Annotated in this window: 136 protein-coding genes, 1 tRNA gene and 1 pseudogene (2 of these 138 running past the window's edge); 58 read left to right on the forward strand and 80 right to left on the reverse strand. The window is 59.0% G+C overall.

All coding sequences use genetic code 11. The features are described 5' to 3' along the window. Both ccoN and CRO59_RS24435 read left to right on the forward strand, forming a co-directional pair. On the forward strand, positions 1-391 hold the 3' portion of the coding sequence (gene ccoN / locus CRO59_RS24430; protein WP_047294666.1) for a cytochrome-c oxidase, cbb3-type subunit I. Its footprint begins 1,037 nt before the window's first position; the window shows 391 of its 1,428 coding nt (coding positions 1,038-1,428); the start codon falls outside the window, past its left edge; it ends in the stop codon at positions 389-391. Positions 392-409: 18 nt separating this feature from the next. After that, complete coding sequence (locus CRO59_RS24435) at positions 410-628, forward strand: CcoQ/FixQ family Cbb3-type cytochrome c oxidase assembly chaperone (RefSeq protein WP_096797626.1); 219 nt, start codon at positions 410-412, stop codon at positions 626-628. 132 nt (positions 629-760) lie between these two features. Here the strand turns inward: CRO59_RS24435 and CRO59_RS24440 are convergent, their stop codons facing one another. Continuing rightward, complete coding sequence (locus CRO59_RS24440) at positions 761-1,252, reverse strand: hypothetical protein (RefSeq protein WP_096797627.1); 492 nt, start codon at positions 1,250-1,252, stop codon at positions 761-763. 205 nt (positions 1,253-1,457) lie between these two features. Between CRO59_RS24440 and CRO59_RS24445 the strand changes: the two genes are divergently transcribed. Next, positions 1,458-2,150, forward strand: a complete 693-nt coding sequence (locus tag CRO59_RS24445; protein WP_097090076.1) for an aspartate/glutamate racemase family protein — start codon at positions 1,458-1,460, stop codon at positions 2,148-2,150. Positions 2,151-2,170: 20 nt separating this feature from the next. Here CRO59_RS24445 and CRO59_RS24450 read toward each other — a convergent pair whose 3' ends face one another. The 14 genes from CRO59_RS24450 to CRO59_RS24515 all read right to left on the reverse strand — a co-directional run bounded on the left by CRO59_RS24450 (position 2,171) and on the right by CRO59_RS24515 (position 16,378). Next, positions 2,171-2,680 carry a GNAT family N-acetyltransferase gene (locus CRO59_RS24450; protein WP_097090075.1) on the reverse strand — a complete coding sequence of 170 codons (510 nt, stop codon included), beginning with the start codon at positions 2,678-2,680 and terminating at the stop codon, positions 2,171-2,173. Between the two features lie 191 nt (positions 2,681-2,871). Next, the gene (locus CRO59_RS24455) at positions 2,872-3,852 is read right to left on the reverse strand and encodes a LysR family transcriptional regulator (protein ID WP_097090074.1); all 981 of its coding nucleotides are present in this window, start codon (positions 3,850-3,852) and stop codon (positions 2,872-2,874) included. 146 nt (positions 3,853-3,998) lie between these two features. Continuing rightward, the gene (locus CRO59_RS24460) at positions 3,999-4,946 is read right to left on the reverse strand and encodes a peptidylprolyl isomerase (protein ID WP_027613757.1); all 948 of its coding nucleotides are present in this window, start codon (positions 4,944-4,946) and stop codon (positions 3,999-4,001) included. Then, on the reverse strand, positions 4,943-5,413 hold the full coding sequence (locus CRO59_RS24465) for a YbjN domain-containing protein (protein ID WP_027613758.1): 471 nt from the start codon (positions 5,411-5,413) through the stop codon (positions 4,943-4,945). The genes CRO59_RS24460 and CRO59_RS24465 overlap by 4 nt, the downstream gene beginning before the upstream one ends. Positions 5,414-5,443: 30 nt before the next feature. Beyond that, the gene (locus CRO59_RS24470) at positions 5,444-6,073 is read right to left on the reverse strand and encodes a DNA repair protein (RefSeq protein WP_097090073.1); all 630 of its coding nucleotides are present in this window, start codon (positions 6,071-6,073) and stop codon (positions 5,444-5,446) included. Positions 6,074-6,091: 18 nt separating this feature from the next. Further along, positions 6,092-7,789 (reverse strand): putative porin, encoded by a 1,698-nt coding sequence (locus CRO59_RS24475; RefSeq protein ID WP_097090072.1) that lies wholly within the window; start codon positions 7,787-7,789, stop codon positions 6,092-6,094. Positions 7,790-7,828: 39 nt separating this feature from the next. Then, positions 7,829-8,533, reverse strand: a complete 705-nt coding sequence (locus CRO59_RS24480) for an energy transducer TonB (protein ID WP_097090071.1) — start codon at positions 8,531-8,533, stop codon at positions 7,829-7,831. A gap of 3 nt (positions 8,534-8,536) precedes the next feature. Beyond that, a complete protein-coding gene (locus CRO59_RS24485; protein ID WP_097090070.1) occupies positions 8,537-8,962 on the reverse strand; it encodes a biopolymer transporter ExbD in 426 nt (141 codons plus the stop codon). Between the two features lie 11 nt (positions 8,963-8,973). Further along, complete coding sequence (locus CRO59_RS24490) at positions 8,974-10,773, reverse strand: DUF2341 domain-containing protein (protein ID WP_097090069.1); 1,800 nt, start codon at positions 10,771-10,773, stop codon at positions 8,974-8,976. A 12-nt stretch (positions 10,774-10,785) separates the two neighbouring features. Then, entirely contained in the window at positions 10,786-12,384 is a 1,599-nt protein-coding gene (locus tag CRO59_RS24495) for a ShlB/FhaC/HecB family hemolysin secretion/activation protein (RefSeq protein ID WP_097090068.1), read from the reverse strand. A gap of 57 nt (positions 12,385-12,441) precedes the next feature. Next, positions 12,442-13,053: a transposase gene (locus CRO59_RS24500; protein WP_027613764.1), complete on the reverse strand. Its 612-nt coding sequence runs from the start codon at positions 13,051-13,053 to the stop codon at positions 12,442-12,444. Positions 13,054-13,336: 283 nt separating this feature from the next. Continuing rightward, entirely contained in the window at positions 13,337-14,545 is a 1,209-nt protein-coding gene (locus CRO59_RS24505) for a DSD1 family PLP-dependent enzyme (RefSeq protein WP_177409051.1), read from the reverse strand. Positions 14,546-14,619: 74 nt separating this feature from the next. Beyond that, positions 14,620-15,948 (reverse strand): D-arabinono-1,4-lactone oxidase, encoded by a 1,329-nt coding sequence (locus tag CRO59_RS24510; protein ID WP_177409053.1) that lies wholly within the window; start codon positions 15,946-15,948, stop codon positions 14,620-14,622. Positions 15,949-16,024: 76 nt separating this feature from the next. Then, entirely contained in the window at positions 16,025-16,378 is a 354-nt protein-coding gene (locus CRO59_RS24515; protein WP_097090065.1) for a c-type cytochrome, read from the reverse strand. Positions 16,379-16,751: 373 nt separating this feature from the next. Here CRO59_RS24515 and CRO59_RS24520 point away from each other — a divergent pair, with 373 nt between their 5' ends. From CRO59_RS24520 to CRO59_RS24530, 3 genes are all read left to right on the forward strand, one after another. Beyond that, complete coding sequence (locus CRO59_RS24520; protein ID WP_097090064.1) at positions 16,752-18,377, forward strand: NADP-dependent glyceraldehyde-3-phosphate dehydrogenase; 1,626 nt, start codon at positions 16,752-16,754, stop codon at positions 18,375-18,377. A 46-nt stretch (positions 18,378-18,423) separates the two neighbouring features. Next, the gene (locus CRO59_RS24525) at positions 18,424-19,464 is read left to right on the forward strand and encodes an FUSC family protein (RefSeq protein ID WP_177409054.1); all 1,041 of its coding nucleotides are present in this window, start codon (positions 18,424-18,426) and stop codon (positions 19,462-19,464) included. A gap of 80 nt (positions 19,465-19,544) precedes the next feature. Then, complete coding sequence (locus tag CRO59_RS24530; protein WP_097090062.1) at positions 19,545-21,434, forward strand: acyltransferase family protein; 1,890 nt, start codon at positions 19,545-19,547, stop codon at positions 21,432-21,434. On the opposite strand, the gene CRO59_RS24535 is transcribed toward CRO59_RS24530, so the two are convergent. Beyond that, a complete protein-coding gene (locus CRO59_RS24535; RefSeq protein ID WP_097090061.1) occupies positions 21,421-22,317 on the reverse strand; it encodes a DMT family transporter in 897 nt (298 codons plus the stop codon). The two genes, CRO59_RS24530 and CRO59_RS24535, sit on opposite strands and share 14 nt — an antisense overlap. 150 nt (positions 22,318-22,467) lie before the next feature. Here CRO59_RS24535 and CRO59_RS24540 point away from each other — a divergent pair, with 150 nt between their 5' ends. Together CRO59_RS24540 and CRO59_RS24545 are read left to right on the forward strand one after the other, a co-directional pair. Then, positions 22,468-22,905 carry an Lrp/AsnC family transcriptional regulator gene (locus tag CRO59_RS24540; RefSeq protein ID WP_027613772.1) on the forward strand — a complete coding sequence of 146 codons (438 nt, stop codon included), beginning with the start codon at positions 22,468-22,470 and terminating at the stop codon, positions 22,903-22,905. Between the two features lie 58 nt (positions 22,906-22,963). Continuing rightward, positions 22,964-23,290 (forward strand): YceK/YidQ family lipoprotein, encoded by a 327-nt coding sequence (locus CRO59_RS24545; RefSeq protein WP_097090060.1) that lies wholly within the window; start codon positions 22,964-22,966, stop codon positions 23,288-23,290. A gap of 43 nt (positions 23,291-23,333) precedes the next feature. Here CRO59_RS24545 and CRO59_RS24550 read toward each other — a convergent pair whose 3' ends face one another. Together CRO59_RS24550 and CRO59_RS24555 are read right to left on the reverse strand one after the other, a co-directional pair. Continuing rightward, entirely contained in the window at positions 23,334-24,692 is a 1,359-nt protein-coding gene (locus CRO59_RS24550) for a hypothetical protein (RefSeq protein ID WP_097090059.1), read from the reverse strand. A 419-nt stretch (positions 24,693-25,111) separates the two neighbouring features. Next, a complete protein-coding gene (locus CRO59_RS24555; protein ID WP_027613775.1) occupies positions 25,112-25,783 on the reverse strand; it encodes a Bax inhibitor-1/YccA family protein in 672 nt (223 codons plus the stop codon). 123 nt (positions 25,784-25,906) lie between these two features. Here CRO59_RS24555 and CRO59_RS24560 point away from each other — a divergent pair. From CRO59_RS24560 to CRO59_RS24575, 4 genes are all read left to right on the forward strand, one after another. Continuing rightward, a tRNA-Ser gene (locus CRO59_RS24560) sits at positions 25,907-25,994 on the forward strand. Between the two features lie 211 nt (positions 25,995-26,205). Further along, positions 26,206-26,412, forward strand: a complete 207-nt coding sequence (locus tag CRO59_RS24565; protein ID WP_097090058.1) for a hypothetical protein — start codon at positions 26,206-26,208, stop codon at positions 26,410-26,412. 149 nt (positions 26,413-26,561) lie between these two features. Next, positions 26,562-26,825 (forward strand): hypothetical protein, encoded by a 264-nt coding sequence (locus CRO59_RS24570; protein ID WP_097090057.1) that lies wholly within the window; start codon positions 26,562-26,564, stop codon positions 26,823-26,825. A 133-nt stretch (positions 26,826-26,958) separates the two neighbouring features. Next, positions 26,959-27,351, forward strand: coding sequence for a hypothetical protein (locus tag CRO59_RS24575; RefSeq protein WP_177409049.1), 393 nt, complete (start codon positions 26,959-26,961; stop codon positions 27,349-27,351). Here the strand turns inward: CRO59_RS24575 and CRO59_RS24580 are convergent. The 13 genes from CRO59_RS24580 to CRO59_RS24640 form a co-directional block, all read right to left on the reverse strand. Then, complete coding sequence (locus CRO59_RS24580) at positions 27,327-27,833, reverse strand: lysis system i-spanin subunit Rz (protein ID WP_097090056.1); 507 nt, start codon at positions 27,831-27,833, stop codon at positions 27,327-27,329. The two genes, CRO59_RS24575 and CRO59_RS24580, sit on opposite strands and share 25 nt — an antisense overlap. Then, positions 27,833-28,255: a cell wall hydrolase gene (locus CRO59_RS24585; RefSeq protein WP_097090055.1), complete on the reverse strand. Its 423-nt coding sequence runs from the start codon at positions 28,253-28,255 to the stop codon at positions 27,833-27,835. The genes CRO59_RS24580 and CRO59_RS24585 overlap by 1 nt, the downstream gene beginning before the upstream one ends. 58 nt (positions 28,256-28,313) lie before the next feature. Then, positions 28,314-29,339, reverse strand: a complete 1,026-nt coding sequence (locus tag CRO59_RS24590) for a hypothetical protein (RefSeq protein ID WP_097090054.1) — start codon at positions 29,337-29,339, stop codon at positions 28,314-28,316. A 32-nt stretch (positions 29,340-29,371) separates the two neighbouring features. Then, positions 29,372-30,034 carry a hypothetical protein gene (locus CRO59_RS24595; RefSeq protein WP_097090053.1) on the reverse strand — a complete coding sequence of 221 codons (663 nt, stop codon included), beginning with the start codon at positions 30,032-30,034 and terminating at the stop codon, positions 29,372-29,374. After that, the gene (locus CRO59_RS24600) at positions 30,031-30,384 is read right to left on the reverse strand and encodes a hypothetical protein (RefSeq protein WP_097090052.1); all 354 of its coding nucleotides are present in this window, start codon (positions 30,382-30,384) and stop codon (positions 30,031-30,033) included. Before CRO59_RS24600 ends, CRO59_RS24595 begins: the two co-directional genes overlap by 4 nt. Beyond that, positions 30,381-33,323: a DUF1983 domain-containing protein gene (locus CRO59_RS24605; protein WP_097090051.1), complete on the reverse strand. Its 2,943-nt coding sequence runs from the start codon at positions 33,321-33,323 to the stop codon at positions 30,381-30,383. Before CRO59_RS24605 ends, CRO59_RS24600 begins: the two co-directional genes overlap by 4 nt. Beyond that, positions 33,320-33,718 (reverse strand): hypothetical protein, encoded by a 399-nt coding sequence (locus CRO59_RS24610; RefSeq protein WP_095668793.1) that lies wholly within the window; start codon positions 33,716-33,718, stop codon positions 33,320-33,322. The genes CRO59_RS24605 and CRO59_RS24610 overlap by 4 nt, the downstream gene beginning before the upstream one ends. A 2-nt stretch (positions 33,719-33,720) precedes the next feature. Beyond that, positions 33,721-34,323, reverse strand: coding sequence for a hypothetical protein (locus CRO59_RS24615; RefSeq protein WP_097090050.1), 603 nt, complete (start codon positions 34,321-34,323; stop codon positions 33,721-33,723). Beyond that, the gene (locus CRO59_RS24620) at positions 34,323-34,907 is read right to left on the reverse strand and encodes a hypothetical protein (protein ID WP_097090049.1); all 585 of its coding nucleotides are present in this window, start codon (positions 34,905-34,907) and stop codon (positions 34,323-34,325) included. Before CRO59_RS24620 ends, CRO59_RS24615 begins: the two co-directional genes overlap by 1 nt. Positions 34,908-34,925: 18 nt before the next feature. Continuing rightward, a complete protein-coding gene (locus CRO59_RS24625; RefSeq protein WP_256578486.1) occupies positions 34,926-37,841 on the reverse strand; it encodes a phage tail tape measure protein in 2,916 nt (971 codons plus the stop codon). Positions 37,842-37,895: 54 nt separating this feature from the next. Further along, entirely contained in the window at positions 37,896-38,237 is a 342-nt protein-coding gene (locus CRO59_RS24630) for a superinfection immunity protein (protein WP_097090047.1), read from the reverse strand. Between the two features lie 90 nt (positions 38,238-38,327). Continuing rightward, positions 38,328-39,248 carry a BRO family protein gene (locus CRO59_RS24635; protein ID WP_256578485.1) on the reverse strand — a complete coding sequence of 307 codons (921 nt, stop codon included), beginning with the start codon at positions 39,246-39,248 and terminating at the stop codon, positions 38,328-38,330. 2 nt (positions 39,249-39,250) lie between these two features. Next, complete coding sequence (locus tag CRO59_RS24640) at positions 39,251-39,406, reverse strand: Arc family DNA-binding protein (protein ID WP_102047625.1); 156 nt, start codon at positions 39,404-39,406, stop codon at positions 39,251-39,253. 120 nt (positions 39,407-39,526) lie between these two features. Here CRO59_RS24640 and CRO59_RS24645 point away from each other — a divergent pair, with 120 nt between their 5' ends. Next, positions 39,527-39,934, forward strand: coding sequence for an Arc family DNA-binding protein (locus CRO59_RS24645; RefSeq protein ID WP_097090045.1), 408 nt, complete (start codon positions 39,527-39,529; stop codon positions 39,932-39,934). Between the two features lie 49 nt (positions 39,935-39,983). Then, entirely contained in the window at positions 39,984-40,517 is a 534-nt protein-coding gene (locus CRO59_RS24650; RefSeq protein ID WP_097090044.1) for a hypothetical protein, read from the forward strand. Between the two features lie 48 nt (positions 40,518-40,565). Here the strand turns inward: CRO59_RS24650 and CRO59_RS24655 are convergent, their stop codons facing one another. The 3 genes from CRO59_RS24655 to CRO59_RS24665 all read right to left on the reverse strand — a co-directional run bounded on the left by CRO59_RS24655 (position 40,566) and on the right by CRO59_RS24665 (position 42,533). After that, the gene (locus CRO59_RS24655) at positions 40,566-40,805 is read right to left on the reverse strand and encodes a hypothetical protein (protein ID WP_097090043.1); all 240 of its coding nucleotides are present in this window, start codon (positions 40,803-40,805) and stop codon (positions 40,566-40,568) included. A gap of 2 nt (positions 40,806-40,807) precedes the next feature. Further along, positions 40,808-41,293, reverse strand: a complete 486-nt coding sequence (locus CRO59_RS24660) for a hypothetical protein (RefSeq protein ID WP_097090042.1) — start codon at positions 41,291-41,293, stop codon at positions 40,808-40,810. 79 nt (positions 41,294-41,372) lie between these two features. Further along, a complete protein-coding gene (locus tag CRO59_RS24665) occupies positions 41,373-42,533 on the reverse strand; it encodes a phage tail tube protein (protein WP_097090041.1) in 1,161 nt (386 codons plus the stop codon). Between the two features lie 117 nt (positions 42,534-42,650). Here CRO59_RS24665 and CRO59_RS28625 point away from each other — a divergent pair, with 117 nt between their 5' ends. Continuing rightward, positions 42,651-43,217 (forward strand): hypothetical protein, encoded by a 567-nt coding sequence (locus CRO59_RS28625; RefSeq protein WP_143503134.1) that lies wholly within the window; start codon positions 42,651-42,653, stop codon positions 43,215-43,217. Here the strand turns inward: CRO59_RS28625 and CRO59_RS24670 are convergent. The 28 genes from CRO59_RS24670 to CRO59_RS24800 all read right to left on the reverse strand — a co-directional run bounded on the left by CRO59_RS24670 (position 43,214) and on the right by CRO59_RS24800 (position 60,290). After that, positions 43,214-43,609, reverse strand: a complete 396-nt coding sequence (locus CRO59_RS24670) for a phage tail terminator-like protein (protein WP_097090040.1) — start codon at positions 43,607-43,609, stop codon at positions 43,214-43,216. The genes CRO59_RS28625 and CRO59_RS24670 overlap by 4 nt on opposite strands. Beyond that, complete coding sequence (locus CRO59_RS24675) at positions 43,606-44,181, reverse strand: hypothetical protein (RefSeq protein WP_097090039.1); 576 nt, start codon at positions 44,179-44,181, stop codon at positions 43,606-43,608. Before CRO59_RS24675 ends, CRO59_RS24670 begins: the two co-directional genes overlap by 4 nt. A gap of 3 nt (positions 44,182-44,184) precedes the next feature. Further along, on the reverse strand, positions 44,185-44,313 hold the full coding sequence (locus CRO59_RS29050; RefSeq protein ID WP_256578484.1) for a hypothetical protein: 129 nt from the start codon (positions 44,311-44,313) through the stop codon (positions 44,185-44,187). After that, positions 44,313-44,672, reverse strand: a complete 360-nt coding sequence (locus CRO59_RS24680) for a hypothetical protein (RefSeq protein ID WP_064361197.1) — start codon at positions 44,670-44,672, stop codon at positions 44,313-44,315. The genes CRO59_RS29050 and CRO59_RS24680 overlap by 1 nt, the downstream gene beginning before the upstream one ends. A 3-nt stretch (positions 44,673-44,675) precedes the next feature. Further along, positions 44,676-45,065 (reverse strand): DnaT-like ssDNA-binding protein, encoded by a 390-nt coding sequence (locus CRO59_RS24685; RefSeq protein WP_097090038.1) that lies wholly within the window; start codon positions 45,063-45,065, stop codon positions 44,676-44,678. A 40-nt stretch (positions 45,066-45,105) separates the two neighbouring features. Further along, positions 45,106-45,687 (reverse strand): hypothetical protein, encoded by a 582-nt coding sequence (locus CRO59_RS24690; RefSeq protein WP_097090037.1) that lies wholly within the window; start codon positions 45,685-45,687, stop codon positions 45,106-45,108. Positions 45,688-45,737: 50 nt separating this feature from the next. Then, entirely contained in the window at positions 45,738-46,706 is a 969-nt protein-coding gene (locus CRO59_RS24695; protein WP_097090036.1) for a major capsid protein, read from the reverse strand. Between the two features lie 12 nt (positions 46,707-46,718). After that, on the reverse strand, positions 46,719-47,429 hold the full coding sequence (locus CRO59_RS24700; RefSeq protein WP_097090035.1) for a hypothetical protein: 711 nt from the start codon (positions 47,427-47,429) through the stop codon (positions 46,719-46,721). A gap of 110 nt (positions 47,430-47,539) precedes the next feature. After that, the gene (locus CRO59_RS24705) at positions 47,540-48,190 is read right to left on the reverse strand and encodes a hypothetical protein (RefSeq protein ID WP_143503132.1); all 651 of its coding nucleotides are present in this window, start codon (positions 48,188-48,190) and stop codon (positions 47,540-47,542) included. Further along, positions 48,171-49,214 (reverse strand): phage head morphogenesis protein, encoded by a 1,044-nt coding sequence (locus tag CRO59_RS24710; protein ID WP_097090033.1) that lies wholly within the window; start codon positions 49,212-49,214, stop codon positions 48,171-48,173. Before CRO59_RS24710 ends, CRO59_RS24705 begins: the two co-directional genes overlap by 20 nt. After that, positions 49,207-50,622 (reverse strand): DUF4055 domain-containing protein, encoded by a 1,416-nt coding sequence (locus CRO59_RS24715; protein WP_097090032.1) that lies wholly within the window; start codon positions 50,620-50,622, stop codon positions 49,207-49,209. The genes CRO59_RS24710 and CRO59_RS24715 overlap by 8 nt, the downstream gene beginning before the upstream one ends. Positions 50,623-50,630: 8 nt before the next feature. Further along, the gene (locus tag CRO59_RS24720) at positions 50,631-52,118 is read right to left on the reverse strand and encodes a terminase (protein ID WP_097090031.1); all 1,488 of its coding nucleotides are present in this window, start codon (positions 52,116-52,118) and stop codon (positions 50,631-50,633) included. A 1-nt stretch (position 52,119) separates the two neighbouring features. Next, positions 52,120-52,641, reverse strand: a complete 522-nt coding sequence (locus tag CRO59_RS24725; protein WP_097090030.1) for a hypothetical protein — start codon at positions 52,639-52,641, stop codon at positions 52,120-52,122. 65 nt (positions 52,642-52,706) lie between these two features. Then, positions 52,707-52,889, reverse strand: a complete 183-nt coding sequence (locus CRO59_RS24730; RefSeq protein ID WP_097090029.1) for a YodC family protein — start codon at positions 52,887-52,889, stop codon at positions 52,707-52,709. Positions 52,890-52,953: 64 nt separating this feature from the next. Further along, on the reverse strand, positions 52,954-53,142 hold the full coding sequence (locus CRO59_RS24735) for a hypothetical protein (RefSeq protein WP_256578488.1): 189 nt from the start codon (positions 53,140-53,142) through the stop codon (positions 52,954-52,956). A 168-nt stretch (positions 53,143-53,310) separates the two neighbouring features. Then, a complete protein-coding gene (locus tag CRO59_RS24740) occupies positions 53,311-53,658 on the reverse strand; it encodes a hypothetical protein (RefSeq protein ID WP_097090028.1) in 348 nt (115 codons plus the stop codon). After that, the gene (locus CRO59_RS24745; protein WP_097090027.1) at positions 53,655-53,993 is read right to left on the reverse strand and encodes an MFS transporter; all 339 of its coding nucleotides are present in this window, start codon (positions 53,991-53,993) and stop codon (positions 53,655-53,657) included. Before CRO59_RS24745 ends, CRO59_RS24740 begins: the two co-directional genes overlap by 4 nt. 109 nt (positions 53,994-54,102) lie before the next feature. Then, complete coding sequence (locus tag CRO59_RS24750; protein ID WP_097090026.1) at positions 54,103-54,609, reverse strand: hypothetical protein; 507 nt, start codon at positions 54,607-54,609, stop codon at positions 54,103-54,105. A gap of 374 nt (positions 54,610-54,983) precedes the next feature. Then, positions 54,984-55,679, reverse strand: coding sequence for a hypothetical protein (locus CRO59_RS24755; protein ID WP_097090025.1), 696 nt, complete (start codon positions 55,677-55,679; stop codon positions 54,984-54,986). Continuing rightward, positions 55,676-56,287: a recombination protein NinG gene (locus CRO59_RS24760; protein WP_097090024.1), complete on the reverse strand. Its 612-nt coding sequence runs from the start codon at positions 56,285-56,287 to the stop codon at positions 55,676-55,678. The genes CRO59_RS24755 and CRO59_RS24760 overlap by 4 nt, the downstream gene beginning before the upstream one ends. Further along, positions 56,287-56,685 (reverse strand): recombination protein NinB, encoded by a 399-nt coding sequence (locus CRO59_RS24765; RefSeq protein WP_097090023.1) that lies wholly within the window; start codon positions 56,683-56,685, stop codon positions 56,287-56,289. The genes CRO59_RS24760 and CRO59_RS24765 overlap by 1 nt, the downstream gene beginning before the upstream one ends. Then, positions 56,682-57,065 carry a hypothetical protein gene (locus tag CRO59_RS24770; protein WP_097090022.1) on the reverse strand — a complete coding sequence of 128 codons (384 nt, stop codon included), beginning with the start codon at positions 57,063-57,065 and terminating at the stop codon, positions 56,682-56,684. Before CRO59_RS24770 ends, CRO59_RS24765 begins: the two co-directional genes overlap by 4 nt. 1 nt (position 57,066) lies before the next feature. Next, on the reverse strand, positions 57,067-57,873 hold the full coding sequence (locus CRO59_RS24775; RefSeq protein WP_097090021.1) for an ATP-binding protein: 807 nt from the start codon (positions 57,871-57,873) through the stop codon (positions 57,067-57,069). Further along, positions 57,863-58,645, reverse strand: coding sequence for a DNA replication domain protein (locus tag CRO59_RS29055; protein WP_097090020.1), 783 nt, complete (start codon positions 58,643-58,645; stop codon positions 57,863-57,865). Before CRO59_RS29055 ends, CRO59_RS24775 begins: the two co-directional genes overlap by 11 nt. Continuing rightward, on the reverse strand, positions 58,645-59,475 hold the full coding sequence (locus CRO59_RS24785) for a Rha family transcriptional regulator (RefSeq protein WP_097090019.1): 831 nt from the start codon (positions 59,473-59,475) through the stop codon (positions 58,645-58,647). Before CRO59_RS24785 ends, CRO59_RS29055 begins: the two co-directional genes overlap by 1 nt. 107 nt (positions 59,476-59,582) lie before the next feature. Continuing rightward, positions 59,583-59,783, reverse strand: a complete 201-nt coding sequence (locus CRO59_RS24790; protein WP_064588253.1) for a hypothetical protein — start codon at positions 59,781-59,783, stop codon at positions 59,583-59,585. A gap of 20 nt (positions 59,784-59,803) precedes the next feature. Beyond that, positions 59,804-60,019: a hypothetical protein gene (locus tag CRO59_RS24795; RefSeq protein ID WP_064588254.1), complete on the reverse strand. Its 216-nt coding sequence runs from the start codon at positions 60,017-60,019 to the stop codon at positions 59,804-59,806. A gap of 31 nt (positions 60,020-60,050) precedes the next feature. Next, entirely contained in the window at positions 60,051-60,290 is a 240-nt protein-coding gene (locus tag CRO59_RS24800; protein WP_097090018.1) for a hypothetical protein, read from the reverse strand. Positions 60,291-60,373: 83 nt separating this feature from the next. Here CRO59_RS24800 and CRO59_RS24805 point away from each other — a divergent pair, with 83 nt between their 5' ends. The 15 genes from CRO59_RS24805 to CRO59_RS24855 all read left to right on the forward strand — a co-directional run bounded on the left by CRO59_RS24805 (position 60,374) and on the right by CRO59_RS24855 (position 67,060). Then, positions 60,374-61,114: a S24 family peptidase gene (locus CRO59_RS24805; protein WP_097090017.1), complete on the forward strand. Its 741-nt coding sequence runs from the start codon at positions 60,374-60,376 to the stop codon at positions 61,112-61,114. A 25-nt stretch (positions 61,115-61,139) separates the two neighbouring features. Next, on the forward strand, positions 61,140-61,877 hold the full coding sequence (locus CRO59_RS24810; protein WP_097090016.1) for an abortive infection system antitoxin AbiGi family protein: 738 nt from the start codon (positions 61,140-61,142) through the stop codon (positions 61,875-61,877). 448 nt (positions 61,878-62,325) lie between these two features. Next, a complete protein-coding gene (locus CRO59_RS24815) occupies positions 62,326-62,580 on the forward strand; it encodes a hypothetical protein (protein WP_097090015.1) in 255 nt (84 codons plus the stop codon). After that, positions 62,577-62,816, forward strand: coding sequence for a hypothetical protein (locus tag CRO59_RS28630; RefSeq protein ID WP_143503130.1), 240 nt, complete (start codon positions 62,577-62,579; stop codon positions 62,814-62,816). Before CRO59_RS24815 ends, CRO59_RS28630 begins: the two co-directional genes overlap by 4 nt. A 208-nt stretch (positions 62,817-63,024) precedes the next feature. After that, on the forward strand, positions 63,025-63,198 hold the full coding sequence (locus CRO59_RS28680) for a hypothetical protein (RefSeq protein ID WP_159988140.1): 174 nt from the start codon (positions 63,025-63,027) through the stop codon (positions 63,196-63,198). Between the two features lie 164 nt (positions 63,199-63,362). Then, complete coding sequence (locus CRO59_RS24820) at positions 63,363-63,599, forward strand: hypothetical protein (RefSeq protein WP_097090014.1); 237 nt, start codon at positions 63,363-63,365, stop codon at positions 63,597-63,599. Further along, on the forward strand, positions 63,596-63,829 hold the full coding sequence (locus CRO59_RS24825; protein ID WP_097090013.1) for a hypothetical protein: 234 nt from the start codon (positions 63,596-63,598) through the stop codon (positions 63,827-63,829). The genes CRO59_RS24820 and CRO59_RS24825 overlap by 4 nt, the downstream gene beginning before the upstream one ends. After that, on the forward strand, positions 63,826-64,020 hold the full coding sequence (locus CRO59_RS24830) for a hypothetical protein (RefSeq protein ID WP_097090012.1): 195 nt from the start codon (positions 63,826-63,828) through the stop codon (positions 64,018-64,020). Before CRO59_RS24825 ends, CRO59_RS24830 begins: the two co-directional genes overlap by 4 nt. Further along, on the forward strand, positions 64,017-64,142 hold the full coding sequence (locus CRO59_RS29060; protein ID WP_256578483.1) for a hypothetical protein: 126 nt from the start codon (positions 64,017-64,019) through the stop codon (positions 64,140-64,142). The genes CRO59_RS24830 and CRO59_RS29060 overlap by 4 nt, the downstream gene beginning before the upstream one ends. A 119-nt stretch (positions 64,143-64,261) precedes the next feature. Beyond that, positions 64,262-64,408 (forward strand): hypothetical protein, encoded by a 147-nt coding sequence (locus tag CRO59_RS28685; RefSeq protein ID WP_159988138.1) that lies wholly within the window; start codon positions 64,262-64,264, stop codon positions 64,406-64,408. 11 nt (positions 64,409-64,419) lie between these two features. Beyond that, complete coding sequence (locus CRO59_RS24835) at positions 64,420-65,286, forward strand: ATP-binding protein (RefSeq protein WP_097090011.1); 867 nt, start codon at positions 64,420-64,422, stop codon at positions 65,284-65,286. Next, positions 65,283-65,954 (forward strand): 3'-5' exonuclease, encoded by a 672-nt coding sequence (locus CRO59_RS24840; RefSeq protein WP_097090010.1) that lies wholly within the window; start codon positions 65,283-65,285, stop codon positions 65,952-65,954. Before CRO59_RS24835 ends, CRO59_RS24840 begins: the two co-directional genes overlap by 4 nt. A gap of 9 nt (positions 65,955-65,963) precedes the next feature. Next, complete coding sequence (locus tag CRO59_RS24845) at positions 65,964-66,206, forward strand: hypothetical protein (protein ID WP_097090009.1); 243 nt, start codon at positions 65,964-65,966, stop codon at positions 66,204-66,206. Continuing rightward, positions 66,203-66,667: a hypothetical protein gene (locus CRO59_RS24850; protein WP_097090008.1), complete on the forward strand. Its 465-nt coding sequence runs from the start codon at positions 66,203-66,205 to the stop codon at positions 66,665-66,667. Before CRO59_RS24845 ends, CRO59_RS24850 begins: the two co-directional genes overlap by 4 nt. 81 nt (positions 66,668-66,748) lie before the next feature. Continuing rightward, entirely contained in the window at positions 66,749-67,060 is a 312-nt protein-coding gene (locus CRO59_RS24855; protein ID WP_097090007.1) for a hypothetical protein, read from the forward strand. Between the two features lie 5 nt (positions 67,061-67,065). Here the strand turns inward: CRO59_RS24855 and CRO59_RS24860 are convergent, their stop codons facing one another. Further along, entirely contained in the window at positions 67,066-67,950 is an 885-nt protein-coding gene (locus CRO59_RS24860; RefSeq protein WP_159988136.1) for a DUF2971 domain-containing protein, read from the reverse strand. A gap of 83 nt (positions 67,951-68,033) precedes the next feature. Here CRO59_RS24860 and CRO59_RS29065 point away from each other — a divergent pair, with 83 nt between their 5' ends. Next, a complete protein-coding gene (locus CRO59_RS29065) occupies positions 68,034-69,893 on the forward strand; it encodes a DNA cytosine methyltransferase (protein WP_256578482.1) in 1,860 nt (619 codons plus the stop codon). Positions 69,894-70,098: 205 nt separating this feature from the next. Next, complete coding sequence (locus CRO59_RS24870) at positions 70,099-70,407, forward strand: DUF4406 domain-containing protein (RefSeq protein WP_097090005.1); 309 nt, start codon at positions 70,099-70,101, stop codon at positions 70,405-70,407. A gap of 43 nt (positions 70,408-70,450) precedes the next feature. On the opposite strand, the gene CRO59_RS28635 is transcribed toward CRO59_RS24870, so the two are convergent. Together CRO59_RS28635 and CRO59_RS24875 are read right to left on the reverse strand one after the other, a co-directional pair. Continuing rightward, the gene (locus CRO59_RS28635; protein WP_143503128.1) at positions 70,451-71,302 is read right to left on the reverse strand and encodes an HNH endonuclease signature motif containing protein; all 852 of its coding nucleotides are present in this window, start codon (positions 71,300-71,302) and stop codon (positions 70,451-70,453) included. A 57-nt stretch (positions 71,303-71,359) separates the two neighbouring features. Beyond that, positions 71,360-71,635 (reverse strand): hypothetical protein, encoded by a 276-nt coding sequence (locus tag CRO59_RS24875; RefSeq protein ID WP_097090004.1) that lies wholly within the window; start codon positions 71,633-71,635, stop codon positions 71,360-71,362. Between the two features lie 105 nt (positions 71,636-71,740). Between CRO59_RS24875 and CRO59_RS24880 the strand changes: the two genes are divergently transcribed. From CRO59_RS24880 to CRO59_RS24920, 9 genes are all read left to right on the forward strand, one after another. Next, positions 71,741-72,607, forward strand: a complete 867-nt coding sequence (locus CRO59_RS24880) for a hypothetical protein (RefSeq protein ID WP_097090003.1) — start codon at positions 71,741-71,743, stop codon at positions 72,605-72,607. A gap of 49 nt (positions 72,608-72,656) precedes the next feature. After that, positions 72,657-72,899: a hypothetical protein gene (locus tag CRO59_RS24885; RefSeq protein ID WP_097090002.1), complete on the forward strand. Its 243-nt coding sequence runs from the start codon at positions 72,657-72,659 to the stop codon at positions 72,897-72,899. A gap of 64 nt (positions 72,900-72,963) precedes the next feature. Then, positions 72,964-73,917 carry a phosphoadenosine phosphosulfate reductase family protein gene (locus tag CRO59_RS24890; protein ID WP_097090001.1) on the forward strand — a complete coding sequence of 318 codons (954 nt, stop codon included), beginning with the start codon at positions 72,964-72,966 and terminating at the stop codon, positions 73,915-73,917. Positions 73,918-73,971: 54 nt separating this feature from the next. Continuing rightward, on the forward strand, positions 73,972-74,214 hold the full coding sequence (locus CRO59_RS24895) for a DUF4224 domain-containing protein (protein ID WP_097090000.1): 243 nt from the start codon (positions 73,972-73,974) through the stop codon (positions 74,212-74,214). A 1-nt stretch (position 74,215) separates the two neighbouring features. Further along, positions 74,216-75,265 (forward strand): tyrosine-type recombinase/integrase, encoded by a 1,050-nt coding sequence (locus CRO59_RS24900; RefSeq protein WP_097089999.1) that lies wholly within the window; start codon positions 74,216-74,218, stop codon positions 75,263-75,265. A gap of 360 nt (positions 75,266-75,625) precedes the next feature. Then, entirely contained in the window at positions 75,626-75,847 is a 222-nt protein-coding gene (locus tag CRO59_RS24905; protein ID WP_097089998.1) for a hypothetical protein, read from the forward strand. A gap of 164 nt (positions 75,848-76,011) precedes the next feature. After that, positions 76,012-76,812, forward strand: coding sequence for an enhanced serine sensitivity protein SseB (gene sseB / locus CRO59_RS24910; RefSeq protein ID WP_097089997.1), 801 nt, complete (start codon positions 76,012-76,014; stop codon positions 76,810-76,812). A gap of 11 nt (positions 76,813-76,823) precedes the next feature. Continuing rightward, a complete protein-coding gene (locus CRO59_RS24915) occupies positions 76,824-77,369 on the forward strand; it encodes an NADAR family protein (RefSeq protein ID WP_027613778.1) in 546 nt (181 codons plus the stop codon). Then, on the forward strand, positions 77,366-77,620 hold the full coding sequence (locus CRO59_RS24920; RefSeq protein WP_097089996.1) for a hypothetical protein: 255 nt from the start codon (positions 77,366-77,368) through the stop codon (positions 77,618-77,620). The genes CRO59_RS24915 and CRO59_RS24920 overlap by 4 nt, the downstream gene beginning before the upstream one ends. 618 nt (positions 77,621-78,238) lie before the next feature. Here the strand turns inward: CRO59_RS24920 and CRO59_RS24925 are convergent. The 3 genes from CRO59_RS24925 to CRO59_RS29330 form a co-directional block, all read right to left on the reverse strand. Then, the gene (locus tag CRO59_RS24925; RefSeq protein ID WP_097089995.1) at positions 78,239-78,607 is read right to left on the reverse strand and encodes a hypothetical protein; all 369 of its coding nucleotides are present in this window, start codon (positions 78,605-78,607) and stop codon (positions 78,239-78,241) included. A 6-nt stretch (positions 78,608-78,613) separates the two neighbouring features. Further along, entirely contained in the window at positions 78,614-79,558 is a 945-nt protein-coding gene (locus tag CRO59_RS28640; RefSeq protein WP_143503126.1) for a hypothetical protein, read from the reverse strand. A gap of 235 nt (positions 79,559-79,793) precedes the next feature. Next, the gene (locus CRO59_RS29330; RefSeq protein ID WP_097089993.1) at positions 79,794-80,009 is read right to left on the reverse strand and encodes a hypothetical protein; all 216 of its coding nucleotides are present in this window, start codon (positions 80,007-80,009) and stop codon (positions 79,794-79,796) included. 372 nt (positions 80,010-80,381) lie between these two features. Between CRO59_RS29330 and CRO59_RS24940 the strand changes: the two genes are divergently transcribed. Together CRO59_RS24940 and CRO59_RS29335 are read left to right on the forward strand one after the other, a co-directional pair. Next, positions 80,382-82,157, forward strand: coding sequence for a metallophosphoesterase (locus tag CRO59_RS24940; RefSeq protein ID WP_097089992.1), 1,776 nt, complete (start codon positions 80,382-80,384; stop codon positions 82,155-82,157). A 133-nt stretch (positions 82,158-82,290) separates the two neighbouring features. Next, positions 82,291-82,453 (forward strand): annotated as a pseudogene (locus tag CRO59_RS29335) (LysR family transcriptional regulator); the annotation flags it as partial. A 1-nt stretch (position 82,454) separates the two neighbouring features. On the opposite strand, the gene CRO59_RS24945 reads toward CRO59_RS29335, so the two are convergent. Both CRO59_RS24945 and CRO59_RS24950 read right to left on the reverse strand, forming a co-directional pair. Continuing rightward, positions 82,455-82,694, reverse strand: coding sequence for a hypothetical protein (locus CRO59_RS24945; RefSeq protein ID WP_027613842.1), 240 nt, complete (start codon positions 82,692-82,694; stop codon positions 82,455-82,457). An 83-nt stretch (positions 82,695-82,777) separates the two neighbouring features. Beyond that, complete coding sequence (locus CRO59_RS24950) at positions 82,778-83,008, reverse strand: hypothetical protein (RefSeq protein ID WP_027613841.1); 231 nt, start codon at positions 83,006-83,008, stop codon at positions 82,778-82,780. Between the two features lie 217 nt (positions 83,009-83,225). Between CRO59_RS24950 and CRO59_RS24955 the strand changes: the two genes are divergently transcribed. Continuing rightward, a complete protein-coding gene (locus CRO59_RS24955) occupies positions 83,226-83,765 on the forward strand; it encodes a GAF domain-containing protein (protein WP_027613840.1) in 540 nt (179 codons plus the stop codon). 67 nt (positions 83,766-83,832) lie between these two features. On the opposite strand, the gene CRO59_RS24960 is transcribed toward CRO59_RS24955, so the two are convergent. From CRO59_RS24960 to CRO59_RS24975, 4 genes are all read right to left on the reverse strand, one after another. Beyond that, entirely contained in the window at positions 83,833-85,959 is a 2,127-nt protein-coding gene (locus tag CRO59_RS24960) for a TonB-dependent siderophore receptor (protein ID WP_097089991.1), read from the reverse strand. Positions 85,960-86,122: 163 nt separating this feature from the next. Then, positions 86,123-86,344 carry a hypothetical protein gene (locus CRO59_RS24965; RefSeq protein WP_097089990.1) on the reverse strand — a complete coding sequence of 74 codons (222 nt, stop codon included), beginning with the start codon at positions 86,342-86,344 and terminating at the stop codon, positions 86,123-86,125. Between the two features lie 178 nt (positions 86,345-86,522). Next, on the reverse strand, positions 86,523-87,257 hold the full coding sequence (locus tag CRO59_RS24970; RefSeq protein ID WP_097089989.1) for an SDR family oxidoreductase: 735 nt from the start codon (positions 87,255-87,257) through the stop codon (positions 86,523-86,525). 182 nt (positions 87,258-87,439) lie between these two features. Further along, positions 87,440-88,384: an AraC family transcriptional regulator gene (locus CRO59_RS24975; protein WP_027613836.1), complete on the reverse strand. Its 945-nt coding sequence runs from the start codon at positions 88,382-88,384 to the stop codon at positions 87,440-87,442. 165 nt (positions 88,385-88,549) lie between these two features. Between CRO59_RS24975 and CRO59_RS24980 the strand changes: the two genes are divergently transcribed. The 3 genes from CRO59_RS24980 (at position 88,550) to CRO59_RS24990 (ending at position 90,738) form a co-directional block, all read left to right on the forward strand. Then, positions 88,550-89,314 (forward strand): SDR family NAD(P)-dependent oxidoreductase, encoded by a 765-nt coding sequence (locus CRO59_RS24980; protein WP_027613835.1) that lies wholly within the window; start codon positions 88,550-88,552, stop codon positions 89,312-89,314. A gap of 168 nt (positions 89,315-89,482) precedes the next feature. Beyond that, entirely contained in the window at positions 89,483-89,740 is a 258-nt protein-coding gene (locus tag CRO59_RS24985) for an Atu4866 domain-containing protein (protein ID WP_096796853.1), read from the forward strand. A gap of 80 nt (positions 89,741-89,820) precedes the next feature. After that, complete coding sequence (locus CRO59_RS24990; protein WP_097089988.1) at positions 89,821-90,738, forward strand: AraC family transcriptional regulator; 918 nt, start codon at positions 89,821-89,823, stop codon at positions 90,736-90,738. Positions 90,739-90,779: 41 nt separating this feature from the next. Here the strand turns inward: CRO59_RS24990 and CRO59_RS24995 are convergent, their stop codons facing one another. Beyond that, positions 90,780-92,276 (reverse strand): sensor domain-containing diguanylate cyclase, encoded by a 1,497-nt coding sequence (locus CRO59_RS24995; protein WP_097089987.1) that lies wholly within the window; start codon positions 92,274-92,276, stop codon positions 90,780-90,782. A gap of 437 nt (positions 92,277-92,713) precedes the next feature. Between CRO59_RS24995 and CRO59_RS25000 the strand changes: the two genes are divergently transcribed. Together CRO59_RS25000 and CRO59_RS25005 are read left to right on the forward strand one after the other, a co-directional pair. Next, on the forward strand, positions 92,714-93,409 hold the full coding sequence (locus tag CRO59_RS25000; RefSeq protein ID WP_096796857.1) for an SDR family NAD(P)-dependent oxidoreductase: 696 nt from the start codon (positions 92,714-92,716) through the stop codon (positions 93,407-93,409). A gap of 90 nt (positions 93,410-93,499) precedes the next feature. After that, positions 93,500-94,519 (forward strand): AraC family transcriptional regulator, encoded by a 1,020-nt coding sequence (locus CRO59_RS25005; protein WP_027613830.1) that lies wholly within the window; start codon positions 93,500-93,502, stop codon positions 94,517-94,519. A 6-nt stretch (positions 94,520-94,525) separates the two neighbouring features. On the opposite strand, the gene CRO59_RS25010 is transcribed toward CRO59_RS25005, so the two are convergent. After that, positions 94,526-94,939, reverse strand: a complete 414-nt coding sequence (locus CRO59_RS25010) for a cupin domain-containing protein (RefSeq protein WP_097089986.1) — start codon at positions 94,937-94,939, stop codon at positions 94,526-94,528. Between the two features lie 301 nt (positions 94,940-95,240). On the opposite strand from CRO59_RS25010, the gene CRO59_RS25015 reads away from it, so the two are divergent. Then, positions 95,241-96,275, forward strand: a complete 1,035-nt coding sequence (locus tag CRO59_RS25015) for an alpha/beta fold hydrolase (RefSeq protein WP_097089985.1) — start codon at positions 95,241-95,243, stop codon at positions 96,273-96,275. Between the two features lie 25 nt (positions 96,276-96,300). Here the strand turns inward: CRO59_RS25015 and CRO59_RS25020 are convergent, their stop codons facing one another. The 3 genes from CRO59_RS25020 to CRO59_RS25030 all read right to left on the reverse strand — a co-directional run bounded on the left by CRO59_RS25020 (position 96,301) and on the right by CRO59_RS25030 (position 99,596). Beyond that, a complete protein-coding gene (locus tag CRO59_RS25020) occupies positions 96,301-97,323 on the reverse strand; it encodes a GlxA family transcriptional regulator (RefSeq protein WP_097089984.1) in 1,023 nt (340 codons plus the stop codon). A gap of 93 nt (positions 97,324-97,416) precedes the next feature. Further along, complete coding sequence (locus CRO59_RS25025) at positions 97,417-98,577, reverse strand: radical SAM protein (protein WP_097089983.1); 1,161 nt, start codon at positions 98,575-98,577, stop codon at positions 97,417-97,419. 74 nt (positions 98,578-98,651) lie between these two features. Then, positions 98,652-99,596 (reverse strand): LysR family transcriptional regulator, encoded by a 945-nt coding sequence (locus CRO59_RS25030; RefSeq protein WP_097089982.1) that lies wholly within the window; start codon positions 99,594-99,596, stop codon positions 98,652-98,654. Between the two features lie 122 nt (positions 99,597-99,718). Here CRO59_RS25030 and CRO59_RS25035 point away from each other — a divergent pair, with 122 nt between their 5' ends. The 5 genes from CRO59_RS25035 (at position 99,719) to phnE (ending at position 103,517) form a co-directional block, all read left to right on the forward strand. Further along, a complete protein-coding gene (locus CRO59_RS25035; protein ID WP_096796863.1) occupies positions 99,719-100,117 on the forward strand; it encodes a RidA family protein in 399 nt (132 codons plus the stop codon). A 157-nt stretch (positions 100,118-100,274) separates the two neighbouring features. After that, positions 100,275-101,138, forward strand: coding sequence for a putative selenate ABC transporter substrate-binding protein (locus CRO59_RS25040; RefSeq protein WP_097089981.1), 864 nt, complete (start codon positions 100,275-100,277; stop codon positions 101,136-101,138). Continuing rightward, complete coding sequence (locus CRO59_RS25045) at positions 101,135-101,932, forward strand: phosphonate ABC transporter ATP-binding protein (RefSeq protein ID WP_097089980.1); 798 nt, start codon at positions 101,135-101,137, stop codon at positions 101,930-101,932. Before CRO59_RS25040 ends, CRO59_RS25045 begins: the two co-directional genes overlap by 4 nt. Next, positions 101,926-102,753 carry an ABC transporter permease gene (locus tag CRO59_RS25050; protein ID WP_097089979.1) on the forward strand — a complete coding sequence of 276 codons (828 nt, stop codon included), beginning with the start codon at positions 101,926-101,928 and terminating at the stop codon, positions 102,751-102,753. The genes CRO59_RS25045 and CRO59_RS25050 overlap by 7 nt, the downstream gene beginning before the upstream one ends. Next, complete coding sequence (phnE, locus tag CRO59_RS25055) at positions 102,750-103,517, forward strand: phosphonate ABC transporter, permease protein PhnE (RefSeq protein ID WP_007969262.1); 768 nt, start codon at positions 102,750-102,752, stop codon at positions 103,515-103,517. The genes CRO59_RS25050 and phnE overlap by 4 nt, the downstream gene beginning before the upstream one ends. A gap of 10 nt (positions 103,518-103,527) precedes the next feature. On the opposite strand, the gene CRO59_RS25060 is transcribed toward phnE, so the two are convergent. Further along, positions 103,528-104,301, reverse strand: coding sequence for an AraC family transcriptional regulator (locus tag CRO59_RS25060; RefSeq protein ID WP_097089978.1), 774 nt, complete (start codon positions 104,299-104,301; stop codon positions 103,528-103,530). Between the two features lie 200 nt (positions 104,302-104,501). On the opposite strand from CRO59_RS25060, the gene CRO59_RS25065 reads away from it, so the two are divergent. The 3 genes in view from CRO59_RS25065 to CRO59_RS25075 are tightly spaced (at most 48 nt apart) and all read left to right on the forward strand, a layout consistent with a single transcriptional unit that may run on beyond the window. After that, positions 104,502-106,130 carry an APC family permease gene (locus CRO59_RS25065; protein ID WP_097089977.1) on the forward strand — a complete coding sequence of 543 codons (1,629 nt, stop codon included), beginning with the start codon at positions 104,502-104,504 and terminating at the stop codon, positions 106,128-106,130. Positions 106,131-106,152: 22 nt separating this feature from the next. Continuing rightward, positions 106,153-107,079: a 4-hydroxyproline epimerase gene (locus CRO59_RS25070; protein WP_097089976.1), complete on the forward strand. Its 927-nt coding sequence runs from the start codon at positions 106,153-106,155 to the stop codon at positions 107,077-107,079. 48 nt (positions 107,080-107,127) lie between these two features. Further along, on the forward strand, positions 107,128-107,913 hold the 5' portion of the coding sequence (locus CRO59_RS25075; protein WP_027613817.1) for a dihydrodipicolinate synthase family protein. Its footprint extends 162 nt past the window's final position; the window shows 786 of its 948 coding nt (coding positions 1-786); it begins with the start codon at positions 107,128-107,130; its stop codon lies off the right edge, out of view.

Raw genomic sequence — 107,913 nt, forward strand, 5'->3', positions numbered from 1 at the left:
CGTTCACGCCGGGGCCTTGGGCTGGGTGGCGATGATCACCTTCGGCGCGACGTATCACATGGTGCCGAAAGTCTTTGGCCGCGAGCAGATGTACAGCACGCCGCTGATCAACCTGCACTTCTGGCTGGCGACCATCGGCACCGTGTTGTACATCGCGTCGATGTGGGTCAACGGCATCACTCAGGGCCTGATGTGGCGGGCGATCAACGAGGACGGCACGCTGACCTATTCGTTTGTCGAGGCGCTGCAGGCCAGTCATCCGGGGTTCATCGTGCGCTTTGCCGGCGGGGTGTTCTTCCTCAGCGGCATGCTGCTGATGGCCTACAACGTCTGGCGCACGGTGCGGGTCGCCGACGTGGCGCTGGCACGCAGCCAGGCGCAGATCGCCTGAGGCAGGGAGCCGCAGAGGATGGATATTTTCTTGAATGTGCTGGGGGTGGTGTTTCTGTGGCTGGCGGTGGAGTACTGCCTGCGCCATCAGACTTCAGAGAGCCTCGACGATGCGAGCATGGTGCCGTTTGCTGATGATCCGGAGGTGGCACGGCGGGTTGAGTTGGCCACCGGTAAAACCGTGAAAGCCGTGGCGCCGGAAGAGGCGAAACCGGGCTGGATCAACCTCGATATGTAGGATCACCCTCAATCCCCTGTGGGAGCGGGCTTGCTCGAGAAAGCGGTCTATCAATCGCCATCAATGTCGAATGGGCTGCCGCCTTCGCGAGCAAGCCCGCTCCCACAATGGGAAATGGGTGAAGCCCTGATATCAGCTGCGATCGCGCGGGATCAGGCTCTGCAACTGCTGTGCGAGAAAATCCGCATCAAACACAAAGGTGTCGGGATCCTTCAGGCCATTGGTCTTGCGCCATTGCCACTCGCCGTTCGGCAGCCCGACCAGCGAAATGCTGCCATAGCGCGCCGCCGTCAGGCCCATCACCGCCAGGGAGATCTGCCCGGCGCTGCCCATCACGTCTGGCACGAATTCCACCGGTTTGCCGGCAATCACGATGCTCAGTTTCTCGGTCTTGAAGGTCGAGGTTTCCACCGGCGTGCTCGGCCCGAATGCGACGTAAGCCTCGCGGCTCACCTCCAGCAGGTTCGGTGCCTGCACCGGTTCCAGCCATTGCTGGATCTGGCCGAACAGCTCGGTGATGCGGCTGGCCCACGCCTGTGACTGCGTTTCGAACAGTTGCTTCTTGTGCGCTTCACTCTCGGCATAGTGACGAAGCATTTCGCCCAGTTGTTGTACGTCGTTCATCGGTACGTTCCTCGGGGAGAGCCTGCGATAGTCGATAGTGACAGATCAAGGCGCCGGCGTACGTTAAACCTCGATCGCCGGCACCGGGACACTTGGCAACAGGATCAACGGTACAGTTGCTTTGTACTGGCATCCGTCATTGAACCGATGGACACTCGGCCAGAGCCCGACTTTTCCAATACGGGCCATTGTTCGAGGAATTTCAATGCGCACCATCGGCCTGATCGGCGGCATGAGCTGGGAATCCAGCGCGGAATATTATCGTCTCATCAATCAACAGGTTCGTGACCGGCTCGGCTCGCTGCGCTCGGCGCCAATCCTGATGTACAGCGTCGACTTCGGCCCGGTCGAACAGGCCCAGCACGCCGGGCGCTGGGACGACGCAGCGGCGATTCTGGTGGATGCCGCGCGCAGGCTTGAGGCCGGCGGCGCCGAATGCGTGGTGCTGTGTACCAACACCATGCACAAGGTCGCGGCGCAGATTCAGGCAGCGATCAGCATTCCGTTCCTGCACATCGCCGAACCGGCGGCGCAGGCAGCATTGGCGATTGATGCACGCACAGTCGGCCTGCTCGGCACGGCGTTCACCATGGAGCAGGACTTTCTCAAGCAGCGCCTGATTGCGCAGGGTCTGACGGTACTGGTGCCGGACGACGCCGAGCGCAAGGACGTGCACCGGATCATCTACGACGAATTGTGCGTCGGGGTGATCAGTGACGAATCACGCAAAATCTATCAACGGGTGATCGAAGCGCTGACCGCGCGCGGCGCCCAGGCGATCATCCTCGGCTGCACGGAAATCGGCCTGCTGGTCAAACCCGAACACAGCGCCCTGCCCCTGCTCGACACCACCGAGCTGCATGCGCAGTCGGCGGTGGCGTTCGCGCTGGGCAACTGACTCCCACAGGATTTTTTGGCTTATCGACGACGCAGACGGGCCATGCTCAGGGTGTCGACCCATTGCCCGTCGCGCACGGCGTAGTCACGAAACAGGCCTTCGTTCTCGAAGCCGAACTTGCGGTAGAGACCGATGGCCGCCTGGTTGTCGGCGTACACCGAGAGTTCGACCCGGTGCAGGTTCATCCAGTTGTCGGCGACGTCCAGCGCCGCCGCCAGCAGTTTCGACCCGACACCTTTGCCCTGCCAGGCCACGGCGACCGCCATGCCGACACTGCCGGCGTGGGCGCGGCGGATCCGCGAATAGTTTTCCAGCCCCAGATTGCCAATGACCACACCCTCATGCAGCGCCACCAGTTGCACCACCCGTTCGTTATCTGGCGCAAGGCGTTTGCGCCAAACCTCAGTGGGCTGAAACGGCATCTGCAGCACCTGCCGGGTCACGGCCGGATCGTTGTACAGCGCGGTGATGCCCTCAAGGTGCGACTCATTGAAGCGTTCGATTTTGATGGTGGGAGCGTGGTCGGGCATGGCGGATCCTTCCTGGATCGATGGGTGGCCGCTTACTCTAAACCGTTGAGCCTCTGGCTGGCGAATAGCAAAATGTGGGAGCGGGCTTGCTCGCGAAAGCGGTGTGTCAGGCAACACAGATGTTGAATTTCAGACCGCTTTCGCGAGCAAGCCCGCTCCCACAGGGGATTTGGGGTGCCGGGAAGATCGGCTCAGGTCTGGAACCATTCCTGGCGTTCGTTGAAGGTGTGCTGGATCAGCTCGACCAGGGCTTGCACTTCGGCGACGTCCCGGGATTCAGCATTCACCGCCAGCCACGCCTGTAGCTGCATCGGCTCATCAAACAACCCCGGCAACGCCACCAGCCCCCGGTCGAAACGACTCATGTACGCCGGCAATAAACCAATGCAAGCGCTGCAACGGATCATTTCCAGCATCAGTTCATAAGACTGCATCTGCACCACGCCCGCCAGACGTTGTTCGACCAGTTCATTCCACGGCCGGAAGCTGTCGATCTGCCGGTCGTGCTGCCATTGCACCAGCATGAAATCGCTGAGGTCGTCGGCACTCGCCGGGCGCGCGGTGACCCGGGAATAGCGTTTGGCGATGTGCGGCAGGTAATCCAGACGCGCCAGGGCCTGCGGCTGACTGGTGGTGAAAGTCGGGCCGGGGCTGGGGGTTTCGCCGTGGGCCAGCCACAGCACCACGTCGGCACTGACCGCGCGCAACGCCAGTTCGCTGTCCAGCGCGATGATCTCCAGGCGCACGCTGGCATTGCGCCGCAGCAACGCGATCAGGTCGCGACCGAGGATGTCATGCAGGATCGATTCGGCCACCGCCAAACGCACCAGTGGCTGCTCGACCACCGGCAGTTTGCGTTCGTGGGCCAGCGCCACCAGTTGCGCCTGCAACTGCTGACCTTCACGGGTCAGGCTCAGGGCGCTGCCCTGAAAGCTGAACAGCGAGTGCTGCAGCTCCTGCTCGAGCTGCGCCAGTTGTTTGCGCAGCAGAGTCGAACGCACGTTGAGACTGCGCGCCGCCTGCATGAAGCAACCGCAGCGGGCACTGACCAGAAAATATTGCGCGACCTCGGCATCGATGGTCGCGGCTTGCGCCAGCCATGGTTCGCGCTCGCCCTGTGCCCAGCGATAGTCGGGGCTACCCTGTCGTCCTGCGGGTTCGGTGAATGACATCGATGACTCCCTGTCGATCTTTGTTGGTCTTGAGTGCACCACAATCCACTGTGGGAGCGAGCCTGCTCGCGAAGGCGCCAGCACATTCAACAATTACGCTGCCTGACACACCGCATTCGCGAGCAGGCTCGCTCCCACAAGGTGGGTTATTGGTTGGTTTCGAGGACTTTGTTCAGCTCAGCCCCATCGATACTCAGCGTCGCGGTATTGAGCATCCCGTCCAGATACGCCTGAGCAATCTGCTCCTGCCGTTGCGCACGCAAGGCCTGGGTCAGTTGATCGCGCAGCTCGTCGAGGGTTGCAGTACGTGCCGGTTGCTGTTCGGTGAGTTTGATCACATGGAAACCCGCCGCGCTCTGCACCGGCTCGGACACCGCACCGACCTTCAATTTCGCCACCGCACCCCGTACCTCCGGCACCAGTTGCTGCAACGGTTGCAGCCCGGTGTCGCCGCCACGTTCGGCAGTCTGCCGGTCCTGCGAATACTGAGTCGCCAGCGCGGCAAAATCCGCCGGCGTGCCCTGGGCTTTCTTGCTTAGCTCGGTCGCCTGCTTGCGCACGGCTTCCAGGCTCTGGGCATCCGGCACCGCGAGGAAAATCTGGCTCACCCGATACAACGCCGGCGTCTGCCAGTTGCCCTTGCCAGCGTCATACGCCTGCTGCAACTCGGCCGTACTCGGGTAGTCCGCCGGCACCGTGCTGACCGAGCGCAGGTAATCGCGAAAGACGATCTGCTCAGTGGCCGCGCGGGTTTGCCGCACCACGTCCGGACGCTGCGCCCAGCCCTGAGCATCGGCCTGTTCCAGCACGACTTTCTCCGCCAACCGCGTACGCAGCCAGCGCTCCAGCGCTTCACGGTTGCCGCGCAATTGCTCGCGAGTCGCCGGCGGGACGGTAGCCAGCAGCGCCTGCAATTCCTGCGGCGTCACCTGCTGATTGCCCAACCGCGCTACCGCAGGCCCCGCAGCAACCGCCGCCAACGGCGACGATTGCTGGGCGGCGACCGGGTCAGCACCCGGTCGCAGCACCAGCGCCACGGCTACCACCAACAGCGCCACTGCCCCGGCGCCGATCACCATGGCAGGCTTTTTCACAGCGCGACTTCCTCTTGCTCAGCGGTAGCGACTTTGGCCGTCGAGGCTTGCGCAGCCTGGCTGAAATCACGCAGATAGACGATGAATTCCTGCAACAGGCGATCCCACAATTCCAGGTTGCCGCGCAGGTGATCGCTGCTCACACCGGCCGCCAGCACCACGTCCATTTCCATCACCAGAAACTCGCCCTGCAACGACAACCGCGCAAAACGCCGGGTGGCGTTCCACTGTTCGGCCACACCCTGTGGCAACTCACCTTGCACCCGCAGCGCGCAGCTGAAAGTGAAATCGACGTAGCTGCCCTGCTCCACCGCCGGGTTGCCGAAGCGCACGGCATAACCGATGCCCTGACTGGCGCTGAGCAACTGCACGATGCCGTTCTGTTCGGTCTGGTTGACGCGATAACCGGCGGCTTGCAGGACGTCGGTCAGGGATTGTGGGGATACGTGGCTGATCAATTGAGTCATTGTTTCTTCCTTGTTTAACAGGCTTTTTAATCAGTGCGAGAGCGCAGCTTGCGGCGCGTCGAATTGAGTCTTGTAAAGCTCGTCACCAAACCCCTGGGCCAGCTCATCGAACTTGACCCGGGCGCTGCCCGCAAAGGGCTGGCGGATCTTCATCACCTCGGCCACATCGATGTTTTCGTAAGCGCTGAGGATCTGCTTGGCGACGCCATACATCTGCTGATTCTTGACTGAACATTGCTGCACTTGTGTGTCACGTTCAGCCAATTGCGTTTGAAGCTTAGACCGTTCTGCCTCTTTGGCACGGGCCATGACCAGCAACTCGTCGTAGGCCTTCTTGAACTTGCCGACCTGTTCGCTGCTGGCGGCGACTTGCGCTTGCGCCTGGCTGTGCAGGCTCTGCTGCTGGCCAGCCAACTGCTCGGCGACGCCTTTGGCCTTGGCCAGTTCAGCGGTCAATTGCTTGATCTGCGCCTGCGCGGCCTTGGCCTCGTTCTGCGCCACCAGTTGCGCGGCGCTGGCCTGGGCCTGCTGACTTTGCAGGGCCTGCAACTGTTGAGTGGTGCTGCGCAACTGGGTACGCAGACGCTCCTCCATGCCTTCGGCGTGCGCGCCTTGTGCAATGAAAAAACTCAGCCCCAACAGAAAAACTCGTGCGTGCATGACCGTACTCCCGGCGCCTTAGAAGCGCGTGTTGATCTCAAGCTGCAAGACGTCGATGTCGAACGGCGCGCCGTACACCGCCTCGGTGCTCAGCCAGCGGCCGGTGGCGTAGACGTTCTTCGCCAGACCGTAATTGCCGCCGAGGAAATAGCCCTTGGCGTTGGTGCCGCCGAGGTGGAACGAGGAATCGTTGAAGCCGTCGGGCAAGGCGTCCGGCTGGATGTATTTGTAGCCGGCGAACATATTCCAGTCGCCCTGCTTCTTCAGGTCCAGCGCGTTGCCGAGGGTGAACTGCACCATCCACGCATTGGCGCCGCTTTCGATCTCGCCGTTGCTGTTGAGGTTGTTGACGATCTGCCCCTCGGAGCGCTTGCGCATGTCGCCTTCGTCGTAACCGAGGTTGTGGATGTAGTTGCCCTGGCTGCGCAGCTTGAAGTCCTCTGGCAGATCGGCGTCCCACACCAGGTTCAGGTCGAGCAGGTTGAACTCCGACGCCAGGCCGACGAACTGTGGCTGCGGTGTGGTGGTCGGGTTGGCCGGGTTCGGCGTGATGTCGCGCAGCAGGAATACGCTGTTGCCCTTCTGCATGAACGCCGCACGGCTGCCATCGGTGTCGCAGCCCGGGGCGCCGGCCCACGGTTCGCAAGGGCTGGAGCGTTGGCCTTGAATGTCGTCGAAGCGGTAGTAGGCCAGCGCACCTTTGAGGCGGTTGTTGCTGTTGATCGCCCACTTGGCGCCGAGCTGCGCGCCGTAGAGCCACTTGTTGTCGCTTTCTTCCTTGTCGAAACCGTTGCTGGTGGTGGTGTCGTTGGTGTAATCCACCGGGAACGCGCCGACGGTGCCGAACACACCCCAGTCGCGGTTGAGCTTGTGGTCGAAAATCGCCGCCACGCCATCGAAATTCAGGTCGTTGGAATAGAGCATGTCGGTGGACATGAACGGGTTGGCGAAACGCCCGCCGGTCAGGGTCAGCTCATCGGTCGGCTTCCAGTTCAGGTAGCCCTGATCGAGCCAGATATCTTTCTTGGCGAAGCCGCCGCCGAGGTTCTGCGTGGTCGACACCGGGTTATTGTCCGAGCCGGTGCCGATGCGGATGCCGGCGGTCCATTCTGGCGAAATCACGGCTTTCATGCCCAACCGCGCACGAATGCGAAATTGATTGGTGCGGTCTTCACGGGTGTTGAGCAACGGCGGCAGACTGGTGCTGCTGTTGGGGTTCACGTCGTACGGACCGTTGTTGTTGAGTTTGGCGAAGTCGACGATTTCGTTGCTGTTGCTGCCCGAGTAGTAGCGCGATTCATCGCGCAGGCGGATGTCGCCATCGAAGCTGATGCGCGAAGCCCAGTCCGGGAAGGTGTTGGGCGCCGCCCAGTTTTCCTGCTTGGCGGTGGCCATGACCTCGGCCTTGACCTGATCGCGGATCTGGTCGCGCACCGCGGCGGGCACGTACTGCACGCGCACATCGCCCGGTGCTGCGACCGGACCTGCCGCCACCGCAGTAGAAGCCGCTGCCTGCTTGGCCTGGGCGGCTTCATTCTGCGCCTGGGCGATCAGCGCGTCAGCCTTGTCCTGTTTCAGAATGCCCTGCTCGACCAGCAAGCGGATCAGATTGATCGTGGCGTTCTCCGAGGGCGCAGGCGCTGCCGCTGCCTGACCGACCAGGGTCGCGATGACCATGCCGACCGCCAGGGACAATCGATTCACGTTGGAAATCATCTGCACACAACTCCTTTTCATACAGCTTTATGAATTCGGTTAACCCGGACGCCGCCCTTGCAGGGACAGGCGCACAGGCAAGGTGATGGAGGCCGGTGGCCGTTCGCTCAGGTGCGGTGCGTTACGCAGCGCCGCCAGCACCTGGGTATCGATCTCGGGCTTGCCGCTGGACTTGACCAGCTCGACCCGGGTGATTTCGCCGACGCTGCTCAGCCACACATCCGCCTGCAGCGAGAATGCGAGGTTGCGCAGATCGGAGTTCTCGCGCAGCAAGCGCTGAAAAGTGAACGCGAGGAACTGGCTGTAAGTGCCGGTGCCCAGGCGTCCGCCACCCGCACCGGCCATGCCGCCACCCTTGCCGGCGCCGATGTTGAAAGCGTCGTTGCCACTCTGCGCGTCACCGTCCATTTGCATCGGGTTGGCCAGATCGTCCGCCGGCGATGGCGGCGCCTCTTCCTCGGGCTTGACCTCTTGCGGCTCGGGCGTGGGTTCGGGCTCGACGACTTTTTCTTCCACCGGGGTTTCCGGCTCCGGTGGTTTTTCCGGAGGTGGCGGCGGCGGTGGCGGCAACGGAATGATCGTCGGCACCTTCGGAGCTTCACGGCGCACGCCGCTCATGTCATTGGCCCACTGCCACAGGAACCACGCGGCGAGCGCGCCGAGCAGCAGCCCGGCGCCCCACTTTACAAAGCGCATCGGCGACCTTTTCACCGGCAGCGGCTCGATCGGAAGTTGTGCGGTCATCACTCAGCCCTGCGTCGGTTTGCCGGTCACCAGACCGACCTGAGACAGTTCGAGCCGGCGCAACAGATCCAGCACTTCAATGACCTTCTGGTACTGCACCGTGGCGTCGCCGCGCACGATCACCGGGAAGTCCGGGGTCTGCGCTTTCTCGATACGCAGGCGTTCCTCCAGCTCGGCCAGGGTCACCGGGTAGGCATCGAGGAACACCTGACCGCCGTCGTTGACCGAAATCGCCTTGGTCTTGGCCTCCGACAGCGACACCGAGGCGCTGGCCTTGGGCAGGTTGATCTGGATCCCGGAGACCTGCGCGGTGGCGGTGAGGATGAACATCACCAGCACCACCATCAGCACGTCGACCAATGGGGTGATGTTGATGCTGTCAACCGCTGCATCTTCGTCATCGTCGTGGGAGGCATTTACGGACGCCATGGCAGTGCTCCTCAGGCCGGTATGGAGTGGTTGGCGTGATGGCCGCGCTGATGCGCCGCTTCGCTGGACTGGCCTTCGCCGTGCATCTCCGCCAGACGCGTGATGAACTCGTCGACGAACACGCGCATGTCGGCGCTGACTTCCTTGTTGCGGGTGATCAGGCGGTTGTAGCCAAACAGTGCCGGGATCGCGACGAACAGGCCCATGGCGGTGGCGAGCAATGCAGCGGCCATGCCCGGCGCGATGGCGTTGATATTGACGTCGCCGGCCATCGCGGTGCCGAGGAACACCACCATGATCCCCAGCACGGTGCCGAGCAGGCCGATGTACGGGCCGCCGGCGATAGCGTTGGACAGGGTCGAGAGTTTCGAACTGAGCGCCTGGTTCTCACGGGTGCGCACGCCGTCCATCGAGCAGCGGATCGCTTCAATGGTTGCCGCGGACACCGAAGAGGTATCGGCGCCCTGCTCGCGGCGGGTGCGGATTTCCTTGACTGCCACCGAGTACAGACGCCACAGCGGCGAGTGCTGCAGACGCTGGGCCAGTTGCGCATCGTCGGCGAACATTTCCAGACGGGTACCGACCTTGGCGAACTGCTCGCGGAAGTCCTCGTTGGCCTTGCTCACGCGGCTGAGGGTGTGGTTCTTGCGCAACATGATGATCCACGACTGGAACATCATCAGCACCAGCACGGCGATGATCACCCAGGCGTCCACCGGTACTGCATTCAGCAGGAAACCGAGGCTGCCGAAGCCGAAACCGGACTGCTCTTCATCGACGCCGTAGGCCACCAGTTTCGACTCGGCGCCTTGCGAGGTCGCATCAGCCAGCAGCAACGGCGCCGGACGCGCGACTTTCGACAGGCGCAGTTCGTCGATGGCGCCCACGAATGGCTGGTACGGGCCAGCGGCCAGATCGCCGCCAATCGCCATCACTGAATTGAACGCCGGCATCGCTTGCGCGAGGGTCGCACTCTCACGACCGTTGATGTACAGGCTGACTTTCGAACCTTCGGCGGTCAGCGCAACATGCTGCCATTGCCCCGGATTCAGCGGCTGAGAGGCCACGGCGCGCTGGCCGTCGATCTCCACAAACGGCATGCCTTGATTGACCCCGACCAGCAGGCTGTTGGCGCCTTCACGGCGGGCCAAGATCAGTTGCTCGCCATTGGCCTGATCCAGACGCAGCCAGGCGCTGAAGGTGAACGCACTGCCGGCGCTGTGCTGCAACGACGGACTGGCCGGCAGCAGCAACGGCTGGCCGCTGAACTGCAAGGCGCGCCCGACCACGCCGTCAATCGCCGCGCCAGTGGCGCTTTGCGCGGTGTTGCCGTAGGCGGTGGTGTCCTTGGCCGGGGTGCCGGTGGCGCCGTCGAAGTGATAGAGCGCGGTGTAATTCGGATCGAAGGTCAACTGGCCGTTGCCGGTCGCCGGCGCCTTCTGATTGCCGTAGTACATCCAGATGTCCTGACGCTGGCCGCCCTCGACATTCGGCACATCGACCCAGATCAGCGCCATGCCCATCAGCGCGTCGAAGCTTTCGATCTGGTGGTTGAGCACGGTTTTGTCATCGGCGGCGACGAAGCGCAAATCCGCGCCATCTTCCTTGACCCCGTCGAAGGTGAAATTGCCGGTGTGCAGGCGCACCAGCAGCGCGGTGCGGCCCAGCGCCTGGTTGATCCCGGCACCCTGCGGCGTGGTGTCGACGGCGATCTGTTTGCGGTAATGCCAGTCGTCCTGCCACCAGGCCTGCGCCGTGGCCGGGAGCACGAAGCCCAGGCAGATCAACAACGAAAGAATGAGGCGCTGCATGAACGTGCTCCTTTAGAAAGTGGCTTGAAGGTTGAAGTGCAGGCGCGACTCCTGCTTCGAGGTGTTCGGCCCTTCGAGTAACGGGTAACCCCAGTCGAGGCTGCCGGACAGCCTTTTGCTCAGGCTGGCGCGGGTGCCGAGGCCGACGCTGGCCAGGGCGTAACTGGCGTCCTGGTCCGGCAGTTCGTCGCGCAGGTACAGTTGCGCGCCTTCGGCAAAGGCGTAGAAGCGCCATTCCTGCATCCAGCTGCCGGCGTATTTCGCCAGCGACGGCGTGCGCAGTTCCTGACTGAGCAGCACGCCGTCATCGCCGGTGCGCTCGGCCGCCAGATAGCCGCGCACCGAGGTCGCGCCGCCAGCGGAAAACTGTTCGTTGGAGACCAGTGGCCCCGACGCCAGCTGGAACGCGCCTTTGCTCGCGCTCTGCCAGTCGTTGTCGAAGGTCCAGGTGAAGTTGCTGTCGCCCTTGAGCACGGCGAAACTCGGGTTGGCCCGGTAGCGTTTGTAGTCGAAGTCTTCGTCGGAGCTGCCGTAACCGAAAATGCTGCGGGTGGCTGCGACCAGGCTCAGGCCGAGTCCAAGCTGACTTTTTTCGGTGTAGCGGAAGCCGTTGTAGGCGAAAGTGAACGGCGCGTATTTCAGCGGCACCTTGTCGCTCTCGCCGGACAGGGTCAGGCGTTCGTCGAAGTCCTTGAAGTCGATACCGGCCGACAGCGAGTTCGACCAGCTGCCGCTGGACGGCAGCGTGTAGATCGCCGACACGCCGTAGGAGTGCCCCTTGCCCAGCACGTTGCTGCCGCCGATGGTGGCGACGTTGCTGTCGGACTGATAACCGGAGAACTGCACACTCCAGCGCTCGGTCAATGGCGCGGTGTAGGAGCCCGACCAGACCTTGGCGTTGTCGGTGTCCTGCGGCGCGGTGAAGTACGTCAGGTTGATGCTGTGGCCAAGCTGCCACAGGTTGTTGTAGCCGAGGCTGGTCACGGCGCGCAGTTTCTCGGTGTCGGCGCTGTAATCGTTGTTGAGGCCGACGCTGGCGCTCCACGGGTTCTGGTCTTCGACCTGCAAATCGACGTCCATGGTGCCGGGGCGTTGACCTTCGCGCACCAGCGGCATGACCTGGCGGCCCGGGGTTTTATTGAGCTGCGCCAGTTCGCCCTGAACCTTGGCGAAATCCGGCACCTCGCCTTCTTTTAGCGCCGGGACGTTGTCGCGGATGTCCAGCGGCGAATAGTGTTTGGCGCCGACCACACGCACCCGGCCGACCTTGGTTTCGCTGACTTGCAGATAGACGATGCCGTCCGCCACCGCTTGCTCCGGCAGTTCGACGAACACCGATTGGTAGCCGCGCTGCTGATAAGCCTTCTGCAAGGCATCGCGGGCGCCTTCGATGTCAGTCATGGCTTTTTGCGGGCCGAGAAACGGATACACCGCCTCTTCGATGGCCCGTGCGTCGAGCACCGTGTTGCCGCGCACGAAGTATTCGTTGACGTCCACCAGACGTTGCGGCGCGGCGCCTTGGGCGGCCTCTTCGGCGAATGCCGGTTGCGCGCCGGCCGTCACCAGCAGCCAGCCCCACAGCGCCAGCCGTGACGTGAAAATCTGATCCACACTACCCCCTGAATTCGCGATGACCTGTTGGCGCTGTTGCGCGCCTTGTGTGTTGCGTCAGTTGCTGACCGTCGAGGCACCGCTGTGCTTGCCGAGCCAGGTGTGCAGCAGCGCGAAGTTCAACGAGAACTCGGGCATTTGCAGCAAGGCACCGCAGAACACTTCGCCGATGATTTTTTGAATGAGCTGCACCGCACGCGGGTTGTTGAGCAACGTGGCGATGTCACGACTGAGGACGTTGAAGCTCCAGACTTTCTGGTTCAGGCCAAGACCGACGAACCAGCGGAACAGCAGGTTGTAATTGAGTTGCTCATACAGTTGCTGCTCGCTGGGCACCGAATACAGCAGTTGCAGGAGCAGGATGTGCATGACGGTTTGCGCGGGAATGAGCATGCCCGGCTCGACATTGAGCTCGTGCAGCAGGCCTTGGTGGGCGTCGAGCAAGTCATCGATCTGCGGGCGCAGCAACACCAGCGAATGGCCGGGCGGAATGTAACTGGAGACCTCCTTCAAGGCGCCCTGCCAGTCATCCTGCGAGACGATCCAGACCCACGGCGCGCCGTAGCGATACACCGAAACCGGCTTCTTGCGCGCGGCCTCGACGATCTTCGACAGGCGCTGATCGAGTTCCTGCATGCCCACTTTCGAGTAGCGTTCCATAGTCCCCATTGCCTCACTCCCGGCGTCCCGCCTCGGCTTGTGAAAAGCGCCCCGTTGGGCCCCTCAAGCGCGTTACATAGGCATGACCGGACTGGCTATGTGCTACCGAACTTTTGTCATAAAAGCTTCATTACAGAATGTGGGAGATGGCGCGGGATGTCAGGTGTACATCAATCTAATGTAGGAGTGAGCCTGCTCGCGATGGCGTTGGATCAGCAAAATACAGTTCAGCTGACAGGACGCTATCGCGAGCAGGCTCACTCCTACAGAGGAAATTTGTGGTGGCTGCGGGTCAGGTGTAGACCGGCCAGGTGTCGACAATCTTGCCGCCACGCACCGCCAGCAGATCACCGAATTGCAGCAGCACGGCTTCAGTCTGGGCCGGGCGCAGGAACACTTGATCTTCGATGGTCAGGCCCACGGCGTTGGAGCCGTTGACCATCTCCTGATTCGAGCTGCGTCCGTACACACCATTGCTCTGTAACCCCGGCGGCGATTCGAACTCGGCCATCCAGTTGCCGCCATAGATGAAATAAGTCTGCCGCTGATTCGGGTCCCACCACGAAAACAATTTGGAATTGTCATCCAGCGCCGGAATGTTCACCGCCCCCGTACTCTTCAACACAGGCGTGGCGATGTAGGTCGCCGGCACGTGGTCAACCAGAGAAGGCAGGTCGTAATGCGTCGGCTTGAGCATCGCCGTGCCCACCGAAACCTCGGTGCTCAACTGCTCGTTTTCATGGATGCGATAACTCGGGCTGCCGGCGGTGTTCAGGCACAGGTTGTCATTCCACAACGTCGGATACTGCTGGCGGGTGAAATCGACGCAGCGCTGATAAATCACCATCACCTTGGCGAACAATTCCTCTGGCGATCCGAGAATCCCCGGCACGCCCATGCCCACGAACGGGTCGTAGCCCATGAACCCGGCGAACTGCAGATGCTGTGGATTGGCGCTGATCAGCGTGAGCATCTGCCCCAACACATTCACATCACTGACCCCGCCGCGATGCAGGCCGACATCCAGTTCGATGTTGATGCGCATCCGCGTGCCCAGCCCTTGCGCCAACGCCAGGTATTGCTGCAGACGTTCGGGGTTATCGATCAGCCATTGCAACTGCCTGGAAGGATCAAACGGGCCTTTGTGGGTTTGATAGAACAGCTCGGCCGAACGCACCGGCAACGGCTTGCCGAGCAGGATGTCGGACTGTGGAAACGTGAGCGCATCGTGATTGAGAAACGGCTGGTGAAACGACATGAGTTTTTGCGTCCCGGCCCGTTGCGCGATGTAGCTCAACAAGCCCGGCGACGGCAGGGATTTTTCCACCAGACGCAATTGCTTGCCGCCGCGTTTGACCGACTGCATCACCACGTCGATGTTGTGATCGAGGCGATCCAGATCGATCAACAACACCGGGCGCATCGGGCCGTTGTCCTTCAGCTCTTTATTCAGCGCGCGGAAATATTCACTGTACGGACCGCCACGATCACCCGGTCGCAGCCAGGCGCCCACGCCCACTAACAAAGCGCCGACACCCAGCGTGCCGAGGAGAAAATTGCGTCGATTGACCGCCATCAGCTCACCCCCAGAATCGACGACAGATGCGCATTGAGAAAGCGTCCGCTCGGGTCCAGCGCCTGACGGACGTCGACAAACTCGCGCCAGCGCGGGTACAGCGGCTGCAGATTCTTCGCGTTGAGCGTGTGCAATTTGCCCCAGTGCGGGCGACCGTTGTACTTCCAGAAGATCGGCTCGACCGCTGCGAAGAAGTTGTGATGATCCATCTGGTAATGCTGGTGCACCGAGATCGAACAGCTGTCGCGGCCCTCGAACATGCTCAGCGGAATGTCGTCGGCCTTGACGTAGCGGTACTCGATGGGAAACCAGGTGCGCAGGTCCTTGTCCTGAATCAGCTTGAGGATTTCACGCAGACAGGCCGGGCCGTGTTCGGCGGGCACCGAGTATTCCATCTCGTTGAAGCGCACGGTGCGCACGTTGGCGTAGATGTCGAACGAGTCGCCGACCCGGTCATCGAAACTCGCCATATGCCGCAGGCTGTTGAGCAGCGTGCGGCGCAGCTCGGGGAAGTCGCTGCCGTATTTGTCGATCTTCTCGATCAGGGTCACGAACTCGTTGCCGCCCTCCTCTTCGGGCGGGATCGGCGGCGTGGCCGGGTCGCTGGTTTCGTTGAGGGCGATGGACAGCGCGTAGTCGGAATGGGTGACGACGAGCATTTCCCAGTGCTGGTTTTCCCGGGTGTTTTTGTCGAGGTCTTCCAGCAGCTCTTCGGTCTTGGCGATCCATTGACGCTCACGCAGGCGGTAGGACGGGCGATTTTGCAGACGGATTTTCGTCGCCACGCCCAGTGCCCCAAGGGATACCCGGGCGGCATTGAATACTTCCGGGTGGCGCTGACTGTCGCAGTCGAGCACCTCGCCGTTGGCCGTCACCAGTTGCAGGCCGCAGACATGCGCCGAGTACGACTGAAAGGTTTTCCCGGTGCCGTGGGTCGAGGTGGAAATTGCCCCGGCGAGAGTCTGGTAATCGATATCGGCCATGTTCTGCAGCGCTTGGCCGACGTCCTTCAGCGGCACGCCCATGCGCGACATTGGCGTACCGGCGCCGAATTCCGCCTGCAGGGTGTTCGGATCGTGGTCGAGCAGCCCGGTGAAGTAGCTCAGCGACAGCAAAGTGCCGTCGGTGGGCACCAGCGCGCTGAACGAATGTGCCGAGCCGACCGGGCGGATCTTGCCCTGGGCCTGACGAATCGCGGCGGTCAATTCATCAAGATTCTTCGGCGCCAGCCGCGCCGCCGGCAGACAACTCTGCCCGCCCGACCAGTTGCGCCAGGGAATCAGTCGCGGGGCGCGCATCAATTGTCCCAGCGCGGGATTGGCCGCCAGTGCACTGAACGCGCCGACGATGCTTGCCCGTTGCAACAACTGACGCCGTGTCAGATCCATACTCATGCGCGCGCCCTTATTGTGGGAGGGGCTGGTCGGCCATGAAGCCGATCAGTTGCAGGAATTGTTCTTCGCTGCACTCGACACACTGGCCCATCGGCGGCATGCCGTTGTAGCCGTTGATGGCGTGGTCGAGCAGCGTGTCGGCGCCCTGGCGGATGCGTGGTTCCCAGGCTTTTCGGTCACCGGTCAATGGTGCGTTGGCGGCGGGATAGGCGTGACAGAGCTGGCAGCTGTTGGCGTAGATCTGCGCCAGTACCGGGTCGGTGGGAGTAGCATTGTGAGTGGTCGCCGGCGGTGCGGATTTTTCGTCGCAGCCGCACAGCGTCATGAATAGCGCCAGCAGTAAAGTGAGTGGGATTGCCCGCATAACGATCCTCGAGGGTGGCATCGCTTTTTGTTGTGATCACACCTTAAGGCAGGCACGGCAGCGGGTTGAGGGCATTGCCGGACAACGATGGGGCCAAACGGGGCCAGTAGAGAGTGTTCAGGCCACCCAATTCAACTGTGGGAGCGGGCTTGCTCGCGAATGCGGTATGTCAGCAAATGAGGATGTCAGTTGAAAGGACGCATTCGCGAGCAAGCCCGCTCCCACAGTGGAACTCATAAACCAGTCAGAGCTCTGTTCCGCATCTCTGCGTGACATTCGCGTGACATTGGCGGGTTTAAATGTCGGCGCATTCAGGCGTATAACCTGTAAAGACTTTTTGATCTGTATACGGACATCAACACGGGGTAGCGACATGACCACAGCAAACATCCTTGGCAATCTGTTCCCTTCTGTCAGCGACATCCCGGAAAAATACCGCCTCGACGGTCAGGTCGAGCAACGCGAATACCTCGTCGATGGCCAACTGCGGCGCTGGGACGGCCCACTGGCCACGGTGCGCAGCCCGGTGTATCTGCACGGCGAAAACGGCGATGAACAAGTGATTCTCGGCAGCACCCCACTTCTCGACGCCGACACCGCGCTCACCGCCCTCGATGCCGCCGTGCGCGCCTACGATCGCGGTCAGGGCCTGTGGCCGACCATGCGCGTGGCCGAACGGATCCAGCACGTCGAAGCGTTCCTCGGCCGGATGCGCCAGCAGCGCGAAGCCGTGGTCAAGCTGCTGATGTGGGAGATCGGCAAGAACCTCAAGGACTCGGAAAAAGAGTTCGACCGCACCTGCGACTACATCGTCGACACCATCAATGCACTGAAAGAACTCGACCGCCGCTCCAGCCGTTTCGAACTGGAACAGGACACCCTCGGCCAGATCCGCCGCGTGCCGCTCGGCGTGGCACTGTGCATGGGCCCTTACAACTATCCGCTGAACGAAACCTTCACCACGCTGATTCCAGCGCTGATCATGGGCAACACCGTGGTGTTCAAACCGGCCAAGCTCGGCGTGTTGCTGATCCGCCCGTTGCTCGAAGCGTTCCGCGACAGCTTCCCGACCGGCGTGATCAACGTGATCTACGGCAGCGGCCGCGAAACCGTCAGCGCGCTGATGGCCAGCGGCAAGATCGACATCTTCGCCTTCATCGGCACCAACAAGGCCGCCAGCGACCTGAAAAAGCTGCACCCGAAACCACACCGCTTGCGCGCCGCGCTGGGCCTGGATGCGAAGAACCCCGGCATCGTCCTGCCGGAAGTCGATCTGGATAATGCGGTCAGCGAAGCGGTCACCGGTTCGCTGTCGTTCAACGGCCAGCGCTGCACCGCGCTGAAGATCCTGTTTGTGCACGAGGACGTGGTCGACGCCTTCATCGAAAAATTCAACGCCAAACTCGCCACCCTCAAGCCGGGCATGCCATGGGACAGCGGCGTGGCACTGACGCCGCTGCCGGAGTCGGGCAAGGTCGACTACCTGCACGGTCTGGTGGCCGACGCGCAGAGCAAGGGCGCACAAGTGGTCAACCGGAATGGCGGCGAGAGTCGCGAGTCGTTCTTCTACCCCGCCGTGCTGTACCCGGTGACGCCGCAGATGCGCGTGTACAACGAAGAACAGTTCGGCCCGGTGGTGCCGATCGTGCCGTACCGTCACCTCGATACCGTGATCGATTACGTGCTGGAATCGGACTTCGGCCAGCAACTGAGCCTGTTCGGCACCAACCCGGTGGCGATCGGCCGACTGGTCGACACTTTCGCCAACCAGGTCGGGCGGATCAACCTCAACGCCCAGTGCCAGCGCGGCCCGGACACCTACCCGTTCAACGGGCGCAAGAACTCCGCCGAAGGCACGCTGTCGGTACACGATGCCCTGCGGGTGTTTTCGATCCGCACACTGGTGGCAACCAAGTTCCAGGACAGCAACAAGGACCTGATCAGCGAAATCATTCGCGGCCGCGATTCGAGCTTCCTGACCACCGATTACATCTTCTGACGAGGACTTTGCACTGAGCACCTTCAGCACCCAACGACTGCCACCGCTGCTGCGGCGAATCCTGCGTCCGTTGCTGGACCCGTACCGCCGCTACCAGCACGCCCGATTGATTCACGCGGTGCGGGTAGCGCTGGGGCTGCTGGCGACCATCCTGCTGACCACCGGCATCAACCTGCCCCACGGCGAGTGGGCTTCGGTGACCATGCTGGTGGTGATCGGCGGCCTGCAACACCACGGCAACATCGGCAAGAAAGCCGCCGAACGCGCCACCGGCACCCTGATCGGTGCCGGCGTCGGTCTGCTGCTGGTAGCGCAACAGGCATGGCTGGGCCTGCCGTGGCTGACCTACTTTGCCATGGCGGTGGTCTGCGGGTTCTTCTCTTATCACGCGATCGGCAAGGGCGGGTACACCGCCCTGCTCTCGGCAATCACCGTATTCATTGTCGCCGGGCATGGCGACAACCCGATCACCGACGGCTTGTGGCGCGGGGTCGACATCCTGATCGGCATCGCCCTGGCCTTGGCGTTTTCCTTCGCCCTGCCGCTGTACGCGGTGTATTCGTGGCGCTACAACCTGGCCGATGCCTTGCGCGACTGCGCCACGTTGTACGGGCGGATCATTGGCGGCCAACCGGTCAGCGCCGATGAACATCTCAAGCTGATGGGTCGGGTGACCACGGTGATGGTGCAACTGCGCTCGCTGATGCCTTCGGTGTCCAAGGAAGTGAAAATCTCCATGACCGAGCTGGACGCGATTCAACGCAACCTGCGGATGTGCGTCAGTACCCTGGAAATCCTCGGCAACACCCGCCCGGATGCCAACGACCCCGAAGCCATGGCGCACCTGCAATCGGCACTGCGGGCCGAGCACCGGGTGATCCGCATACAGTTGATCGGCATGGCCCGGGCCTTGAAGTCCGGTGCCACGCAACGCCTGCAGCGCCCGCTGGAGTTGCCGGACGCCAGCCTCGACACACCGGTCTACAGCACGCTGGACGGTTACCGGTTACTGACCCGACAACTGGCCGCGAACATTGGCGAGCTGCGCCAGCGTCTGGCGATGACTGCACCGCGCTGGAACATCTGAGCTGTCGGAAAAAACCCATGTAACAAAGCTGACATCATCACTACAATGCGCCGCACAATGGATGTGACATGGACGCATAAATGCAATTCAGGAAGAGTATCAACGCCCTGCGGGCACTGGCCGTGCTTTCGGTCGTGCTGTTTCATTTCAAGGTGCCAGGGTTTGAAGGCGGATTCGTCGGCGTAGACGTGTTCTTCGTCATCTCCGGCTTCCTGATGACCGGCATCATCGTCAAAGGCGTGCAGCAGCAGAACTTTTCCCTCCTCGGTTTCTACGCCTCCCGCGCCCGCCGCATCATTCCCGCCCTGCTGGTTCTGTGCGTTGCGCTGCTGATCTTCGGCTACTTTTATCTGCCGCTGGATGACTTGCGCGAAACCATCCGTACGATCAAGAGCAGTCTGCTGTTCAGCTCGAACTTCAGCTTTGCCCAAAGCGGCAATTACTTCGCGGCGCCGCTGCATGAAAACTGGTTGCTGCATACCTGGTCGCTGTCGGTCGAATGGCAGCTCTACCTGCTTTACCCCGTGCTGATCATGGGGCTGCACCGGTTCTTCGGCACCGATAAAACTCGCTTTGCCTTGCTGGCCGTGGCGCTGATTTCGCTGCTGGCGTCCATCATCGTGACCCGCGTCAACCCGACGTTCGCCTTCTACATGCTGCCCACCCGCGCTTGGGAAATGATCGCTGGCGGGCTGGTTTTTCTGTTTCCCCTGCGATTGAGCCAGCGCGGCGGCGCGATTTGCGAAGGGCTCGGTCTGCTGACGATTGCCGTCAGCGTGCTGGTTTTTTCGGAGGCGGATCTGTGGCCGGGCTACCTGGCACTGGTGCCGGTGCTGGGGACGATGCTGGTGATTCACGCCAACACCCGGTCGATGTTCAGCGGCAATCCTGCGCTGCAATTTGTCGGCAGCATTTCCTACTCGGTGTACCTGTGGCATTGGCCGCTGGTGGTACTGCTTTACCTGTGCGGGCTGTTGAGCAGCTGGCCGCACGTGATCGGCGCAATCATCGCCTCGTTCGCCCTCGGCACCCTGTCGCTCTACCTGGTGGAATCGAAGGTGAAGAAAGGTACGAGCGCTACTCGAACAGTGATCAAGTTCGCGTCACTGACGGTAGCGGTGGTGGCCGTGTCGGCAACGACGTCGTCGCTGGTCAAGCAACACCCCGACTGGCGCCCGGCACTGGTCGAACTTGGCCAGCCGGAATACACCAGCAAGCTGTATCCGCAGGAGTGCTACCCGAATGCCTATGCGGCGGCGGATTGCAAACTGGGCACGGGTGATGTGTCGGTGATTCTGTACGGCGACAGCCATGCGCAATCCACCGCAGCGGCGGTGCAGATGGAAAATCCTCAGGCGGCACTGTCATGGTCACGGGGCGGTTGCCCGACCCTGACGCACTTCGCCATGCACGACAAGACCGTCGAAAGCCAGTGCCGGGGCTTCAATCAGGAAAAGCTGCAACAACTGAAAACCGCGTACGCCGGCGTGCCGGTGGTGCTGTTCAGCCGTGCGGCGCTGTATGCGGATTCGGGCCGGGAAAACAGCTACCGGATTTCCTTTCCCGAGCGCCAGGCCACGTTTGCCGAAGCGTATACCGAAGAGTACGTCAGCACGGTCTGCTCGATCGCGGAAAACCATCCGGTGTACATCGTCAAACCGATCCCGGAGATGCCTTTCAGCGTCTACAAGGGCCTGAACCTGAATCAGCGACTTTTCCGGCAAACCACCGACATTTCCTTGCCGTTGCAGGCCTATGAAAAGCGCAACCGCATCGCCATCGCAACCATCGAAGCCGCCGCCAGCCGCTGCAACGCGACGGTGATCGACCCGACGCCGTACCTGTGCCCCAACGGCAATTGCATGGGCTCCATGGACGGCGTGCCGCTGTACTTTGACGACAATCATCTGGTGGATGCCGGCAATCAACAGCTCAAAGGCCTGTTCAAGGACCTGATCAAGCCGATTTGAGCTGGCGCCGGGCTTTCAGGCCCCAGCCCTGTTGCATCCCGGCGGCGGCCAGCAGAATTGCTGCCACCCCGATCCATTGCAGGATCTGCAGGCGATGGCCGAAGGCGAACCAGTCGACGAAAATCGCCGCAATCGGGTAGATGAAGGACAGCGCACCGGTCAGGGCAGTCGGCAGTTTCTGGATCGCGCCGTACAGCAGCACGTACATCAGGCCAGTGTGGACGATGCCCAGCGTCACCAGACTGGCCCAGGCTCCATTGGTTTGCGGCAGGCCGTTGAAGTGCGCGAACGGCGCGAGCAACAGCACTCCGGTGCAGACCTGGATCAGCGCGATCAGATGCGGCGGCGTGCCAGTCAGGCGCTTGATGATCAGCGCCGCCATCGCGTAGAGCAACGCCGCCCCCAACGCCAGCGCAATCCCCAGCAGATATTCGCTACCGCCCTCGCCCTGCCCGCCATGGGCACTGACGATCGCCAGCATGCCGAGAAAGGAAATCGCCAGCCAGAACAGCTTTTGCAAGGTGATTTTCTCGCCGAGAAACAGCGCCGCCAAACCGACCAGCATGAACGGCTGCACGTTGTAGACCGCTGTGCCGATGGCAATCGAGGCCCGGGAATACGAGCCGAACAACAACACCCAGTTGCCGACAATCGCCACCCCACTGAGCACCGCGAGCAGGAACGTGGTGCGGGTCAGAATGCCCGGACGCAAGAAGCCGAACGCCGCGCATATCAGCAGCAAGGTGCCGGCGCCGAACACGCAACGCCAGAACACCACATCCAGCACCGGTTGCCCGGACACCAGCACGAACCAGCCGATGGTCCCGGAAATCAGCATGGCGGCGGTCATTTCCAATGAACCACGGCGGATTGTGTTGTCCATCATCGATCTCCCTAAGCGTTTGACGAAAGCGTGGCAAAAGTATGCCAAGCCGACCACGAGCGCCTCCAGCGCAAAAAGCAGGCTAAACTCGATTTCTGCCTTTTTTATCGTGGGTGGTTTCCCTTAAATGCCTAATACCGGAGTTGCCCCATGACCGACGATATCGACCAGATCCTCATCAGCGCCTTGATGGACGACTCGCGTCGCTCGCTCAAGGCATTGGCGCAAATCAGCGGCCTGTCCTCACCCAGCGTGGCCGAACGCCTGCGCCGCCTGGAGGAGCGCGGCGTGCTCAAGGGCTATACCGTCGAGATCGACCCCAAATGCTTCGGCTATCAGCTCCAGGCGATCGTCCGGGTGCGACCACTGCCGGGGCAATTGCAGGAGGTGGAACGTCAAATCATGTCGATCCCGGAGTTCACCGAGTGCGACAAGGTCACCGGGGAAGATTGCTTCATCGCCCGATTGCATGTGCGTTCGATGGAACAGCTGGACACCCTGCTCGACCGCCTCAATACGCTGGCCGAAACCAACACCGCGATCGTCAAGAAAACCCCGGTCAAGCGCCGGTTGCCGCCGATGGCATGAGTGCGTTTCGCGCAGGATTGGCGTAGATTGAGATTTTTCCGGCGAAGGATTGGCGGTAATGAAATTTCAGGCATTGATGCTGTTGGCAGTATTGCTCACCGGGTGCGGAACGGTGCAAACGGTTGCGTTCAACGACAAGTTTTCCGTGAACCAGCTGAAAACCAAGAAAACCTACTGTGGCGCCGTCCCACGCATTTACAGCGGTGCAACCTACGACTTCTGCATGCTGCACGCCGAAAAGCCGGATGACGTCGACGCGTTCAATTACAACAACGCCTCCCTTGGCCTGGTGGTCGATGCAGCAGTTTCGGGTGTGCTGGATACGTTTCTGCTGCCCTACACGATTTACAAGCAACAGGCCGATGGCAGCATCGTGATCAACTGATTGAAAACCTCCAGACGCCGAGACGTCTGGAGGCTGCTGCACTTTACTCAAGCAATTGCTGCAAACTTGGGTCACGCATGACTTTTTGCTGAGGCTGCGAATTGTCGTCGCCTGTCTTGAGCATTTTCAACTTGAGGTTCTGAACCTTGGCGCAGGCGTTCTTGCCATCGGCGTAGATCCCGCTCATGTCACATTTCCATTCGAAATAATTAACCAGACCGCCTGACAGTTGCAGACTGTAGTCCGTGCTCTTGGTGCCTGGCGTGAACGGATGACCCGCCGGAATATTCTGGAACCACTTCATCCATTCCGCAGAACCCGGGCTCGGTATTTTGTCCTTGGGCTGGAAGGTGGGATTCATGATCGCCACCTGTGGCGACTCACCCGTGGCGTGGCAGCTCAGGCAGGAACTGTTGGGGTTGTCTACAGGCCCGTTGAGGCGACCGTTCCAGCCCAGGTGGGTGGGCGGCAGTTCTTTGGTATTGGCGTTGATTGCCGTCTGCTGCAATGCCGGGTTGATTCTGGTTTCAGTCGGCGTCGGATTGGTGAAGTCATTGCCGGTTTCTTTCGGATCGTTACCCCACATGATCCCGACCGGAACGAGATTGTCCCAACCGGCTTTGCCGGTTTTAGCCCCGTTGTACTGGAAGGTGCCGAAAATCCAGCCGGTGTCGCTCATACGGGTATCACGCACGGCGATGTCCATCTGAATGAGCGCAACATCTTTGATCTTGCGATTTGCGGACGTGAAAGTTTCAGTGATATAGCCTTGCCACAACACCGGGTTGACGAGGAACGGTACGGTGGTGCGATCAATATCGGCAAACAATGCCTTGCAGACTACGGTGCCATTGGCAAAGCTTTTGGGTTGCGAAGTGAAGCCAGGATCCGGGTTGTTCGGATCTTTCCAGACCTCGCCAATGGTGTAGGCGCCAATGTCGTTGTAAATGCCCACGGCGTAGGTCTGGCCGCTGGCGATCTGCGTCTGTGCCAGTTGTTTGACCGGAATTTGCGCTTCCTTGGTCAGACCATGAATACCTTCACGCCCCAGCGGGCCATAGTGCTGCCAAGGCATGTGGTACCACTGACGCAGCTTGTTCTTCTGTACATTCCAATCGACCTCGACATTGCCTTCCAGGCAATAGTGCTTCACCTCCTCCATGTAGGCACGCCAGGTTTCAAAGTTGTTGTCGGGTTTGGCCGGAAGTTTTTTGAAAAAATCCGGCAGCGCTCCTTGGGGAGCTTGGGTCGGGTAACTCTGGCTGAGTTCGAACAACGGACCTGAATATTGGCTGGCGGGTGGCTGATAGCCAAAATCGGGGTAGACACCGGCAAGAGTCGAGGCACTGAACAGTGCTGTTGTGATAGCCAATACGGCACGCTTTCCTTGGGGCTGGTTCATCGATGATCTCCTTGATTGGGACAACGCCTGCAGCGACCCATGAATCGAGTCCGACCACCAGGGCCTCCATTATTTTTTTGTTAATCAGGGACTCGGCTTGCGGGCCGAGAGCAACTCACGGTTGAATCTGGGTAGGCTGGTTTGGAGAACCTCCTGTTTTCCGGATGAACGAATACGACAACCCGGGCGAAGCTACGGGCTTGAACAGAAGAAGAAAAATGGGATGCGGGGGCTGTAGAAGGTGTTACTGCATGCCGACTCCTGTCGACCGCCTGCCGTTCTTCCTTGTCTTAGGTGTAGGCCAATTCCATAAAGGCGCCATGATTTCTTGAAAAAATCTCGGCCAAAGGCCACTACGCTTTCGCACGGGCAACAAAAAACCCGCCGAAGCGGGTTTTTTGTTAATTCACAAATAGCGATCAGTCGTCGCGGCTCATGATGCCGAAGATCTGCAACAAGCTGATGAACAGGTTGTAGATCGATACATACAGGCTAATGGTTGCCATGATGTAGTTGCGCTCGCCACCGTGGATGATCGCGCTAGTCTGGAACAGAATGCACACCGACGAGAACAGCACGAAACCGGCGCTGATCGCCAGTTGCAGGCCGCTGATCTGGAAGAACATGCTCGCCAGCGTTGCACCCAGCAACACGAAGAAACCGGCGGTGATGAAACCACCGAGGAAGCTCATGTCCTTGCGGGTGATCAGCACGTAGGCCGAGAGACCACCGAACACCAGCGCGGTCATCGCAAATGCCGAACTGACCACTTCTGCGCCGCCCTGCATGCCCAGGTAACGGTTGAGGATCGGGCCGAGCAGGAAACCCATGAAACCGGTCAGCGCAAAGGCGGACACCAGGCCCCACGCGGAATCACGGAGTTTGTTGGTGAGGAAGAACAGACCGTAGAAACCGATCAGCACCACGAAAATGTTCGGGTAGCCGACACGCATCTGCTGGGCCACGAAAGCCATCACACCGCTGAATGCGAGGGTGAGCGCCAGTAGACCGTAAGTGTTGCGCAGGACGCGGCTAACCTCTAGCTGCTCAGCCTGCACGCTGTTGTGAACTGCGTAATCCTGTTCGCGCATGGCGACACTCCTGTTGGTTTGAAACGTTCAGTGGCAAAGATCATAACAGACGCTCTGTAACAAGCCATGCACAGAGTTTGACAGTGTGTTTCATTCAGGTATTATGGCGCCCGCAACGCAAACGGAGGTGTGGCCGAGTGGTTTAAGGCAACGGTCTTGAAAACCGTCGACTGTAACAGGTCCATGAGTTCGAATCCCATCGCCTCCGCCATATTTGATACGACAAAGCCCTGATTATTCAGGGCTTTGTCGTTTCTGGCGTTTACGAAAATTTCTGCCTTTCGACATGTGTTCCATAACTTTTGTGGGCGCGTTCCATAACTCCGACCGATTTCTCCCCTCTCCGGCGTCCTGCCAATCGTTAAAACACTCTTCATGTAACACGGTGCTACGCTGATGCCTTGGCTGCCAAGGAAACCAAAATGCCCAACTCCGACCTACTCCCTTCCCTGCTGTTCAAGATCAACGAAAACCAGCTCGCCTTGGAAGCGGCCATCATGGAGCTGTCCAATTGGATCGAACGACGTGGCGCGACCGACGTTGCTGAAAACGTGCGCGGCGCCCTGGAAGCGATCGACCGAAACGAGGAGTTCATCAAGATGACGCTCGCCGTCGTGATGACGCCGTAGTGAGCATCTCGCCGAGTCGAGCAGCTCACCATCAAAATTGACTTCACGACGCTCATCGATAAAGCTCAATAAATGAAAAACATCGCCGATAGGCAGGATAGTGCCCCCGGCTGGGGATTTTTCAAATTGGTGGTAGCAGGTTCAAGCGTATGAAAGAGATCTATCTTCTAATCGAGCACGGTATGGATCAGGGCGAGGTTTATGTACTTGGCTGGTTCGATGACGAGAAAAAAGCTCAGGACGTAGCGCAGGAAAAAGAGTGGGAGGCTTACCGTGCCGGGTTAAAAGCTGAAAACTTTTGGCCAAATCAAAATCCGTTGCCTCCAGATCAGACCAAATATCGCCGCTTCTGGGTGAAAGAAATTTCCAAATTTGAGGGCGCTTCGGCCCCCCGGTCCTCTGCTGTCCATTGACTCTGTAGCCGCCCTGGCTTCATCAAGAAGACCGGTCGACCGTGTGGCGTTAATCCTTACAGTCCGTCGCCAGACCCTCGCTCAATCTACGCGCCTCGATTACTGTATATTCAAACAGTATCAGCAAGGCGCAATGATGGACCGCTACGGAATTGAAGACACCGACGACTGGCTCGGCTGCCCTACGCCGCTCGAAACCTGCCGGCACCAGCTCGCGCTTTACGAAAATGAGTTCGAGGAACTGAACCTTCAGCTGCAACAGTCCAGGGAGCGCATATTCAAGCTGGTTGAGATGCACGCTGCCGCGTCGGCCGAGTGCGAAACCATCCGCTCTCAATTGGGCGTTGCGAAGTCTGAAGCGGCAGATGCCAGCCGGCGAGCTACCGACATAGAGACCAAAAGCAACTGGGAGCTGATGGCGAAAGACAAGCACATAGCCGAACTTCGAACCCAGATTCGGATCCTCGGCGGAGACAGTCCGTTCAAAGATCCTTTCCCTCATCAGCGGGAAACGGACCGCACGTAGTCCTGGCATGCCTGTAGCGCGATCAGCCCCCGGTCGCCTTCGTCGGTAATGGCGATAATTCTTTGAGCATGCGCCGGGTCAAGTCGGGCACGTACGGTTGCATGATCCACGCTGCCGGCGCCGGCGGTGGCTGGCAGGCCGCAGCCTTTGGAAGCGTCGGTTGCGTCGAGGATGACTGACAGCCGCAAATCAGAAGTGGCAAGGCGATCGCGCAAGCGATCTTGGTCACGTTGGGCATCGGTCATTTTCCTGAAGTGGGTTTGCTCGCTGGCTGACAGCCGCTGCTCGAGCGCCAACCGCTTATCTTGCTCGACCAGTTGCGCGGTCGCGGCAGCCTGGGTCAGTTGGTTAAGGACTTCTGAATGCAGCCTTGCCTGATCGGCAAACTGCTGCCCATATCGCCAATCCTGAAACTGCCAGGCGCTGCCGAAGCCAGCGAGCACTAGCGCCAACACACCGACCGCTTTCCACGGAACGACCATCACGGCACATCCCGGAAGAATACGTGCCCGCCCAACTTGAGCGTCAGCTTTGCCTTTGCCGACCAAGCCGGCGCCTTGATGCTGGTCGCGTAATAGTGCGTGGCGCCGCCGGTGGGATCCGGCACCTTGCCGTCGATCACCTGGTCAGCAGCGATCCGACATTGCGCCAGCTCGCGGAACGGAATTTCCTTCAAGCCGATCAGGAAATGATAGTTCGGGTCGGGCTTGTTCCAGCAGCTGAACTGGTATGGCTTCTGGCAGACCCCGGCGTAGCCCTCCCCCCACCACGAATTAGTCTTTCCATCGAACACACGGTTGCGGATCGTCCAGGCCACGGCGATCTGGCCGGCAATTCCTTCCCCACGGGCCTCGCCCCACAGAGTGCGGGCAAGGATGTCGCGATCTTTTTCGGTTACAGGCATCACTTTTCTCCAGGCAAAAAAATCCCGCTCGATGGCGGGCTCTTTGAATACATGTGAGTCAGATTCGCGGTTCTGTCTCGACGGTACCGTCATCTTCCGAGGGCGGCGGCGGAACGTATGGCGCGGCCGGAGGCATTTCGAGCCGGACGTCGATCCAGTTATCCAGAGGCGCCTCAATCAGCGGGCCCGGGATCTGTTCAAGATCACCATCATCAGTCAGCCTGTACTTGACCTTCCGAAATTCGACAATGATCGAGCCATCAGGCTGGTTTTCTCCGGCGGCCAGCCCCAGCAACTTGCCGCCGTTCCGGTCAGACGGTGAGTTCACCTGCCAGCCGTCGACGGCAAGACCAAGACACCCAGAAATCAGATATCGGCCAAGCTCAAGACGCTCAACCACTACACCCTTTGCCTCGTCGTTGACTGCGCCGTATCCGGCGACAGTGAAGCCATCAAGTAGATCATCTCGCGTAGTGTTCGAAGGATCGCTGATGCGGACAATGGGCGAGGCTTTTTTAATGAAACCGCTGCCATCGACGGTGGTATTGCCGGTATTCCAGAAATAGACCCATGGCGTCGCTGAGCTCAAATCCATCTGGAGATTTCGAGTCGCGAAGCCTGGGCCGTTCACCTGGATCGCGATCTGCGTTTTTATGCGGACATCAGACCCATAAAGGATGTTGATTCCGTTTGCGTACCATCCGGATGAGCCGGTGATAGGCCCCCCAATGGCTTGGGGCTGATTGCTAAACCCGGTCGTGTTGGCGTTGTTCCAAGTAGATTCGGCGAGTGATGGGCCGCCCCAACCAAAATCCCCAACTTTCAACACTCGACCTATGGTCGGGTCAGCGGTCGACGCGGTCAATGTCAGGCCAAGGCCTGCACGCGCCGCGACTTGTGTGGTTCCGCCGGTACCGCCCTGCGCCACCGGCAAGGCTGCCGGAAGAGTGAGAGGATTACCGCTCGCACCCAGCGCCGCGTAGAGCTCGTCGAAATTGCCCTGGGTTTTGGTAAACGCACTGCGAGGCGTATCGCCGCCCACGCCGGTAGGAGCATTGCCGAGATTGATCGTCTGCTTTGCCATGAAATATTTCCGTTTGTTTGAAGCGCCGCGGTTTAAGCCACCAGCTTGGCGCAGAGAAATGGCCGGTGTCCCTGATCAGTCCAAGCCGTAAAGGCTAGGCTGTACATCATGATTCGGCCGTTTGCGTAATCGACCCCGAGTGCGCAACCGCCACCGGTTCCATCGTTGTGGCAGTTCATCGTGAAGGGGTTGAGGGACACATACTCCCCAACACCGAGCGCCTTATTGATTCCCCAGATGTACCGGCGCCCGACGCTCAGTTGCTCTGTACCCAGATAAGTCCAGTTGCCAGCGGCGAACGTGACGACGACCGCGGGCGCGCCACTGTCGTAGACGAGCGCGCCAGCACCGTCCCAAAGGCGCATCCCGTACGTGGCGGTACCCATCGAAGCCCATGCAGCCACGAAATACTGACCGCTTAGCGTTTCGTTGACCTTTGATGCGTTCATGGCAAAACCAGTCCAGTTACCCGGACCGCCGGTGAACCACACAGAAATGGGAACCTGAATCGCACCGCCCTGATCAGGACGAATGAACACCATCGGCGGGTCTTGGCTGGTCACCGCCCGGGCAAACGTTCCTAATGCGGTTGCAACGCCGGAATAGGTGCCTTTGGTGAGGACGCACAACCTGGGTGCCTCGGAATCGATTTGAACAAACGAGTTGTCGTTGATGCTCTGAAAGCCAAAAGTCATGTCCCGTACCTGATAGCGAAGCCTTTTGCGACAATTCGCGTCGCGGTCGTCGAAGCACTGGCTGATGGGTTTTTGTTCCTCACAACAACCTGTCCAGCTGAAGTGGTCACGTAGGGATATGACTTGCTGTTTCCCAGGCCATCGGTTTCCGACGCTTGCACGTCCTGCCCCCTCGTCGGGATGATCATGAATACGCAGTTGGCCGGGTTGAAGGCTGGAATATTCAGCGTGTAACTAGGCGTGACCCCACTAAAGTCGATCACGCCCTGCCAGAGCACCTGGTAGGTGAAACTATTGGTGTCCATCCCCAGATTGCCGTTCTCGTCCCAGACTCTCGCTCCATAAGTCATGCGTCGAGATCTCCCAGCTGTACCCGCTTCACGCCGTTTTGGTCGAACACCTTAATGGCTCGGTTGGTCATCGTAAGACGGCCACCGCCAGGTGCTGGCCCGTTGAATTCCAAGTTGCCGGCCTTATCAAGACGCCAGCCCAGTGACCCGGCAACATAGTTGTCGGATTGCAGGTACTGACCGATTTTCAGCATCGTGATACTGCCGTCCTGGATAAATGCGGAGTTCATGAAAACCTGGCCGCCCTGTACCGCAAACGGCACAGATATAGCGCCGCCGGCAATGGTGTTGACGATGGCAAAGCGATCAGCGCTGACCAAGAACTGGCTCTGCAGGCCGGCACCGGTGTTTTCAATCCCAAGACCGATGCCTGCGGCGACGTATTGCCCGCCGGCGGTGACCTGCATCTTCACCGACCACATCGTTGAGGCCTTACCGTCAAGCGTGGCCACAGCTTGGCTGACCGTCTGCACTGTGGCGCTGTTTTTGTTCACGTCCGCCTGTACGGTATCGATCCGCTTGGCAGTGGCGATTCCGTCCTCAAGCCGCGCTGACTGCTCCGACCACACCCCAACATAAACTTGGTCAGAGCCAGCAAACCCTTCGGTGTCGCCAGCGAGCGCGGGATTCACCTGCACGTAGACGCCATCAAGCTTGGACGCCTGAGCGGTCAGTTGGTCTCCCTGATGCTCGATATCCAGCGTGTTTTTCGAGACCTGAGCGGCCAGTGCATTGGCCTCCTCCAAGACCTGGCCAATGTCATCCCAGTAGGTAGGATTCGGCGGTGGAGTGTTGACTGGAACTGCCAGCGCGGCCTGATACAGGCGCCGCCCAACCCGCACGGTGTCGCCCTTCAGATAGGTTGACGCAGGGTCGTACTCGAGCGCGTCGGCAATGTTGTCGATCTGCTCTTGAAGGCCGGGGATCTTGTCGATCTCGCTGACAATGTCCTGCCCAAGCTCGGTACGGCCAATCTTCCCAGCCAGAGCTGCGAGGTAAGCCGAAACATCGTTCGAGGTTTGGGCCGGGACATAAAGGAAGGAGCTTTTGCCATAGGCATTGGACGAGCGGATGAAGTAGTAGTAGTTCGTCCAGAAACCCAAACCGTTGTGGGTGAACGTCAGGCCCTGCCCGAGATACTCGGCATCAGCAGCCGTTGCCGTTGGCGAAGTGCTGAAGAAATACTCGTAGGTTCCTCCGTTCAGGCCGTTTTGCGAGTTGCTCGGTATCAGCACGATGCTGTCGATCGAGGACTGCACCACGCAGCTTTCTGGAATGGGCGGCCCGTTGATGCTGACGGTGATCGTTGCCTCGCCGGAACGCGCCATTGGCCCGACCGCGGCCACGCTCATTGTGTAATTGCCGGATGGCAGGCCGTTGATGGCGATCTCCGTCGAGGTGGCAGGAACGTTGTGCGACTGCACCGCGCTCGCGCCCTGTCGGACGATGACGATGTATTCCTTGACGATGCCCGTCGGCGGCAGCCACGACAGCACGCCCTGAGTCACCTCGGCAGTGGTGTCCTGCGTCCATGTGACTGCACTCGGTGTGCCGAGACCGCCGGCCGGCAGATTGATAAAGCCGATCGGGTTGTACGGCTGGCCCACCGCATCATCGAAGATTGCTGCCTCGTACTGCTTGACCTGGACGGTGCAGCCTTCGCTGTCGCCCATGGACCAGTCCGAAACGATGAACTCGCCCAGGATGTTCAGCGATGGCAAGTTGACCCGAACCACGCGCCCCGGCCGGCAGTTGTAGCCGGCGAAGTTCATCGGAATGCTGATCGCCCCGCCCGCGCGCCGACGGCGCAACTCCATGTTCGCCAGGCGCTGGGCCTGATACGGATCGGTGACGTAGGAATAGGTCAGCGTTTCTGCCGCCTCGCCGCCGTCCTCAACAATCCATTCAGCGACACTGACCTCGGGGTAGTCGGTTTCCGTCCAGGACTGCGACGGATCAATGAACGTGCCCCGGACCGTGTTGATTGCCGAGTCGTTGGTTGGCTCGGTGCTGCCGGTGACAGTGCCGATCACCATGTCTTCGGTAATCTCGAAGTCATACGGGCCGTAGTACGCGCCAGCCTGAAGCATCCAGCGGCCGCCGACACGAATCAGATGCCCGCCGCAAGCTGCTTCCAGCTTTTGCAGCACGCCTGTGCGCTGCTCGTCCGCACCGATGACGCAGCCGCTGCGATAGCGCTGGCTGGTCGAGCCATCGGCATTGGTCAGGGCCTCGTCGCACACGTTGGCCGCGCTGGCGAAGGTTTCGAACACGATCTCGTCGTCGGGCACACCGCAACGCGCGCGCAGGAACCAAAGCAGATGCAACGCGGTATTGGCGCTGTAAACCGCGGTACCGGTACGTGGGTCGTACACGTCGTTGCGGCCGCGCACCACGAAACGGGTATCCGGAATGCCCGACGGGAATTTCTCTGCGCTGTACTGCAGCGAAACCCGAACGAATGACAGGCCCCGGCCGATCTGACTGTCCTTCCAGTCTGGGCAGTTGGCCTTCAGAAAGGCGTTCACCTGAGTCGGGTTGACCACCAGCTCATACGTCGCCTGCGCACCGTAGCTGCCGATCTCTTCTTCGCCAAGGTAGATGTTTTCAAGCGCAGTGATCGGGCCCTCGCACAACACGTACACCAAGTGCAGCCACTCGCCCTCACCCTGCGCGCCGGCCTGCTCTTGCGCCCAGACCAGTACGCCGCCGGTGGAAACGCGGCCGAGGATGAAGCGAACCGGTGCCTTCGACGATCGCACGGTTTGCGCCGACGGCTCGTTGTCGCGCAGTGGCGACTTGGTGTTGAGCTTTTCCTGCTGTTCCGATGCGTAGAAGGCCAGCGCCGCGCCGGCGACCGCTCCCCATGGGCCGCCCTGGGCAAAGCCAACAACTGCACCAACCACAACCGAGGCAAGTTTTCTGACGCCGCCGCTCATTCAACCCTCCACGCGGCCAGTGGCTCGCATACGACACGGGCTGCGCCGTCGTCGGTTGTTGCCCAATAATCACCAGCCCAGAAAACAGCCATGCTCCGGCCGCCGGGCGCGTCGTACAGCACCACATCGCCGCGCTGGATGAACGTCAGCGGCACCCTTGCAAAATGGGCATCCCATGCAGCCTCAAGGCTGCCGTGCTGCTTTTTCAGCTGCCGCTTGGCGCCGGTTTCCGTGGTGTATTTGCCGCGATAGTTCTCGGCCGGATCGACGCCACAAATCGCCGCCGTGCAGTCCGCAGCAAACAGGCAGCAGTCAAATTCGCCCCATGAAAAAGGCCGCTCTTGGGCGGCCTTGATCACGTCGTTTAGACGGGTTGTCCAGTCTCGGTAGCGCATGGCTAACTTCCATAGGTGAATGTCGGCGCGTCCTTCTTCGAGCCCCAGTAAATGGGCCACTCGGACATCTGGGCGATGGCGTAGAAGAACCGGTCGCCGTCGTGGCGCGCGCGGTGGTTTTCGTCGGTGAAGCGTTCGGTACCGGTGCGGCTCCACTCGGCCATCCGGTCGACCACAGGCACAGTGATGCTGTTGCCGTCCTGGCCGTTGCCGGCGAACGAGAATTTGGCTGCATCCATTCGGCCGGAAAACAGGATGTCCGCCGCGTAGTTGCCGGCCTCATCGAACACCACGAATAGGACCTTGGCCATCCGGCCGCGACAGCCGCGCACGTTCGTCTCGGAGAGGATGTAGGCATCCAGGCCGCTGAGGGTCAGCTCGACCGACATCGGCGAACCGGAGTTGTCGCTTTCCTGCGACTGGCTGACCTGGCCGAAATTGCCAACCCCCTGATAGGTAATGCCGTCAACCACCAGGTCGCCGGTGCCGGTATGCGCGAAGACCATGCCGTCGACGAAGTCGAGCTGCACGGCGTACACCGGCATGAACCGTCCGGTGGCAATGATGTTCACCACGTTCTGGCTGAACGGGAATGCTGAGGGCATCAGAAGGCCTCCCTGAATTGATAGCTGCCGTTCGACACCACAGGGCGCACGGACATGGACCAGGTGTCAGAGGTCATCCGCATTTCCGAGTAGGGGTTGAGGTACTCGACGGCGGTACCGGCCGTGAGCGCCTTGCGGATCCGCTTGTTGAGCAGCACAGTCACTCTGCCCTGCGCATTTGCTGATGCAGGATCGGTGACTTCAAACATCTCGCCGGCGATGGTGATGTAGTCGCCGGCGCTGAAAGCGGGCGCGTTCGCCGTTGCGCCGCCGATGACCATCGATCGCGCCTGAGCGTTACCAGTAACTACCGTCAGTGCGCCGACGCTGTTCGTCCTGCGCCGGGTGAACGCCGGAAGGTTGAAGGTGCCCATCATGCCGTCGAGTCTCCCAAGGAACGCCGACAGCTCGCGCTCCTGAGCCCTCGTCAATAGCCCGAAGGTCAGCGTGCACTGCCAGTAGGCGCCCGGGTAGCCGATGATTTGCTGGGCGTTCGAGAGTGTCGAGGTGAACGCCCTGCTGTTGTTGACGATGCCCCACGTCATTTCTGACGGGCGCAGCGAAGCCGGCCACGTGAGAGCCATGCGGTACTCCTTAAAGGCTTATCGCCGCGCGATCAGCTGGCGGATGGTTCCGTTTTGTTTCAGGTCGCGCACGACCAGCTCGTAGCCGCCCTTCGCCCCTTGCATTGCAGCCTCCTTGACCATGTTGACGGTGGCGTCATCTGGAGTGCCTTGAAAGCTGAAGCTTTGCTGGATGACCGGGGCAGCGGGAGACGCCGAGGAGATCGGCACGACATTGGACTTCGTGGTTACGGCAGCCGATCCGACGTAACCGCCATCCGCGTACCCTTTCGAATTCGCGTTCATGCGCTCGAGGAATTCCCGAGCGCCTGGCTGGCTGACCACATCCTTGCGCACCACGAACTCACCGCCATGCACCACGCCCTTCGGCTCGAACTTGCCGCCGTCGCCTGTGTAGCCACCGTCGGAGAAGCCGTACTTCGAGCTGTAGCCGGCCGCCGAAGCGCCCAGACTCGACGATGTCGCTGCAGCCGATCCAGCGGCAAAGCCATTACCAGCAGCAGATGCACCAGCACCAGCAAGACCGCTGAACAGCGTGCCGAAGATTCCCACCGCAGCCTGGCGAACCTGGATGCGGATCAGGTCGGCGATGATGCCGTCCGCCAGATCCTTGAACGACAGCTTCCCGGTCTTCACGAACTGGATGATGCCGTCTTCCATGTTGCTGAAGGCATTGGTGAACAGGTTGCGGGTTTGACCGGCAACGTCGCGGGCCTGATCGGAGTAGGTCTGAAACGCCGATGAGGCGCCGAGCGACCAGTCCGACTGGGCTTTGTCTACGTCCGAGTAATACTGCTGCTGCATCGCGAGGCGGGTTTGCAACGCCGAACGCAGGGCTTCGGTCTCCTGGTTGTAGAGCTCCGTCTTGTCGGCCGACTTGTTGCTCTTGTTGTAGTCGTAGGTCAGCCGGTCCAACTGCGACTGATAGGACTGCTGGATGCTCAGTTGCTCCTTCAGCCGCTGACGCTGCAGGTCGCCCATGCCGAGGCCTGCCAAATCGTTGTCCAAACCGGTCTGAGCGGTCTTCAGCTGCGATTGCAGGTTCTCTTGGAACGCCGCGAGCTTCTGACGCTGTTCAGTGGCGGACTTCAACAGGTCCGTCTGCTTTTCCAGCGCCGCATTCTGCTTCTGCTGCGCCAGGTTGAGATCAGCCATGGCCAGGATCTGCTTCTGGGCGGCCGTGAGCGTCTTTTTATCCTTCAGATCGGCGATTTGCTGTTCCAACTCGAGCAGCTTTTTTGCTTCGGTGCCGAGTGACTTTGTTCCGTCAGCCTGGCTGCCGATGAGTGCGTTTTGCTGCTGGAGAACCGCGTAGCGCTGCCGAGCTTCATCGAGCATCCGCTGGCCAGCGTCTTCGGTTACAGCCTTCGGTTTTGCCTGGCTCTTGTCGAACTTGGCCTGAATGTCGGCCACTTCCTTGTCAATTTCGGCCTGCGACTTACCAGCCTCGACGCCCACCCTCCTTGCCTCGGCTATGTCCAGCGCAAGCTTCTTTTGTTCCGACATGTTTTTGCTGGTGATCGACGCCCACTTGCTTTCGGCCGCAATGCGATCCTGATTCTGCCGAGTGGCAGTTGCATCAATTTCAGCTTTTGACGCCGCAACGTCTCGCTGCTGCTTCAGCGACTTCAGTTGAGCCTCAATGAACTTCGTCGACTGGCTGTCCGGGCCGAGCTCATCGCTGAAGAAGTTCGAAAGGAACCCGCCCGATTTCCGCCCCTCCAGCACCTTCTCCAGGTTCGCAATTTCCTGATTCAGGTCGGGAAACAGTGAACTTTTGACGTTGGAGTAAGCATTGCTGATAGCGGCACCGATATCGTTCCAGTTCCGCTCAACTTCCGAAAGCGACTCGCGATATTTTTTCAGCCGCTCCTGAGCATTTTGATTCAGTGACTCGCTGAGCGAATCAAGCGCCTCCTGTTTTTTGCCCTGGTTGTCCAGCGCAACGATCACTTCGTACTGGGCAGATGTGAGTAACCCATACTGTGCGCTGATCTTTTCAGCCGCCTTAGTGGCGTTGTCGCCCATATCTCCAAGAGATTTGGCGACTTCGCCGGCGCCTTTTCCAGTGAATTCAGATATCGAAGCTGACGCCTCGGCCAAATTCTTGAACTGCACCTGACTCAGGCCGCTGCTGGCTGCTAGAGCTACAACCGCGTCTTTAGCCTGGGAGAGGTTGCCGGTGATGCTTGCGGTGTCTTTTGAGATCTTCGCAAGGCTCGCAGAGGTTTGACCGGAGTTCGCAGATCCAGAAAACAGGGCCTTATTGAAGGCGCTGACCTCTTTCTCGGCATCGTAGTAGACAAGGGCCAGGCTTCCCGCTGCCGCCGCCGCCACAGTGAAGGGGTTCACAAGGCTCATCAGGTAGCCGCCCAATGCTTTAGAGGCTGCACCGATCCCGCCAAAGGAATCTTTGATCTGGGATCCCTGCTGCAAAAACACCGTCAGCGGCGCCTGCCCGCCCTGAAGCGAAATGAAGATGTCGGAAAACTGCGCTGGCAGCATTCTCATCGCGGCGGCCGTCTGTTTCGCTGTGTTGCCCGTGCGAGTCATGGAGTCGTTGAAGCGGGTCAGCTCGGTCCGAGTGGCGCTGATTTTCGATTGGTAGTCCGAGTAAGTATCCAGATCAAGGTTTCCAGCCGCGCGATGGCGTGCCAGTTCCTGCTCTTGGCGGTCAAGCTCGCCAAGTTTTTTGGTTAGCGGATCGATCCTGCCGAGCAGAGATTCGATTTCATCTCGCTCAGAAGCAAAGGACTTTGTAGCCTTATCGGCACTTTTCCCGGCACCTTCCATCCCGGTTCCGGCCTTGTCCATAGCTGGCTTGACGCGAAGCCCGGCGTTTTCGAGAGCCTCCAAAGCCTTCCGGGTATCCGATGCTTTCTGCTCTGCATCTCGGCTATCAATCTCCAAAACCAAGCGTGACGTTTGAGCCATACCTTTTCTCCGGGCATAAAAAAACCCGCCGAAGCGGGTTATTTGTGCAGGCATTCAGCTCTGCAAGATTTTGGCCTTTTCAGCCTCGTACTCAGTTTCGGTAAGCAGCCCCTTCTCTTTTAGGCTGCCGAGGCGCTCGATCTTCTGATACTTATCCTCGGCTGGCTCAGCTTCCGGACGAACCCTAATCGGCTCAATCGGCGCAATGGAAGATGCCGACCATACGATGGAGACCACCCAACCTATAAGCGTCCAGCCGAGGAAGAGATTCAGCAGAAGGATCGAGTTGAAGTTCGGGTGCTTGCGGTGATAAGCGTTAAGCGTTGGCATGAAATAGATCATCCACACCACAAACAACAGAACCAGCATCCCAAGCGGCCCGGTATCGTTTTGCATGCCAAATCTCCCTGAGTAATGGCAGCAATCTACCACCATCCGCAGGAAGCGCCAAAACCCCGCAGATGCGGGGTCGTGGCTCAGTTGAGATCAAGCAACAATTGCATAGCCACCGGGTGAGCAGCCATTTGCGCGATAGATGCTGTAAATTTCCGACCTCCGAGCATCGAGCGCAGCGAAGGAACTTCGCGCCTCGTTGATCTGATCGAACACCCTCATCAGCACTCGCGAATCAAGAGTGCGCGCCGAAGACAGGATTGCCGACCGGTCTTCCTGGAGCCAGTAGTGTCGGCTCATCAGCAGATAGATGTGGCCGACTTCCTGATTGCTGAAGAACAGGCCATCTGTATCGGGCCGACCGATCCACTCCCCTTCCAGCGCGTAGGCTGCAACGAAGTTGCAGGCGTCGGACAGGCACTCAGCCGGAATCAGCGCAGTGCGGTGCACATTGAAGCGCGAGCGCAAACGGCTTTTCATGGTCTGTTTGAAGCTGCGCTGCAGCGAGTGAGGGACTGGTGAGGCCTTCTGATCAATCACGCGATCGAGTACGTTCTCCCCGCTGGTGCCGATGACGGCTCCAACGAGGTCACCCATGGCACCATGGTAATCAGTGAAGTTCCCATACTTGCGGATGGCTGGGAGAACCTCGGACGTCACCCATTTTTTGAAGTGTTTGGCTTCCGCCTTTCGGCTCCGCAGGATGGCCGAGTAAAGACCGGATTCATTGATGACCAGCATTTCTTGGTCGCCGCCACGGGTACGCACAATCTGCGTACCCTTTTCGTCTTCGTCCAAATTGCGCGTCATGTCTCCGGCAATCCGGTACTCCAGAGCGGATGCGACGTCAGTCGCCACAAACCACGGCAGATCATTGATCAGAAAGGTCCGAACCTGCTGCTTGCCAAAATTGAACGGGATTACGTTTGTGCTAATATTCGACATGACGATTTCTTCCTCGAAGTTGATCTCGTTTTCCGAAGCCTCAGTGTTCCCGCACTGGGGCTTCTTCATTTTCAAGTCACTGCTTGCTCTTGCCGCTTCTTCGCCGCCGTCAGCCAGAAAACAATCTCGGCGGTCTGGGACCGGCAATTCTCCTTCGCACTTTGCTCTACCCACTCCTTTACCTCCTCCGGCAACCTCAAATTGAACTGCGGATCTTTCCTGCTCATCAGATCACTCCTTGTATAGCACTTTGCTTGGTTTTAATTAAAGCACTTTGCTTTATTGCCGTCTATAGCAAAGTGCTTCATCCTTTTACTCGTTTTACTTTCAGTGAAAGGCGCCACCAAATGAGCCGTGTAGACCTTCAGGTCAATTTTCGTATGCCTGCATCCCTAAAGGATGAGCTTGAAGCGCTTGCCAAGAGGAATCGGCGCTCTCTTACTGCTGAAATTGTCGCTCGACTGGAGCGCAGCATCAGCGATACGGATGAAATGGGCATCAGTGACAGGGATCGCATGAATCCCGAGCACCCTTTCTATCTGCCAGCGACAGAACAAATGCCCATCACGCGTGGTGTCTCGAAAGAAAAGCTGCTGGCGCCACTAGACCAAGAGCGGCCGGTCACCAAAAAAGATCTGAATGAGGCCGTGATGGAAGCCATGCTTACGGTGATGAACGCATTGAAAGATGGTCCTCCGGGCTCAAACGAAACAGCCAAAGGCCCAAAGTCTCGTAAAAAGTTTCCGAAGGAGTAACCCCCCTACTCGTTCGCGCCCTTCTATACCGCACGCTCCAAGGATGACAATGAAGAGAGAAATGTTCGCGAAGGATGTCGGTAGAAAGATCACGCAATTTCACCAAGCCTTCGACCGCGATGACGCCCTTCTAACAGCCGTGCTTCGAGGCCACATGATGATTGAAGAACGGCTCCACGATGTGATCTCTGCGGGCGTTGCTCGTTATTCTCGTCCACACGACCGAAACGACATATTCACTTTTGGCACAGCTACAGAGCTTTGCAAATCAATCGCGGGACTGGCCGCCTCACCCGATCTTTGGGATGCTGTTAAATCCCTCAACAACCTGCGGAACGCCTTGGGTCATCGGAATGAACCGGCGCGGCTAGGTTCGCTCTTGCTGAAATTCTTCAAGCAGAGCGAGCCGGTTGCTCTCAGCTTTTTTAAGGTGAGCGCATCCTATGATCCAGAGGGCGAGGACGAAAGCACGCACGCCATTGCTGTTCGTAACCGAATAACAGCGATGTGGACCGTTCTAGGAATTCTCGCTGACGATTTGGCTCGCGACCTCGACAGCGTGCTTGAGGCTCGGAGGCATTGAGACTGCTTGCTGACCGGCCAGAAACAAAATAATGGCCGATAACGGTAGCTATTCTTCGTCACCCGCCAAACACACCGCATCCAGAGCAAACATCACATCATCGATCTCATCGCGCGGCAGCGACGACGGATGCGATTCCAGCCAATCGGAAATTTCCCGCGCCGACAGTGGCAGCGGGAACGCCCCGGCCATGCCGGCGATGTACCGGCGGCCGCGGCACACGTTGCGGAAGAGATTCAGCAAGTACGCGGTGATCGGGTCGTTCTCCGGCTCATCCGGTACCGCCAGCTTCAGGCGCGCGTAGACCGCGCGGCGCTTCTCGCTTTCCCCGCCCCACTCTTGCTCCCACTCGAAACGGCAGACGGCTTTCCCACCGACTCAGCTCGCTCTTCAGCGGCGTCGTTGGCGGCAGCTGCACCCTCGCGCAGGACGAAGACGAAGAACTCGATGTTGGTTTCCAGCAGCTCGGCGGCGATCGCCGGGCTGTACTTGATCGGGTTGCCCTCGGCGTCCAATACGCCATCCCAGTCCTTCACGATGAAGCTTGCCAGCAGCATCGAATGGTTCTGGTGCTCGGTCTTCTCGCCGGCGACCACGCCCACCTGCCCCTCTTCAAACCGCGCATCGTTGCGCTGAATACGGCGGCGCATGCGCTCCAGCGCGACCTGATACTCAGGGTTGTCGATGCCGGCCAGCAGCACTTTGGTGTCCTTGTCGAAGTTTGCCCAGCGCTCGCCGGTGACTGCCGGCTTCTTTTTGCCCAGTTGCAGAGCCATGGTAATTCCTCAACGCCGCGCCAATAAAAGGGCAGCCCCGGCCGGCGTGAATGTCGGGGCTGCCAAAGGTCGAGCAGGTTTATGCAGTGACGGTGATCGCCGCCGTGCTGGTTTTGGTGACGTCCGACACGCTGGTAGCGGTGATCGTCGCGGAGCCAGCGGTGACGCCGGTGACCAGGCCAGAAGAGCTTACAGTGGCAACGCTCGGCGCCGAACTGGTCCAAGTGACGTTTTGCGCGGCTTCGGCCGGCAATGCCGACGCAGTGAGCTGACGAGTCGCGGCTACCGCGATGGAGGCGGTCGTAGGCGCCACCGAGACGCTGGTCACCGGCACGAACGGAACGCGGGTGATGGTCGGACTGACTTTCGCCACGGTGTAGTTCAGCGTCACCTCGATCAGGTCGCGCTTGCCGCCATTCGGCAGTTCGCCGTCCACTTCCACCGCCGGGAAGTTGAAGGTGTACTTGTTGCCCAGGCTGTCGGTGATCGGGAAGACGACGCCGATTGGCGCGCGGGTGAAGGTGTTCTTCCAGATCTCCCACGCCCGCTTCGACCAGGCGAGCGTGATGCTGCCGGTGATCGCCGCTTCGGTCGCAATGTGCGCACCCGGGCCGAGACTGTCTGAGCCAAGGCAGCGCTGCGCTTGCAGGCTGTTGTCGAGGTTGACGGTCATGGCCGAGACGCAGGCCACGCCTTCCAGCGACTGGCCGTTCACCAGGATCGTGCCGACGTTGTTGTTCGATAGGAACGGGGTGGTGGTCGGTGCGTTCGGCGAGACGACGATCGGGGTCTCGCTATCGGCGTAGTCCAGGCACGCCATGTTGAAGGTGGCGGTGATCTTGCCGTCAGACGGGATGTCGAGCGCGAAGGTAGAAACGTGCGCCCCCTTGAACACTCCGTAGACGCCGACGTCGTCGTAACCCTTGGCGATGCTGAAGGTGTGCCGGGTGTCACCGACGCTCAGCACGTTGCCGGTCCAGTTGCCGTAAAACGCGGCCTCCAGGAGTTGATCGAACGAGGCGAACGAGAACTCCGCCGTCAGGTCGCCGCCGATATCAATGCTGGTGGCCACCGAGCCTTGGCTCAGGCGGGTATCGGTGATCTCATCGCTGACTTGAGTGTTGACGGTCGGGGTCAGCGCATTGCCGGTCAGGCGCAGCGTGTCCCAGGTGCCGGCCGGGGTAACACCCGGCGTCACCTCGGGGATGATGTGTGAAACGACTTTTGCGCCAGAGCTCATTGGAGCCTCCTATTCGCGGGCATAAAAAAACCCGCTCAAGGCGGGGCTGGCTGTAGAACAGATGAACTTTCATCGCTTAGGATCGAGCCCTTACTTATGGAATAAGGGATAGCGCTGATGGATGCCGATACCTGGAAGCTTGTTGTCGATATCTCACAAGCCTCTGCAGCAATCGCTGGCGGACTGTCAGCAGTCTTTGCAGGATGGGCAATACGGAAGGCTTCGAAAGATCGCAAGAACACCCATCTTTTGAATCATGCGAAGTCAAGCTTGGAACGCGCATTTACGGCCTTGTGCGAGGGAACACCTGCTGGAAGGCCGCCGGCTCCTGATCGACTTGCTTGGCTGACATGCGCTCGACTGATTGAGGAGTACAAATCAACAAAATGCTTAATTAAAGAAAAGCTGACTCTGAGAGAGTGTGAAAGTCATGAGGAGCATTGGAGGCACCAGTTTTTCCTCCGGCTCGAACCACTTGGGCAAATGACTCAGGAGTATTACAGCAACGGTTTGAACGGGGTCGAACTCCACAAGGCATCAGCAATAATCGTTCATGCCTTCTCTGAGTGGCCAGAAGGAAAAGCGGACACACTGGATAAATATCGCGGTAGCGCAGACGCTGCGAAGAAACTGGGAGTATCTCCTCGCTGGTTCGCGCTTCGCCAATATTGCGGACTGCCTTAGCCGGCGCGAAACCGGATGTTGACGTTGATTTGGTAGAAGCCCTCGAACTCACCGGCGACCACTTGGCTGGCTTCCATGCATTCAAGGTCCCCGGACATCCAGTAGGCGAAGTGCGCTTCGAGCGCGTCGGCCAGTTCGTTGATGGCCTTGGTTCCGGTGCGCTCCCGGGCGAAGCACTGGATGCTGATTTGCCCAGGCTTTCGGGTGTGCGGTCGGTCGGCCATGCCGGCCATGAATGCCGAGGCGTACTGGATATTCAGGCGGCACCAGAGGCCGGTTGCTGGGGGGGTGAACACTGCCGGCTGGTTCGGGTAATCGATCCGCGCTTGGTCAATGCCAGTGAAGGCGACCATGCGCGCGGTGATGAGCGCCCTGATTTGCTCGAAGGTCATGTATAGGCCTCGGATACGCCGATGAAGGCAAGGTCATAAACCCCGCCGGCCGCCTGCGTGGAATGCCCCTGCTCCAGCATCTCGCCGTAGGGACTGTTCGTTTGGATGTAGATGACGGGAAACTGGCCCGATGCCTTGATGAGCATGCTGCCCTTGCTGATCGTTTCGCGGCCAGACGGGTCGATGTTGTCGGTCACAGTCATGTCGGGGGCGCCGATCGACACCAGGTGACTGCCTCGGAACGTGCCGCCGATGTACCCCTTCCCCGCTGCCTGCGCTTTGACGAAGTAGTTCTCTTCGCGCTCGCGCTTGGTCAGCTTCTTGAATGCCCGGCCACCGGTGCGCGCAGCGTTGCGGGCGTCGACGTTCGCGTCATACGCATCCGCCAATGCCACGTTCTTCGTGCGCAGCGCCACGTTGGCCTGCCACAGGTCAGGGTTGCCGACCGGCGAGCGGTTCACCACCTCCGTAAGCATGGCAGTCGCGATGACGCGCGCCATCTGGGTGATGTCCTCGCCAGCCTGATCGGCGAAGTCCGTGAGGCTATGGCTCCAACCTGCTTTGGTGGCCACAGCTCAATCTCGTTTCAGAAGTCGGGCCACAAGTGACTCATAAGCGGCGCGCTCTTCTGCTGTCCAGACGTGACCGGCCTCAGCAAGTGCCAAAGCCATCGAATCCAAGCCTTGCAAAATGAAATCTTCCATCACACTTTCCTCAGTTGAATTTCGTAATGGGCGCCGGCCGGGTCGGTCTGGACGTTGACCACGTCGAAATCGTTGATCTTGTGGCCGATGTCCGGAACCCCGCCGATGGTTTCGTTGGTTAACGCGATCAGCAGTTGGTCGGTGGCGCGGATGTTCACGCCATCGACCTGAGCAATCTTGAAGGCGTCGAACACGCCCCGGCCGGTGTAGGCGATGACCACAGGATCGCCCGCCACTTCATTGACCGGATCCCACGTTCCTGGCAGCGTCACGCCGCCGCTGAATGGCTTCACGGCGTCCGCAAGATCAGTGTCGAAGGCCTCAGCCAGATCTGCCTGGATCTCTTCACGTAGGCCCATGGGTCACCTGTACACGTTGAAGCTGAAGCCGCTGGCACGCCATGGCGCGAGCAGCCCTAGCGCGAACTGGATTCCATCGGGCAGCGCGGTGGACTTGCTGGTGTCGATCGAGGCGAACGTCTTGCTGGTGGTCACCGATCCGGCCTTCACCGTCTTGGCTTCCAGCGATCCCTCGGTCTGCTGCTGGTACAGCTTGCCCTCAGAAGCGACAACCGCCAGCTCGGCGCCGGCCTGCTTCACCTCTTCGGGAATGGCGTCCATATCGACACCGACCAGGTTGAGCGAAGTCAGATAGGCATTCGCCTGCAACACCGCCCGGGCCTTCTTGTCATCTGGAGCCCACGAAGCCCCGAGGATGGCGTCAACGTCCGCCACGGTGATGTAGGTAGCCATCAGGCCTCCGCTTGAATGAGTGGGGCCGCAGCCCCGGGTATTACGACTTCGGCAGTTCTGCGACAGCCTTTTCCAAGGCTTCGAGCGAAGCATTGGCCCGGTACTGCACACCAGCAGCGTCGAGCTGCGCTTTGAGACCGGCGATTTTCTCGGCATTGTCGACAGGCTCAGCCAGAGCCTTGAGGCGCGCTACTTCTGCACCTAGAGATTCGACTTCACCAACCAGCTCATCGCGCTTGGCCTTCAGAGCAGTGACGCCCTCATGAATGGCGGTCAGTGCATCGAACAGGCGAATCGGCAGCTCGCCAGCGCCAGGATGCTCCAGCGGAGCAAGACCCTCGGCCGCTTCGATCAGCAGCACGATGCCGTCGCGCTCTGCATTCAACTTGCCGATCATCTCCTGCAGCGCTGCGCCTTCAACACCGCTTTGGCCATCGATCACCAGAACCGTCGCGGGAGCAGCCTGTCGCAGTGTCACTTCAGGCACATCGAAGGCTTCACCCTCGCGGTCTTCGGTGACGTTCGCGTCGACGATGCGCAAGCCGCGCTCCTTGGCCAGCGCCTTTACATTTTCCCCGTATTGGTGGAACGGACCGGGCAGATACCAGATTTTGTTGCTCATGATCATGTCCTCGCGGAGCCGGGCACAAAGCCCGGCTCAACAGTCAGGGGTTACTTGGAGGCGTCACCGATCAGAGCAACACCAGCGGTGTGCTTGATGCTGGTGGCGGTCTTGTCCCAGTTGGTGCCGGTCGCTAGTTCGGCGTCGGTCGGAGACTTGCCACCGGCGGTGGTGTCCCAGGTGTAACCCTTGAGACCCAGGCCAAAGGTGTAATCGGTTTGGAGCGTAGTTTCGATGCGCTCCTTGCCGTTGGTGGTCTGGACGTTGCTGATGATGTCGCGGCCGTCGTGGACCATCGCGGCGCCCTGCACCAGGGACAGAACGATTTCCTTGTTCGGCGTACCGGTCTGCATCAGCGCCGGCGCGTCGGTGACAACCGAGATCTTGCCGAGGATGTCCACCACGCGGACGTTGCCCGCCTGGAACAGTTGTTCGCTGTTGGTGAGCGCTTGGCCGACCAGCTTGTGGTAGGTGGTGCCCTGCATGATCTGGGTGACCAGCGACTGACTCGCATCGCCGAACTTCGCGTGGGCAGTGTTCAGTGCAGCCTGGCTGATGCCAGCGGTTGCAGAGACGTCGTTGACGGCTGCCGCCTGAGCGGTGATCGCGGCAACCAGTGCGGCGATCGCCGTGTTCAACTGATCCTTCAGCAGGATCTCGGCGAACGCGCGCGAAGCGACTTCAATGCCCTGAGCGGTCGGTCGCTCCAGCCAGGTCATCTGCGATGGCTCGTAGCGGATCGGACCGAAGCCACCGGCCACCTTCACCGAGGAGTTTTTCAGCTCGGTCAGGTCAGTGATCGGTGCGGCGCCGTTGGCCGCGTAGCGATCAACCCGACGCTGGGCGGCAGCCAGGGTCTGGAAGAACGACTCCTGAAGGAAGTCGCCAGTGAATCCATCAGGCGACAGCAAGATGGCGCCACGGCTGGCAGCGTTGAACGCCACCAGCATCTGGTCCAGCGTCTCGATGGTCGCCGGCATTACGTATTCGTTGAAGACCTGCATTTGCGACAGGGACATGAGTGATTTTCCTTATTTCTGAGGGAGGTCTGGGAACCGGCTCGCGATTGCGGCCTGTCGTTCCTCTTTGGTGCCGCCGATGTTTCCTTTTGCGGCCCCGCCGCCTTTCCCAGCACCGCCGGCCCCGCCGCCCGATGCCTTGCTACCAGCGATCAGCGGACCGAAGGCCGGATCGTTGGTGAATTCTGCTTTCAGCTCATCCAGCGTTGCCGCCGAGAGCTTGCCGGCCGCGTCCAGCACGACGACGGTTGGTTTTCCGTCGCGCTGCTCAACGCTGAGCCGGCGTTCGATGTGGGGAAGCAATGCCTTGGCGCTGCCAGGGATGGCCAGAGTGGTCGCGATCTCGGTCGCAGTACGACCCACGGTCAGATCCCGGATCTGGCCTTGAAGGGTGCTGTTGGTGCTTTCGAGTTGGCCGGTCAGCTCAGCTTCGCGGCGCGCGTACTTCTCGGACCAGGACTTTTCGAGCTCTTCCACGTTGCCGGATTTGCGCAGCGCCTCTTCGCGATCCAGTCGAGCCTGCTCTTCAGCAGCCTTGCGCTTGTCAGCCTCGGCTTTCTTCTCGTCCAGCAGCTCCTGGACTTTGGATTTCAAGCCGGAAACATCTTCCGGCTGTGGCAACCCTTCGATGCCGAGGACAAACTTGCCGTCCTTCTCGACGTACAGGGACTGGATGGATTCGTCGACGCCTTCGAGGCTGTCCAGTTGGAATTTCAAGGTCATTGCTGTCTCCCAGAGACGTTGTGCAGGCCCTGCCTGCAGGCAAAAAAAAGCCCCGCTGGGTAGCGAGGCTGGATTGAATAGGGATGGAACCTTGCGGAGCGTTCTCGCTCCTACGTCTCCTGTATTTTTGGGAGACTAGGATCAACAGGTACGGTGAAACTCTTTAGTACCGTTATTACAGTCAGTTTTAGGCCCTCGGAATTACCCGCACAATGATCGCGCACATACGCCTTCAGACTTTGCAAAGCAGCCCTGTTGAACAGAACACTCACCCCCTTTCCCGGAGCAAGGGAGGTGACGAACGACTGGCTACCAGGAAAAATCATTGTGGGATCAAGCCACAATCCATTGTCACTGTAATCGGAGTGGAAACAGACACCATCGATATCAATAGGAACACTTCCTGAGTTAGCAAGCTTCAGCGAGAAACTCGAAATCAAACTGGAAATTCCGTCCGGCATCACGAAACCCGAGACTTTGACAGATAGCTTCGGCAATAACTCCTGTCGTTGCTTCCATCCGAAATAGACAGTTGCGAAGACGGCGCACATTGAGCCTATGCCCGCAACCCAATCAGCGAGACTTCCCATGTCGGGAACAAATTTCACGGTTGACGTCGGGTTCATATTAATCCCGGCGATCAGCCCTAGTAATCCACAAAGCACGCATGCGAACAGCGCACCAATTCCTAACATCCATTTCATGCGAACCAAGAGTCCAAAGTGATGGCAATTCACCACTCTAAAGTCCGGCTCGTTCAAACGCCAGTGGCTCCAGGTCTTTCAACTGCTGGAGAGTGAGCGTTTTGCCGTTGTCGTCGATGAACTTGTCCAAAGTGAGCTCACCCTTACTGAACAACGCATACCGGTTCGGTCCGAGAATGTCTCGCTGAAACGCCGCCGGCTGCCGTGCCAGCCATTCCTGATAGCTCGTCTTGCTCGACACCAGAGTCACCCCGTCAGGGCCGATTGAGGGCCGCGTCGAGCCTTTGATCTCGCGTGCAAACTCGTCCTTCAGCACCGGAATCAGCGTCGTGCGGCAGCCCCAGTGATACGGCGGCTTCGGCCCATCCAACGGGATAATCGTCTGGTCGACGCTCATGCAGAACAGCGTGGTCTTCGAGTCCAGGGTCGCCACCCTGCGCATTCCTGCGAGGATGTCGTCGTTCGCCTTCAGCGTCTCCACTCGCGCCGTGCTGGCGATGTGGTTGGTCATGGTGCGGACCAGTGCGCCGGCCTGATCCTGCTGCAACTGGTGAATGCTGGTCAGTCGGCGGCTGATCTGCTGGCTGGTTTCGCCTAGGCTCGAACCGATCTGAATTTCGCCGATGATCTCGGCGGCCTTCTTGGTTCCGAATTGGTCGAGCGCCCCACTGATGCTGATGCGCTGGATGCCCTTGCGTGCTTCAAGCTGCAGCGGATCGGCCAGGGCAGCGGCGGAGATCATCTCGGCCGATGGCGTGTTGAGCTGAACAACCGCACGGACAACCTTTCCCAACATGGTCGCGTTGAACTGCGCCTCATACGTTGCGAACTCGCTGAGATCCAGCTGCGTGCGCTCTTTGAGGTCGTCGTAGATGCCCCGCAAGTCGCCCTGAAGCGTTTCAATCTGAGAGTTGTACCGACGCGTACCGTAAGCGCTCAGGCCTTCCGAAACGCGCTGCTTAGCGGTCTTGATGGCTTTGCTGATGAACGACGCCACACGCTTCAGGTTTCCGCCGGCATATCGCTGGACGTAAATCTGGTGCCGCGTGGCGGCGTCCTCAAGAAAGCCTTCATTACTCATCGTTCCCGCCTACCGGTGGCGCGCTGGCCAGCTCTTCGTCGATCTTATCGTCGGTGCGATCAGCTTCAAGCACACCACCCTGACGCAGGTTTACCCGGACATCCGACTTCGCAATGAAGCCCTGCTGCCACAATTGCACCTGGGCGAGGATGTCTTGCGCGGTCATCGTCTCGTCGAAGAACGACTGGTTGAGCCAGAACACCGTGCCCTTCTCGTCCGGCGCATCCATCATGAAGCGCTCGGCGTCGAGAATGGCGCGCTTCAGCGCCTCGGATACGTTGCCGGCGATAGTGCCCAGCACGCTGTTGTCCGAGCTGTACCGGATTCGAACAGCCTCCGCCGTCTCGGCGCCACTGCCCTTCTGAACGACGCGCGCACCGATCATCAGCATCTGCTCTTCCTTGTCCTTCATCAGGGTTCGGGCGAGCTGAGTTTCGGTTGCCTGCAGCATGACTGCGGATCCGGACTTTCCGAGGTTGTGTCCGCGCCGCGAGCCGATGTGCATGCCGTTCGGGTTCAGTTTCGCGAACTCGTCGGCTTCGATGCTGGTGGTGATGAACAGCGTCGGCTGGCTGCTGATGAAACCGCTCTCCTCCACCGTGGCGCTGTTGCCATAGTGCAGGATGTTGACGTCGGCCAGGTCTTCCAGCGGCGACTTGTCGATGCTGGCGTCGTTGTTCTGGGCGCCGTAGAAGCTGAACGGGATGTGATCGAAGGGCTGGCCAGCCTTGTCGGTAGGCTGCGTCTCTTCGACGCTTTCCTCGCCCTCCCTGTAGACGCGCTGAATGTATCGCCCATCGACCAGCAGCAGGACCCGGTTCTGCGTGTACGTCTCGCGGGACAGATCGGTAGCGTTGAACTCAGACACGCATTCCCGCAGGTTCACGTACACCAGACGCTTCACGCCATCGATCACCTGCTCATCCCAGTCGATGATCGACAGGGCGCCGTAGTGGTGGATCAAGGCGCTCTTGGTGGCGAGATCAGCCATCGAGCTGACACCGCTTTCATTGGCCACGGTCGGGAAGTCGACCAGAAAGCCACCTCGGCCGCTATCCAGGCACTCGCCAACCGACTCCTTCGATAGCTGCTCAAGGCTGGTACCGTCGCCGCTGGCGTTCTCCTTCAGATACTCAACCGCAGTCGGCAGCGAGAGCTCGGCAGTCTTGCGGAAGACCGCCCCCATCAGACCGGTGCGTGTCCGACCGGTGATGTTGAGGAACATCGCCCGCTTCTTGTATTGCTTGTAGCGAGCCAGGTTCTCCGGTGATTTGTTTTCCGGGTCTGGCATCGGCAGGTATTCGTCGTGCTTGCGCACCTCTCGCGCACCGGCTACGCAGCGCTTCACCAGCTGCCAGCCAGGCAGGGCCTGTGCGTACTCTGCCCGGGGAGTGCTGAAATTCGCCATGGATGGCCTCAGAAGCTGAATGTGACAGGAATGTGCGTGACTGCTACGCGCTTGCTCTTCGCGACAGCGAAGTAGCGCCATGCGTCGGCAGGGTGAGACGCCCAGTCGTGAAGCGGCCGGTCTTTCCAGCAGCCCTTCTTGTCGTCCCACTCTTTGCGGTAGTTCTCCAGCGCAGTGATCCCCTCTTCGCATTTGGCCTCGTCAAAGGCACAGTGGGCGAGGATCTCGCGAGCCTGGTCGATACCGTCGTCCACGCCGATCTTAGGCACGACCTGGAACGTCATGCGGTAGTGCTGGCCGTCGATCTCATAGCCTTCTCGCGCCATTTCCCGGCGCGTCTTGGCATCGCTGCCGAACTCGCGGTTGTCGATGTCATGCGGCCCCCAGTGCTCGGAGTAGGTGTAACCCTTGTCCTTGAGCACCTTCATGTAGTGCCGCAGGCCTTCCCCACTGTTCTGGTAGAAGTCGACGACGTGGTACTCGTTGCCGACCTGCCGCACGAACCAGATGGCCGTGGAGTCGCCGACGCCGATGTCCCAGAAGGTCATCACCGGCAGGTGGCTGTTGTCCGGCAGCGTGCCGATGCGCTGAGCCGCATACAGCTTGGTGAACTGCTGCGCGTAGTAGGCACCCTCAATCGACTGCTGGAAGGCTTCGGCTGGGATCGACGGGTATTCCCGCTTCATGTCGTCGCCGAGGGTTTTCTCCTTGGCGGCGTACCAGGCGCGCTGGCCTGGATTGGTGTCGATGCCGTGCTTGGCGAACAGTTCGTTGAAATAGTCGGTCAGCCGCTGCGGGATGATCGCCTCAGCCGGGTCGAGCCAGTAGGCCTTGTTCTTCCACCAGCTGAAGAAGAAAAACTTCCAGTCCAGCTTGCCAAGCGGCGTGCCGGACAGCAGTTGCTTCTCGGCGCTCTGTGAGTAGTCGAAGAAGTAGCCCGCACGCCCCTCCGCCGTCGATTCGATCGTGACAAAGCAATCGGTGGCGACAGCCTCGAAGGCGCCGGTGACGATCTCTCTGGCCTTGTGGGGGAACTTGGCGCAGATCTTCCCGAACTCGGATACGTGCAGATACCGTAGAGTCCCGCCCCGGAAGGACGTGGACACGTAGAGCGATCCGCCTTTGCTGAACACAAGCTCACCAGCAGCATCGTTAGAAGCAGGATTGGCGGCGCGTATCTCTTTAGGCAGGTTGTCGTAGGCATATTTGACCTTCTCCCGGAACAGGCGCTTGGCGTCGTTCAGGGTGTGGGCGATCAGTGCGCACTTGGCCGACTCAAACAGGGCAGCGTCCAGCTGGATGATGCAGCACTCAGTGGTGAAGCCGAGCTGCCGAGCCTTCAGGATGATGTTGCGGGTATGCATCCCGTCGAAGTATTCAATCTGCTCGTCCGTCATCCGGAAGCGGACTTTCTTGCCCTGCTTGTCGGTGATGAAGTAGAGATTGTTCAACCGCCAACGCTTATCCCGGAGCAGCTTCATGTGCTCGGGCTTCATGTCAGGCGTCCTTCGATAGTTCGTCCATCATCGCGGCCAGGGTGTCGACTGTTTTGTCACCCTCTTCCGTATCGAGATTGAATGCTTGGCGCTCGCCCTTGATCACCTTGAGCTGAGCATCGACGCCCGCGTTGAGTGACCGAGCGAAGTCGCCGTGGTTTTCTTCAGTGACCGTGACGCTGGAGAGGAAGGCGCTGAGCTTGCTCGCAATGCCACGCCACTGGGCCAGGCCCGACCGATGCGCCAGCACGACAGCCGCAGCCTGGTCGGATGCCTCCTCGATAATTTCGGCATCAGTGACCAGTTTCTTCTGGTCACCATCCGTGGTCACCGCTCTGGTCACCTTGTCCTTTACGGCGGATCTGACCTTGCTCGTCAGGTCACGCTGCCAGCCTTCCTTTTCCGCGCGCTTCATAATCGTGTTGTGCGCCACTCCATGCTCTGAGGCAATGGCGCGCAGGGAAAGCAGACCAGCCCGGTAGGCTCGTTCGATCGCCTCCCAGTCGGGTTGCTTGGTTGTCATAGGTGGTCCAAATAAAAAACCCCGCGGGGAGCGGGGTCAGTGAGAGCGGCTGGTTCAGAAAAGAATCAGTTGGTTTTTTCGAGCAAGCACACGTCAAAAACAGAATCTTCGCGCTTGTTTTTTTCGAACCAGACGCAGTGCGCGCCCTCTTCTGGCCCGGTAGGACTGTAATCATCTACTTCTTGAACGGTCATTTGGGGGCCACCACTTTTCAGCTGCACCACATCACCTTTTTGAATATCAGACATCGCGTTGCTCCTTTACGTTAGGGGATAACCACTACTTGAGGTCGCAATTAGCCGACTTCAACAGCTAGATCTGTTTATTCACCATCGTGTGGGTCTGTGCGTGGGCGTGCCCGTGCAGCTCGGCGACGATCAGGCCCTGAGGCAGACCGGCAGCCTTGGCAGCGTCGATGGCCTTGGCGATCGCGCTATCCAGCTCGTTCAGTGTCTGGCTGACGTCTTGGCTCAGCGGGAGCGCGTGATGTAGGCGGGACAAATTGCTGGAAGCGGCGACGGGCTTCACACCAATACAGCGCTCACAGTGACCGCAGCCGGTGCCGAGCCTTATGTCGCCCCTGCAGGTTGGATTCGTACGTCCGTTACTCATGACTCTCTCCTTTTGGTGTCGCGACACAATTTGCTGATTCGCGAAACGTGTCGCGACTTACTTGGATCGACGCTCGACCCCGCCCGGCGCCTTGTCACAGCGCAGGCAGTGCTCACAGTTCAACGTTCGGCAGAGCCAAGCTTTCACCCTCTGCCACCAGATGACCATGAAGATATGACGCATACCGGCAAGGGCCAGCGAGACATGCAACGTGATTCCGGCGGTGGTCGGGCCGATGATGAAAATGTTCTGGTTGCGGCTCATCACCACAAACCCGCTGATGGCGATCGCCGAATAGATCAGCTTGCCGAGGATGCCGTCCCGCACTCGACCGCTCAGAACACACCAGGTCGCCCACAAGGCAATCAAGCCGCAGGCGATGGAGTTGATCAGTTCAAGACTCATGGTGGATTGCCTCCCCCGAACCGCTGGCGAATGAGTGCCCAGAGGTCAGCGGCTTTGATGGCTCGGTTGATGGCCGCGAGCAGCGATCCGCCGAAGGTGCCCAGCAAGAAGCCAATGCCCGCAACGATCTTCGGTTCGGTCACACCCAAGTAGGTGCTGACCATGCTCGTCAGGTACAGCGAGCAGGCAATGCCAGTGACCAGAAAGATCATCCAGGCACGCCAGTCGGCCAGATCGTCTTTGTGCCACCAGCTTGCGACGACAGCGCCGACCAGTCCTGCGATCAGCAATTCAAACCTGTCGATCTTGTCGAGCAGGCGCTGCAATAACTCCATGCGCTCGACTCCGTGGGTGCATGTGAATAGGTCGGCCCCGCTGCACTCCCAGCTCGGAGCTATGGGTGTGGGGAGCCGAAAATGGAAGGCCCCGATCAAGGGGCCAAAATTAGTTGGCGTTCACTGGGTTAAGCGCAGCCAAGAGCAGCGCCTGCCCTTTGTGCAGCTCAACATGCGCAAGGCTGGTCAGCTTCGAATCCGCGAACGAGTGCCGCTTCAGCAAGTCTTCCATCTCTTCGAGAGCGGCCTTAAGGCCAAGTGCTTTCCTCAGCACCTTCTCATCGTGTTCGCCACGAGCCTTCTGCACCGCGTCACAAACCTGCTCGAATGGCAGGCCTTCGCCAGATGGATTGGCTTTTTTGCACATGAACTCGGACGGCGTATACACAGCCCCGAACACATGGCCGTCACGGTAGTAGAACGGGCTTTCGTAGCCGATCACGAACAGCGAAAATTTTTCACGCTGGTCGGTGTTCATCAGTTGCCCAGTAACCGTGGAGAACTCGTAGCCCGGCAACTCGGAAAGCCGGGCCAGACCCGATTTCAGGCGACCGAGATCGCCACCGACCACTGCGTCAACCACACACTGAACCGCCTGCTTCTCTGCTTCGGACATCGCCCTGCTCCTCAAACGAAAAAGCCCCTGCGAATGCAGAGGCCCTTAATAGGTGCGCTCGTCTTTCCGAGCTGTCGGCCAAAGGCCTTCTCAACGTCAACGCCCCATTGCATCGATCTCGCTGATCCAGTCTCGCGCCACCCCGAAAGCAAGTTTGAGGTCAGGGTGCGCGGGCTGCCGGCGTTGATTCCGTACGTCGCACTATCCGGCTATCGACGTCCAGGCCTTCCCGAAGGCTGTCCTGGCTACAGGTAAATTCGAGGCAATAAAAAACCCGGCACGGTGGCCGGGTTTCGGTTGTCACTCCTCGATACGCGCAGGAATGACAGGATGGGATTAATTTCGCTCATCCGCTCACTGATGTCAACAGGCAATCACGCAGCTTGTTCAATCAGCAGACCTTCCGCCTCCAGAATGTCGGCAGCGTGCGCCAGAGCCTCGTCGACCAAGACGTCAGCAGCCTTGCCGATATCCTGCCGCCACCGGCGTCGAGTCGATTCCGGCGTCCCGTCGTTGTCCCAGGTGTTCATGTCGTAGAAGCTGTCCTTCAGCACGATCATGTCGGCCGATCGGGACTCGTCTCTCTTCGCCTTGGCCTGGCCTGCCGCCAGAGCCGCCTTCACCACTGCTTCGCGACGCCACTCCGGTGCATCGAGCGGGATCTCGACGGATACGGACGTGGCCATCTTCGGCCGCGCCCCCTTCAGCTGCGGGATAGCCCAGGCAGTGGTCGCCTTGAACAGGAACAGCTTCGGGGCCGGGGTGTTGATGAGGGTCTGCAACGCTGAGATCGCTTGCACCTTGCGTCCCTTGTGGGTGCTGTACTTCGCCACAAGCGCGTCCCAATGCTTTGGCTCGAGCGCACTATGCAGCCGGGCAGATACCCAGCAGTCCACCTGAGTACGGTCGATGGTGTCGGCGCCACGGGAACGGACCAGTGTCGCCAGATCGCCGCCCTCCTCTTCGTCGGCAGAGTTGTACAGCTTCTGCCATGCCTGTTTGCTGGTGTTGTCGATGGCCTCAGCCGCGAGGGCGGAGACAACTGCGTTCAGAACGCCTGGATAGATCATGCTACAGCCCTCTTCAGTTCGCGGGTCTTGGCTCGGTATTCGGCCTTGATGGTTTTTATTTCTTCGACGGTAAGCTTCTGGGGCTGATGAGGCCCTTCGATCCAAGCCACCTTGTCGGCGCCTATGCGCTGCACCAACCGGATGCGGTACTCGACCGCGTTGCCGGACAGGTTGCGGTTGCACTTCACGCACTGACGGTGGATGTTCAGCGGCTCGAAACGCAGCTCCGGGCAGGCGCCGACAGATCGGTAGTGCCCAGCGTCCCAGCGGCTGCCCGTCATCAGGTCGTTGTCGTTCGGCATTGAGTCGCAGCTGATGCATGGCAGGTGCGCATCGCGCAGGCGGACGTACTCGTTCACCGCCGCCTGGGCTTCGCGCAGGTGGTCAGCCCTGGTCTTCAGTTTCTCTTTGCGGACTTTGATCTCGCGGCGATCGCGCTGAGCGATTGCCTTCTTCGCCTTCTGCTCATTCCGGGGCGCGTCCTTCAGCGCGCAGGCTGGACTGCACACCGCCTGACCCAAACGCTGAGGGACGAATGAGGCCCCGCAGGAGGCGACGCGGCATTTCTTCGGCTTGGGCGCCTTCTTTTCCTTGATGGCTACGCGCATCAGTACCGCCCTCCCCACTTGTCCTGCTCGGTCCAGCGCACGCCATGCTCGGCGCCGAAGGCGTGCATCAGCTCGAACAGATCGCTGAACCACTTTTGAGACTGCTTGCGGGTCGATACGGCCATCACAACGAACCCACCGTCGAGCCCAGGCTCTGCGCGTTGCTTCTCCAGCGAGGCACTGAAAAGGCACTTCCAGTCTTCAGTGGTCAGCTTCTTGCCGTGCCAGATGACTTGCTCGGACACGTCCTTGAGCATCGCCCACATCTTGCGGTTGCAGACGTCAGGGCGTTTCTCGTCCTTGATGACGACGATCTTGGGCTTGGTGAAGTCGGTTGCGTGCAGGACGCCCATGAGACGGCTGATATCGTGTTGACTGCGGATTGCGAATTCGGTCATGGCTGCACCGCCTTGGCCATGGCACCGTCTACAAGTGCGTCGAGGTCTTCGCCGATCATCCCGGTAGCGTGCGGGCCTATCCATTCGACGACCTCGATGTAGCCACTGTGCCCGTGCTGAAGCCACCGGTAGCGCTCGGCATCCTTGGTCAGTTCGGCGATCAGCGACTCTTGACCCATTGTGGTTTCGGCAAAGATTTCGCACTCGGCTTTCAGCCGCTCGTTCTCGGCCAGCAGCTCAAGCGCCACCTCCTCCACGGTCTTCTCCCCTAGGAATTCCTGCAGGGCCTCGGTGTTGCGCTTCCACTCCGCGCAGTCAGCTTTCCAGGCGGCAACCTCGCTCCACAGCAGGGACTGGAGTTTCTGTTTGTCGATGGTCATGTCAGAAGCCCTCCTTGCCGCGCTGAGATTCCCATTCGAACGGAACCACGATCATTCCGCCCTCGCGCAGGCGGTCGACGCAGCGCTCGCCCATTGCGCCCGGCAACTGGTGCGCGTCGAGGTTTGAGATCACCACTGTCGGGCGCTCCTGCTCGTACCGGCCGTTGATGATTGCGAACAGGGTTGTCAGCTCGAAGTCGCTCGGCTGTTCCTTGCTCACGCCTACCTCGTCCAGCACCAGCAGGTCGGGGTCGATCAGGCTCGACAGAATCTCTGCCTCGGTGCGTTCGCTGTGCTTGTCGTACGTGGAGCGGATCGCCTGCAGGATCGCGCCGACAGTGCGGTACACCGCAGTGCGCGACGTGTTGTGCAGCAGTTCGTTGGCCATGCCTGCGCCGAGGTGCGTTTTCCCGGTGCCGGGCTTGCCGATCAGCACCATGCAGCGACCGGTCTTCAGGATCTCGTCAAAGATCTGCACGTAGTGCTGACAGAAACGGAGGGCTTTGCGCTGGCCTTCGTTCTCGGCCTGGTAGTTGCCCAGGGTGCGAGTGGTGAACCGTTTCGGGATCAGCGCGTCGCCCAGCTTGCGAGCGAGTGACATGCGCAGCTCCATCGCCTTGTTGGCCTTCTCGGCCGCGTCGGCTTTCTCCCGGGCGATACGGCTGCATTCGGGGCAGTTACTTTTCAGCTCCCGGCCCAGCACCGCGTAAACCTTCTGGTCGTAGTTGCCGTGGGTTTCGCACTCAGCAGGCTGGATCCGGGTGCCCGGCGGCAGCTCTGGAGTGGTTTGGACTGGCTCAGAGCGCATAGCTGCCGTCCTCCCGCTGGATCAGGCCGGCCTGGTAATCGCGTTCAGCGAAGCCGGTGTGACGGGATTGCGGGAACGGGTGTACGTTGCTGGCGCGCTTCTCCGGGAAGATTCCGGTCCAGCCGTTGGAGATCGAAGTGGCGAGCACCTGATCCGGCGCGACGTGACCCAGCAAAGCCTTGGCCTGCTGCTCGCAGCTCTTGGCGGTCAGTGGCTTGCGGATTTCCTTGCGGTGTTGGCACCAATCGGCCCAGGCCTTCTCGGACACGTTCTCAGGCTTTGCAGTGAGTGGGTCGAACTTGCCAGCCTTCGCCGGTGCGCCAGCACCTTGCTTTTGATCTTGCTCTTTCTTCTCTTCTCTTCTCTTCTCTTCTCTGGTCCGCGTTTTGTCCGCATCGCTTGCGGACACATTGCGGACAGAGTTGTTTTTTCGGTCGTTGCGCTTGCGCTCGCTGTCGTTGGCGCGACGCTTCGCACTGGCACCGTTGTGCTCGTCAAAGCGAGGCATTACAAGGCTTCCGTCGTCCTGCACGGACGCCCATTCCACCTCGATCATTGCTTGGGTAAAGCCCGGCCAGCCCACCACAGCGTCCATCGCATCTACGCTGTAACCGTGCAGCACGCCGTCGTCTGAATGAGTGTCGAAGATGCTCCAAGCAATGTGCAGTCCGCCGATGATCCGCAGTCTGTCCGCTTTCAATGCGGACACCATGCGGAATACTTTCGGATGTGTCTGAAGGTCGATTCGCATTTTGATCCAGTCCCCGGCCATTACGCGGCCCTCAGTGCTTTGTCGTGAGTGAACAGTCCGTCCCAGTTCTTCTTCATGGGCAGCTCGCCGGCCAGGTACAGGTCGTACAGGCGCACGGCGCCCTTCTTGAGCAAAACCGGCGTGAAGGAAACGAACGGCTCGCGGCCGTGGGGAGTGACTTCGTGCTGATGCTCGGTCATGTACTTGTCGCGGGCGTAAGACGCCACACGGAAGCGCAGGCCGGATTTGCTCTCGTTGTAGAGCCAGTTGCGACCTTCGAGGAATTTGCCCACCTGCATGACGTTGACCCCATTGAGCCCCTTGCAGAACTGGGACGGGGTCATTCCCTCCTTGAACAGGTTCTCCATGGAGTGGATTTTCGTGGCCTGGGCCTCGACCTGGATTGCGAGCTGCAGGCGGGCCTGCTCTGCGACCTGCTTCTGCTCGACCTGATCAGCCCAGGCGCGGGCCGCGGCGACCGGATCCGCGAAGTTCGGGAGCGTGGCTATGACTTTGCCGGCGCCCTCCTCCAGTTCCCGCCAGCGCTTGATGACCGCCATGCGCATCGCGACGCTGTATCCGGTCAGCAGGCAGTCGGTGTGCTCGCGGTCAAGAAGGTATTCGGTCTGCTGGCGATTCATCCCGTCCAGATAGATGTGAGCAAAACTGCTCACATCTTCCAGAAGGTCTTTCGCCATCGCTTGGATGTCTCGCTTGACGTCGGGGTGACGCTTTCCGGTCAGATCGGCAATTTCTCGGGAGGACATGGTGGTGCGCGACACGTTTTCAGAATTCGAAAAACGTGTCGCGACACTGGCCGGGGTATTGATCGTTTGTATTGATTGGTGCATGATTCGCTCCAGTTGTTACTGCTGTTGAAAAAGCCACCCTCGTCCGGTGGTTTTTTTATGCCTGTTGAAAAGTGGGCCCTTCTTCAGGCCCTGTGTGAGGGCCTCACCTATCCGGTAGAGGACCTCTTCAGTCCCACCAGTGTCAGGACTGGTGCTTTGTGCCTGCCAACAAAGACCGTTGCTCCCGAGGTGATCGCCTCGAGAAGGATCTCGTTTACCGCCTCTTCAAACGTCCACCCTCTTGCCTCCATGAGTTGGTGAACTTTGGCGCGGGTCTCTGGCGGCACGTTTTCTTCTGTGAACTGCATTCGTGCCCTCCTGAGGGCCTCTAGCCCGCGATATTCTTGAGGTCCTTGAGGTCCTCGGGCATGAGCGCTTCGATTGCGCCATTGACTGCGGCCCACTCCAACATCTCGAACAGATACGTCGCGTACTCCCGGCGGCTTTTGTCGGCGGCGCGCTGCAGCTGTCGATCGAGCAATGGATACAGACGGATCTTCCTGGCGATGTCTCGGCGCTGGTTGAGGGGGTCTTTGAAGCCCATACGGGGATTGCTCCTTGGTGGTTGAAATTGGTTATGCAGCGGATTTCTTTGGGTGGGCCTCGGCGAGCAGCCAGGCAGGGTCGAACGGCTTGCCTTTCTTGGCAGCCAGTTCGGCAATCTTTTGGGCGTATTCGGTTTCGCCGGTGTACTCGGTGCGCGGCAAAGCGTCGGCTTCCAGCCACTTGTAGATGGCGCGCGGGGTCTTTCCGCAAGCCAGCGCTACAGACGGAACACCACCGGCGTCATCGATCGATTTCTTGAGTGGCCGCATATGGCCTCCGAGTTAAATATGAACTTGCGGTACATATTATGTCGGAACTGAAAGTACATGCAAGCGCGTGCAACCATGTACCCATGGTTCAAATAGAAGATTTGCGCGCTGCGTTCGTCGCCCGCCTCAAGAAGGCGTTGGCAGAAAAAGACATCCCCGAATGGGGTGCAGGCGCTCGCCTTGCGAAAATGGCTGGCGTTACACCAAAGGCCACCAGCAAGTGGATGAATGGCGAGTCAATGCCTGGTGGCGCCAAGATGCTTGCCGTGGCCAATGCTCTTGGCGTACGCGTCGAGTGGCTCGAGTACGGCCGTGGCGAAATGGTCGAAAGCTCCGCTCCCCCTCCGGCCGAAGACTCTCGAATCCCTCCGAGAGGATTCGAGCTGAAGGATGACCCGAGCTACACGGGCGTCCTGCAACTCACTGCCCAAGGATCGGCCGGCACCGGCGAGGACAACACCCATGTCGAGATTCGCGGCGTGATGGCGTTCAAGTCTGCATGGCTGCGCGCCAACCATCTCAACCAGCGACACTTGGACGTCATTTACGCGAACGGCCACAGCATGGAACCAACCATCAACGATGGGGACGTACTGTTAGTGGATGAATCGAAGATCGAACCGAAAGACGGCCAAATCTTCGCCATGCAGAGTGCCACTAAAGGCACCATCGTGAAGCGTCTGGTGAAGTCGGATATTGACGGCTGGATTATTCGAAGCGACAACCAAGATAAAGCGCGCTATGGGGATGAGATTCTGCGTGATGGCGAGATAAACGAGGTTCGAATAATCGGCCGTGTAGTTTGGCGCGGCGGGATGCTTTAGCGCTCTAAATAAGGTTTATCCGTATATGCTTCCTAGATCAAACACGCTGTTTCATTTCACAAAAAACCTAGATGTACTTAAATCCGTATTACTGAACGGATTTTGGCCAAGATACTGCCTTGAAGATATAGCATGGCAAACGCTTGAGAAAGATTTCGTCGCATACCCTATGGTTTGCTTTTGTGACATCCCCATGAGCAGAATCACAGAGCATGTTAAATTCTACGGTTCTTTCGGATTAGGGCTGACGAAAGAGTGGGGAATCAAGAACAACTTGAACCCTGTTATATATTTTTCTGGTAGCAACCCCCTGCACCAGTCTATCAGGCATCTGACTGAGCTTGCCTCGACTGTCGAAGACCAGAAAAAAAAGAAAGCAGGACTAAAAGAAATCCGCAATATATTAGCTTATTCAAAACCGATTTCGGGAAGAATGATACTTCGCGGAGAGCCAGTAAACAAAGACTTTTACCAAGAATCAGAATGGCGCTTCGTGCCGCAGCATGAAAAAATAAACGACTTCTTGCATGAAGCATCACATAACAACGAAACCAAACTCACTAATGCAAATAAAAAAACCCGAGATAACTGCATGTTAAAATTCTGTCCCGGTGACATTCGGTATATTTTCGTACCTACAGATTCTGATATTCCTGAGGTCATGAATTTTCTACAGACGGAATTGGGTGATGTTCCAAGCGCAGAGCTCAAGGTTTTGATGTCAAGAGTTACCTCGCTACAGAGTGTCACGCTAGACGCCTAAAGGAAGGACGAACTCCGCTTCTGTTTTCAAAGCCGCTTTCGAGCGGTTTTTTTGTGCCCGCGAAGAAAATATGTACTTTTGGTACTTGACCAAACATGAACCATTGGTTCATATTTCACCCATCGCAGCGACACACAGCCACTGCGAAGGGCCTCAAGAGACCCGCCGCTCTTTAACAGTCAGGAATCTTCGCGGATCGATCCCCGGAAACGGGCATAGCGCGAAACACAAACTTCGATCCCCATGCAGGCTCTGGAACCTGCCGGACTCCCCATATGGGAGGACGCCAAACCATGCAAGCCAGCCGGCGAAGAACACCGAACACGAAATGTGTGACGCCGGCCAGGTGGGGAAACCGCGGCGCCGAGCATGGGGCGGAGAGCAACACGGAATTTTTCACTGATGCACCTGGTGACGGGTGCATTGGGAAAACAACCGGAGAGACGACATGCCGAAATTCATCCTCGACTACATCTGGCTTTGCCGGGAATGCAGCCTTGATCGCCGCACCGTCGGAAACATGCGTTCCATCGTTATCCCGGCTCTTCAAAGTCACGCCGCCGAGCTTCGCCAAGCAATAAGCCAGGTTCCTGGGTGCTTCCCGGAGCTGGAGCAAGACGCGGAGTTGCTGGAGTCGGCGGCAAGAGCAGGCCTCCAGCGCTGCGCACCACGACCTACCCAGCAAGAGCTCTTCGCAGCATGACGATTTCACTGGCTGGCCTTGGCGACAGGGCCAGACGGGAAATCAACCGGAGAACCACGATGACTCGCAATGAACATGAAGAAGTCGAAAGCTACGCAATCGCAGCGATGATCGGCCTCATTTCTGCCAACGATGACCGCCCCGAGCTGATCGTGACCAAGGCCTTCGATATCGCCGAGGCATTCCAGCAAGAAAAGCTGAAGCGAATCGGCGAAAAGCCTCCATACGACTGCTGAACAACCAGCGCCACGACAGCCTGTCGTTAACTGCCCGATCCTCTCTATGAGAGCGCATCGGGGTGTGATCTGAGGCCAAGCCTCGGGCGGCGGATGTGCCAACAGGTAGTCTTCAGGACTGCCCCATCCGCGCAATTCCGGTTGAGCCCCGGACAGATCACACCCCGATGCGGCTATGATGAAATCATCACGCAATGAGGATTCACCCGTGGACAAGAAAGATTTGCAGAAGATGGCGCCCGAGCTGCTGGCGGCGCTTGAAGCGCTGTACAAGGCGCACGAAGAGTCGATGCTGGCCGAGTACACAACGTGGACGCCTGATCAATCTGGCGACCCGGCAGTGATTGAAGCTAAGCGTCTGATCGACATCGCCCGGCAGTAACCGGCGCAGTTTCACAAGAGCCCGCACCACGCGGGCTTTTTCATACCCGAAATTCCTCCGACACCACCCGAATGCACTCCCCTCCGCGCCCAACGGCAACCAGCGGAGTGGATGAGTGCATCCGAGTTTTGTTGGATCAACACCCCGCCACCACGGAGGCGACCATGGCAACCAGCTATGCAGATAGTGCGCAGGCCCGAGAGTGGGACAGGCGCTACGACGATTGGGGGCGCCCGAAAGCGCCAAGGCCTGAAGACTTCCACGACTATGAAGCCGCGGCGCTGAAGCGCACTCAGTTGCAGGCTCAGGCCGCAGCACAGGAGACAATCGACCGCAAGGCCAGAGCCAAGCGTGTCGCAGCCGCTGTCGTCGCCTACGGCGAATTCTGGGGGCTGAAATGAACATCCAGCAGCGTGACCACCAGACAGCGATCACCTGGATCGAGGGCGAGATCAACAACATGATTCGCGACCTCGGTCAGCCAAACGCCAGCGCCGCCGCGACTTCCTGCATCACGTTGGCGTTCATGCTTCGAGCCATCGACGACGCAGAGCATCGCCACTACCGCGCTCGCATTGACCAGATTTACGCCTCCTACAACGCTTCAGTCACGCAAGGAGCAGCAGCATGACCACACCAATCGTGACAACGCTTGTTGATGAACAACTGGCCGATATCGAACGCAAGATCGCGATCCTCGGTTTCGGCCTGCCCTTCAATGAGGTGATCGGCCGCAAGCGCGAGGATCTGGTCGACAGCCTCCCGCAGCGACTGTCTGTGACCATGAAAGGCGGACGTATCGCCGTGAGGGCTCGGCCATGAATCTCGTCTACTGGATTCTCGTCGTGGTTCTGGTGGTCGGCGCAGGCACCCTCAAGGTCGTCAATAGCGATCCTGGCACCTGCCAAGTTCCAAAATCGACCACCTACAAGGTGTTCCAGTGACCAGTCGCCAATGGGCGCGCCGCCTGATCATCTGGCGCGGTGGGTTCTCTTCCCTCGGCGTTTTCACCTTCCTGATGCTGCTAAGCGCCCTCGCCGATCGCATCACACAGTAGGCCCCCATGAACAACTCTCCCCGCTTGGCCGCCCAGTTCGACTGGATGACGGTCGGCGCCTTCTCGCCCGAGCAGTTCAGCGGCGAGCAGCGCAAAGAGTACGAAGACGAAGCCCGCCGCATCGAAAAGCAGTGGGACAACCAACCGAACTGAGGAAACTCGCGATGTTCAAGAAAGCCGAACGCAAGCAGGCCAAGCTACGGCTGGCACTTGCCGGGCCATCTGGATCAGGCAAAACCTACTCCGCTCTTCTGCTGGCACAGGGGATTGGCGGGCGAATCGCGGTGATCGACACCGAGCATGGCAGCGCCTCGCTGTACGCGGACATCGCAGACTTCGACACGGTCGAACTGAATGCGCCCTACTCTCCCGAGCGCTACGTTGAAGCCATCACCGCCGCAGAACAGGCCGGTTACAACGTCCTGATCATCGACAGCTACTCCCATGAGTGGACCGGCTCCGGCGGATGCCTGGAGGCGAACGAGAAGCTTGCCCACCAGAAATTCAAAGGCAACACCTGGGCAGCGTGGAACGAGACGACGCCGCGCCACCGTCGGCTGACCGACAAGATACTGACCAGTTCGCTGCACATCATCTGCACCATGCGGAGCAAGACAGAGACGGTTCAGGGCGAAGGGAAAAAAATCCTCAAGCTGGGCATGAAGTCCGAGCAGCGCGACGGCACCGATTACGAGTTCACCGTGGTGCTGGACCTGACCCACGACGGTCATACCGCCATGGCAAGCAAGGATCGGACAAAGCTTTTCGAAGAGCCTGAGCTGATCACTGCAGATACCGGCCGGCGGTTGCTGGCCTGGCTGAACTCTGGTGTCAGCCCTGAAGAGCGCGCCAAGGAGCTGCTGGTGGATGCCCTGGCTGATATCGCCTCAGCCAAGGACATGGCCTCATTGCAATCGGCATTCAACGCGGCCAAGGCGATTGCCGTCGGATTCGACGACCTCGTTCAGCAGGTCGTGACGGCCAAAGACAAGCGCAAAAACGAACTCTCCCCACAAAGGCAATCAGCATGACCGCATACATCTTCGATAGCGAAACAACCGGCTTGAGCGATCCACACCTGGTAGAGGCTGCCTGGCTAAAACTCAACGACTTGAGCAGTCTCGCAGTAACCGACTCGTTTCTGCATCGCTACAAGCCGGGCAAGCCGATTGAGTTGAGCGCGCTCGCCACCAGCCACATTCTCGACGAGGAATTGGCTGATTGCCCACCACACACCGATTTTGCTTTGCCGGGAGACGTCGTTTATCTGATCGGGCACAACGTCGACTACGACTGGCGCGTGATCGGCGAGCCAGATGTGAAACGCATCTGCACCCAGGCCCTGAGCTCGAAGCTGTGGCCAAGCGCAGGCAGTCACACGCAGTCGGCAATGATCTACCTGCACTACCGCGCCGAGGCGACCGGTTTGCTCCGAAACGCGCACGCAGCGCTCGACGACGTGAAGAACTGTCGCCTGCTGCTGGTGAAGATCCTCGATCAGCTCGAGGCTGAGCTCGGCCGGCCGGTCAATGACTGGGAAGAGCTGTGGCAGATTTCCGAGGACGCCCGCGTCCCAACGATCATCGGCTTCGGCAAACATAAAGGCACCGCCTTTTCTGATCTGCCGAGCGACTACCGGCGCTGGCTCATGAATCAGCCAGATCTCGACCCATTTGTTCGAAAAGCGCTTTCGCGCTGATGGTGAATCATGATCAGCAACCACCTCAACCTGGTCGAGCAGCACCGGCCAGATGCCGAGTCGATCTCTGAACGAGTCGCCCAGTATCTGGCCGCTGGCGGGCGGATCGATCAACTGAAAAGTCCGCCGCGCAATCCGCTCCCACCGCCCCGCTCGACTCGCATAGACCCTGAAACGGTCCTCAAGCGGCGCCCAAAGCCGATATCGGCCGCTGATCGCAAGGCGCTGCGCAAAATGGCGGACTCGCTATGAAGTCGAAACGAAAACCCAACAACGGATTCGCCCGGGCCGAACGCAGCTGCCGGGCGCTGCTGCGCACCAACCACGTTGCGGTTGTGAACATCGACCCCAGCGGCAGCCAGATCATGGCGAACTGGAAGAGCTGCCGGCAGATCCGAAGTTTGGCGATCGCCAACGCGATCTTCGACTTCTCTTACCGCTGGACGATCTACATCGCCGCCATGTGTCGGGACGAGCGTGGCGCCGAGTACATCAAGTCGGTCGAGATCTCGCCCGATGGCATCTACAAGGTCGAGCGCCTGACTGATGCCATCGAGCATTACTACCTGGAACTACGCAACAGCGCGAACCTAAACCACCTGGTAGCGTCAGGCTGGATCGCCATTCCGGACGAGGTTTCGATGGATGAAGCCCAAGCCGCGAAGCTGTTCTACGCCGCCGGCGCCTGGCACCAGGTGAAGGTTGCAGCGTGAGACGAAACATCAACCGGGCGGCCACGCGCCGCCGACAGACCTGGTTGGACTTGCCGGCCAGCGGAATTGAAGAGGTAGGCCATGGCCAAGAGCAATGCAGAATTGCAGAAGGACAAGCGCGCCAAGGAGAAGGCGTTGCTCGAGCGGATCGGCGCCGAGAAGCGTTCGCTGATTGTTTCGAAAGCGCTTGATGACGCCTTGCTGGTTCTCGGCGAGCGCCACAGCTTCGAGGAATGGCAAGAGACGGTGTCGACGTTCATCATCAACCTGGCGGCAGCGCCTGCCGCCGAATCGGAACGCTTCTCCAGCATGTCGCGACCGGAAATCGTGGTTAAGGAAAAGTGGTCGCGGCAGCTTGAAGAGTTTGCCGCGACAGGCACGGACAGTGGTTGAATGTTTCAGCAGGTCTTGTTCACGAATACGGACATCTCATGATTTCTGATTAGCCACCTGGCCACTTCACCGAACTCACCAGGCTCATCCTTAAAGATATGTGCTGTTCGAGGCGTGATCATAGGAGACCCGAGAAGAGACCCAGAAAATTTTATCTGGTCATACCTAAATGAGTAATCCCAATTTGCGACTGCGGCCAAGCTCAACGATATATTGGTATTTTTGACCAACTTCCAAATATCCTTCTGATCTTCAACCTTCATTCTCTCGCCAATATAAACAGACTTAATACATTCAAGTGGAAGAACCATTGTCATCACTGGATACTTTCCATCACCGTCACCGGCGCGCTGTAAGTCTTTTGTAGATCTGACGAGTCGTACTTCTTTCTCGTAAGCCCATGCATTGGATTTTACGCATAGATCAGAAATAGGAACGACTCGGTCATAAAAATCTGAGAGATTAAAAACTGGCCTGCGCTTCTGATATTTAACCGGATTTAATCCGTTGAAGAACTCATGACTTTCATCGAATTCAATCAGCGCTCCCGAGTACTCCCCTGCGTAGTGCGCCCACATGAGGAGGCTTTCAGCATTTCGACTTAGACACAAAATACCAACGGTTTGATTTAACGTTGACACGATATTTCTTGCCTGAAAATCGCTCCTGTCCTTTCCATCGCCTCTTATATGCCCACGATCCAATCCTGATCTTCGAGGGCTCAACACACAAAAGGACAGATTTCTTGTGTGCTCAATTGTATCTGCTGGAATAAAGAACTGTGGCAACAGCTCAAACGGATCGTTAAAGGCACCGGGCTGGGTGAATTTGATGCTACCTTTCAAGATCCTTTTCGCTGTGCCTACAGTCACGTACTTGTAAAGCCCCATAAACACTCCCCGATCCGGCCCCATGCCGGGCCGAACACAAATACCCCACTTCTACGAATCACGCCAGCCGGCGAGGATCCCCTATGGAAATCACTTACGGCTCGGTCTGCTCCGGCATCGAGGCGGCAACGCTTGCATGGAAGCCGCTTGGCATGCGTGCGACCTGGTTCGCCGAGATCGAAGCGTTCCCCAGCGCGGTGCTGGCTCACCATTACCCGAACACGCCGAATCTCGGCGACATGACCAAACTCGGCGCCCAGGTACTGGCCGGCAAGATCGCCGCACCGGACGTCCTCGTCGGCGGAACCCCGTGCCAGGCGTTCAGCGTAGCCGGCATGCGCGAAGGCCTCACCGACCCTCGCGGCGCCCTCACCATCAAATACGTGGAGCTCGCAGATGCAGTTGACTATGTTCGAGCAGGCCAGCGAAAGCCGCCCTGCATCATCGTCTGGGAAAACGTCCCCGGTGTCCTCAGTGACAAAGGGAACGCCTTCGGATGCTTTCTTGGCGCGCTTGCTGGGGAAGACTGCGAACTGCAGCCTTCAGGGAAGAAATGGCCGGACGCTGGTTGTGTGTATGGACCCAAAAGAACAATCGCGTGGCGGATCCTGGACGCCCAATATTTCGGCCTGGCCCAACGACGCCGCCGTGTGTTCGTTGTCGCAAGTGCTCGAGACGGATTCGATCCCACCGAGGTACTTTTTGAGCGAGAAGGCGTGCGCCGGGATACTGCGCCGCGCCGAGGCGAGGGGCAAGACGTTACCGGATCAGCTCCTTTCGGCCCTGCGCTCCAGTGCGGATGTGGATACGCCTTCGCCGAGTCATTAGGCCCTTACGGTTGCCCAAACTGCGAGGGCGACGAAGGCCCAGCGGTTGGTGTGTTCTGCGGCGTGCCGGCGTTTGGCGGTCACAGCCTTGGCGGATCAGTCGAGCGGTCGGCAACGCTCACCGCGAAGGACAGTCGGCTCGATGTGGAAAGCGAGACGTTCTTCGTGGCACCCACGCTCGCCGGCGGCGCACGCAAGTCCGGAGGCTACAGCTACGATGACGTCCCATGCGTTGCCGCCACACTGGATGCCAGCTATGGACGGCTTCAAGGCTGCTCCGGGCAAGACGCCAATCACGGCCACAGCCACCTGGTGGTTCACGGCACGCAAGACCCGTGCGTTCTGAATGATCAAGCTCACACTCTCGGCCGGAACAATGGGCAAGAAAACGCCGTGTTCTGCCGTGAAGTCGCCCAAACAGTGACGAGCAACTATGGAAAGCAGTTGGACAACACGAACTCAGCCTTGGGGCCAAACGTCGTTGTTGCCCCAATCCAAAACGCAACACGGGGCAAATCACAGAACGGAATCGGTATCGGCGAAGCATCTGATCCGATGTATACGCTTGATCAAGGCAGCCAGCACGCCGTCATGGTTGCGGAGCTATCGCCGACGCTTCGCTCCGGAAATATGCGCAACAACAGCAATCCGGTCACCGAAACCAGCATGCTTGTTGCAGCGTTCGCCGAGAACTCTCGATCGGAGCTTCGTTATGAAGACGGTGACGGCGGTATCACTGGCGCGCTTGGTTGCGGTGGTGGCAAACCAGGTCAAGGAATGCCTTCCGCTGAGGTCGGCGCGTCAGTTCGACGCCTGACCCCTCGTGAGTGCGAACGACTCCAGGGCATGCTCGACGACTACACACTGATCCCTTGGGCGCCATACAAGAAAGCAATGCGGATTGCCGAACAGTGTCTGCCCCGGTCGGCCAGCGATGACGAGGTACTTCAGGCTCAAATAGCCGCACTGTACTCCTGCGATGTCAGTGGTGAATCAGCCAGTGAATGCCCGGACGGCCCGCGTTACAAGGCGATCGGCAACAGCAAGGCCGTGCCGTGCGTGCGCTGGATCGGCCGGCGAATCCTCAAGCAGATCATACCCAGCCCGTACGGATGATCGCGTCGATCAGACGAACCACAGCGGCGACCAGATTTATCAGGTCAGTCAGTTTTTTCATGCGGCGAAGCCTCGGCAATTAGTCAGCAATTACACGATGCGCTGACGGTAGTGCTCGATTGTCTGTGACCGCCTTGCTGCATTCCTCTTGTGGAAAATTCACCCACCCTCCACCGCCCGGGCATGCCCCGGCATAGGACGCCCTGTGATACGGATTTACCTCAGCGGGCCAATGACCGGCCTGCCCGCCCTCAACTTCCCAGCGTTCGCCGCCATGACCGCCAGCCTTCGCGCCGGCGGCCACGCCGTCACCAACCCCGCTGAACTGAACCCCGACGGCGGAAGCTGGCACGACTGCATGCGCCGCGACATCGCCGCCCTTATGGACTGCGACACCGTGGCCACGCTCCCGGGCTGGGAGCATTCAAAGGGCGCCCGCCTCGAAGTGCTGATCGCTGAACGCCTCGGTATGACGGTTGTGAATGCCCATGATCTGATATTCCTTGAGCTCTGATCAGAAGCGTCCGCACCAATACCCGAGTTAAAAAAACATTAAACTATTTATGATCTCGACGTTTGCGAGATTGGCATTCCCGGAGAAAACGTCTCGCCGCAGATCTATCAAATAAATATCTGGGTACGTTAGGCACAGCAATTCCTACCCCGCATTCTGGAATTGGATATCCGACAGAAATACCAACAGGACAATTTATTGTCCGAATCCCGCCAAAGAAACTTGAGTTATTCGTTAAGAACAGATAATCCTCACCTATCATAATTTCCACCCCGTTCCGAAGAACCCTACCTTTGACCACACTGACTTCACCGGGGGGGTTAAATTTTATCTTTACGAGTATTTTCTTATGAGCTTCTCTAATTATCAGAGACTGGCCAACCCACTCCGCGTCCCACTGCCCTGCATCGTAGACAATCTCATTGTCGAGAATTTCAAGCACCACTTTGTTTAATTCATCACAAGCAGCAAAGCTTAGAAATAAATTTCCTTGATCACGCTTAAACATAATCACTGCTGAACCATCGATTACTAGAGGTGCAAAAGCAAATCCCTCCGGCATGCCCTCAAAAGAGAAAACACTATCGCCAAATTTCACCTTAACGCTATCTCCGGAATAATGAAGCAGATAGTTCTTAGAGACACCGAGTTGCTTATTGAATGGATTTAGATTGGCAGCCAGAACATTTTCCTTAGGAAGCAATCCATTCGTTTTTTCTCCATGATGCTGGCGGCACAAGAGAGTTATTTCGTCCGCAACATGTCGCTGAACTACTGCCCATTCAAGCATATGCTCGTATTCATAGATAGGCAGCCCGCAAATAACGCAGCCAAATCCACATCGCTGCCGAACTTCACGTTTAATTTCTGGTGGTATTGGGGGTCTTACGCTCATATCCAATCTCCTTTCTGAATTCTAGCAACAATATCAGTAACCCCTCCCCCTTCAAAGTCAGCCAAATATCAGGAAGCGAACATTCAGCCCGACGATAAGTAACGCAGTCCAGGGAGCGGGTGTGCGCATCACGCCGAACAGGAGAAAAATAAAAGGGTTCATCATGCCACCCACAAGAAAAATGAGAGACACGCCTTTTGGCTTACTTGGATCAAATAGCTGCCAGACTGCTAACCCCATCCAAACTGCCCAAAAGAAGTACATCGCCACGCCATCGACGCGGAAGAACGCACGCTTGAACGTCTCTCCAACCTTATCTGTCTCGTTGAGCATCTGGGCCACCGCAATTACTGACTCATATCGATACTAGCCGTAGCTTCAAAAACCTCTACTCCCTCCCCCTTCAAAGTCAGCCGCTATAGCGGCAAGGACGAAGTCATGCCCAGAAAAAACCATTTGATCGTCGACTCAGGGTGCACTCAGGATAACGAGCGCTGGGTGCTCTCCGCCTGCGGCCTGAACGAAGATTCCGACGCTGCGTGGGACGGCACCCACCAAAGCGATTTTGTCAGCTGCAAACGATGCTTGGCGAAAATGGCCAAGCCGCGGCCGGCGCCGGAGCCGTTCCACAAAGAGCGCCCCATCCTTTTCAATGGAGCGATGGTCCGCGCTATCTTGTCCGGCCAGAAGACGGTCACACGTCGCCCTATCAAAGGGAGCCAGATCCCCAGCCGCAGCAAATCAGACTCCACCGAACATCAGTGGATCGCCGTCGTTCAAGACCATCCGCGCTGGGGTTTCGCTGCATTCGGTGCGACTGAAGAGAAATGCGCTGCTGAGCTGGCCATGTACGGCGGATGCCCGTATGGCCAGAAAGGCGATCGGCTATGGGTGCGCGAAACGTTCATGGATCTGCTGGGCACAGGCGTTGAGCATCGGCCTGATCCAAATGGACCTCTTCAGCGCTACGCGTACCGCGCCGACTATCCGCCCGGATCGCACTCCGATGAGGCGCGAAAAGACTTTGGTCTCAAGTGGAAGCCAAGCATCCATATGCCGCGCGCAGCCTGCCGCTTCCTGCTGGAGATCACCGACGTCCGCGTCGAGCGGTTGCAGGACATCAGCCGCGCCGATATCCGGGCGGAAGGCCTGCAATGTCCGCCGGAGCTGGCAAGCGATGACGTTTCACCGAATTACCGAGACTGGTACCCGGCGGCTTGGAGGCAGCTGTGGGAGTCAACCGGTGGAGACTGGGCCGCTAACCCGTGGGTCTGGGTCGTCGAGTTCAAGAGGGTTCAGCCATGATCTTCGCCCCGCTCTACATGGCCTACCTGATCTACAGGGGGCCGTGGCGATGACTGATGCGACCAAATACGGGAAGGAGCTGTGGCTGCTTCTCGCTCCAACATTCAATCAAGCGACAGCGCTCGATGGCTTTGGCAATCACCCGGAAAAAGCGCAGGCCTTCGCAGGATTCATCGCAGCCGCGTGCGGCGGAATGATGGCCGAGACTGGCTATGAATCCACCATGGCTGTACTCGCGGCGATCGAGCAGCAAGTCGAGAGCATCAAGGCTGACTCAGAAGTAAAGCACTGACCTGCAGCCTCACTCCCTCCCCCAACTCAACAGCCTGCCGGTGTACGGCGGGCGAGGAATCACTGTGCCTACCCAGAACATCGTCAGCGTCAGCGGTGGAAAAGATTCCACCGCCACGTTGCTGGTGGCGATCGCCCTGGAAACAGAAAACCTTCAGGCCGTCTTCGCCGACACCGGCAACGAACACGAGCAGACCTACCAGTATCTTGATTACTTGGAGCGCGCTACGGGCGTGCCAATTACGAGGGTTAAGGCGGACTTCAGTCGCCAGATCGCCGGAAAAAGGAAGTTCATTGAGACCAAATGGCGTGAGCAGGGCATCGACGAACCGGTGGTACTTGCAGCCCTTGAGGTGCTACAGCCCACCGGGAATCCCTTCCTAGACCTCTGCATCTGGAAAGGACGATTCCCCAGCCGCAAGGCACAGTTTTGCACCATGGAATTAAAGCGCGACCCCATGCTTGAGCAGGTCGTAATACCGATGATGGGCCATGGCGACATGCTGATCAGCTGGCAAGGCGTCCGTGCCGACGAGTCGCTGAACCGCCGGTATCTGCCTGAGTGCGATGAGGTCGGCGGGGGCCTGTTCAATTACCGCCCGATCCTTAAGTGGGACATCCCGGCAGTTTTCGAGGCACATCGTTATATGGGAATCGAGCCAAACCCGCTCTACTCCCAGGGTATGGGCCGAGTCGGTTGCATGCCATGTATCAACTGCCGAAAAGATGAGCTTCGAGAGATAGCCCTGCGCTTCCCCGATGTGATTGATCGCATCGACCGCTGGGAACGCCTTGTGCAACAGGCAAGCAAGCGCGGCGCGGCCACCTTCTTCGCGGGCTCAAACGCCAAGCACCCCAGAGGCTCGATCGCCGATATGACAGCCCTCGAGGTGATGGAAATCGCGAGCATCCGCCAGGCGGTGGAATGGTCGAAGACGGCCCGAGGCGGCATTCAGTACGACCTGATGATTGCAACTGACGCGACAGCCTGCTCTTCAGCGTATGGCCTGTGTGAATAGCAAACCCACCCTAAACCACCTTCTGCCGCCACGCGCGGCATGGAGCAATACCTCATGGAAACCGAAATCCTCTCTGATGAGGAACTGGCCGAACTCACCGGCTACAAGGCCCGCGCATACCAGCGCCGCTGGCTGATTGATCGCCAGTGGGTGTTTGTCGAAAGCCGCGGTAAGCGCCCGCTGGTGGGGCGGATGTACGCCCGCATGAAGCTGGGCATGATCAGCCCTACGATTGCCGATCCGAACCCGCCACCGGCTTCACCGGTATGGACACCTGATTATTCGCGAGTGAACTGATATGCGACCCCGCAAGGCCGAGCACCAGCATCTGCCCCCTCGAATGTACAAGCGATCCCGAAAGCGCAAAAACGGTAATACCTGGACCGCGTATTACTACCGCGACCTGCTCGGCAATGACATCCCTCTGGGCAAGGATCTCGACAAGGCCAGGCTGAAGTGGGCCGAACTCGAAGCCAAGGAAAAGCCCCTCGACCTGCGCACCATGAAGGGAATCTTCGACCGGTACATTCGTGATGTGGTGCCGAAGAAAGCACCGCGCACGCAGAAGGACAACCTGGCGGAAATCAAGCAGCTCCGGCCAATGTTCGACAGCGCCCCGATCGACTCAATCACGCCAGCAACGATTGCCGGGTACCGCGATGCGAGATCGGCGAAGGTCCGGGCGAACCGTGAGATCGCTACCCTCTCCCACATTTTCAATATCGCCCGAGAGTGGGGGCTGACAACGAAGGAGAACCCCTGCCAAGGGGTGCGCAAGAACAAGGAGACGCCGAGGGATTATTACGCGAATGATGTGGTTTGGGAGGCGGTGTACAAGAAGGCAGCTCAGGAGCTGAAGGAAGCGATGGACCTGGCCTATCTGACCGGGCAAAGGCCGGCAGACGTGCTGGTTATGCGGAAGGATGATGTTGAAGGCGGATATCTGACTGTTCAGCAGAACAAGACGCACAAGAAGCTGCGCATTCAGATGACGACCGCCGGAGAGGCGAACAGCCTGGGCATTCTGATCGCTGCGATCACAGAGCGGAACGCTGCGCACGTTTCGAGCTACCTGATCATCAACCGGAGCGGTAAACGGATGACGGCGACGATGCTGAGGAAGCGATGGGATGCCGCGCGGGAGAAGGCAAAGCTGGAAGCTCTTGAGCAGGGAGACGAGCTGCTGGCAAAGAGGATCGGTGAATTCCAGTTCCGGGACATTCGACCAAAGGCGGCATCGGAGATCAGTGATGTGGGTGACGCCAGCCTGCTGCTTGGGCACACAAAAGGCGACATTACCGAGCGAGTTTATCGTCGCGTCGGCGCCATCGCCAAACCATCAAAATAGGCAAAAAATGCGTTCCATAACTCAGATCGCCCCCCTTGTAGAATGCGGTCTGCAGAGGTGCTGCAAAACAAAAGTATTGGAACGAAAAAGCGTCTGAGGCCGCGTATTCAGAGGCTTTCCGTAGCGGTCTTGAAAACCGTCGACTGTAACAGGTCCATGAGTTCGAATCCCATCGCCTCCGCCATATTTGATACGACAAAGCCCTGATTATTCAGGGCTTTGTCGTTTCTGGGGGTTGAGAAATCAATCGGCCGTCTCGTTTGGCACGGAAGCGTTCTCTGGGAGGCGTAAATGCTCTCCCGCCAAGCTTAACCAGCAAATAAAGATCTGCCGAATCAAGCGGCATACGGAAAAACACGGATGACTTCTTTCAGAAATGCTGGTTTCTGGGGCAAAGTTTGGGCTTGTGCCTGGGTAATGTTCCTGCTGCTGACTTCCGGCGATTCCGGCGCTAACTGGATGGATACAAGCTCATCCGGCCGCAAGCGCGTCTTCAGTCCTGGCTTTCTCGTGCTGTGCGTTTTTGTAGCTGTGATTGAGTTGATAATGCTCAACCACTTCTACGGTGCGCATATGAACTGAAGGCGAGGTAGAGCATTCTTTCCACGCGGCTCGGCGTCATCACGCGGTGTTACCTTCCTGATGCGGCAGATTTATCAGGCTTCAGTTCTTCCTGTTTTCACAGCAGCGTGAAAAACTGCGCGTTCTTTGTCACCCATTTTTTGCCTGCATTGATGGAACGGCCGATGGACATCATGGATACCCAGCAAGACAACACCCTCGAAAAGTCACTCAGACTGGCGGCGGATGAACCCGCCCACCGACCTGATTTTTTCAAGACGCTGCTGAATTCGGATATCTACGTCCTCGGCACCGCCGGCACTGGCGAAGGGCGAGTCAACCTTGAGGCAGGCAGCAACATCAGCATTGCGCACTGGCAAAAGCCCGACGGCTCCGCGGTCATCCCGTTTTTCACTTCGTTGCATACACTACGAAGATCCATAAACAGCGAGGAGTCCTATATAGAGATCCCGGCCAGATCGCTGTTTGAAATCACGCTGGGCACTCCTCTTTTCCTCAATCCGAAGTCTCCTTACGGGAAAGAATTTTTCCCCGAGGAAGTGCGCTACCTGCTCTCCGATGAGATCGGCCAGGGACCGGTGCAGCGCACGGTCGAAAAGGACACTCAGGTACTGCTCGGACAGCCGTCGCAATATCCCTCGAAGATGGTCAATTCGCTCAAGCAACTACTCGCCAGACATCGCAATGTGAAGCGCGCGTTTCTGGCATTGATGCATGACGCTTCGTCTGACCAAAAGCCTCATCTGATCATCGGGATCGAAGCGGACGGCGATTTTGAACAGGTCATGCGCGAAGCGGGCAGCGTTGCCGCGGACTTGGCTCCGGATGGCGAACCCGTTGACCTGTACCGCGTTCATGACGCAGATTCAGGCCTTAGCGATTACTTGCTCAAGCAAACCACGCCCTTCTATGAACGGAAGTCGGCAGGCTGGCTGCGTTCATTGTTTGGTTTTGACAAAGCATGAAGGAAGTCCAATTGCACGACTCCAAATATCTGGAAGACCTCCGCTCCCGCTTCAACGCTGGAGAGGAGCTGAACTATGTCTTTTTCTGGGGACACCAGCGAAGCAGGCACGGAGTCAGCGCTTCGTGCTTCAGCCAGTGGTTCGAAGCCGAATTTGTTGTCGACGGGCAACGCTACGCGACTGCCGAACATTTCATGATGGCAGAGAAAGCAGCCTTATTCGGCGATCAGGACATTCGCGCTCAAGTGCTAACGGCGCCTACGCCCAACGCGGCCAAGGCGCTTGGCCGCAACGTGCGTGGATTCAACGAACACGATTGGTTGCAACACCGGTATGCAATTGTCGTCCGGGCCAACCAGGCCAAGTTCTCGCAAAACCCGGAGTTGAATGCATTCCTCAAGAATACCGGTTCTCGCATCATCGTTGAGGCCAGCCCGGTTGACAGCATCTGGGGCATCGGACTCGCCCAGGATCACGTAAACGCGAATAACCCCAACCTGTGGCAAGGCCTGAATCTGCTGGGGTTCGCGCTGATGCAGGTCCGCGACGAAACATGATTCGCCCACGTCGCAGTGGCGAACACCGCGACGGGCGTACCGCACAGAAGCCGGGCAACTTACGCGACCGCCCTCTCGTGCTCGCTTTTCCTTCGGGACGCTCAAACAATGAATGGGGGCGGACGCAGTTCCTGACGCGAAAGCTGGCCGGAGTGAGTGCGCTGATGAGCTTGAATGTTCTCGCCTACAACTTGAAACGGGTCATGAAAATCATCGGTGCCTACGGTTTGATGCAAGCGCTAATGGCCTGAAAAAGGCTGATTTCGGCCCATTCCAGAGGCTGTAAAAACAGCGTTGCCGTGTTCCAAGCTACGAACGATATGGCGCGTGACATGACCGTGCGATCTCTCGGTCAGCAAATGTCACTGCTCGACGACGATGAGGTTCATGGTGTTTTACACACTCTGGGCCGATGGCTGGCGCTCAGGAGCGACCGCATTCGGCAAAAGCGGTCATAGGATGTTTACAAAGCCGGGGGGGGGATTCACTCACGCACCACCATGATTAAGAAACACTATGGCAAGCTGATCCCATCCAATGCTAAACAGATGACCTCGCATGTCTCAGAACCGATGGGATTTGGGAAGGGGCTGAAGCGGTAAGGAGGTAGCGGATTTTGCTCCCAAATTGTCCGTCTTATGCCCCCGAGGCGATTTGAGCATTAAAAAACAAAGAAAAACCCCTGTAACTCATTGAGCTACAGGGGGGGCTTATGTGGAGGGGAATAGGGATTCGAACCCGTTCCAGAATAGCACAGACGCACAAATAGCTAACACAGTCAATATGATACGCACCCACCACTGCACTACTTACTACTATATCGCACAGCTCTTTTGACATTCCACGCACGCTAAACTATATGCGTGCGCTTATACCAGTAAAGCAGAGCGCAAAGACAGGGGAACAGGAAGCAACTTCACAAGTTCTTGTCCCACCTCTATAAACTTCACTAACTGCTCCAAAGTTTTAGTAAATTTATCCAGATCACTGATAGTCTTTTTAATTTCAAAGTTTATATTACTTAAAGAATCCACCTTACTCTTAATTTGAGGCGTCGTCGTATCGAAATAAGCACGAACCAACTTCCTCTGAAAAACATCTAAATCATCACGTATATCATCTAAAATAAGTCGCTTTGGAACGCCAGGATCAAATTCGGTTGATAGCACATCAACCCTAACTATCAAGTCACCAACAGCCCTAATCAAATCAGTGTAAGAAATAATATCAGAAGACATAAATCATCACTCCTTCCCGGAACGTAAAACCTTAATGGAATCAGCTATCACCGTCGCACTAGATACAAAAGCATCGACAGCCTCCACTAGTTCAGAAAAATCCTGAGGGTTCTTTGGGCTTTTCGCATAAACGACTAATTCCTGATGGGCTTGAAGCATTGCATCAAGACCAGGTCCAGCACCTAGCATTAGTTGTAATCCGTCCCAATCCTCCTCAGCCTTTTTAATCCCTGAAATATTCTTCTTCAGCTTTTCCGCATCAGGAATTTTCTGAGTCAACTCTAGATTATAGGCATCAACAGCGGATTTTCTTGACAAACTCAAAGAATTGCGACGGCGCTCATATAAATTAGCCATATCATCTTTAATTGAAACTATTAGTCCTTCAACAGCACTTTCAGATGACTTTATTGCCGAATCTAGAGCCTTTTGAATTTTAGCTTCCAAAGTAAGTTTTGTTACCTCTGCCACCACGCCTGCAAAAGCAGTTGCTTTAGCATCTACCGTATCAGGAGCGGTATTATTATTAAGTGACAAACGAAGACCCTTGACAGCATCATCAAGTGAGTTTGCTGCGTCCTTTGCTCTGTCAGGAGCATCACTACTTGCAAGAGCCAACAATAACTTACCGTGTTTTGTCAAAGCGTCTAACGCAGACATACGAACAGCCAAAGCATCAGCGCTAATTACACGCCAATCTCCTTTATCAATTTCACTAAGCGAAATACGCTCTCGCTTAGCAAGATGAGCATTAAGTAGACTATCGTACTCTCTACTGTTTGCCAGACCATACTCAGTGCGCGCTCCTTCGATAACCACTGTCGACGCCTGCTGATATCTAACAATTGGCTCTCGATATAATGCAGGCTTGGGACAACCAGCAAGCATAAAAACAGTAGCCACTAGAAAAGCAAGTTTCGATCCAGAACTAAAATTAGGAGTTAATCGCATAAGATCGCTTCCTTGCACATTAATTTTATGGATATCTCTGCAAAGGCAAAATGACACTAGTCAATCAAAATCACACTGTCCAATATTTTTTTAAATAAAACGGAATAAAAACCTGGGTGGCCATTCCATAACGCACATACCGCACATCAAAAAAATGGTTCTTCATGGAATACGGAACAAAAAATGGCAAAAAATGGGGGCGCAAAAAAATGGGACCAAAAAAATGGGGACGGATTTATTTCTCAGAAAATAAATCAGTCCCCTTTTCTCTGAGGCACGGATGAACATTCGCCATCAAATGCTGATCGGCGACTACTTTCAGGTGGGTACACAGGTCATTTAAATCCGAGCACTGGTCAATGCTGCGTAAAAGGTGGTGGGGTGAGACGTGGTTTTCCAGATTGAACGAGTGCTGCTCCCCTTCCGGTAACAACCCAATCATGCTGTTCATCCCCGCGCTCACTGACAGAGAAACTCTGCCAGGGGAATGGAGAGGTGAAGCTATTTTTTGACAGAATCGGCCAATTGCAGACTATGGATACACTGCTAGGCTCCATGGTATGGCCAAAAGCTATGTCGCCTTTCTTGCTCACCGCATGTCGTTTTTCTGGCGCGTTACACAGATTGAACAGTGAGCTACGCACATGCAAGGAGCGCAACCAGACACAAGTAGCGGAAACTGTAATGCGCTTAACTGCCGCTCACTTCGTTCGCCCTTTGGCTTAATCGTTGCTCCTTATGAAAACGGTCCCACTTTTCAGTCGCCTAATCTAAGGCTCTGGGTGGAAGTTCCAACCGTACGCTCTGATGGTGGACAAGGCACATGGATAATCACGTTTTAGCGCGCATAAGCGTCGCACTCCTTTTTTCCGTTCTGACAGGATGCTACTCGACCATCCGAGTTCTGCCAGATTCTCCATCTGCCACGCCGATTGCCGGCGGCGACTTCCCCATGGCCGTTGTCTACTTCATGGCCGACAATCAGGAGAGAGAGCTGTTCGGCGATCCGACGTACTACTCCGCGCGCCTTGCGCAGGACACCAGCGACGTCGCCATCCGCTCCGTCGAGCAGGATCTCTACACCAAGTATGTTGCCGAGTCGGTGATGCGGAGAATTACTCAGCAAGACGGGACTCCACCGGTGATCCACCTAGGCGATCTTTTGGACTATTCATGCCACTCCGAATTTAAGCGCCTTAAGCGCTTGTCCTTTCTATCTGCTCCAAACGTCTACATTGCCAAAGGTAATCACGATGGAATTTTTCAGGGGAACATGAGTTATGGCGGCTGGATGGGAACGGCTTGGCTTTACATCCGAAAAATTACTGTCAACCACAGCATCGATCCCTCACTTGAGGGGCACTTCAACGCCGTTTGCGGCCAGCTGGATGACAATCCGCTTGCATCTGATGCCAACAGACTGCGCCCATTTCCAGATGCTCGCGAATGGCCGCACCAGTTCAACTGTGATTACCTGCGGTTGAAGAGCGGCGGAAAACTCCCACTTGCAATTGATACCTTCTGCAACGCCTCGGACTATCACCGACGCGTACTTGTGGCGGCGGGCAAAGCAACACCTCCGCTCGTTAATTCGCAGTTGACTGTCCACACCCCATACGAGTACACGGCAACAATGAACACCGGCAACTCGGTGAATAAATGGAACAAGGGCTCGCTGCTCCAATCCGTACGCGTCCCCCTTAAACAGCTTGGCAATGTCACCAGTGCGGAGCTTGGTGTGATCCTGCTCGACACAACTGATTGGCCCAGCGTGCCGAGCTTTAAGTTTCTGTCGAAAGAGTCGAACTCCAATGTCGGCACTATTCGCCAAGGCCAGCGTGACCTAGTCGTAGAGCAGCTCAAGTCATGGCGGGACGATCCGACGCGCAGCGTCAAGGCGGTAGTGCTGACCGGCCACTATCCGCTTCGCGCCCTTGACCGCAGTTCGGCACAGTGGATGCTAAAGCTGCACGACGAGTTTCCCTTCGTAACCCCTGTCTACTTCAGTGCACACACTCACGAGGGATACACCGCTGTGGGCGACGACCAAGAAGTGTCGAAGGGCGTAATCCGGGAGATCAACGTCGGCTCGCTCATCGATGCACCCGTCCACTACCGTAAGGCGATCTTCAGCTGGGACGCAGAACGTTCGCGTTTGCTGCTTACATCTGAACTGCGTACCCCCTGGACGGAATTGAACTGCGCGGCCGACGGGTCGCCACAAGCCAAAGCAGCTGCGGCAGGTCGGGTTTCAGCCGAAACATACGCCCACAGCAAACGCTTTCAGCCGCAGCAACAATGGTGCGAACGCCTAACGTTCGCCGGTAGGTCCATGCGTGACCTCGCGGGGCAGGCCGTCGAAGAAAAGGACTACGCCGAGTGCACAGGTAGTGCGCTGCGCCCGACACCTGATTTTTTGACCCGCTACAGAACCGCTCAAGCATCTATGGACGCTTCGCTCATTGGTAACATTGCCGAGCAGGAGCGCCTAGCATGCGCCGCTCTCGCTGGCGGAAAAGTTTTTTCGTTCAATAAGAACCACAAGCCGCCAGAGACCGTCAGCTATGCCTTCGATTTGGCAGGAGGTGTTCCGAAATGACTAAAATGGCGACCACTAAAATGGGAACTGATTTATATTTTGGAAATAAATCAACCCCCTTTTTTGTCCGTACCCTTTTTTGCTCCCTTTTTTATGCGCACAAAAAGGAGCCATAAGGGACGCCTTCGCCGCCTGCCTCAGTTATACCCTCCTGTCCACTGGAACCAACTGGCGGTTCAAGGATGCTGATGTCCCGATTTCCGATCAACAGCGTGTCAACTCGCCTGAGTGTATACGTGAGTATCGTCAACGCAGGATTGGGCATCGCGCAGGGGCCGGGGGCGAGCGAAGAAGAAATCAGTCAGCGCCTGCATCCTTCACGTCGATTTGCGTAATACCCACCAGACTGGCCTGCTCCAGTATCTCTTCAGCAGTCGAGTCAGCTGTTGGCATGATCAGACTGTTCTCAGCATCCCCAAAATGCAGTTCCAGCAGATGCATGGCAGCGTCGTGAATGGAGAGCTTCGACTGCTGCAACGCGAGTTGATGCGTACGGGACTCGCCGTTGAACAGGTACTCGATGGTGTAATTGCGCATTGATAACCTCAAAATCAGAGTGGCAGATAACTACCCTGACTTACCGGTCAATCGTTAGTTCAAGCGGATAAATGTTCTGCAGCTCAACTGCGAGAAAGCGTTTTCAGCCGCTCGACCAAAGCCGCTTCAAAAATCACGTACAGCTTTTCAGCATCGCCGGCACGCAGAACCTCGCTGGTTTCCAGCCCAAGCACGAAGCCATCCGCACGAGCCCCCGCCTTCACGGCGATGATCATCGAGTCTGCCCGGACAATCTGCGCCAGGAGCCGATCAGCTTCACGTTGCATCTTTTCGCTCAACACTACGCCTTCCACTTTCCTCACCTTTCATTCAATGCGACATCCAACATTTATGAGATCAAGGCTACGCCGCCGATAACGGCGCCTCAAGCCGCACGCCAATGACGCTTCGCTATTGCAGCCATCAGGAACCTTTGATGTGAACGAATCCATTTTGTTTAGTATCAAAATGAGCAGTTTCAAAAGCGTTTAGCAGTCGCCAACTTAAAAAATCATGACCGGAGAACAATGCATGCCCCTCAGTGACACCATTGACAGAGCGTTGCTAAGCGCAGAGGAACGTTCCTCTATCGCTGAAATTGAAGCTACAACCAATATTCTGCAGCTTGTTACACGCATGACCGGGACGCGGTTCGCGGCGATCGCGAAATTCACCGAGACTGACTGGATCGTCTGTTCCGCCTACGATCCGATCGAGCTTGGGATCAACTCCGGCGACACGCTGGAATTGGAAACCACGCTGTGCAGTGAGTTTCGCAGAGACCCTCAGGTGCTTTTCGTGCCGCAGATAAGTCGCGACGGCAGATTTTCCACACGCCCCGTGGTGAAGCAATATTTGATTGAAAGCTACGCAGGCGCGCCCATTTTCCTTCCTGACGGACAACTTTGGGGCGCGCTGTGTGCGTTGGACTCCAGGGCGGTGATTTTCGACGACCCGGATCTGGCGGATACGTTAGGCCTGTTCGCGAGACTGATCGGCTGTATCTTTTACGCGAATCTGACGGAGGCCGGCAGCGGCTACAGCAAGAACGTTTCAAGCGTTATCGGATAAACAAGAAACAGCCCTGAATATTCAGGGCTGTTTCATTTGTGGCCTGTGAGAATTTTGCTCCACCCTGCTACAAGGTGTAGGAAACGCCGATCTGCACGGTTCGCGGCGCCCCCGGGTAGGCATAGACGTTGCCGAATGCGCCCTCTTCATAATCACGGTCGAACAGGTTTTTCACGTCGAGATTAAGCCGCACCTTGTCATTGATCTTGTAGAAGCTGAGCAAGTCGACAACGGTATAGCTGCCCATCGAAAACGCGGTGTTGGCGGTTTGGCCGGCGCGCTCGTCGACGTACTTGAGGCCGGTGCCCAGGCCCAGTCCCTTGAAGGTGCCGTCCTGGAATTCATACATGTTCAGCAGGCTGAAGCTGTTCTTCGGGATGTTCATCAGCCGCGTGCCAGAGCGCAGCACGTTGTCCTTGGTTACCTCGGCATCGACATAGGCGTAGCCACCCATCACCCGCCATTCGGGAGTCAGGTTGCCGGCCACGTTGACGTCGAAACCGCGGCTACGCACTTCGCCGGCCGCAACGCTGAAGGTCGAGTCAACCGGGTCGGTGGTCAGCACGTTACGTTTTTCGATCTGATAGATCGCCGCGTCGACGCTCAACTGCTGATCCAGCGCTTCCCACTTGAGTCCCATTTCATAGGACTTGCCCTTCTCTGGCTCGAACCCTCCGCCCTGGCGACTGGCGCCGGTGTTCGGCTTGAAAGAGCGCGCCGTGTCGGCATAGATCGCCAATGTCTCGGTCAGGTCATAGGTCACGCCGATGCGCGGAGTCACCGCGTTGTCACTGGCCTGCCAGCTCTTGCCACCGGGCACGTAAGTTTCGTAGTCATGTTCGAAGCGCTCGAAACGCGCCCCGGCCAACACCTTGAGTTTATCGGTCAACGCCACCTGATCCTGCACGAACGCGGCATACGTCTTGAGGTTTTCCTTGTCGTGTGTCGGCGTGCGGGTGAGTGCCGGGCGCGGCTGGCCGTAGACCGGGTCGAAGATGTCGATCGGGTACGCACCGACGGCGCCGCTGGAGCGCTGGATGATCGACTTGTAGTCGTAATCCTCGTACTCGATACCGGTGAGCAACGTGTGCTGCAAACCCGCGGTATCGAAATGCCCGGTCAGGTTGAGCTGGGTATCCTTGTCGGTCCACTCCAGCTTGCGATAGTTGAAATTGCGCCCCAACGTGCGGCCGTCATCGGCAATGCCATTGGCCTCGATTGCGTTGCCCTTGAGCGAACCGTCGAGCCACTGGAACCCGCCGCCCAGGGTCCAGTCGTCATTGAGCATGTGCTCGAAACGCAGTTGGGCCATGTTGTTGTCGTTATGCAGTTTGCCAGCGTCTTTTTCGCCGAAAAAACTGTCGCGCGAAGCGGTTCCCGTCTGTTTTGCGTAACGGGTAAGGCCGCGATCCAGAGGCGCGTTGTTGCGCATGAAATCGCCTTCAAAAATCAGCTTGGTCGCGTCGGTAGCCTGCCAGGTGAGCACCGGTGCGATGCCGTAGCGCTCGGTTTCGACATGATCGCGGAAAGTGTCGCCGCCCTCGCCCACAACGTTTAAGCGATAGGCCAGACGCCCTTCTTCGTCGAGCGGGCCGGAAGCGTCCAGCGTGCCGCGTTTCATGCCCTGATCGTTGAGTTGGCTGCCCAGGGTGACGCTGCTTTCAGGCAACGGCTGCTTGGACACCACGTTGAAGGTGCCGCCAGGATCACCTCGACCGTAGAGCATGGTGGCCGGGCCGCGCAGCACTTCGAGGCGTTCGATTGTGTTGGCATCCGGCATGTTCGGATAGCCGCGGTTGATCGGGAAACCGTTCCGATAGAACTCGCCAGTGGTGAAGCCACGCACGGTAAACGTGGTCAGACCCTGCCCACCAAAATTGTTCGCCCGCCCCACGCCGCCGGCGTAGTCCAGCGCGTCCTGCAATCGGGTGGCGCCCAGATCTTCGACCGCATCCTTCGAGACGACACTGATCGATTGCGCAGTTTCATGGATCGAGGTGTCGGTACGCGTGGCGCTGGCCGAGCGCGTCGCGCGATAACCCTGCACCGGGCCGTCCGCCCTTTCGTAATTCGCCGTACCGATGACATCGGTAGCGTCCAGCTCCAGCGTTGAGGGTGATGCCCCCGTTTGATCAGCCCATGAGGCAGGCGACAATGCTTGCAGCACACAAATGGAAAGCAGGGTTCGACGCATGGAGAGGGAAACCTTTACGAATAGGCCAATGCAGGGGGTGAATCCGCCAAAAAACTCCCGCGCATGCTATACAAAATTATTCGCAATTAATACAGATTCCCATTAACAACAGTTGCCGCTGTCAATGCGGCACCGTCGCTCTGCGCCCTGCCCCGCCAAATTCTCAGGTTCCGCCCGAAAGCCCCTCGGTGGCCTGGGCGAACCTCGCACCGGCCTTGCGCACCAACTGGCGCCATTCTGTTGCTGTAATCAGCCCTTCCTGCTCCATGGTGTCGGCCATTTTCAGCAACTCGTCGTATTGATCCTCGGCGTCCATACGGATCTCTGGCTCTTCCAGTAATTTTCGCCAGGCGGCCAACGCCTGCTCTTTCCGAACGTCGCTCATGGTCATTACCCCCGGGTGACTTGTAAGTCGGTAGAGGGCTGCGGTTCTGGAGTGTTCAGCGGCGGCGACTGACGGCGCGACAGATGGTTTTCGTTGCGGCCTCGAAAATGAAGCGGCCCAAAGCAGCCGTTGATGCACGACTGCTTTGAGCCTGAGAGCGATTGCCTTCCAGGATGGCTCAGTGCGGGCTGGCCGTCGGACGTACCACAATCTCACTTACATCAACATCGTCGGGCTGTTCGATGGCATAAGCGAGGGCTCGTGCAATGGCGTCGGCGTTGAGCGCCACACGCCGGAAGGCTTTCATTTCCTCGCGTGCCTCCTCATCGGAAATCGTATCGGCCAGTTCCGACTCGACGACACCCGGGCACACCACCGTGACGCGAATCTTGTCCGTTTCCTGGCGCAAACCATCCGAGATGGCGCGGACGGCGAATTTGGTCGCGCAGTACACCGCGGCGGTTGGAGAGACCGCAAGACCGCCAATCGACGAGATATTGATAACCTGCCCGTACCCTTGCGCCTGCATGTCCGGCAAGACCGCAGCGATACCATGCAGCACCCCGCGCACGTTGACATCGAGCATCTGGTTCCACTCATTGACTTTCAGCGAGGCCAGGGGAGACAGCGGCATCACGCCCGCGTTATTGATGATCACGTCGATCTTGCCATGTTGCGCCTTGGCGAACGTCACGAACGCCTGCATGGATTGCAGATCGGTGACATCCAGTGCGCGGGCCTTGGCCGAGCCACCCTCGGCCCGGATCTCGCTGACCAGTTGGTCCAGACGCTCTGTACGGCGGGCACCGAGTACCACATGGGCACCTTTGCTGGCGATCAGCCTGGCCGCCGCTTCGCCAATACCACTGCTTGCACCGGTAATCAGCACGACTTTGTTGTGAATGTTCGACATATCCGTAGCTCCTGCTCTCAGCATTTAAGTTCAGCAGCGACCGCTGAAGTTGCGGGCGTTGCTGCGGGGTACGTCGAAAAGATTAAGGGCACATGCCTGCTCGGCGCGTGCCGAAACCTGCGCAACTTTTGCCTATTCGTGTCGGTGTGCATCAATCTGCAAAACAGATAAAGCAGCGATGCTCAAGCCCCACGGAACTCGCTGGGCGTTACGCCCACCTCGCGACGAAATACCTGAGAGAAGTGACTGGGGCTTGAATAGCCGACCTCCAGGCCGACGTCGATGACACTGCGCCCGGTCTCGAGCAACAGCTGCCGCGCGCGAATCATGCGCAAGCGGATGAAGTACTGCGAAGGCGAAAAACCCGTCGCACGCTTGAACAGACGGCTGAAGTGGTACTCGCTCAGCTCGGCCAGTCTGGCCAGCTTTGCCAGACTGAATTCAGCGCCCAGATCCGCACTCATGGCGTCAGTGACTTTGCGCAGCTTGTAGGCTTGCAAAGCGTTGCTCCGACGTCCGCCTCGGGCCTCGGCGCGATAGCTGCGCACCAGATGTACGGCCAGCGCCTGTGCCAGCGAGCGGGCAAACAGAGCGCTGGGCGAGCGCTCCAGAACCAGTTCGGTGCGCAACTGCTCCATGACAAACGCGACGCGCGCGTCGCGTGCCCCGGAAATATCACGCAAACGCACAGCTCCCCCGTAATCCCCCAACAACTCACGCGACGCGTGCTCGATCAACGGCAGCCCCAGATAAAGGTGCATGACTTCAAAGGTGTCGGCCCCTTGAGTCTGCCAGCGCATCTCATAAGGCTCGTCGGAACTGGTGAGGAAAAAATCGCCCGCGCTGACCTCCGCCGCTTCCCACTCGCCACCCGGCACGCGCTCCTCCACCCTCGCCGACCCCGCCAGAACCAGGACGAGCAGCGGTTCCACCACCGCAGGCACGAGAATGGGTTCAACCACGCTGCCATGGGTAAAAAACCGGATCACGATGTCCTTGATTTCCGGACACGCTGGCAACGCCTGCGGCTCGCCCGGCAGGTAGTCTCCCATCGACTGCCCGGTGATGCGCAAGTCCTGGGAGGAAGTGGACTTCTGTTGCAACGCCGTTTGCCCGGTATTGGTCATGAACATGCCCTTTTGCTGAGATTCAGCGCAAAACCCCGACAGCCGGGGCAATCTCCCGAAAGCCGACCTCGCCCCGCTGCGAGACAGTAGGCCCGTCGCCGATGACAGCGCCTTGCGGGCGCCGACCCGGCCAATCCCTACTCGATCAAAATGCTGGAGAACATCATGACCGATATCAAGCACAGCACACCAAACGAAGTGGCCGGTAAAGTGGCTCTGATCACTGGCGCGGCCAGTGGCATCGGCAAGGCCATCGCACTACTGCTGCATGCCCGCGGCGCCAAAGTCATCGCCGAAGATATCAGCCCTGAGGTAGAGGCGCTGGCTCGCCCCGGGCTGGTACCACTGGTAGCCGACATCACTCAGGACGGGGCCGCTGAACGCGCGGTCGCATTGGCCGTCGAGCAATTTGGTCGACTGGACATTCTGGTCAATAACGCCGGCATCATCATCAACAAGCTGGTCATCGACATGACTCGCGAAGACTGGGAGCGCATTCAGGCGGTCAATGCCACGGCGGCATTTCTGCATAGCCGCGAAGCGGTCAAGGCGATGATGCCGAATAAATCCGGTTCGATCGTCAACATCGCGTCCTACGCCTCCTACTTCGCCTTCCCCACCATCGCCGCCTACACCGCTTCCAAAGGCGCACTCGCGCAACTGACGCGCACCCTGGCGCTTGAAGTCATTGGCCACGGCATCCGCGTCAATGCCGTCGGCGTCGGAGATGTGGTGACCAACATCCTCAACAATGTAGTCGACGATGGCCCGGCATTTCTCGCCCAACACGGCGAGGCCGCGCCGATCGGCCGTGCGGCACAACCGGAAGAAATCGCCGAAGTGGTCGCGTTCATCGCCTCGGACCGTGCCAGCTTCATGGTCGGTTCGGTTGTCATGGCCGACGGCGGCATGACCGTCACGGCCGGTTGAGCCATTACAGGAAAGATCCGCCCGCAAGCCCGAGAGGATCAGGCAAATCTGCGGCAGTTTTGTTCTGACACCTCTGCGCTCTGCTACGTAATCTGAAAGCACGCAACGGATGCAGACACAGGCCACGGCAGGCCGCTCGGATTGAATGAGGACTGAGGAGAAAAGCTGATGAAAAATGCCAGACAAACCACGCCTGACCATCGTTACGCCGGGATGTGGGTCACCGCTGATGGGTTCATCCGTCACGAGCTTCTGACCACTGGGCGTTATGACGAGGCCCGTGGTAAAAATAACAGTGCTTATGAAGGTCGCTACGAAATAACCGGTGACTATATCCAGTACTGGGACGACACCGGCTTCACCGCTGACGGGCATTTTCATGACGACGTGCTGTATCACGCCGGCATGGTCCTTTATCGGCAATGAGCACTTTAATGATGTCGGGTGAATATCGTCTGCCTGGACAGTTCCGGGCAGACGCTCATGGACACTTGTGAGAGCCTGAAATGCAACAGAGCGATGCTTTCATCCTGCAAAACACGGCCATCTACCGTGACGAACTGGTTCGCTTGCTGACGCAACGGTTTAGCGCACCCGGGGTCTATGAGACCGCCGTAGCGCCCTTGCATGTAATCCGTTTTGACGCACCTTCGGAGCTGATCCACACTGTGCACAAGCCGGCACTTTGCCTGATCGTGCAAGGACAAAAAGAAGTCGGCCTGGGTGACGACCATTACCTGTACGACCCGCTCAGTTACCTGGTGGTCTCAGTGACACTTCCCGTGTCCGGGCGCGTGCTGATGGCCAGCCCGGAGGCGCCCTATCTGTGTATCCGCATTGATTTCGAAGCCACGGAAATCGCGCAGGTCATCGCCGATGCGCCCCCGACGGGCGTCCCGGACGAGCCGGAGCTTGGCCTGTTCATTGAAAAGGTCGATGTGCCTCTGCTGGAAACCATGCTTCGGCTGGTCCGGCTGCTGGAAACACCGAAAGACATCGGCATGCTCGCGCCCCTCGCCCTTCGCGAGCTGTATTACCGGCTCCTGCGAGGTGTGCACGGTCGTCGTCTGTATGAGCTTGCCCTCGTTGACTCGCAAACACGCCGGGTAACGCGGGCAATCGATTGGCTGAACAACCACTACACCCAACCCTTGCGCATCGAAGAACTCGCGCGGGTCGCCAGTCTCGGCAGCTCCACATTGCATCATCAATTCAAGGCCGTGACGGCCATGAGTCCACTGCAATACCAGAAACAGCTTCGCCTGCAGGAAGCCCGCCGCTTATTGCTCGGCGAAGGGCTGGATGTGGCGAGTGCCTGCTATCGAGTGGGCTACGAAAGCCCGTCGCAATTCAGCCGGGAATACAGTCGCCAGTTCGGGTGTCCGCCATCAAGAGACACCCAGCGGGTTCGCCGCCCGGCGTGAAAGTCAGCCCGACAGCGATCTATCGGATTAATGCCCACCAATCACTTCACAAACCGGTTACGCCCCAGCGTTTTGGCGTTATACAGCGCCTGATCGGCGACCTCGATCAACCCTTGCAAGGATTGCAGTTGCGCCCCCGAGGCCGTAGCGATGCCGATACTCACACTCAGCCGGCCGAATGGGCTGGAAGGGTGCAGGATGTGCTCCTGCTGCAAACGATCGAGGATCATCTGCGCCACCACCGCAGCACCGTCGCTGTCGGTGGCCGGCATGATCACGCTCATTTCTTCGCCGCCGTAACGCGCCACCAGATCCGACGGGCGCCGCACACAACCTTCGAGAATTGTGCCGACCTTCTGCAGGCAGGCATCGCCGGCGACATGCCCGAACGAGTCGTTGAACAGCTTGAAGTAATCGATATCGATCATCAGCAACGCCAGCGTCGTGCCGTCACGTTGTGCGCGTCGGGCTTCCATGGCGAGGCTCTCATCGAAGCAGCGCCGGTTGGCCAGGCCGGTCAGGGCGTCCTTCATCGCCAGTAACTCAAGCTGACGATTGGAGGAAAGCAACTGCTGCTGCGTCCCGCGCAATTGATCTTCAGCCCTGGTACGCCTGCGAATATCGAGAATCAGAAACCAGCCGATGAGCCCGGTAAGCCCCAGCAACCCCGCGACCACCACTGCCGACAGCCAGGCCTCCATGCGCCACGCAGCAAGGGCTTCGCGTTTGCCGAGGGCGACGGTGGTGATCAGCGGCAGCCGGTCGCTCTTGCGGAAGGCATAGAGCCGCTCGACGCCATCGAGGCTGGAAGTAAATGACGCGGTGCCGACCGATCGATCGACCAGATACTTCTCATAGATCGGCGACTTGGAAAAGTTACGCCCCATGTCCTGCTCGCGGAACGGATAGCGCACCAGCAACGTACCGTCGGTATAGGACAAGCCGATAGCACCCTCCTGGCCCACATCGATCTTGCCGAACAGGCGCAGGAAGTTTTCGATTCCCAGGGTCACCGCCACCACACCGGCAAACTCGCCGTGCGCATCATTGAAACGGCGGCTGACGGTGATCACCCACTCCTGATTGGAGCGACTCTGGATCGGCGGACCGATAAAGGTCTCGCGGCTCGGGTCGTCACGATGATGGATGAAATAAACACGATCACTGCTGTTGGCCCCGGCCGGAATCGGTCGGTTGGACGACATCAGCCAACGGCCCTGGTTGTCGTAGATGGTGATGCCGCTGAGCTGCGGCATCAGCGGTTCCTGACGATTGACCAGTGCGCTCAGACGCTGGATCTGCGGGGGGCCACTGCCTTCGGTTTCCAGACGTTCGACGATCCCGAGCAACAGCAACGAACTCTGGCGAACGATCCCTTCGGAATAAGTCGCCAGCGCCTGGGTCAGGTTCAGGCCATGAACGTTTACCTCCTCCAGTGCGCGCTCTCGAGAGGCCAGCACTTTCCACACCGTCAGTGACCCGAGGGAACAACCGATCACCAACAACAAAAGCACAACCAGGCGGGTATCACGCTTCACATTACTACCTTTGGGAAAGTCCGGTTTCCGTTCCTGCGGCGGGTCGACCGACTCGATGACTGCAGCCGCGTGTCCTTGTCGCGCGCAAGGATACAAGCAGCACTGACTTGCTGCAGCAACAGATTATGTGACGCAAAAAACATACTTCTGATTTGTACTGCGTCGTCCGGAAAAAAGCGTGCTAAAGATTCCGCACAGGCTTTGCGCTTGGCGAAACAGCGACAAGAATGCCAGACCAAACCATCGCCAGGCTTTCAGAATCCGCTTGGCGCCCACCGTCAGAAGCCAACTTTCTGACGCCTGTTTCACGACCCTTTCCCCTTGTCTTGCCAAGCATAAAATTTTGGCACTTTTGCACAACAAGTTGACATCCAAAAGCATGCCACGGGCCACCGATATCATTAGAGTATGCGCCCTTAAAAAGGAAAGGACTCTTGATGACTCAGTCACTCTCACGGCGCGTTGTGGCGATTACCGGCGCCCTGGGGAATCTCGGCGAGACCCTGGCGGACATGGCCGCAGCCCAGGGCGCGGATCTGGTGCTGATCGATCAGGCGACGATGGCGATTCCCAGTTCCCACAATCGACTGGTCCTGTCCGGCATCGATCTGACCTCCCTTGCCGATTGCCAGGCAGTCGCCCACCAGATCAACCGCTATTTCGGACGCCTCGACGCCCTGGTCAACGGCGCCGGCGGCTATGCGTGGGAGCCGTTGCTGGGCAGTGCGATAGAGGCCTGGGATCGGCTCTACTCGCTGAACCTTCGAACCGCATTGAACGCCAGCAAAGCCTTGCTGCCATTGCTGCTGCAATCCTCGGCGGGACGCATCGTCAATATCGGATCGAGCATGGCGGCTAAGGCCGGGCTGGGCATGGGCGCTTACGCCGCTTCGAAATCCAGCGTTTTGCGCCTGACCGAAAGCCTCGCCGAAGAACTCAAGGACATGAGCATCACGGTCAATGCCGTGTTACCGAGCGTGCTCGACACCCCGCAAAACCGTGAAGCCATGCCCGACGCCGAGCATCAGCGCTGGGTGACGCCCGCTCAACTGGCGGCGGTCATTCTGTTTCTGATCTCGGAACAAGCGTCGGCCGTCACTGGCACCGGTATTCCGGTGATCGGGCGCATGTAGGGTCTATTGACGCCGCGCGCCTTGGCGACGTCGCTTTCTTCACCTTTCGGAAAAGCAAGATCACCGGATTACCGGACTTCCCCTCCCCCCATGCGACCCGCCACTTCCAGCGCTGCCTTCGTTAACCACGTCCTTGATGTCGCCGAACAATACGGCTGCGATGGCGACTGGCTGTTGCAGCAGACCGGACTCTCACGCGAGCAGTTGTCCGACTCGATCGTGCGCATTCCCATGCGCCAACTGCGTGCCTTGCTGGAACTGGCGGCGCTCAGCAGCAACCTGCCGCATTTCGGCCTGCTGGTCGGCGCCGCCGTACGCCCGGGCACCTACGGCGTACTGGGTTATGTGCTGATGACCAGCGCGACACTGGGCGAATCGCTGAATATGATTCTGCGTTTCGGCAAGATCGTTTACGACAGTCCGTCCAGCCAGACCCGAATCGTCATCGGCGACGGCCGCGTGACCCTCGAAGATCAACGCATCAGTGAACTGGAGCCCTATTGCGCCCTGCATCAGGAAGCGCTGATGGTCGGCTGGGCAGCGTTCGGCCGCTGGTTGATCGCGAGTAATCAGCCGATGCTGGAAGTCCGGATGATGCATTCGGCGGTGGGCGAACCGGCGCTGTATGAACACTTCTTTGGCTGTCCGGTGCAGTTCGAGGCCGGTTGCAATGCGCTGGTGTTCGCCGAGTCGACGCTCTCGACGCGGATCCAGGGTGCCGACCCGCGCATGCATCGCAGCATGTTGCTGGAGGCCGACTGGCAGTTGTGCCTGTCGTACCCGGCATTTTCCGTGACTGACCGCTTGCGCGCGCTGCTCACCGAACAATTGCCGACCGGCGATTTCAGCTTGAAAAGCCTGGCCCGGCAGCTGGCGATTTCGCCGCGCACCTTGCAGCGCAAACTGGCGGCCGAAGGGGAAAACTTCAATCAGGTGCTGGAAACCATGCGCATGGAACTGGCCGACCATTACCTGCGCCGCACCGAGACCAGCATCATGAACATCGCCCTGATGCTGGGTTACTCGCAGGCCAGTTCTTTCAGCCATTCCTTCCGTCAGGCCCGCGGGATTTCGCCGGTGGATTACCGCAAGTTGCTGCGCGCCAGATAAGCCCGATCACGGTTTCAGCTGCAGCAGCGGCTGGCCCTTTTTCACCACATAGGTCGCCAGTTCCACGCCTTGGTCCTGGCCGACGTTCTTCGCCACATGGGCCACGCCTGCCGGGATGAACAGCGAGTCACCGGCCTTTAGCGTGACCGCCGGCCGCCCCTCCAGTTGATACTCCAGCGTGCCGCTGACCACGTGCGCCACTTCGACACCCGGATGCGCATGCCGCGGCGCGGTGACACCCGGTTCGAAATCGATACGTGCCTGTATCACCTCGCGATCCGCGGCGCCCAGGTCCTGACGAATCAGGTCGGTACGGCTCAAGCCCTGCTGCCAGCTCATGGCCTGAGCGTCTGCCGCCTGCGCCAGGCCGGTGAATGAAACCAGTGCGGCCACAGTGGCCAGAATCAGTGTGCGTTGCATGCAATTGCCCTCTCGACAGTCATGGTGTGAAGGCCTGCACTGTGACTGCCGGGTGTAGCGGCCATGTGTCGGAAAACCCGCGTTTGGTCTCGCCGTGTATCACGTGCAGAGCTGGATACACGGCCATACAAAGCACACCGGCTGTGTATCACAGTGTGTACAGACACCCCGGCGATACATGAACTTGAATCAGCGCGCTTTTTCGACATGGGCCAGATACGTGCCGGAGTTCAAATGCCTGCAAGGTTTGCCGGGCTCAGCCCGCACCTGCCCCCGACAGGATTGCCAAGGAGACTTCAGCATGAAAAACGCAGCATTCAACCGTATGAACATCCTCGCCGTGGCGCTGTTCGGCGCGCTGACGGCGACGCAAATGCCAACGGCCGCCGCCGCGCAGCCGGCACCCGGCGAGCACAACGTCAGGTATTCCGCGCCCTCGCCGTTCGGCCCGCTCAAGCATGTGAAGGCCGGGTTGCTGGATGTGGCCTACGCCGAAACCGGCCCGGCGCAGGGGCCGGTGGTGATTCTGCTGCACGGCTGGCCGTACGACATTCACAGCTATGACGAGGTCGCGCCGTTGCTCGCCGCCAAGGGGTATCGGGTGCTGATGCCGTATGCGCGGGGTTATGGCGACACGCATTTCCTCTCCGATCAGACGCCACGCAACGGGCAGCCTGCGGCGCTGGCCAGCGACGTGATCGACTTCATGGATGCCCTGAACATCAAGCAAGCGGTGCTCGGTGGCTACGACTGGGGCGCGCGCTCGGCAGATATCGTCTCGGCGCTGTGGCCGGAGCGAGTCAAGGCATTGGTCTCGGTCAGCGGCTACCTGATCGGCAATCAGGCTGCCGGGCAGAACCCGTTGCCGCCCAAGGCCGAATTGCAGTGGTGGTATCAGTTCTACTTCGCCACCGACCGTGGCCGGGACGGTTACCGGAAAAACACCCACGACTTCGCCAAGCTGATCTGGCAGCTCGCCTCACCGAAATGGGCCTTCGATGACGCCACGTTCGACCGCAGCGCCAAAGCGCTGGAAAACCCCGATCACGTCGAGATCACCGTGTTCAACTACCGCTGGCGTCTGGGCCTGGTGCAGGGCGAACCGCAATACGCGGCGCTGGAACAGAAACTCGCCAGCGCCCCATCCATCAGCGTGCCGACCATCACCCTCGAGGGCGATGCCAACGGCGCGCCGCACCCGGCGCCTGAGGATTACGCCAAACGTTTCACCGGCAAGTACCAGTTCCGCCTGATCAACGGCGGCATCGGCCACAACCTGCCGCAGGAAGATCCGCAGGCGTTTGCTCAGGCGGTGATCGACGCCGATCACCTCTGAGGCCGAAGACAGAAAACGCCTCGGTCTATTTGACCAGGCGTTTTTCCCTGGACGGTCGATAACCGAAAAACGCGCTGTAGCACTTGCTGAAATGGCTCGGCGAAACGAAACCACAGGCCACCAGCACTTCCATTTGCGACAGCTCGGTGTGCTGCAACAGGCGCCGGGCTTCGGTGATGCGCAGTTCCAGGTAGTAACGCTGCGGTGTGGTGCCCAGTTGCTCCTTGAACAAGCGCTCCAACTGCCGCCGCGAGCGACCGGCGTACACCGCCAGTTGCTCCAGCTCCAGCGGTTCCTCGAGGTTGGCGTCCATCAGTTTGACCACCTCACGCAACGGTGCGCTGACGCAGAGGTTTTCATCCGGTTTGATCCGCCGATACCGCGACTCCTCGAACGCCAGAATGTCCTCGATGCCTTCGACCAGCGCCTTGCCGTGCAGGCTCTTGATCCAGTCCAGCGCCATATGGAAAGCCCCGGACGGGCTCGACGCGGTGAGCCGGTCGCGATCGATCACATAAGGTTCGCTGCTGACCTGAGTGGCTTTGGCAATTTCCGTGAGTGCGGGACGGTGTTCCGGGTGGATCGCGCAACGATAACCATCGAGCAGCCCGGCGCGGCCGAGAAACCACGCACCGTTCCACAAACCGGCCAGACTGACCCCGCGCTCCGCCGCCGCGCGCAGCAGGCTGATCAACTCTTCACTGGCCTTCAGCTCGGTGCGGTAGCCGCCGCACACCACCAGCAAGTCCAGATCCGCAAGGCTGGCGGCGTCAATCCGCGCATCCGGGCGAATCACCAGCCCCAGATCGCTGATCACCTCACCCTCGCCCAGCCCGAACGTGCGCGAGCTGAACAGTCCGGCGCGCAACAGGTTGGCGGTGATGATGGTGTCCAGCGCCTGGGTGAAGGCCGGCAGCGAAAAGTGTTCCAGCAGCAGAAAACCGGTGCGGGTGATGCGGGTCTCGGCGGATTGCTCATTCAGATAGCGGAGGTTTTTGCCCTTCATGCCTCCGCTGAATTGACGTCGTTCGATCAAGGTCTGGCCCATCGGTCATGTTGTTATGCGCCGATAGTTGGCTTGATGGGCCAAAGAGTCAATCACGCTTGTGGCAACTGAATTGGCGGGACCTGATCCGCACGGTCAGACGACCGTGAGATAACCCGCACCGAGCCGGCCTTCCAGACGACCGAACAGCACGTAATGCTGATAACCGCTGGTGAACGCGCCCGTGGAAATCGCGTTTTTGACGTCCTGGTTCATATGCAGGTATTGCGCTTCGTCGAAGTTATCCGCACTGACTTCGCCGGTTCGCCCAAGCTTTTCGCTTTCGACCGGCAGCCCCATGATCGTGCGCCGCTGGAAGTCGATAATGCGGTTGACGGCGTGACTTTCCAGCGGCCCCCGATTGGATTGGGTCGAGTAGATGTGCAAGCCGTTTTTTGCGCAGCGATTGCACATGTCGACGCAATTTTTCTGGGTGGACTTCAGGCCGGTCAATTGCGCCAGAGGCATGTCCAGATACTTGCCGACCTGGTATTCGGTCTGATTGAAAACGGAACAGCACAAAACGGTATTGCCGTTGCAGTCGAGCACCAGCCAGTCATCCTTGAGCGAGCACGCCTGCTTGGGATACTGACGGACCAGATTGACCAGATCGTCGAAGGGCGGCAGCGCCAGCCTTTTCAGGGTTTCATGATCGGTATCTGTCACCGAAGGGTCGCGCTCGATCAGCGCCAGCGTTTTCTCCAGCGGCATCATCACTGAATACCCAGTGGAGAACTCGAAACCCAGACTCTGGCTGAATTCGCGCATCAGCCCTTCTTCTTCCATGTTGTCCAGATAACGGTGGTAGTAAACCTCGATGCGCGTACTCAAGCCATGTTGCTGCTTGAGTTCATGCAGTTTGATCATGTTGGCCTTGACCACTTCAATGTCGCCGCCCACGTGCCCCTGCTGGTAAGTCTCCTGGTAAAACCCGGACAACGAAATACGGAAGAACCACGGGTTGGCCAGCATGGCGGTTTCCATGTTCTTGGCCAGGTTCAAGTTGGAGCTGATACCGCTCTGCAAACCGGCGGCATTGATGATCTCGACAAACTCACCGATTCGCGGATGGATCAACGGCTCGGTCCAGTTGTACAGAAAGATCGTCTCGACCCCTTCGTTGCGGGCCTTCTCGACGATCTTGCGGAACATGTCGACTTGCATGGCTTTCTTGAAGTTGACGTTTTCCGAGTTGCCCATCGGGCACGAAGGGCAGCTTAAATTGCACGCACCGACAATATCGATATACATATTCATGACGGGTGACGCTCCTTGAGTGAATAGCGGTGCATCCAGAGCAAGCGACTGTCATGGTTGGCGTTATTCGTTAGTTATTTGACAGTCCCGGAGCGCGGCTCAGCAAGTTCCGGGCCATTGCTATGGTGCGCCATCAATTCCACGATCCAATCGATAAATACCCTTAGCTTTTGGCTGATATGCCGGTTCGGCGGGTACGCTACGTAGAGCGGCATCGGCTCGAGTTGCCAGTCTTCGAACAGCGGCACCAATTCGCCCCGAGCCTGATGCGCGTGCGACATGTACCTGGGCAACCACAGCACACCCATGCCGGCCAGACCTGCCGCAAGGTAAGCGTTGCCGTCATCGACGGCGAGCACGTGGCGGCCCTTGATCTGCAGGTGTTCGCTGCCATTGTGCAAGGCGTAAGGCACGGGTTTGCCGGTGCGCGCCCAGAGAAAACCGACCACCCGATGATGCGAGTCCTCCAGCTCGCGTGGATGCTGCGGCGTGCCAGCGCGGGCCAGATAATCCGGCGCGGCGAAAACCCCGAGCTGAAGATCGGCCACCCGCCGCGCCATCAGTGACTGATCAAGCAGTTCGCCGCCGCGCACCACGCAATCGACGTTCTCATCGATGATGTCGACGATGCGGTCGCTGACACCCATGTCGATCTGAATGTCCGGATAACGCGCATGAAACTCAGGCAATGCCGGCACCAGAATCAGCCTCGCCAGCGGGCTCGGCACATCTACGCGCAAGCGTCCTCTGGGCAATGCCGAGGCGCCGGACAGACTGGTTTCGGCGTCGTCCATATCGGCCAACAACCTAATGACCCGCTCGTAATAGATTGCGCCATCGGCAGTGACGTTGACCTTGCGCGTGGTGCGGTTGAGCAACCTGACCCGCAGCCGGGCTTCCAGTTGCTGCACGAGTTGGGTCACGGTGGTCTTGCTCATGTGCAAGGTCTCGGCAGCCTTGGTGAAACTGCCCGCCTCGACCACCCGGGCGAACGCCTGCATTGCATCGAAACGGTCCACTTTGCGCCCTCGGATTGTTTGGAATCTGCAAACAGTGAACGCCAAGCTTGCGCGTTTATCGCCTCGGCGCAAGCCCCTACAGTCACTCCATCAACAACCACCAAACAATGATGGAGACACCCATGACCCAGCGCGACGTCGTTTTCCCGCCAGCCCGCCATGCGCTTTACGAGCGCCATCGTTATTCGCCAGCGATTCGTTCCAACGGTTTTCTGTTCGTCTCGGGGCAAGTCGGCAGCCGTGAAGATGGTTCGCCCGAGCCGGATCTGCAGAACCAGGTGCGCCTGGCGTTCAATAACCTCAATGCGATTCTCGACGCCGCCGGTGGCAGCTTCGCCGATGCGGTGGACGTCACGGTGTTCATGATCGATCCACAATCGACCTTCGAAACCATCTGGGAAGTGGTACCGGAGTTCTGGGGCAGCGCACCGTATCCGACGATTACTGCGGTGGGCGTGACCTGGCTGGCCGGGTTTCAGTTCGAGATCAAGGTGATTGCCAAACTCCCGGAAACCCCATGATCGTAATCCGGGGTAAAACATCATCGGACACCGCTGCTGGCCTTTGACAGCGCGGCTGCGTATAACCTCGCCGTTTCGTCTAACCTGATTGAGCGCCCGCGCGCGACACCGCGCCCGGTGGCGCTTAGAATGCGACGCTCATGAAACGGAGATTTCCATGCTCAAACGAACCCTGGCACTGACTGCTGGTCTGGCCCTGTCTTTTTCCGCTCTGATGGCACATGCCGCCGATGTGTTGCGGGTCAGCGCGATTCCCGACGAAGCCCCGACCGAATTGCTGCGCAAGTTCGAGCCGCTCGGTGCGTACCTGGAGCAGCAGTTGGGCATGAAGGTGCAGTTCGTTCCCGTGGCCGACTATCCGGCCGTGGTCGAAGCGCTGGCGACCGACCGCCTCGACATGGCCTGGCTGGGTGGTTTCACCTTTGTTCAGGCACGCCTGAAGACCGACGCCACCACCCCGGTGGTCCCGCTGGTGCAGCGCGAGCAGGATGCGCAGTTCACCAGCAAATTCATCACCGCCGACCCGAACGTGAAGAGCCTGGCCGACCTTAAGGGCAAAACCTTTGCCTTCGGCTCGGTGTCGTCCACCTCCGGCAGCCTGATGCCGCGTTATTTCATGCTGAAGAACGACAACATCAAGCCTGAAGCCTATTTCAGCCGCGTTGCCTATTCCGGCGCGCACGATGCCACCGTGGCTTGGGTTCAGGCGGGCAAGGTCGATGCCGGTGTGCTGAACGCCAGCGTCTGGCAGAAACTGGTGGACGCCGGCAAGGTCGACACCAGCAAGGTCCACGTGTTCGCCACCACCCCGGCCTACTTCGATTACAACTGGACCGTGCGCGGCACCCTAGACCCGGCGCTGGCGGCGAAGATCAAGAAAGCCTTCCTCGACCTCGACCCGGCCAACCCCGAGCAAAAGAAGATTCTTGATCTGCAGGCGGCCAGCCGCTTCATCGACACCAAGCCCGAAAACTACAAGGGTATCGAGGAAGCTGCTCGCGCTGCCGATCTGTTGAAATGACCCTGAGCCTCAAACACGCCCGCCTGCACCACGCCAACGGGGTCGATGCGCTACGCGGCGTCGACCTGCAGATTGGCGCCGGCGAGCAGGTGGCGATCATCGGTCCTTCCGGGGCCGGCAAGTCGAGTCTGTTGAACCTGCTGGCCACCGCGTTGCGCCCCAGCAGCGGTGAAATCGAGGTGCTGGGCGAACGTCCCTGGCATCTCTCGGCCCGTCAACGGCAACGCCTGCGTGCGCGCATCGGCCTGGTGCATCAAGCCCCACCGCTGCCGCCGCGCCAGCGGGTGGTAACGGCGGTGCTGGCCGGCAAACTCGGCCAGTGGAGTTTAGGCAAGAGCCTGCTCAATCTGCTGCACCCGACGGATATTCCCGGCGCCCGTGCGGCCCTGGCACGACTGGATCTGGGCGACAAACTCTTCGCTCACTGCCAGCAATTGTCCGGCGGCCAATTGCAGCGCGTGGGTATTGCCCGGGTGCTGTATCAGGCGCCGGAGGTTCTGCTGGCGGACGAACCGGTGTCGGCGATGGACCCGGTGCTCGCCGGGCACACCCTGTCGATCCTCTCGCAGCACGCCCGGACACACAACGTCACGCTGGTGGCGAGCCTGCATGCAGTGGAACTGGCGCTGGCGCACTTTCCGCGCATCATCGGTTTGCGCGACGGCCAGATCCTGTTTGACAGCCCGGCCGAACAGGTCAGCCGCGAGATGCTCGACACGCTGTACGCCAACGAGCAATTGCAAAGCCCGACGACGCCCAGTGCGCCGCTGATTGTGCAGATCCCGCGATGCTGAGGGCTGATTCACGCGACCCTGCTGCCGCGCCGCGATTACTGCTGACCCTGCTGGCACTGGCCTTGCTGTGGCCGGGCATCCAGCTCAGCGAACTGGACCTTGGCGTGCTGCTGCACAGCAACAGCCAGACCGAAATGGGCCGTTTCATCTCCGGGTTCTGGCCACCGGCGCATGACCACGACTTTCTCCAGTTGCTGCTCAAGGCGACCCTGCAAACCCTGGCCATCGCCACCGCCGGTATGGCTCTGGCGCTGCTGCTGGCGGTACCGGCGAGCCTGATTGCCAGCCGCGCGCTGTCGTTGTCGGCGGCGTCCCGCAGCGGCATTCCCAGTCGGATCGGAAGCTTGCTGCGCTGGCCGGTGCGCGGGCTGCTGATCTTCTTGCGCAGCGTGCCGGAGATCGTCTGGGCGCTGCTGTTCGTGCGCGCCGTGGGCCTCGGCCCGGCGGCGGGTGTACTGGCGATCGCCATCACCTACAGCGGCATGCTCGGCAAGGTCTACGCGGAAATTTTCGAATCCACCGACCAACGCCCGGCGCACGCCTTGATGCAGGCCGGCAGCGGACGACTCGCGGCGTTTGCCTACGGGATTCTGCCGAATGTCGCGGCGGAGTTGCTGTCGTACACGGTATATCGCTGGGAGTGCGCGATTCGTGCGTCAGTGGTGATGGGGTTTGTCGGCGCTGGTGGCCTCGGCCAGCAGATCGACCTGTCGCTGCGCATGTTCGCCGGCGGTGAAGTGGCAAGCATGTTGCTGACGTTCCTGATTCTGGTGCTCGGTGCCGATCAACTCAGCCGCCTGCTGCGCTGGAGGCTGACATGAATCGTCTGATTAATCTGTTGCTGATTGTCGGCATTGGCGTCGCGGTCATCGCCTCGTTCGGCTACCTCGAACTCGACCTTGGTGAACTGGGCAGCGCCACCAGCCTCAAGCAGATGGGTGCCTACGCGCAGCGCTTTCTCAGCCCGGATCTGAGCGCCACACATTTGCAGGCGATCCTCAAGGGCGCGCTGGAAACCCTCGCCATGTCGGCCCTCGGCACCCTGCTCGCGGCGGTGTTCGGCATCCTCCTCGCGCTGCCCGCCGCCGGACGTTTCGGCTGGCCGCTGCAAAGCGCTTCGCGCCTGTTGCTCAACGGTCTGCGAGCGATTCCGGAACTGGTGTGGGCGGCACTGATGGTGCTCGCCGCCGGCCTCGGCCCGAATGCCGGCACCCTGGCGCTGGCCCTGCACACCACCGGGGTGCTCGGCCGGTTGTTCGCCGAAGCGCTGGAAAATACCCCGCCGGAACCGGCCGAAGCGATCCGCTTGCAGGGTGGCAACCCGGTGCTCGCCTTCTGCTACGGCACCCTGCCCAACCTTGCCCCGCAATTGCTCGCCTATTGCCTGTATCGCTGGGAAAACAACATTCGCATGGCCAGCGTGCTGGGCTTTGTCGGTGCCGGCGGTTTGGGGCAGATGTTGTATGTCAGCCTCAGCCTGTTTCAGGAAGCGCAGGCGAGCACGGTGATTCTGGCGATGCTGATTCTGGTGCTGGGCGTGGATTCGCTGAGTGCCTGGAGCCGGCAGCGCTGGGTCAAGGCCTGACGGGCAAGCCTCACTGCGCCGTCGCCAACCGGTACTGGCGCGGGGTGAATCCGGTGGAAGCCTTGAACTGCCGGGTGAACGCGCTGTGGTCGGTATAACCGCACTGCAGCGCCACTTCGGTGATCGGCAAGTCGCCGTGCAACAGCCGATGCGCGTGCTCAAGACGCACTTTCTGGATCATCTGCCGCGGCGTGAGGTGGAACACGCGCTTGCAGTAACGCTCCAGTTGCGCCACTGAAATCCCGGCGATGCGCGTCAGTTCGCTCAGGCTGACGCGCTGATTGAAGTTCGCCCGAATGTACTCGTCCACCGCCGCCAGCCGCTGATACGCCGGATGAGTTTCGCTGGCGGTCTGCAAATCGACGGAAATTCCCGCCAGGCCGATGATCCGATTGTTGCGGTCGTACAACGGACGCTTGTGGGTCAGGCACCAGCCCGGTTCGCGGCTGCCGTACAGATGCAACTCCAGCTGATCCTCCAGTACAAACCCCTCTTCCAGCACGCGCCGATCCTGCTCGGTGTAGCCCGGGCCCAATTGCGCCGGAAACACCTCGGCGCTGGTCTTGCCCAGTAACGGTCGCAGGTCTTTCAAACCACAGCGCTGCACCAACGTCTGGTTGGCCATGACATAGCGCGCCTGCAGATCCTTGATGAAGATCGCCGCGTTGGGAATCACGTCGAGCATCGGCAACAGCAGCGCCATACCGGCGAGCAGATCGTCGAGGCATTGCGGTCGGCTCGCTTCGTTGTGCTGGCTCAGGATCGCAAACGCGTTCTGCGGCATACCTCTCACTCCCCACTCGGTTTTATCACTTGCACGCAGATTGCCCCATGGCTGACAGCCTGTCGAGCCGGGCCTTTGCCGTTGGCCACTGTGCTGATTTCGTCATCATCACCGGCAAAAAACATCAATCGCCCATCGCCCGATGAGTTCACTGTAGCGCCACTGCACGCCCCTCCAACAACCAACAAGAAGGCGACGCTATGACAGGCCAAGGCAAGTTCAAGAAACAACTTTCACTGATAGACCTCACGTTCATCGGACTGGGGGCGATCTTCGGCTCGGGCTGGTTGTTCGCCGCCAGTCACGTGTCGGCCATCGCCGGCCCGGCAGGGATCTTTTCCTGGCTGCTCGGTGGTTTCGCCGTGTTGCTGCTGGGCATTGTCTACTGCGAATTGGGCGCCGCGCTGCCCCGTGCCGGCGGTGTGGTGCGTTATCCGGTTTACTCCCACGGGCCACTGCTCGGTTACCTGATGGGCTTCATCACGCTGATCGCGTTTTCCAGCCTGGTGGCGATCGAAGTAGTCGCCTCGCGGCAATATGCGGCGGCGTGGTTTCCCGAATTGACCAAGGCCGGTTCCAGCGACCCGACCGTGCTCGGGTGGTTCGTCCAGTTCGGGTTGTTGTGCCTGTTTTTCCTGCTCAATTACCGCAGCGTGAAGACCTTCGCCATGGCCAACAATCTGGTCAGCGTGTTCAAGTTCATCGTGCCGCTGCTGGTGATCGGCGTGCTGTTCACCTTCTTCAAACCGGCCAATTTCGAAGTGCACGGCTTTGCGCCGTTCGGTCTGTCCGGCATTGAAATGGCGGTCTCGGCGGGTGGGGTGATCTTTGCTTATCTGGGCCTGACGCCGATCATTTCCGTGGCCAGTGAAGTGAAGAACCCGCAACGCACGATCCCGATTGCGCTGATCCTGTCGGTGCTGCTGTCCACCGCGATCTACGTGTTGCTGCAAACCGCGTTCCTCGGCGGCATCCCGACCGAAATGCTCGCCAATGGCTGGGCCGGCGTCGCCAAGGAACTGGCCCTGCCGTACCGCGACATCGCTCTGGCACTGGGCGTCGGCTGGCTGGCGTATCTGGTGGTGGCCGATGCGGTGATCTCGCCCAGCGGCTGCGGCAACATCTACATGAACGCCACGCCACGGGTGATCTATGGCTGGGCGCAGACCGGGACGTTCTTCAAGATTTTCACCCGCATCGACGAAAAATCCGGCATCCCGCGCCCGGCGCTGTGGCTGACCTTTGGCCTGTCGGTGTTCTGGACCCTGCCATTCCCGTCGTGGGAAGCGCTGATCAACGTGGTCTCTGCCGCGCTGGTATTGAGCTACGCCGTGGCACCGGTGACGGTGGCCGCACTGCGCCGTAACGCTCCGGACATGCCGCGTCCATTCCGGGTCAAGGGCATGAGCGTGCTTGGGCCGCTGTCGTTCATCATCGCCGCGCTGATTGTCTACTGGTCGGGCTGGGGCACCGTGTCGTGGTTGCTCGGCCTGCAAATCCTGATGTTTGTCATCTACCTGCTGTGCGGGCGCATGGTGCCGAGCGCGCACCTGAATCTCGGCCAGCAAGTGCGCTCGTCGGCGTGGCTGATCGGCTTCTACGCGGTGACCATCGTCCTCTCCAAGCTCGGCAGTTTCGGTGGTATCGGCGTGCTCAGCCATCCGTTCGACACCGTGATCGTCGCGGTCTGCGCGCTGGGCATCTACTACTGGGGCGCCGCCACCGGCGTACCGGCACGCCTGATTCGTCTGGAAACCGAGGACGACGAAAGCGAAGCCGCTGAATCCTCCACCCATTCGGCAACGGGCCAGCGCCCTGCTCACGCCTGACCTTCACTCAAGGGACGAACCCATGAAACGACTGCACATCATCGATTCCCACACTGGCGGCGAGCCCACGCGCCTGATGATGAAGGGCTTCCCCGAGCTGCCCGGCAACAGCATGGCCGAGAAGCGCGATGCCTTGCGCGAAGGCCACGATCAATGGCGCCGCGCCTGCCTGCTGGAACCACGTGGCAACGACGTGCTGGTCGGCGCGCTGTACTGCGCGCCGGTGTCGCCGGATGCCACCTGCGGGGTGATTTTCTTCAACAACGCCGGCTACCTCGGCATGTGCGGCCACGGCACCATCGGCCTGGTCAACTCGCTGCATTACCTGGGGCAGATCGAACCGGGCGTGCACAAGATCGACACCCCGGTCGGCCCGGTCAGCGCCACCCTGCACGAGGACGGCGCGGTGACTCTGGGCAACGTCCCGGCATGGCGCTACCGCAAACAGGTGCCGGTGGACGTGCCCGGCTACGGTCGCGTGTTCGGCGATATCGCCTGGGGCGGCAACTGGTTTTTCCTGGTCTCGGAACACGGCCAGAACCTGCAGATGAGCAACGTCGAAGCCCTCACCGATTACACCTGGGCGATGCTCAAGGCTCTCGAGGCCCAGGGCATCCATGGCGAGGACGGCGCGCTGATCGACCACGTCGAACTGTTTGCCGACGACGCCCACGCCGACAGCCGCAACTTCGTCATGTGCCCGGGCAAGGCTTACGACCGCTCGCCCTGCGGCACCGGCACTAGCGCCAAACTCGCCTGTCTGGCCGCCGACGGCAAACTCGCCGAAGGCCAGGTCTGGACGCAAGCGAGCATCACCGGCAGCCAGTTCGAAGGGCGCTTCGAATGGCATGGCGAGCGCGTGCGCCCGTTCATCACCGGCCGCGCCTACATGACCGCCGACGCCACCCTGCTGATCGACGAGCAGGATCCTTTCGCCTGGGGCATCTGACCTGCCCCGTTTTTTCGACTTGAATGAATGTCCCGAGGAGCTACAACAATGAGCGATAACATCTTCACTGGCTGCATTCCCGCGCTGATGACCCCGTGCACCGCCGCGCGCAAACCTGATTTCGACGCACTGGTGGCCAAGGGTCGCGAGCTGATCGATATCGGCATGAGCGCGGTGGTTTACTGCGGCTCGATGGGCGACTGGCCGTTGCTGACCGAGGCTGAGCGTCAGGAAGGCGTGGCGCGTCTGGTCGCCGCCGGGGTGCCGACCATCGTCGGCACTGGCGCGGTCAACAGCCGTGAAGCGGTGTCCCATGCCGCGCATGCGGCGAAAGTCGGCGCCCATGGCCTGATGGTAATTCCCCGCGTCTTGTCTCGTGGTGCTTCGGCCACCGCGCAAAAAGCCCACTTCGCCGCGATACTCAACGCCGCGCCGAACTTGCCGGCGGTGATCTACAACAGCCCCTACTACGGCTTCGCCACCCGCGCCGACCTGTTCTTCGAACTGCGCCGCGAACACCCGAACCTGATCGGCTTCAAGGAGTTCGGCGGTGGCGCCGACTTGCGCTACGCCGCCGAAAACATCACCTCGCAGGACGATGCCGTGACCCTGATGGTCGGTGTCGATACGCAAGTGGTGCACGGCTTCGTCAACTGCAACGCCACCGGCGCGATCACCGGCATCGGCAACGCCCTGCCGCGCGAAGTGCTGCAATTGGTGGCGCTGAGCAAGCAAGCAGCCAAGGGCGATGCCAAGGCCCGACGTCTTGCCCGCGAACTGGAAGCGGCGCTGGCGGTGCTGTCATCGTTCGATGAAGGCTGCGATCTGGTGCTG

Source organism: Pseudomonas sp. LAMO17WK12:I5 (genome assembly GCF_900215165.1).
GTDB classification, from domain to species: Bacteria; Pseudomonadota; Gammaproteobacteria; order Pseudomonadales; family Pseudomonadaceae; genus Aquipseudomonas; species Aquipseudomonas putida_A.

Coding starts and splice junctions, on each gene's coding strand:
- CRO59_RS24435 (WP_096797626.1), top strand. CDS start 410: ATGGATATTTTCTTGAATGTGCTGGGGGTGGTGTTTCTGTGGCTGGCG.
- CRO59_RS24440 (WP_096797627.1), bottom strand. CDS start 1,252: ATGAACGACGTACAACAACTGGGCGAAATGCTTCGTCACTATGCCGAG.
- CRO59_RS24445 (WP_097090076.1), top strand. CDS start 1,458: ATGCGCACCATCGGCCTGATCGGCGGCATGAGCTGGGAATCCAGCGCG.
- CRO59_RS24450 (WP_097090075.1), bottom strand. CDS start 2,680: ATGCCCGACCACGCTCCCACCATCAAAATCGAACGCTTCAATGAGTCG.
- CRO59_RS24455 (WP_097090074.1), bottom strand. CDS start 3,852: ATGTCATTCACCGAACCCGCAGGACGACAGGGTAGCCCCGACTATCGC.
- CRO59_RS24465 (WP_027613758.1), bottom strand. CDS start 5,413: ATGACTCAATTGATCAGCCACGTATCCCCACAATCCCTGACCGACGTC.
- CRO59_RS24470 (WP_097090073.1), bottom strand. CDS start 6,073: ATGCACGCACGAGTTTTTCTGTTGGGGCTGAGTTTTTTCATTGCACAA.
- CRO59_RS24475 (WP_097090072.1), bottom strand. CDS start 7,789: ATGATTTCCAACGTGAATCGATTGTCCCTGGCGGTCGGCATGGTCATC.
- CRO59_RS24480 (WP_097090071.1), bottom strand. CDS start 8,533: ATGACCGCACAACTTCCGATCGAGCCGCTGCCGGTGAAAAGGTCGCCG.
- CRO59_RS24485 (WP_097090070.1), bottom strand. CDS start 8,962: ATGGCGTCCGTAAATGCCTCCCACGACGATGACGAAGATGCAGCGGTT.
- CRO59_RS24490 (WP_097090069.1), bottom strand. CDS start 10,773: ATGCAGCGCCTCATTCTTTCGTTGTTGATCTGCCTGGGCTTCGTGCTC.
- CRO59_RS24500 (WP_027613764.1), bottom strand. CDS start 13,053: ATGGGGACTATGGAACGCTACTCGAAAGTGGGCATGCAGGAACTCGAT.
- CRO59_RS24515 (WP_097090065.1), bottom strand. CDS start 16,378: ATGCGGGCAATCCCACTCACTTTACTGCTGGCGCTATTCATGACGCTG.
- CRO59_RS24520 (WP_097090064.1), top strand. CDS start 16,752: ATGACCACAGCAAACATCCTTGGCAATCTGTTCCCTTCTGTCAGCGAC.
- CRO59_RS24530 (WP_097090062.1), top strand. CDS start 19,545: ATGCAATTCAGGAAGAGTATCAACGCCCTGCGGGCACTGGCCGTGCTT.
- CRO59_RS24535 (WP_097090061.1), bottom strand. CDS start 22,317: ATGGACAACACAATCCGCCGTGGTTCATTGGAAATGACCGCCGCCATG.
- CRO59_RS24540 (WP_027613772.1), top strand. CDS start 22,468: ATGACCGACGATATCGACCAGATCCTCATCAGCGCCTTGATGGACGAC.
- CRO59_RS24545 (WP_097090060.1), top strand. CDS start 22,964: ATGAAATTTCAGGCATTGATGCTGTTGGCAGTATTGCTCACCGGGTGC.
- CRO59_RS24550 (WP_097090059.1), bottom strand. CDS start 24,692: ATGAACCAGCCCCAAGGAAAGCGTGCCGTATTGGCTATCACAACAGCA.
- CRO59_RS24555 (WP_027613775.1), bottom strand. CDS start 25,783: ATGCGCGAACAGGATTACGCAGTTCACAACAGCGTGCAGGCTGAGCAG.
- CRO59_RS24565 (WP_097090058.1), top strand. CDS start 26,206: ATGCCCAACTCCGACCTACTCCCTTCCCTGCTGTTCAAGATCAACGAA.
- CRO59_RS24570 (WP_097090057.1), top strand. CDS start 26,562: ATGAAAGAGATCTATCTTCTAATCGAGCACGGTATGGATCAGGGCGAG.
- CRO59_RS24575 (WP_177409049.1), top strand. CDS start 26,959: ATGATGGACCGCTACGGAATTGAAGACACCGACGACTGGCTCGGCTGC.
- CRO59_RS24580 (WP_097090056.1), bottom strand. CDS start 27,833: ATGGTCGTTCCGTGGAAAGCGGTCGGTGTGTTGGCGCTAGTGCTCGCT.
- CRO59_RS24585 (WP_097090055.1), bottom strand. CDS start 28,255: ATGCCTGTAACCGAAAAAGATCGCGACATCCTTGCCCGCACTCTGTGG.
- CRO59_RS24590 (WP_097090054.1), bottom strand. CDS start 29,339: ATGGCAAAGCAGACGATCAATCTCGGCAATGCTCCTACCGGCGTGGGC.
- CRO59_RS24595 (WP_097090053.1), bottom strand. CDS start 30,034: ATGACTTTTGGCTTTCAGAGCATCAACGACAACTCGTTTGTTCAAATC.
- CRO59_RS24600 (WP_097090052.1), bottom strand. CDS start 30,384: ATGACTTATGGAGCGAGAGTCTGGGACGAGAACGGCAATCTGGGGATG.
- CRO59_RS24605 (WP_097090051.1), bottom strand. CDS start 33,323: ATGAGCGGCGGCGTCAGAAAACTTGCCTCGGTTGTGGTTGGTGCAGTT.
- CRO59_RS24610 (WP_095668793.1), bottom strand. CDS start 33,718: ATGCGCTACCGAGACTGGACAACCCGTCTAAACGACGTGATCAAGGCC.
- CRO59_RS24615 (WP_097090050.1), bottom strand. CDS start 34,323: ATGCCCTCAGCATTCCCGTTCAGCCAGAACGTGGTGAACATCATTGCC.
- CRO59_RS24620 (WP_097090049.1), bottom strand. CDS start 34,907: ATGGCTCTCACGTGGCCGGCTTCGCTGCGCCCGTCAGAAATGACGTGG.
- CRO59_RS24625 (WP_256578486.1), bottom strand. CDS start 37,841: ATGGCTCAAACGTCACGCTTGGTTTTGGAGATTGATAGCCGAGATGCA.
- CRO59_RS24630 (WP_097090047.1), bottom strand. CDS start 38,237: ATGCAAAACGATACCGGGCCGCTTGGGATGCTGGTTCTGTTGTTTGTG.
- CRO59_RS24635 (WP_256578485.1), bottom strand. CDS start 39,248: ATGAAGAAGCCCCAGTGCGGGAACACTGAGGCTTCGGAAAACGAGATC.
- CRO59_RS24640 (WP_102047625.1), bottom strand. CDS start 39,406: ATGAGCAGGAAAGATCCGCAGTTCAATTTGAGGTTGCCGGAGGAGGTA.
- CRO59_RS24645 (WP_097090045.1), top strand. CDS start 39,527: ATGAGCCGTGTAGACCTTCAGGTCAATTTTCGTATGCCTGCATCCCTA.
- CRO59_RS24650 (WP_097090044.1), top strand. CDS start 39,984: ATGAAGAGAGAAATGTTCGCGAAGGATGTCGGTAGAAAGATCACGCAA.
- CRO59_RS24660 (WP_097090042.1), bottom strand. CDS start 41,293: ATGGCTCTGCAACTGGGCAAAAAGAAGCCGGCAGTCACCGGCGAGCGC.
- CRO59_RS24665 (WP_097090041.1), bottom strand. CDS start 42,533: ATGAGCTCTGGCGCAAAAGTCGTTTCACACATCATCCCCGAGGTGACG.
- CRO59_RS28625 (WP_143503134.1), top strand. CDS start 42,651: ATGGATGCCGATACCTGGAAGCTTGTTGTCGATATCTCACAAGCCTCT.
- CRO59_RS24670 (WP_097090040.1), bottom strand. CDS start 43,609: ATGACCTTCGAGCAAATCAGGGCGCTCATCACCGCGCGCATGGTCGCC.
- CRO59_RS29050 (WP_256578484.1), bottom strand. CDS start 44,313: ATGGAAGATTTCATTTTGCAAGGCTTGGATTCGATGGCTTTGGCACTT.
- CRO59_RS24680 (WP_064361197.1), bottom strand. CDS start 44,672: ATGGGCCTACGTGAAGAGATCCAGGCAGATCTGGCTGAGGCCTTCGAC.
- CRO59_RS24685 (WP_097090038.1), bottom strand. CDS start 45,065: ATGGCTACCTACATCACCGTGGCGGACGTTGACGCCATCCTCGGGGCT.
- CRO59_RS24690 (WP_097090037.1), bottom strand. CDS start 45,687: ATGAGCAACAAAATCTGGTATCTGCCCGGTCCGTTCCACCAATACGGG.
- CRO59_RS24695 (WP_097090036.1), bottom strand. CDS start 46,706: ATGTCCCTGTCGCAAATGCAGGTCTTCAACGAATACGTAATGCCGGCG.
- CRO59_RS24700 (WP_097090035.1), bottom strand. CDS start 47,429: ATGACCTTGAAATTCCAACTGGACAGCCTCGAAGGCGTCGACGAATCC.
- CRO59_RS24710 (WP_097090033.1), bottom strand. CDS start 49,214: ATGAGTAATGAAGGCTTTCTTGAGGACGCCGCCACGCGGCACCAGATT.
- CRO59_RS24715 (WP_097090032.1), bottom strand. CDS start 50,622: ATGGCGAATTTCAGCACTCCCCGGGCAGAGTACGCACAGGCCCTGCCT.
- CRO59_RS24720 (WP_097090031.1), bottom strand. CDS start 52,118: ATGAAGCCCGAGCACATGAAGCTGCTCCGGGATAAGCGTTGGCGGTTG.
- CRO59_RS24725 (WP_097090030.1), bottom strand. CDS start 52,641: ATGACAACCAAGCAACCCGACTGGGAGGCGATCGAACGAGCCTACCGG.
- CRO59_RS24730 (WP_097090029.1), bottom strand. CDS start 52,889: ATGTCTGATATTCAAAAAGGTGATGTGGTGCAGCTGAAAAGTGGTGGC.
- CRO59_RS24740 (WP_097090028.1), bottom strand. CDS start 53,658: ATGAGTCTTGAACTGATCAACTCCATCGCCTGCGGCTTGATTGCCTTG.
- CRO59_RS24745 (WP_097090027.1), bottom strand. CDS start 53,993: ATGGAGTTATTGCAGCGCCTGCTCGACAAGATCGACAGGTTTGAATTG.
- CRO59_RS24750 (WP_097090026.1), bottom strand. CDS start 54,609: ATGTCCGAAGCAGAGAAGCAGGCGGTTCAGTGTGTGGTTGACGCAGTG.
- CRO59_RS24755 (WP_097090025.1), bottom strand. CDS start 55,679: ATGATCTATCCAGGCGTTCTGAACGCAGTTGTCTCCGCCCTCGCGGCT.
- CRO59_RS24760 (WP_097090024.1), bottom strand. CDS start 56,287: ATGCGCGTAGCCATCAAGGAAAAGAAGGCGCCCAAGCCGAAGAAATGC.
- CRO59_RS24765 (WP_097090023.1), bottom strand. CDS start 56,685: ATGACCGAATTCGCAATCCGCAGTCAACACGATATCAGCCGTCTCATG.
- CRO59_RS24770 (WP_097090022.1), bottom strand. CDS start 57,065: ATGACCATCGACAAACAGAAACTCCAGTCCCTGCTGTGGAGCGAGGTT.
- CRO59_RS24775 (WP_097090021.1), bottom strand. CDS start 57,873: ATGCGCTCTGAGCCAGTCCAAACCACTCCAGAGCTGCCGCCGGGCACC.
- CRO59_RS29055 (WP_097090020.1), bottom strand. CDS start 58,645: ATGGCCGGGGACTGGATCAAAATGCGAATCGACCTTCAGACACATCCG.
- CRO59_RS24785 (WP_097090019.1), bottom strand. CDS start 59,475: ATGCACCAATCAATACAAACGATCAATACCCCGGCCAGTGTCGCGACA.
- CRO59_RS24790 (WP_064588253.1), bottom strand. CDS start 59,783: ATGCAGTTCACAGAAGAAAACGTGCCGCCAGAGACCCGCGCCAAAGTT.
- CRO59_RS24795 (WP_064588254.1), bottom strand. CDS start 60,019: ATGGGCTTCAAAGACCCCCTCAACCAGCGCCGAGACATCGCCAGGAAG.
- CRO59_RS24800 (WP_097090018.1), bottom strand. CDS start 60,290: ATGCGGCCACTCAAGAAATCGATCGATGACGCCGGTGGTGTTCCGTCT.
- CRO59_RS24805 (WP_097090017.1), top strand. CDS start 60,374: ATGGTTCAAATAGAAGATTTGCGCGCTGCGTTCGTCGCCCGCCTCAAG.
- CRO59_RS24810 (WP_097090016.1), top strand. CDS start 61,140: ATGCTTCCTAGATCAAACACGCTGTTTCATTTCACAAAAAACCTAGAT.
- CRO59_RS24815 (WP_097090015.1), top strand. CDS start 62,326: ATGCCGAAATTCATCCTCGACTACATCTGGCTTTGCCGGGAATGCAGC.
- CRO59_RS28630 (WP_143503130.1), top strand. CDS start 62,577: ATGACGATTTCACTGGCTGGCCTTGGCGACAGGGCCAGACGGGAAATC.
- CRO59_RS24820 (WP_097090014.1), top strand. CDS start 63,363: ATGGCAACCAGCTATGCAGATAGTGCGCAGGCCCGAGAGTGGGACAGG.
- CRO59_RS24825 (WP_097090013.1), top strand. CDS start 63,596: ATGAACATCCAGCAGCGTGACCACCAGACAGCGATCACCTGGATCGAG.
- CRO59_RS24830 (WP_097090012.1), top strand. CDS start 63,826: ATGACCACACCAATCGTGACAACGCTTGTTGATGAACAACTGGCCGAT.
- CRO59_RS29060 (WP_256578483.1), top strand. CDS start 64,017: ATGAATCTCGTCTACTGGATTCTCGTCGTGGTTCTGGTGGTCGGCGCA.
- CRO59_RS28685 (WP_159988138.1), top strand. CDS start 64,262: ATGAACAACTCTCCCCGCTTGGCCGCCCAGTTCGACTGGATGACGGTC.
- CRO59_RS24835 (WP_097090011.1), top strand. CDS start 64,420: ATGTTCAAGAAAGCCGAACGCAAGCAGGCCAAGCTACGGCTGGCACTT.
- CRO59_RS24840 (WP_097090010.1), top strand. CDS start 65,283: ATGACCGCATACATCTTCGATAGCGAAACAACCGGCTTGAGCGATCCA.
- CRO59_RS24845 (WP_097090009.1), top strand. CDS start 65,964: ATGATCAGCAACCACCTCAACCTGGTCGAGCAGCACCGGCCAGATGCC.
- CRO59_RS24850 (WP_097090008.1), top strand. CDS start 66,203: ATGAAGTCGAAACGAAAACCCAACAACGGATTCGCCCGGGCCGAACGC.
- CRO59_RS24855 (WP_097090007.1), top strand. CDS start 66,749: ATGGCCAAGAGCAATGCAGAATTGCAGAAGGACAAGCGCGCCAAGGAG.
- CRO59_RS24860 (WP_159988136.1), bottom strand. CDS start 67,950: ATGGGGCTTTACAAGTACGTGACTGTAGGCACAGCGAAAAGGATCTTG.
- CRO59_RS29065 (WP_256578482.1), top strand. CDS start 68,034: ATGGAAATCACTTACGGCTCGGTCTGCTCCGGCATCGAGGCGGCAACG.
- CRO59_RS28635 (WP_143503128.1), bottom strand. CDS start 71,302: ATGAGCGTAAGACCCCCAATACCACCAGAAATTAAACGTGAAGTTCGG.
- CRO59_RS24875 (WP_097090004.1), bottom strand. CDS start 71,635: ATGCTCAACGAGACAGATAAGGTTGGAGAGACGTTCAAGCGTGCGTTC.
- CRO59_RS24880 (WP_097090003.1), top strand. CDS start 71,741: ATGCCCAGAAAAAACCATTTGATCGTCGACTCAGGGTGCACTCAGGAT.
- CRO59_RS24885 (WP_097090002.1), top strand. CDS start 72,657: ATGACTGATGCGACCAAATACGGGAAGGAGCTGTGGCTGCTTCTCGCT.
- CRO59_RS24895 (WP_097090000.1), top strand. CDS start 73,972: ATGGAAACCGAAATCCTCTCTGATGAGGAACTGGCCGAACTCACCGGC.
- CRO59_RS24900 (WP_097089999.1), top strand. CDS start 74,216: ATGCGACCCCGCAAGGCCGAGCACCAGCATCTGCCCCCTCGAATGTAC.
- CRO59_RS24905 (WP_097089998.1), top strand. CDS start 75,626: ATGACTTCTTTCAGAAATGCTGGTTTCTGGGGCAAAGTTTGGGCTTGT.
- sseB (WP_097089997.1), top strand. CDS start 76,012: ATGGACATCATGGATACCCAGCAAGACAACACCCTCGAAAAGTCACTC.
- CRO59_RS24920 (WP_097089996.1), top strand. CDS start 77,366: ATGATTCGCCCACGTCGCAGTGGCGAACACCGCGACGGGCGTACCGCA.
- CRO59_RS24925 (WP_097089995.1), bottom strand. CDS start 78,607: ATGTCTTCTGATATTATTTCTTACACTGATTTGATTAGGGCTGTTGGT.
- CRO59_RS28640 (WP_143503126.1), bottom strand. CDS start 79,558: ATGCGATTAACTCCTAATTTTAGTTCTGGATCGAAACTTGCTTTTCTA.
- CRO59_RS29330 (WP_097089993.1), bottom strand. CDS start 80,009: ATGAACAGCATGATTGGGTTGTTACCGGAAGGGGAGCAGCACTCGTTC.
- CRO59_RS24940 (WP_097089992.1), top strand. CDS start 80,382: ATGGATAATCACGTTTTAGCGCGCATAAGCGTCGCACTCCTTTTTTCC.
- CRO59_RS24945 (WP_027613842.1), bottom strand. CDS start 82,694: ATGCGCAATTACACCATCGAGTACCTGTTCAACGGCGAGTCCCGTACG.
- CRO59_RS24955 (WP_027613840.1), top strand. CDS start 83,226: ATGCCCCTCAGTGACACCATTGACAGAGCGTTGCTAAGCGCAGAGGAA.
- CRO59_RS24960 (WP_097089991.1), bottom strand. CDS start 85,959: ATGCGTCGAACCCTGCTTTCCATTTGTGTGCTGCAAGCATTGTCGCCT.
- CRO59_RS24965 (WP_097089990.1), bottom strand. CDS start 86,344: ATGAGCGACGTTCGGAAAGAGCAGGCGTTGGCCGCCTGGCGAAAATTA.
- CRO59_RS24970 (WP_097089989.1), bottom strand. CDS start 87,257: ATGTCGAACATTCACAACAAAGTCGTGCTGATTACCGGTGCAAGCAGT.
- CRO59_RS24975 (WP_027613836.1), bottom strand. CDS start 88,384: ATGACCAATACCGGGCAAACGGCGTTGCAACAGAAGTCCACTTCCTCC.
- CRO59_RS24980 (WP_027613835.1), top strand. CDS start 88,550: ATGACCGATATCAAGCACAGCACACCAAACGAAGTGGCCGGTAAAGTG.
- CRO59_RS24985 (WP_096796853.1), top strand. CDS start 89,483: ATGAAAAATGCCAGACAAACCACGCCTGACCATCGTTACGCCGGGATG.
- CRO59_RS24990 (WP_097089988.1), top strand. CDS start 89,821: ATGCAACAGAGCGATGCTTTCATCCTGCAAAACACGGCCATCTACCGT.
- CRO59_RS25000 (WP_096796857.1), top strand. CDS start 92,714: ATGACTCAGTCACTCTCACGGCGCGTTGTGGCGATTACCGGCGCCCTG.
- CRO59_RS25005 (WP_027613830.1), top strand. CDS start 93,500: ATGCGACCCGCCACTTCCAGCGCTGCCTTCGTTAACCACGTCCTTGAT.
- CRO59_RS25010 (WP_097089986.1), bottom strand. CDS start 94,939: ATGCAACGCACACTGATTCTGGCCACTGTGGCCGCACTGGTTTCATTC.
- CRO59_RS25015 (WP_097089985.1), top strand. CDS start 95,241: ATGAAAAACGCAGCATTCAACCGTATGAACATCCTCGCCGTGGCGCTG.
- CRO59_RS25020 (WP_097089984.1), bottom strand. CDS start 97,323: ATGGGCCAGACCTTGATCGAACGACGTCAATTCAGCGGAGGCATGAAG.
- CRO59_RS25025 (WP_097089983.1), bottom strand. CDS start 98,577: ATGAATATGTATATCGATATTGTCGGTGCGTGCAATTTAAGCTGCCCT.
- CRO59_RS25035 (WP_096796863.1), top strand. CDS start 99,719: ATGACCCAGCGCGACGTCGTTTTCCCGCCAGCCCGCCATGCGCTTTAC.
- CRO59_RS25040 (WP_097089981.1), top strand. CDS start 100,275: ATGCTCAAACGAACCCTGGCACTGACTGCTGGTCTGGCCCTGTCTTTT.
- CRO59_RS25045 (WP_097089980.1), top strand. CDS start 101,135: ATGACCCTGAGCCTCAAACACGCCCGCCTGCACCACGCCAACGGGGTC.
- CRO59_RS25050 (WP_097089979.1), top strand. CDS start 101,926: ATGCTGAGGGCTGATTCACGCGACCCTGCTGCCGCGCCGCGATTACTG.
- phnE (WP_007969262.1), top strand. CDS start 102,750: ATGAATCGTCTGATTAATCTGTTGCTGATTGTCGGCATTGGCGTCGCG.
- CRO59_RS25060 (WP_097089978.1), bottom strand. CDS start 104,301: ATGCCGCAGAACGCGTTTGCGATCCTGAGCCAGCACAACGAAGCGAGC.
- CRO59_RS25065 (WP_097089977.1), top strand. CDS start 104,502: ATGACAGGCCAAGGCAAGTTCAAGAAACAACTTTCACTGATAGACCTC.
- CRO59_RS25070 (WP_097089976.1), top strand. CDS start 106,153: ATGAAACGACTGCACATCATCGATTCCCACACTGGCGGCGAGCCCACG.